102 protein-coding genes, 3 pseudogenes and 1 riboswitch (1 of these 106 only partly in view) are annotated in these 115,343 nt (G+C 69.4%); of the genes and pseudogenes, 57 read left to right on the top strand and 48 right to left on the bottom strand.

The window, feature by feature from the left end:
- From IT780_RS15770 to IT780_RS15740, 7 genes and pseudogenes are all read left to right on the top strand, one after another.
- On the top strand, positions 1 to 262 hold the 3' portion of the coding sequence (locus IT780_RS15770) for a hypothetical protein (protein WP_233412869.1). The gene continues 116 nt to the left of window position 1, outside the view; 262 of the gene's 378 nt are visible here — the last part of the coding sequence; the start codon falls outside the window, past its left edge; the stop codon is at positions 260 to 262.
- 11 nt (positions 263 to 273) lie between these two features.
- Positions 274 to 561 (top strand): annotated as a pseudogene (locus tag IT780_RS43120) (DUF4229 domain-containing protein); the annotation flags it as partial.
- Positions 562 to 911: 350 nt separating this feature from the next.
- Positions 912 to 2,204, top strand: a pseudogene (locus IT780_RS15760) (M14 family metallopeptidase); the annotation flags it as partial.
- Positions 2,205 to 2,264: 60 nt separating this feature from the next.
- Complete coding sequence (locus IT780_RS15755) at positions 2,265 to 2,825, top strand: TetR/AcrR family transcriptional regulator (protein WP_199512282.1); 561 nt, start codon at positions 2,265 to 2,267, stop codon at positions 2,823 to 2,825.
- A 27-nt stretch (positions 2,826 to 2,852) separates the two neighbouring features.
- A riboswitch (cobalamin riboswitch) is annotated at positions 2,853 to 2,982 on the top strand.
- Between the two features lie 79 nt (positions 2,983 to 3,061).
- Positions 3,062 to 3,982 (top strand): ABC transporter substrate-binding protein, encoded by a 921-nt coding sequence (locus IT780_RS15750; protein ID WP_199512281.1) that lies wholly within the window; start codon positions 3,062 to 3,064, stop codon positions 3,980 to 3,982.
- Between the two features lie 146 nt (positions 3,983 to 4,128).
- On the top strand, positions 4,129 to 5,151 hold the full coding sequence (locus IT780_RS15745) for a FecCD family ABC transporter permease (protein ID WP_199512280.1): 1,023 nt from the start codon (positions 4,129 to 4,131) through the stop codon (positions 5,149 to 5,151).
- Positions 5,148 to 5,912, top strand: a complete 765-nt coding sequence (locus tag IT780_RS15740; protein WP_199512279.1) for an ABC transporter ATP-binding protein — start codon at positions 5,148 to 5,150, stop codon at positions 5,910 to 5,912. The genes IT780_RS15745 and IT780_RS15740 overlap by 4 nt, the downstream gene beginning before the upstream one ends.
- Here IT780_RS15740 and IT780_RS15735 read toward each other — a convergent pair.
- The 5 genes from IT780_RS15735 to IT780_RS15715 all read right to left on the bottom strand — a co-directional run bounded on the left by IT780_RS15735 (position 5,902) and on the right by IT780_RS15715 (position 9,351).
- Positions 5,902 to 6,666, bottom strand: a complete 765-nt coding sequence (locus IT780_RS15735) for a VOC family protein (protein ID WP_199512278.1) — start codon at positions 6,664 to 6,666, stop codon at positions 5,902 to 5,904. The two genes, IT780_RS15740 and IT780_RS15735, sit on opposite strands and share 11 nt — an antisense overlap.
- 85 nt (positions 6,667 to 6,751) lie before the next feature.
- On the bottom strand, positions 6,752 to 7,492 hold the full coding sequence (locus IT780_RS15730) for an ABC transporter permease (protein WP_199512277.1): 741 nt from the start codon (positions 7,490 to 7,492) through the stop codon (positions 6,752 to 6,754).
- 16 nt (positions 7,493 to 7,508) lie between these two features.
- Positions 7,509 to 8,375 carry an ABC transporter ATP-binding protein gene (locus IT780_RS15725; RefSeq protein ID WP_199512276.1) on the bottom strand — a complete coding sequence of 289 codons (867 nt, stop codon included), beginning with the start codon at positions 8,373 to 8,375 and terminating at the stop codon, positions 7,509 to 7,511.
- Positions 8,372 to 8,698, bottom strand: a complete 327-nt coding sequence (locus tag IT780_RS15720; protein WP_199512275.1) for a winged helix-turn-helix domain-containing protein — start codon at positions 8,696 to 8,698, stop codon at positions 8,372 to 8,374. Before IT780_RS15720 ends, IT780_RS15725 begins: the two co-directional genes overlap by 4 nt.
- Positions 8,695 to 9,351 carry a transporter gene (locus IT780_RS15715; RefSeq protein ID WP_199512274.1) on the bottom strand — a complete coding sequence of 219 codons (657 nt, stop codon included), beginning with the start codon at positions 9,349 to 9,351 and terminating at the stop codon, positions 8,695 to 8,697. Before IT780_RS15715 ends, IT780_RS15720 begins: the two co-directional genes overlap by 4 nt.
- Positions 9,352 to 9,420: 69 nt before the next feature.
- On the opposite strand from IT780_RS15715, the gene IT780_RS15710 reads away from it, so the two are divergent.
- The 4 genes from IT780_RS15710 to IT780_RS15695 are packed head-to-tail and all read left to right on the top strand — an operon-like array spanning position 9,421 to position 11,756.
- A complete protein-coding gene (locus IT780_RS15710; RefSeq protein ID WP_199512273.1) occupies positions 9,421 to 9,843 on the top strand; it encodes a GNAT family N-acetyltransferase in 423 nt (140 codons plus the stop codon).
- 49 nt (positions 9,844 to 9,892) lie between these two features.
- On the top strand, positions 9,893 to 10,300 hold the full coding sequence (locus tag IT780_RS15705; RefSeq protein WP_199512272.1) for a DUF6313 family protein: 408 nt from the start codon (positions 9,893 to 9,895) through the stop codon (positions 10,298 to 10,300).
- Positions 10,297 to 10,641, top strand: a complete 345-nt coding sequence (locus IT780_RS15700; RefSeq protein ID WP_199512271.1) for a hypothetical protein — start codon at positions 10,297 to 10,299, stop codon at positions 10,639 to 10,641. Before IT780_RS15705 ends, IT780_RS15700 begins: the two co-directional genes overlap by 4 nt.
- Positions 10,638 to 11,756 carry a hypothetical protein gene (locus IT780_RS15695; RefSeq protein ID WP_199512270.1) on the top strand — a complete coding sequence of 373 codons (1,119 nt, stop codon included), beginning with the start codon at positions 10,638 to 10,640 and terminating at the stop codon, positions 11,754 to 11,756. The genes IT780_RS15700 and IT780_RS15695 overlap by 4 nt, the downstream gene beginning before the upstream one ends.
- On the opposite strand, the gene IT780_RS15690 is transcribed toward IT780_RS15695, so the two are convergent.
- Positions 11,753 to 13,792: a HelD family protein gene (locus IT780_RS15690; protein WP_199512269.1), complete on the bottom strand. Its 2,040-nt coding sequence runs from the start codon at positions 13,790 to 13,792 to the stop codon at positions 11,753 to 11,755. The two genes, IT780_RS15695 and IT780_RS15690, sit on opposite strands and share 4 nt — an antisense overlap.
- Before the next feature lie 179 nt (positions 13,793 to 13,971).
- On the opposite strand from IT780_RS15690, the gene IT780_RS15685 reads away from it, so the two are divergent.
- The 4 genes from IT780_RS15685 to IT780_RS15670 all read left to right on the top strand — a co-directional run bounded on the left by IT780_RS15685 (position 13,972) and on the right by IT780_RS15670 (position 18,550).
- Complete coding sequence (locus tag IT780_RS15685; RefSeq protein ID WP_199512268.1) at positions 13,972 to 14,544, top strand: ArsR/SmtB family transcription factor; 573 nt, start codon at positions 13,972 to 13,974, stop codon at positions 14,542 to 14,544.
- A 60-nt stretch (positions 14,545 to 14,604) separates the two neighbouring features.
- Entirely contained in the window at positions 14,605 to 15,864 is a 1,260-nt protein-coding gene (locus tag IT780_RS15680; RefSeq protein WP_199512267.1) for an MFS transporter, read from the top strand.
- Positions 15,861 to 16,715, top strand: coding sequence for a menaquinone biosynthetic enzyme MqnA/MqnD family protein (locus tag IT780_RS15675; RefSeq protein WP_199512266.1), 855 nt, complete (start codon positions 15,861 to 15,863; stop codon positions 16,713 to 16,715). Before IT780_RS15680 ends, IT780_RS15675 begins: the two co-directional genes overlap by 4 nt.
- 311 nt (positions 16,716 to 17,026) lie before the next feature.
- Positions 17,027 to 18,550 carry a COG1361 family protein gene (locus IT780_RS15670; protein ID WP_199512265.1) on the top strand — a complete coding sequence of 508 codons (1,524 nt, stop codon included), beginning with the start codon at positions 17,027 to 17,029 and terminating at the stop codon, positions 18,548 to 18,550.
- Positions 18,551 to 18,575: 25 nt separating this feature from the next.
- Here the strand turns inward: IT780_RS15670 and IT780_RS15665 are convergent, their stop codons facing one another.
- Positions 18,576 to 19,586: an alpha-hydroxy acid oxidase gene (locus tag IT780_RS15665; RefSeq protein WP_199512264.1), complete on the bottom strand. Its 1,011-nt coding sequence runs from the start codon at positions 19,584 to 19,586 to the stop codon at positions 18,576 to 18,578.
- Positions 19,587 to 19,593: 7 nt separating this feature from the next.
- Positions 19,594 to 20,541: an aldo/keto reductase gene (locus IT780_RS15660; protein ID WP_199512375.1), complete on the bottom strand. Its 948-nt coding sequence runs from the start codon at positions 20,539 to 20,541 to the stop codon at positions 19,594 to 19,596.
- 415 nt (positions 20,542 to 20,956) lie between these two features.
- Here IT780_RS15660 and IT780_RS15655 point away from each other — a divergent pair, with 415 nt between their 5' ends.
- Complete coding sequence (locus IT780_RS15655) at positions 20,957 to 22,558, top strand: beta-1,3-glucanase family protein (protein ID WP_199512263.1); 1,602 nt, start codon at positions 20,957 to 20,959, stop codon at positions 22,556 to 22,558.
- A gap of 41 nt (positions 22,559 to 22,599) precedes the next feature.
- Here the strand turns inward: IT780_RS15655 and IT780_RS15650 are convergent, their stop codons facing one another.
- From IT780_RS15650 to IT780_RS15640, 3 genes are read right to left on the bottom strand one after another with little or no spacing between them, the layout of a single operon-like run.
- Positions 22,600 to 23,433, bottom strand: coding sequence for an SWIM zinc finger family protein (locus IT780_RS15650; RefSeq protein WP_199512262.1), 834 nt, complete (start codon positions 23,431 to 23,433; stop codon positions 22,600 to 22,602).
- A gap of 1 nt (position 23,434) precedes the next feature.
- Positions 23,435 to 26,485, bottom strand: coding sequence for a DEAD/DEAH box helicase (locus tag IT780_RS15645; protein WP_199512261.1), 3,051 nt, complete (start codon positions 26,483 to 26,485; stop codon positions 23,435 to 23,437).
- 54 nt (positions 26,486 to 26,539) lie between these two features.
- The gene (locus tag IT780_RS15640; protein ID WP_199512260.1) at positions 26,540 to 26,920 is read right to left on the bottom strand and encodes a VOC family protein; all 381 of its coding nucleotides are present in this window, start codon (positions 26,918 to 26,920) and stop codon (positions 26,540 to 26,542) included.
- A 73-nt stretch (positions 26,921 to 26,993) separates the two neighbouring features.
- On the opposite strand from IT780_RS15640, the gene IT780_RS15635 reads away from it, so the two are divergent.
- The 23 genes from IT780_RS15635 (at position 26,994) to IT780_RS15525 (ending at position 51,595) form a co-directional block, all read left to right on the top strand.
- A complete protein-coding gene (locus tag IT780_RS15635) occupies positions 26,994 to 27,731 on the top strand; it encodes a TetR/AcrR family transcriptional regulator (RefSeq protein WP_199512259.1) in 738 nt (245 codons plus the stop codon).
- Positions 27,732 to 27,777: 46 nt separating this feature from the next.
- Positions 27,778 to 29,013 carry a cyclic dehypoxanthinyl futalosine synthase gene (gene mqnC / locus IT780_RS15630; protein WP_199512258.1) on the top strand — a complete coding sequence of 412 codons (1,236 nt, stop codon included), beginning with the start codon at positions 27,778 to 27,780 and terminating at the stop codon, positions 29,011 to 29,013.
- A gap of 331 nt (positions 29,014 to 29,344) precedes the next feature.
- Entirely contained in the window at positions 29,345 to 30,040 is a 696-nt protein-coding gene (locus tag IT780_RS15625; protein WP_307831206.1) for a demethylmenaquinone methyltransferase, read from the top strand.
- A 49-nt stretch (positions 30,041 to 30,089) separates the two neighbouring features.
- Positions 30,090 to 30,371, top strand: a complete 282-nt coding sequence (locus IT780_RS15620; protein ID WP_199512256.1) for a hypothetical protein — start codon at positions 30,090 to 30,092, stop codon at positions 30,369 to 30,371.
- 98 nt (positions 30,372 to 30,469) lie between these two features.
- Positions 30,470 to 31,750, top strand: coding sequence for a geranylgeranyl reductase family protein (locus IT780_RS15615; RefSeq protein ID WP_199512255.1), 1,281 nt, complete (start codon positions 30,470 to 30,472; stop codon positions 31,748 to 31,750).
- A gap of 79 nt (positions 31,751 to 31,829) precedes the next feature.
- The gene (locus tag IT780_RS15610; RefSeq protein ID WP_199512254.1) at positions 31,830 to 32,195 is read left to right on the top strand and encodes an NADH-quinone oxidoreductase subunit A; all 366 of its coding nucleotides are present in this window, start codon (positions 31,830 to 31,832) and stop codon (positions 32,193 to 32,195) included.
- A 5-nt stretch (positions 32,196 to 32,200) separates the two neighbouring features.
- Positions 32,201 to 32,872, top strand: coding sequence for a NuoB/complex I 20 kDa subunit family protein (locus IT780_RS15605; protein ID WP_199512253.1), 672 nt, complete (start codon positions 32,201 to 32,203; stop codon positions 32,870 to 32,872).
- Positions 32,869 to 33,588: an NADH-quinone oxidoreductase subunit C gene (locus tag IT780_RS15600; protein ID WP_199512252.1), complete on the top strand. Its 720-nt coding sequence runs from the start codon at positions 32,869 to 32,871 to the stop codon at positions 33,586 to 33,588. The genes IT780_RS15605 and IT780_RS15600 overlap by 4 nt, the downstream gene beginning before the upstream one ends.
- The gene (locus IT780_RS15595) at positions 33,585 to 34,910 is read left to right on the top strand and encodes an NADH-quinone oxidoreductase subunit D (protein WP_199512251.1); all 1,326 of its coding nucleotides are present in this window, start codon (positions 33,585 to 33,587) and stop codon (positions 34,908 to 34,910) included. Before IT780_RS15600 ends, IT780_RS15595 begins: the two co-directional genes overlap by 4 nt.
- Positions 34,911 to 36,113, top strand: coding sequence for an NADH-quinone oxidoreductase subunit NuoE (nuoE, locus tag IT780_RS15590; protein WP_199512250.1), 1,203 nt, complete (start codon positions 34,911 to 34,913; stop codon positions 36,111 to 36,113).
- On the top strand, positions 36,110 to 37,426 hold the full coding sequence (gene nuoF / locus IT780_RS15585) for an NADH-quinone oxidoreductase subunit NuoF (RefSeq protein WP_199512249.1): 1,317 nt from the start codon (positions 36,110 to 36,112) through the stop codon (positions 37,424 to 37,426). The genes nuoE and nuoF overlap by 4 nt, the downstream gene beginning before the upstream one ends.
- Positions 37,426 to 39,897: an NADH-quinone oxidoreductase subunit G gene (locus tag IT780_RS15580; protein ID WP_199512248.1), complete on the top strand. Its 2,472-nt coding sequence runs from the start codon at positions 37,426 to 37,428 to the stop codon at positions 39,895 to 39,897. Before nuoF ends, IT780_RS15580 begins: the two co-directional genes overlap by 1 nt.
- Positions 39,897 to 41,288, top strand: a complete 1,392-nt coding sequence (nuoH, locus tag IT780_RS15575; RefSeq protein ID WP_199512247.1) for an NADH-quinone oxidoreductase subunit NuoH — start codon at positions 39,897 to 39,899, stop codon at positions 41,286 to 41,288. Before IT780_RS15580 ends, nuoH begins: the two co-directional genes overlap by 1 nt.
- Position 41,289: 1 nt before the next feature.
- Positions 41,290 to 41,946: an NADH-quinone oxidoreductase subunit NuoI gene (gene nuoI, locus IT780_RS15570; protein ID WP_199512246.1), complete on the top strand. Its 657-nt coding sequence runs from the start codon at positions 41,290 to 41,292 to the stop codon at positions 41,944 to 41,946.
- On the top strand, positions 41,946 to 42,713 hold the full coding sequence (locus IT780_RS15565; RefSeq protein WP_199512374.1) for an NADH-quinone oxidoreductase subunit J: 768 nt from the start codon (positions 41,946 to 41,948) through the stop codon (positions 42,711 to 42,713). The genes nuoI and IT780_RS15565 overlap by 1 nt, the downstream gene beginning before the upstream one ends.
- A complete protein-coding gene (gene nuoK, locus IT780_RS15560; protein ID WP_023357573.1) occupies positions 42,710 to 43,009 on the top strand; it encodes an NADH-quinone oxidoreductase subunit NuoK in 300 nt (99 codons plus the stop codon). The genes IT780_RS15565 and nuoK overlap by 4 nt, the downstream gene beginning before the upstream one ends.
- Before the next feature lie 12 nt (positions 43,010 to 43,021).
- Positions 43,022 to 44,947, top strand: coding sequence for an NADH-quinone oxidoreductase subunit L (gene nuoL / locus IT780_RS15555; RefSeq protein WP_199512245.1), 1,926 nt, complete (start codon positions 43,022 to 43,024; stop codon positions 44,945 to 44,947).
- The gene (locus tag IT780_RS15550; protein ID WP_199512244.1) at positions 44,947 to 46,485 is read left to right on the top strand and encodes an NADH-quinone oxidoreductase subunit M; all 1,539 of its coding nucleotides are present in this window, start codon (positions 44,947 to 44,949) and stop codon (positions 46,483 to 46,485) included. Before nuoL ends, IT780_RS15550 begins: the two co-directional genes overlap by 1 nt.
- A gap of 2 nt (positions 46,486 to 46,487) precedes the next feature.
- Positions 46,488 to 48,020, top strand: a complete 1,533-nt coding sequence (gene nuoN / locus IT780_RS15545) for an NADH-quinone oxidoreductase subunit NuoN (protein WP_199512243.1) — start codon at positions 46,488 to 46,490, stop codon at positions 48,018 to 48,020.
- Between the two features lie 239 nt (positions 48,021 to 48,259).
- Positions 48,260 to 49,246, top strand: a complete 987-nt coding sequence (locus IT780_RS15540; RefSeq protein WP_233412938.1) for a polyprenyl synthetase family protein — start codon at positions 48,260 to 48,262, stop codon at positions 49,244 to 49,246.
- 258 nt (positions 49,247 to 49,504) lie between these two features.
- Positions 49,505 to 50,299: an IclR family transcriptional regulator gene (locus IT780_RS15535; protein ID WP_199512241.1), complete on the top strand. Its 795-nt coding sequence runs from the start codon at positions 49,505 to 49,507 to the stop codon at positions 50,297 to 50,299.
- 67 nt (positions 50,300 to 50,366) lie between these two features.
- Complete coding sequence (locus tag IT780_RS15530; RefSeq protein ID WP_199512240.1) at positions 50,367 to 50,882, top strand: sigma-70 family RNA polymerase sigma factor; 516 nt, start codon at positions 50,367 to 50,369, stop codon at positions 50,880 to 50,882.
- On the top strand, positions 50,879 to 51,595 hold the full coding sequence (locus IT780_RS15525; RefSeq protein WP_199512239.1) for an anti-sigma factor family protein: 717 nt from the start codon (positions 50,879 to 50,881) through the stop codon (positions 51,593 to 51,595). Before IT780_RS15530 ends, IT780_RS15525 begins: the two co-directional genes overlap by 4 nt.
- A gap of 19 nt (positions 51,596 to 51,614) precedes the next feature.
- Here the strand turns inward: IT780_RS15525 and rarD are convergent, their stop codons facing one another.
- The 3 genes from rarD to eccE all read right to left on the bottom strand — a co-directional run bounded on the left by rarD (position 51,615) and on the right by eccE (position 55,625).
- Complete coding sequence (rarD, locus tag IT780_RS15520) at positions 51,615 to 52,571, bottom strand: EamA family transporter RarD (RefSeq protein ID WP_199512238.1); 957 nt, start codon at positions 52,569 to 52,571, stop codon at positions 51,615 to 51,617.
- Between the two features lie 326 nt (positions 52,572 to 52,897).
- Positions 52,898 to 53,281 (bottom strand): phage holin family protein, encoded by a 384-nt coding sequence (locus tag IT780_RS15515; protein ID WP_199512237.1) that lies wholly within the window; start codon positions 53,279 to 53,281, stop codon positions 52,898 to 52,900.
- Positions 53,282 to 53,861: 580 nt separating this feature from the next.
- Positions 53,862 to 55,625, bottom strand: a complete 1,764-nt coding sequence (eccE, locus tag IT780_RS15510; protein ID WP_233412935.1) for a type VII secretion protein EccE — start codon at positions 55,623 to 55,625, stop codon at positions 53,862 to 53,864.
- A 408-nt stretch (positions 55,626 to 56,033) separates the two neighbouring features.
- Between eccE and IT780_RS15505 the strand changes: the two genes are divergently transcribed.
- The 4 genes from IT780_RS15505 (at position 56,034) to IT780_RS15485 (ending at position 60,647) form a co-directional block, all read left to right on the top strand.
- Positions 56,034 to 56,372 carry a WXG100 family type VII secretion target gene (locus IT780_RS15505; protein ID WP_307831205.1) on the top strand — a complete coding sequence of 113 codons (339 nt, stop codon included), beginning with the start codon at positions 56,034 to 56,036 and terminating at the stop codon, positions 56,370 to 56,372.
- Between the two features lie 20 nt (positions 56,373 to 56,392).
- Entirely contained in the window at positions 56,393 to 56,689 is a 297-nt protein-coding gene (locus IT780_RS15500) for a WXG100 family type VII secretion target (RefSeq protein ID WP_199512236.1), read from the top strand.
- 252 nt (positions 56,690 to 56,941) lie between these two features.
- Positions 56,942 to 60,292, top strand: a complete 3,351-nt coding sequence (locus IT780_RS41870) for an SseB family protein (RefSeq protein ID WP_307831204.1) — start codon at positions 56,942 to 56,944, stop codon at positions 60,290 to 60,292.
- On the top strand, positions 60,285 to 60,647 hold the full coding sequence (locus IT780_RS15485; RefSeq protein WP_199512235.1) for a UCP033725 family protein: 363 nt from the start codon (positions 60,285 to 60,287) through the stop codon (positions 60,645 to 60,647). Before IT780_RS41870 ends, IT780_RS15485 begins: the two co-directional genes overlap by 8 nt.
- A gap of 21 nt (positions 60,648 to 60,668) precedes the next feature.
- Here IT780_RS15485 and IT780_RS15480 read toward each other — a convergent pair whose 3' ends face one another.
- From IT780_RS15480 to acs, 5 genes are all read right to left on the bottom strand, one after another.
- On the bottom strand, positions 60,669 to 61,589 hold the full coding sequence (locus IT780_RS15480) for an alpha/beta fold hydrolase (RefSeq protein WP_199512234.1): 921 nt from the start codon (positions 61,587 to 61,589) through the stop codon (positions 60,669 to 60,671).
- Positions 61,590 to 61,632: 43 nt separating this feature from the next.
- Positions 61,633 to 62,118: a hypothetical protein gene (locus IT780_RS15475; RefSeq protein ID WP_199512233.1), complete on the bottom strand. Its 486-nt coding sequence runs from the start codon at positions 62,116 to 62,118 to the stop codon at positions 61,633 to 61,635.
- 100 nt (positions 62,119 to 62,218) lie between these two features.
- A complete protein-coding gene (locus tag IT780_RS15470; RefSeq protein ID WP_372443700.1) occupies positions 62,219 to 64,585 on the bottom strand; it encodes an immune inhibitor A domain-containing protein in 2,367 nt (788 codons plus the stop codon).
- Positions 64,586 to 64,787: 202 nt separating this feature from the next.
- Complete coding sequence (locus IT780_RS15465; RefSeq protein ID WP_199512370.1) at positions 64,788 to 67,151, bottom strand: immune inhibitor A domain-containing protein; 2,364 nt, start codon at positions 67,149 to 67,151, stop codon at positions 64,788 to 64,790.
- Positions 67,152 to 67,422: 271 nt separating this feature from the next.
- Positions 67,423 to 69,408 carry an acetate--CoA ligase gene (acs, locus tag IT780_RS15460; RefSeq protein WP_199512231.1) on the bottom strand — a complete coding sequence of 662 codons (1,986 nt, stop codon included), beginning with the start codon at positions 69,406 to 69,408 and terminating at the stop codon, positions 67,423 to 67,425.
- Positions 69,409 to 69,632: 224 nt separating this feature from the next.
- Here acs and IT780_RS15455 point away from each other — a divergent pair, with 224 nt between their 5' ends.
- Both IT780_RS15455 and IT780_RS43115 read left to right on the top strand, forming a co-directional pair.
- Positions 69,633 to 70,376, top strand: coding sequence for a Fic family protein (locus IT780_RS15455; RefSeq protein WP_199512230.1), 744 nt, complete (start codon positions 69,633 to 69,635; stop codon positions 70,374 to 70,376).
- An 81-nt stretch (positions 70,377 to 70,457) separates the two neighbouring features.
- Positions 70,458 to 70,940 (top strand): PH domain-containing protein, encoded by a 483-nt coding sequence (locus IT780_RS43115; RefSeq protein ID WP_199512229.1) that lies wholly within the window; start codon positions 70,458 to 70,460, stop codon positions 70,938 to 70,940.
- A 358-nt stretch (positions 70,941 to 71,298) separates the two neighbouring features.
- Here IT780_RS43115 and IT780_RS15445 read toward each other — a convergent pair whose 3' ends face one another.
- Entirely contained in the window at positions 71,299 to 72,099 is an 801-nt protein-coding gene (locus IT780_RS15445; RefSeq protein WP_199512228.1) for an HAD family hydrolase, read from the bottom strand.
- A gap of 382 nt (positions 72,100 to 72,481) precedes the next feature.
- On the bottom strand, positions 72,482 to 72,835 hold the full coding sequence (locus tag IT780_RS15440) for an STAS domain-containing protein (RefSeq protein ID WP_199512227.1): 354 nt from the start codon (positions 72,833 to 72,835) through the stop codon (positions 72,482 to 72,484).
- 200 nt (positions 72,836 to 73,035) lie between these two features.
- On the opposite strand from IT780_RS15440, the gene ssd reads away from it, so the two are divergent.
- Together ssd and IT780_RS15430 are read left to right on the top strand one after the other, a co-directional pair.
- Positions 73,036 to 74,136 (top strand): septum site-determining protein Ssd, encoded by a 1,101-nt coding sequence (gene ssd, locus IT780_RS15435; RefSeq protein WP_199512226.1) that lies wholly within the window; start codon positions 73,036 to 73,038, stop codon positions 74,134 to 74,136.
- A pseudogene (locus IT780_RS15430) lies at positions 74,133 to 75,005 on the top strand (TadA family conjugal transfer-associated ATPase); the annotation flags it as partial. The gene ssd and the pseudogene IT780_RS15430, both read left to right, overlap by 4 nt.
- A gap of 186 nt (positions 75,006 to 75,191) precedes the next feature.
- Here IT780_RS15430 and IT780_RS15425 read toward each other — a convergent pair.
- The 5 genes from IT780_RS15425 to IT780_RS15405 form a co-directional block, all read right to left on the bottom strand.
- The gene (locus IT780_RS15425) at positions 75,192 to 75,401 is read right to left on the bottom strand and encodes a hypothetical protein (protein WP_199512225.1); all 210 of its coding nucleotides are present in this window, start codon (positions 75,399 to 75,401) and stop codon (positions 75,192 to 75,194) included.
- 126 nt (positions 75,402 to 75,527) lie between these two features.
- Positions 75,528 to 76,367: a hypothetical protein gene (locus tag IT780_RS15420; RefSeq protein ID WP_199512224.1), complete on the bottom strand. Its 840-nt coding sequence runs from the start codon at positions 76,365 to 76,367 to the stop codon at positions 75,528 to 75,530.
- Between the two features lie 9 nt (positions 76,368 to 76,376).
- Positions 76,377 to 76,889, bottom strand: coding sequence for a hypothetical protein (locus IT780_RS15415; RefSeq protein WP_199512223.1), 513 nt, complete (start codon positions 76,887 to 76,889; stop codon positions 76,377 to 76,379).
- Between the two features lie 4 nt (positions 76,890 to 76,893).
- Entirely contained in the window at positions 76,894 to 77,841 is a 948-nt protein-coding gene (locus IT780_RS15410; protein ID WP_199512222.1) for a hypothetical protein, read from the bottom strand.
- Positions 77,838 to 78,203 carry a hypothetical protein gene (locus tag IT780_RS15405; protein WP_199512221.1) on the bottom strand — a complete coding sequence of 122 codons (366 nt, stop codon included), beginning with the start codon at positions 78,201 to 78,203 and terminating at the stop codon, positions 77,838 to 77,840. Before IT780_RS15405 ends, IT780_RS15410 begins: the two co-directional genes overlap by 4 nt.
- Before the next feature lie 732 nt (positions 78,204 to 78,935).
- Between IT780_RS15405 and IT780_RS15400 the strand changes: the two genes are divergently transcribed.
- A complete protein-coding gene (locus tag IT780_RS15400; protein ID WP_307831203.1) occupies positions 78,936 to 79,829 on the top strand; it encodes a helix-turn-helix domain-containing protein in 894 nt (297 codons plus the stop codon).
- Here IT780_RS15400 and IT780_RS15395 read toward each other — a convergent pair.
- The 4 genes from IT780_RS15395 to IT780_RS15380 all read right to left on the bottom strand — a co-directional run bounded on the left by IT780_RS15395 (position 79,826) and on the right by IT780_RS15380 (position 83,912).
- A complete protein-coding gene (locus IT780_RS15395) occupies positions 79,826 to 80,425 on the bottom strand; it encodes a hypothetical protein (RefSeq protein WP_199512219.1) in 600 nt (199 codons plus the stop codon). The genes IT780_RS15400 and IT780_RS15395 overlap by 4 nt on opposite strands.
- Positions 80,422 to 81,753 (bottom strand): flavin-containing monooxygenase, encoded by a 1,332-nt coding sequence (locus IT780_RS15390; protein ID WP_199512218.1) that lies wholly within the window; start codon positions 81,751 to 81,753, stop codon positions 80,422 to 80,424. The genes IT780_RS15395 and IT780_RS15390 overlap by 4 nt, the downstream gene beginning before the upstream one ends.
- Positions 81,754 to 82,479: 726 nt before the next feature.
- A complete protein-coding gene (gene gntA / locus IT780_RS15385; protein WP_199512217.1) occupies positions 82,480 to 83,214 on the bottom strand; it encodes a guanitoxin biosynthesis heme-dependent pre-guanitoxin N-hydroxylase GntA in 735 nt (244 codons plus the stop codon).
- A gap of 77 nt (positions 83,215 to 83,291) precedes the next feature.
- Positions 83,292 to 83,912, bottom strand: a complete 621-nt coding sequence (locus IT780_RS15380) for a cyclase family protein (RefSeq protein WP_199512216.1) — start codon at positions 83,910 to 83,912, stop codon at positions 83,292 to 83,294.
- A 782-nt stretch (positions 83,913 to 84,694) separates the two neighbouring features.
- Here IT780_RS15380 and lexA point away from each other — a divergent pair.
- The gene (gene lexA, locus IT780_RS15375; RefSeq protein WP_307831202.1) at positions 84,695 to 85,339 is read left to right on the top strand and encodes a transcriptional repressor LexA; all 645 of its coding nucleotides are present in this window, start codon (positions 84,695 to 84,697) and stop codon (positions 85,337 to 85,339) included.
- A gap of 129 nt (positions 85,340 to 85,468) precedes the next feature.
- Here lexA and IT780_RS43460 read toward each other — a convergent pair whose 3' ends face one another.
- The gene (locus tag IT780_RS43460; RefSeq protein WP_372443699.1) at positions 85,469 to 85,684 is read right to left on the bottom strand and encodes a helix-turn-helix domain-containing protein; all 216 of its coding nucleotides are present in this window, start codon (positions 85,682 to 85,684) and stop codon (positions 85,469 to 85,471) included.
- A 237-nt stretch (positions 85,685 to 85,921) separates the two neighbouring features.
- Between IT780_RS43460 and IT780_RS15365 the strand changes: the two genes are divergently transcribed.
- From IT780_RS15365 to IT780_RS15355, 3 genes are all read left to right on the top strand, one after another.
- Positions 85,922 to 86,734, top strand: a complete 813-nt coding sequence (locus IT780_RS15365; protein ID WP_199512213.1) for a hypothetical protein — start codon at positions 85,922 to 85,924, stop codon at positions 86,732 to 86,734.
- Between the two features lie 423 nt (positions 86,735 to 87,157).
- Positions 87,158 to 91,075, top strand: coding sequence for a hypothetical protein (locus IT780_RS15360; protein ID WP_199512212.1), 3,918 nt, complete (start codon positions 87,158 to 87,160; stop codon positions 91,073 to 91,075).
- Positions 91,059 to 91,277: a hypothetical protein gene (locus IT780_RS15355; protein WP_199512211.1), complete on the top strand. Its 219-nt coding sequence runs from the start codon at positions 91,059 to 91,061 to the stop codon at positions 91,275 to 91,277. The genes IT780_RS15360 and IT780_RS15355 overlap by 17 nt, the downstream gene beginning before the upstream one ends.
- 165 nt (positions 91,278 to 91,442) lie before the next feature.
- Here IT780_RS15355 and istB read toward each other — a convergent pair whose 3' ends face one another.
- Together istB and istA are read right to left on the bottom strand one after the other, a co-directional pair.
- Positions 91,443 to 92,231, bottom strand: coding sequence for an IS21-like element helper ATPase IstB (gene istB, locus IT780_RS15350; protein ID WP_199512210.1), 789 nt, complete (start codon positions 92,229 to 92,231; stop codon positions 91,443 to 91,445).
- Positions 92,228 to 93,841 carry an IS21 family transposase gene (gene istA / locus IT780_RS15345; protein WP_199512209.1) on the bottom strand — a complete coding sequence of 538 codons (1,614 nt, stop codon included), beginning with the start codon at positions 93,839 to 93,841 and terminating at the stop codon, positions 92,228 to 92,230. Before istA ends, istB begins: the two co-directional genes overlap by 4 nt.
- 456 nt (positions 93,842 to 94,297) lie before the next feature.
- Here istA and IT780_RS15340 point away from each other — a divergent pair, with 456 nt between their 5' ends.
- Positions 94,298 to 94,936, top strand: a complete 639-nt coding sequence (locus IT780_RS15340) for a hypothetical protein (protein WP_199512208.1) — start codon at positions 94,298 to 94,300, stop codon at positions 94,934 to 94,936.
- Between the two features lie 341 nt (positions 94,937 to 95,277).
- Here IT780_RS15340 and IT780_RS15335 read toward each other — a convergent pair whose 3' ends face one another.
- From IT780_RS15335 to IT780_RS15310, 6 genes are all read right to left on the bottom strand, one after another.
- Positions 95,278 to 96,384, bottom strand: a complete 1,107-nt coding sequence (locus IT780_RS15335) for a DUF932 domain-containing protein (RefSeq protein WP_199512207.1) — start codon at positions 96,382 to 96,384, stop codon at positions 95,278 to 95,280.
- A gap of 457 nt (positions 96,385 to 96,841) precedes the next feature.
- Complete coding sequence (locus IT780_RS15330; protein ID WP_199512206.1) at positions 96,842 to 97,444, bottom strand: hypothetical protein; 603 nt, start codon at positions 97,442 to 97,444, stop codon at positions 96,842 to 96,844.
- Positions 97,437 to 99,692: an ATP-binding protein gene (locus IT780_RS15325; RefSeq protein WP_233412865.1), complete on the bottom strand. Its 2,256-nt coding sequence runs from the start codon at positions 99,690 to 99,692 to the stop codon at positions 97,437 to 97,439. Before IT780_RS15325 ends, IT780_RS15330 begins: the two co-directional genes overlap by 8 nt.
- Before the next feature lie 206 nt (positions 99,693 to 99,898).
- Positions 99,899 to 100,819, bottom strand: a complete 921-nt coding sequence (locus IT780_RS15320) for a DUF4192 domain-containing protein (RefSeq protein WP_307831212.1) — start codon at positions 100,817 to 100,819, stop codon at positions 99,899 to 99,901.
- A gap of 412 nt (positions 100,820 to 101,231) precedes the next feature.
- On the bottom strand, positions 101,232 to 102,089 hold the full coding sequence (dprA, locus tag IT780_RS15315) for a DNA-processing protein DprA (protein WP_307831201.1): 858 nt from the start codon (positions 102,087 to 102,089) through the stop codon (positions 101,232 to 101,234).
- Between the two features lie 721 nt (positions 102,090 to 102,810).
- Positions 102,811 to 103,455 carry a GGDEF domain-containing protein gene (locus tag IT780_RS15310; RefSeq protein WP_199512202.1) on the bottom strand — a complete coding sequence of 215 codons (645 nt, stop codon included), beginning with the start codon at positions 103,453 to 103,455 and terminating at the stop codon, positions 102,811 to 102,813.
- A gap of 449 nt (positions 103,456 to 103,904) precedes the next feature.
- Between IT780_RS15310 and IT780_RS15305 the strand changes: the two genes are divergently transcribed.
- Positions 103,905 to 104,126: a hypothetical protein gene (locus IT780_RS15305; protein ID WP_199512201.1), complete on the top strand. Its 222-nt coding sequence runs from the start codon at positions 103,905 to 103,907 to the stop codon at positions 104,124 to 104,126.
- 466 nt (positions 104,127 to 104,592) lie between these two features.
- Positions 104,593 to 105,399 carry a pentapeptide repeat-containing protein gene (locus tag IT780_RS15300; protein WP_199512200.1) on the top strand — a complete coding sequence of 269 codons (807 nt, stop codon included), beginning with the start codon at positions 104,593 to 104,595 and terminating at the stop codon, positions 105,397 to 105,399.
- 256 nt (positions 105,400 to 105,655) lie between these two features.
- On the opposite strand, the gene IT780_RS15295 is transcribed toward IT780_RS15300, so the two are convergent.
- The 9 genes from IT780_RS15295 to IT780_RS15255 form a co-directional block, all read right to left on the bottom strand.
- Entirely contained in the window at positions 105,656 to 106,309 is a 654-nt protein-coding gene (locus IT780_RS15295) for a ricin-type beta-trefoil lectin domain protein (protein WP_199512199.1), read from the bottom strand.
- Between the two features lie 108 nt (positions 106,310 to 106,417).
- On the bottom strand, positions 106,418 to 106,717 hold the full coding sequence (locus tag IT780_RS15290; protein ID WP_199512198.1) for an endonuclease/exonuclease/phosphatase family protein: 300 nt from the start codon (positions 106,715 to 106,717) through the stop codon (positions 106,418 to 106,420).
- Between the two features lie 240 nt (positions 106,718 to 106,957).
- A complete protein-coding gene (locus IT780_RS15285) occupies positions 106,958 to 107,287 on the bottom strand; it encodes a hypothetical protein (protein WP_199512197.1) in 330 nt (109 codons plus the stop codon).
- Positions 107,288 to 107,353: 66 nt separating this feature from the next.
- Positions 107,354 to 107,644 carry a helix-turn-helix domain-containing protein gene (locus IT780_RS15280; RefSeq protein WP_199512196.1) on the bottom strand — a complete coding sequence of 97 codons (291 nt, stop codon included), beginning with the start codon at positions 107,642 to 107,644 and terminating at the stop codon, positions 107,354 to 107,356.
- A gap of 135 nt (positions 107,645 to 107,779) precedes the next feature.
- Positions 107,780 to 108,649: a hypothetical protein gene (locus tag IT780_RS15275; protein ID WP_199512195.1), complete on the bottom strand. Its 870-nt coding sequence runs from the start codon at positions 108,647 to 108,649 to the stop codon at positions 107,780 to 107,782.
- A gap of 10 nt (positions 108,650 to 108,659) precedes the next feature.
- Positions 108,660 to 109,475 (bottom strand): SAM-dependent methyltransferase, encoded by an 816-nt coding sequence (locus tag IT780_RS15270; protein WP_233412864.1) that lies wholly within the window; start codon positions 109,473 to 109,475, stop codon positions 108,660 to 108,662.
- Between the two features lie 390 nt (positions 109,476 to 109,865).
- Positions 109,866 to 110,453, bottom strand: coding sequence for a GNAT family N-acetyltransferase (locus IT780_RS43110; protein ID WP_199512194.1), 588 nt, complete (start codon positions 110,451 to 110,453; stop codon positions 109,866 to 109,868).
- A 41-nt stretch (positions 110,454 to 110,494) separates the two neighbouring features.
- On the bottom strand, positions 110,495 to 112,000 hold the full coding sequence (locus IT780_RS15260) for an APC family permease (protein WP_199512193.1): 1,506 nt from the start codon (positions 111,998 to 112,000) through the stop codon (positions 110,495 to 110,497).
- Between the two features lie 47 nt (positions 112,001 to 112,047).
- Positions 112,048 to 112,674, bottom strand: a complete 627-nt coding sequence (locus IT780_RS15255; RefSeq protein WP_199512192.1) for a GOLPH3/VPS74 family protein — start codon at positions 112,672 to 112,674, stop codon at positions 112,048 to 112,050.
- Between the two features lie 1,127 nt (positions 112,675 to 113,801).
- Between IT780_RS15255 and IT780_RS15250 the strand changes: the two genes are divergently transcribed.
- A complete protein-coding gene (locus IT780_RS15250) occupies positions 113,802 to 114,755 on the top strand; it encodes a helix-turn-helix domain-containing protein (protein WP_199512191.1) in 954 nt (317 codons plus the stop codon).
- A gap of 68 nt (positions 114,756 to 114,823) precedes the next feature.
- Positions 114,824 to 115,048 (top strand): DUF397 domain-containing protein, encoded by a 225-nt coding sequence (locus IT780_RS15245; RefSeq protein WP_199512190.1) that lies wholly within the window; start codon positions 114,824 to 114,826, stop codon positions 115,046 to 115,048.
- Positions 115,049 to 115,343 lie beyond the last annotated feature (295 nt).

Here is a 115,343-nt window from a genome sequence, read left to right as displayed (position 1 = left end):
GGCCAGCGGGTGGATCGCCATCGTGCTGCCGGTGTGGCTGTTCACCGAGGAGTTCCGGGCGGCCGGCTTCGGCGCGTACCGGATCGTCGTTGCCGTTCTCGGCGCCGGCTTCGGGGTCGCCGTCGGCATGACCCTCGCCGGCCTCGCCGCGCCGCTCTTCCCGGCCCTGGTCAGCGGCGCCGTCGGCGCTCTCGGCCTCACCGTCGTCTACTGCCTGGTCTGGTTCTACGGCCTCCGGTGGCTGAGCCACCGGGTGGGCTGAAGGAGTACGAGATGAGTCCCGCCCTCAAGTACACGCTCGGGCGCTTCGGGCTGTTCGTCGTGGTGTTCGCGCTGCTGCTGCCGGTGCCGCTGAACTTCCTGGTGAAGGCGATGATCGCGCTGCTCGCCTCGGCGGCGTTCTCGTACTTCCTGCTCGCCAAGTGGCGTGAGCAGATGGCCGAGCAGCTGGGCTCGGTGGCCGAGCGGCGCGCGGCGGAGAAGGCGCGGCTCCGGGCGGCGCTCGCGGGCGACGAGGAGGCCGCCGCAGCCGGCGACCGCGCCGCACAGCCTGCCGCCGACCGCACCGCTCAGCCTGCCGCCGATCGCGCCGGCGCTGGCGATCGCGCCGGCGCTGGCGATCGCGCCGCTGCCGGCGATCGCGCCGGCGCTGGCGATCGGGCCGCTGCCGGCGATCGGGGCGCTCAGGCCGCGGAGGGCCAGGGGGAGCGGGCGGCTCGCCCCGCCGGCCCCGCGGCCAGGCCCGACGCTGCGGCCGGTGGCGAGGGCAACGCTTCCTGAGCCGGTGGTCCGCGGTCATCACGCGGACGTAGGGGGCACATTGGCATGCCCTCCATGCATTGCCAAACGTCTATGCCGGGTGGTGCAGTGACGGGGCCCGGACCCCTCTGACACCCCCCCGGAGGTCGTTCATGAGACGACGCGTCACCGGTCTGGCCGCGGCGGTCACCGCCGGCCTGGCCCTGATCGCCGCCACCGCAGCCACCGCGCAGCCCGCCACCGCCGAGCAGCGCGCCGACAGTTCAGCGCAGTACGAGGTGTACGACGTGCGTACCCTCCAGCAGCGCAACACCATCGCCAGCACCGGTGTCTCGATCGACGCGGTGGAGCATGCCGTGGTCGAGGTGACCGCGACGGCGCGTGAGGTGAAGGCGTTGCGGGCGCTCGGTTTCACCGTCAAGAAGGTCGAGGTGGCGGCCGCGGGCGACGACGTGTCCACGTTGGACTTCCCGTCGCGGGACGCCGCGTACCACAACTACTCGGAGATGATCTCCGAGGTGAACTCGATCGTCTCGCGTTACCCGGCGATCGCGAGCAAGCGGGTGCTGGGAAAGACGTACGAGGGCCGCGACATCGTCGCGGTGAAGATCTCGGACAACGTGGGCACCGACGAGAGCGAGCCCGAGGTCCTGTACGACGCCAACCACCACGCCCGCGAGCACCTGACCGTGGAGATGGCGGTCTACCTGCTGCACCTGTACGCGGACAACTATGCGAGCGACAGCCGGATCAAGAGCATCGTGGACAGCCGCGAGATCTGGATCATCCCGTCGGTGAACCCGGACGGCTCGGAGTACGACATCGCGACCGGCAGCTACCGCTCATGGCGCAAGAACCGCCAGCCCAACAGCGGTTCCCGGTACGTCGGCACCGACCTGAACCGGAACTACGGCTACAAGTGGGGCTGCTGTGGAGGCTCGTCGGGCAGCCCGTCGTCGGAGACGTACCGCGGCACCGCCGCCTTCTCCGCCCCCGAGACCCGCGTCGTCCGCGACTTCGTGCTGAGCCGGGTCGTCGGCGGCGTGCAGCAGATCAAGGCCGCGATGGACTTCCACACGTACTCGGAGCTGGTGCTGTGGCCGTTCGGGCACACCACGGCGAACACCACGACCGACATGAGCGCCGACCAGAACAACACCTTCGCGACGCTGGGCCGGCAGATGGCCGCGACCAACGGGTACACGCCCGAGCAGTCCAGCGACCTCTACATCACCGACGGCGACCTGCTCGACTACCTCTGGGGTACGCACAAGATCTTCGCGTACACCTTCGAGATGTACCCGACCAGCTCGGCGGGCGGCGGCTTCTACCCGCCCGCCAGCGTGATCACCCGGGAGACCGCACGAAACCGGGAGGCCGCGCTGATGCTGGCCGAGGTGGCGGACTGCCCGTACAAGGTGATCGGCAAGCAGTCCACGTACTGCTGATCCGCTTGCCAGATGCGGCTACCTGTCATAGCTTTCGGGCTATGACAGGTAGTTCGCATGCCTAGGGCCGGTCTGAACAGCGACGCGGTCGTCGACGTCGCGCTCGCCCTCGTCGACGAGAAGGGCCCGGAGGCGCTCAGCCTCGCCGCGGTCGCCGACCGGGCCGGGGTCGCGGCCCCCTCTCTCTACAAACACATCGGCAGCCTCGCCGACCTGCGCGACCTCATGGCGGTCAAGATCCTCCACGCGATGGCCCGCGTCTCGGCCTCGGCCGCCCTGGGACGCAGCCGCGACGATGCGGTCGCCGCGCTGATGCGGGCGTACCGGGACTTCGTCCTGGCCCACCCGGGCTGGTACACCCTCGTCCCCCTCGACCCGCTGCGCCACGGCCCGGCGCCGATGGCGGAAGCGGCCCGCGACCTGCTCGAGGTCTTCTTCGCGGTCCTCCGCGGCTACGGTCTGACCGACGCGGCAGCGACTCACGCGACCCGGCGGGTGCGGGCGGCGGTGCACGGGTTCGCGGTGCTGCAGGCGGGCGGAGGTTTCGGGCTGGCGGAAGACGTCGAGGAGACGTACGACCAGCTCATCGCGATGGTCACCGCCAGCCTGCCGCACTAGTCGCGGGTCGCCGGGAAGCGGGGTGGGATAGCGTCGGGGGGACCGCGTTGCAGCGAAGCCGGTGGGATTCCGGCGCTGTCCCGCAACTGTGAAGTTCCGTGCCGCCTCGTTCGGTGGCCGGGCAAGCCAGGTCGCCTGCGCGTCGGTCGCGATTCAGCGCTCTCGGGGAGGGGCGCCTCGCGGGCCGGTGCTCCGGCCGGCGATGCACCGCAGCCTCGGCCGGCAGGAGGACCAGGATGACCAGACGAATGTTGACTGCCGCTATTGCGGTCACTGCGCTGCTGCTCGGCGGCTGCGGCAGTGGGGGATCGGACGACGGCGCGGGTGGGCAGCCCGCGGCGAGTGCGAGTGGGGCCGCGTACCCGGCGACTGCGGGTGGGGTGACGCTCGATGCGCGGCCCGAGCGGATCGTGTCGTTGGCGCCGACCGCGACGGAGGTGTTGTTCGCCATCGACGCCGGGTCGCAGGTGGTGGCGGTGGATGACCAGTCGACGTACCCGCCCGAGGCGCCGCGGTCCGAGCTGTCCGGGTTCAAGCCGAACGCCGAGGCGATCGCCGCGAAGAACCCCGACCTTGTCGTGGTGTCCGACGACCTCAACAAGATCGTCGACCAGCTGACCAAGCTGAAGATCCCGGTGCTGTTCGCGCCGGCGGCGAAGACGCTGGATGACACGTACGGTCAGATCGCGCAGCTGGGCACGCTCACCGGGCACCCGGCCGAGGCCGCCGCGCTGACCGGGCGGATGCGGGCCGACATCGACAAGATCGTCAAGGGTGTGCCGGCGCGGTCGGCGCCCCTGACCTATTACTACGAGCTGGATCCGACGTACTACACCGTGACGTCGCAGACGTTCGTCGGGTCGATCTTCGCCATGGTGGGGCTGAAGAACGTCGCGGACGGCGCCAAGACCGCGTACCCGCAGCTGTCGCAGGAGGCGCTGGTCTCCGCGGACCCGGACATGATCTTCCTGGCCGACTCGAAGTGCTGCGCGCAGTCGCCGGCGACCGTGAAGGCCCGCAAGGGCTGGTCGGGCGTGACGGCGGTGAAGACCGGCCAGGTCGTGGCGCTGGACGACGACATCGCGTCGCGGTGGGGGCCGCGGGTCGTGGACCTGGTCCGGTCGGTCGCGGACGCGGTGGCCAAGGTCCCGGCGTGACCACCCGGCCCGCCCGCGAAGCGCCGCCCCCGGCCGGTGGGCAGGCCGGGGAAGCCGGCGGCGGAGGGCAGGCCGGGCAAGAAGCCGACGGCAGAAGGCAGGCCGGGGACAAAAGCGCAGCCGGAAACAAACACAGGCCGGCCGGGTTGCGGGCCGCCTGGCTGGCCGGCGGGTTCGTCGCGGTGGCGGTCGCGCTCGTCGCCGGGATCGCGTTCGGGCCGGTCACCCTGCCGCCCGGCGGCGTCGCCGCGGAGCTGCTCAACCTCATTCCGGGCGTACGGCTGCACAGCGGCCTGACCGAGCGCGAGGTCGCCATCGTCACCGCCCTGCGCCTGCCGCGAGTCGTGCTCGGGCTGCTGGTCGGGGCGATGCTGGCGCTGGCCGGGGCCGCGTACCAGGGGGTGTTCCGGAACCCGCTCGCCGACCCTCATCTGCTGGGGGTCGCGGCGGGTGCCGGGCTGGGCGTGACCGCGGTGATCGCCGCCCGCTCGGGCACCGGCGACGTCACGGCCGACCTGCCGTTCGGCGTACCCGTGGCGGCTTTCGTCGGTGCGGTCGGTGCGGTGGTGCTGACGTGGCTGCTGGGAGCGGCCGGCGGGCGCGCGCGTACCCCCGCGACCTTGATCCTTTCCGGGGTGGCCGTGTCCGCGTTCCTCGCCGCCGCGCAGACGTTCGTGATGCAGCGGCACACCGAGTCGCTGCGTGAGGTGTACGCATGGCTGCTCGGCCGGCTCGCCACCGCGGGCTGGCACGACGTGCTGATCGTGCTGCCGTACGCGGCCGTCACCGGGATCATCGTGCTCGCGCACCGCCGGGAGCTGGACGTGCTGACCGTCGGTGACGAGGAGGCTCAGGCGCTCGGTCTGCACCCGCAGCGAAGCCGGTATCTGCTGGTCATCGCCGCGTCGCTGGGGACCGCGGCGGCCGTGTCGGTCTCCGGGCTGATCGGGTTCGTCGGCATCATCGTGCCGCACACGCTGCGGTTGCTCGCGGGGCCGAGCTACCGGTCGATCCTGCCGCTGTCGGTGCTGTTCGGCGGGGCGTTCCTCGCGCTGACCGACCTGGTCGCGCGGACCGTCGCCAGCCCGGCGGAGATCCCGATCGGCGTGGTCACGGCGTTCTTCGGCGCCCCGTTCTTCGCCGTCGTGCTGCGCAGGATCAAAGGATGATCACCGTACGGGGGCTGCGTGTCCGGCTGGGCGGGGTGGACGTCGTCGACGGGGTGGACCTCGACGTGGCCGACGGCGCCTGGGTGACGATCATCGGCCCGAACGGCGCCGGCAAGTCGACAGTGCTGCGGGCCGTGGGTGGGCTGGTGCCGTACGCGGGCACGATCGCGCTCGGCGGCGTCCCGCTCGAGGCCCTGTCCCGCCGCGACCGGGCCCGTACGGTGGCCACCGTCCCGCAGCACCCGGTCGTGCCGCCGGCGATGCTGGTGTACGACTACGTGCTGCTGGGGCGTACGCCGTACATCCGGGCGCTGGGCCGCGAGTCCGCCTCCGACCTTGCCGTGGTCGGCGAGGTCCTCGCCGCCCTCGACCTCGAGGCGTTCGCCGAACGCCGGCTCGACACGCTGTCCGGTGGTGAGCGGCAGCGCGCGTTCCTGGCCCGGGCGCTCGCGCAGGGCGCCCGTACGCTGCTGCTGGACGAGCCGACGAGCGCGCTGGACATCGGGCACCAGCAGGAGGTGCTGGAGCTCGTCGACCGGCTGCGCGGCGAACGCGGGCTCACCGTGCTGGCCACGATGCACGACCTGTCGACGGCCGGTGAGTACGCCGACCGCCTCGTGCTGCTCGCCGGTGGCCGGGTCGTCGCGCACGGGACCGCCCGTGAGGTGCTCACCGAGGACCTGCTCGCCGAGCACTACCGCGTACGCGTCAAGGTCATCGACGGTGAGCAGGGGCCGCTCGTCGTGCCGGTCAGGCGTTAGCGCTCTGCAGGACCGAGAACGTGCCGCCCTGCGGGTCGTCGAGGATCGCGTAGCGGCCGATCGGCAGGTCCGTCGGCGGGCGGGCCACCCGGCCGCCGAGGGACTGCGCGAGCGCCGCCGACTCGTCGCAGTCGTGCACGGCGAAGTAGATCATCCAGTGTGGAGGCAGGTCGTCGGGCCAGTCGTCGCCGTCCATCGCCTGCATGCCGGCGATCGTCGCGCCCTGGTGCTCCCAGACGATGTACGGCAGCCCGCCCATCGAGCTCTCCCGGGCCACCCAGCCGAACACGGACCCGTAGAAGGCCGCCGACCCCTCGACGTCCCGGGTGGTCAGCTCGTTCCAGGTGAGGGCGCCGGGCACGTCGAACACGTCGGCGCCCCTCATCGTGCCGGCCTGCCAGACGCTGAACGGCGCCCCGGCCGGGTCGAGGAACGCCGCCATTCGTCCCTGGAACATGACGTCGAACGGCGCGACCAGCACCTTGCCCCCGGCCGCCTCGACCCGGGCCGCGATCTCGTCGGCGTCGTCCGTGGCGACGTACGTGCTCCAGGCGGTCGGCTGGCCCTCGCCGTAGAGGGGTCCGGCGCCCGCGGCGGCGCGCCCGTTGAGGCGGAACGTGGTGTAGCCGCCGTACTCCTCGCCGGAGACGTCGGCCTCCCAGCCGAACAGTTGCGTGTAGAAGCGGGTGGCGTCCGGCAGATCGGAGGTGCCCAGATCCACCCAGGTCGGAACCCCGGGGGTCGGATGGGACATGGGCGATCTCCTCGACAGGCACACGGCGGGCGTCAGGTGGATCGTTGCACCGCGATGCCAGGTACGGGACGGCAGAGTCGGAAGTTCAACTGAACCGCCGACCCTCGTCGCGGCGATAGGCCCATCCGGCCACCCCAGCGAATGCGACGGTCCAGGCCACGAGCGCGGCCACCGAGGCCGGCTGCACCGCGAAGTCGCCGACCGCGGCCCACATGAGGCGGACGGCCGCGCCCGTCGGCAGGTAGGGCGCGATCGTCTCGATGAACCCGGGGGCGTTGCCGGGGCCGGTCATCAGCCCGCCGCCGAAGGCCAGCGGCAGGAACAGCACCTGGGCGAGCACGACCGCGGCCTTCGTCGGCAGCGAGTAGCCGATCGCGAGGCCCATCAGCGTGAACGGCACCGCCGACACCACCGTGACGCCGAGCGCCGCCAGGAACTGGCCGGGGGTGACGGTCGCCTCGGTCAGCACCGCCGCGATGACGATGACGGGGATCAGCGACAACGTCATCAACGCCAGCCCGGCGAGGATGCGGCCGAGGAAGCGGGGTGCGGCGCCGACGGGCAGGGTCCGCGCGTACGGATCCCACGGCTGCGCGCGATCTTCCGCGACGCCGATGCCGTACTGGAAGAGGTTGGAGCTCATGACGACGAACGTCACCATCGACGCGGTGGCGGTCGTCGCCCACTCCGGGTTGCTGCCGAGGAACGGGACCACGAAGAAGATCATCGAGGCGGCCGGGAAGAACGCGCTGCCGACCAGCGCCATCGGCATGCGTACGGTCTCGATCAGCTGGAACCGCGCGTGGGTCAGAGCGAGGGATGACACGAAGGACTCCTTGAACTCAGGCGGCGGTCAGGGTGAGGAACGCTTCCTCCAGCGACGTCGGCCGGACCTCGAGGTCGTGGAACGGCACGTCGCAGGAGACCAGGTCGCGGACCAGGCGGTCGGCATCGGCCGTGAGGAGATGCGTACGGTCGCCGTCGCGCTCGGTGCCGACCACGCCGGGAAGATCAGGCACGGGTACGGCGGAGGTCAGGCTGACCCGGCGGATCGCGACGAGCCCGCGTACGGACGCGACGCTGTCGTCGGCGAGCACCCGTCCGTTCCCGACCACCACCACGCGGCGCGCCAGCGCCTCCACCTCCTCGAGGTAGTGGCTGGTCAGCACCACCGTGCCGCCCTCGGCGTGGAACTGGCGTACGCCGTCCCAGAGGGCGTGCCGCGCCGCGACGTCCAGGCCGGTCGTCGGCTCGTCGAGGAACACGATGCGGGGCCGCCCGACGAACGCCAGCGCGACCGCGACCCGCCGCTTCTGCCCGCCGGAGAGCCCACCGGTCTGCCGGCGTACGAGGTCGCCGAGCCCGAAACGGTCCAGCAGCTCGTCGCGGCCGAGCGGGTCGGGAAAGTGGGCGCGGACGAAGTCGACGACCTCGCCGACCCGCAACGCCGACGGCAGCCCGGTCTCCTGCGGCGTCACCCCGAGGACTTTGCGGGTGCCCGGGTCGCGCGGGTCGCCGCCGCACAGCTCCACCCGGCCGGCGCTGGGCCGCCGTACGCCGGTCAGCAGGTTGACCAGCGTGCTCTTGCCGGCGCCGTTCGGGCCGAGCAGGCCGACGAGCTCACCGGTGTGCACGTCCAGGCTGACGTGGTCGAGGGCGACGACGCTGCCGTAGCGCCGGGTGACGTCGATGGCTCGGGCGAGGGTCATGACTGCTCCGTTCCGGCGCCGCCGTTCAGCAGGGCGCGTACGGCGGTGGTGTAGTCCTCGAAGGCCAGCCGGCCGCGGCGGGTGAGGCTGACCAGGGTGGCCGGGGTGCGGCCCTGATGGGTCTTGACGACCTCGACGTAGCCCGCGTCCTCGAGCTTGCGCAGGTGCACGGAGAGGTTGCCGGGGGTCATGCGCAGGATGTCCTGCAGCCGGGGGAAGGCGATGCTGTCGCCCTCGCGCAGCGTGGAGAGCGAGGAGACCACGCGGAGGCGCGCCTGGGCGTGGATGACCGGGTCGAGCTCCGGTACGGCGTCATCGGTCATGGCCGGGCACGCTCGCCGTCGCCCACGTGCGTCAGCCGGAGCCAGGAGATCAGCCCGGCGACGAGCATCCCGCCACCGCCGGCGACCGCCACCACGAGGGCGTGCCAGCCGGGGCCGAGGACGACGCCGACCACGTTGACGACGCTCAGCCATGCGCCGAGGCGGAACATCGTGCGGTCGTTCCAGATGGCGCCGCCGGCCATGTGCAGCGCGCCGGTCAGGGCGGTCATCGTGCCCGTCCACAGCAGGGTGGCCTGGGCGGTGGGCAGCAGCTCGCTGATGCGGCTGAGCACCGTGATCATGCCGGAGAAGGCGAGACCCCAGGTCCAGCCGTACATCCTGCCCTGGCGGGAGGTCGGCCCGGAGACCTGACGGGCCGCCCGGCCGCCGACGAAACCCGTGATCGTCCCCGCGATGAAGATCAGCACGAGCAGGAGGACGAGCGGCAGCCACTCCGGCATGTCGACGATGACCCGGCCGCCCGGCCCGAACCGGAGGAAGTAGACGGTGAAGCCGACCAGCCAGGCGATGCCCCACGGCCAGAGGAGCAGCCGGGGGTCCGGGATGATGCGGCGCGCCGTCGCGCTGCGCTCGCGCTCGATGACGCGGAGAGATTCGGCCGGGTCCAGGGGTGCTTCGTCATCCTCGTTCACGGAGAGAACTTTACCGCACAAAGTCAAAGAACTCTACGGCGCAAAGTTGACAGCCTTTAGGATCAGCGCGTGGGTGATCTTGTTGTACGGGCGGCCGAGGCGCGGGAGCTCGGTGCCGTCCTGGGCTTCTGGCTGACCGCCGCCGAGAATGCCGCCCGTCCCGCGGACTCCCCGGCCGCGCTCGCCGCGCTGCACCTGCGCGACCCCGGCGCGCTGCTCGTCGCCGTCGACGGCGACGAGCTCGTCGGTACGGTCATCGCCGGCTGGGACGGCTGGCGCTGCCACCTGTACCGGCTGGCGGTCGCCCCCTCGCGCCGGCGTGCCGGGATCGGCCGGGCGCTGATCGCGGCGGCGGAGGAGCGGTTCCGGGCGCTCGGCGGAACCCGGGCCGACGCGATGGTGCTCGACGACAACGAGGGCGCGCACGCCGTCTGGGCCGCCCACGGGTATCGCCGCCAGGACGAATGGTCGCGCTGGGTGAAGCCCCTCTAGCTCCGCGGAACGCCCCCTTTGCGGTCATATCGGCGGGTACGGTGTCAGCATGGTGTCGCCGCGCCCCACAGGCGTACGGGTGCCGGGCCGGCCCCCGCCCCATGACCGGCTGCGGGATCGGATGCGCCGCCGGCTGCGGGCGCTGGGCGCGTACACCGGGGTCCGGCACTGGCTGCTGGTACGGGGAACGCCGCTGCTCGTGGTGTTCGCCGTGCTCTACGTGGTCAACGGCGTGGTGATCGGGTGGAAGACCACGTACGACGTCACCATCGGCATCACCTCGCCCGGTGACCGGGAGGTCCCGGTGCCGGCGCTGGCCTGGTTCCTGTCCGTGTGCGGGTGGCTGGCCGCGCCCGCGGTCTTCGGTGCGGTCGCCGGAGCTGTCGTCAGCGTCGCGATCAGCGGTCGCCGGCAGCGATCGATCCGCGAGGCGTTGTCGAGGAATGAGCCGGCATGAGCGAGCAGGAGACCGCGTCACCCCGGATGACGAGGCTGCGGGTGACGATCCCGCCGCTCAAGGACCTCGTCTACGAACAGTGCGGGTACGCCGTGCCCGCCACCTTCGCGTGCGGCTTCGTCGACCTGCACCTCGACGACTGGGAGCGGGCCGAGCGGGACTGGGAGAACTTCGTCGCCCTCGTGCTGGACACCGACGCCGTCCACCCGCGCGCCAGCGGCGGGGTCGCGATCAGGCAGGCCGTCGAGGCGGCCGCGGCGTTCCTCGTGGACGACGAGCTGTGGCCGTGGTGCCCGATGTGCAAGCTGGACGCCGACGATCGGACAGGGGGAGACCGATGAGCGCTGACCTGGTCCGGGCTCCGGGCAGCTTCCGTCAGCTGGGTGAGCGGCTCCTCGGTGAGTCCTTCCCCGCGATGGACGCCGAGGATGTCGACCGCTACCTCGATCGAGCCGTGGCCCGCGTCCACGAAGCGACCGGCACCGAGCCGCTGCAACGGCTGCGCGCGAGCCGGGCCGAGGTGCTCGAGCTGGTCGAGATCGGCCGGGAGGACTTCCGGTCGGCACACCCGCGGCGGCCCGTCGCCGTCCTGGCGCCGGACGACGTCATCGCCCACCTGGGCCGCCGTCCGACGATGAAGTTGCTGGCCCGCAAGCTTGTCCTCGACTTCGCCGACGCCCTGGACGTCATCCGGACCCTCGACGAGGTGGGTGACGCCGCCGCGGTCATCGAGCTCCCCGCCGCCGGCACACCGGACCTCGCCCTGAGCGCCTGTTCCGGGCCGGCCGCCGCTCGCGACCGCGTCCGTGGTCTCGCGGCCGAACTGGCCACCGGCCTCACCGCGGCCCGGAACCTCGTCCGCGCCGTCGACCTCGCCATCGACTCGGCGATCGACCTCGCCTCGTCCCTGCGGGACCGGAACCTCGCCCGCGGACTCGCCGACGCCCGTACCAGCGCCCGGTGCCTGGACCAGAGCCTCGGCCTCGACCACGTCCTGACCGGCGACCTGAGCCGCGACCTCGAGCGGGGCCGCCCGGTCCGCCCCGACCGCCCCGCCTACGCGGAGATCGACCGCGCCGGCGACCGCGCGCACCTTCGTCGCCTCGCCGACTCGGTCGTGGTCGCCCGGGCCGCCGCCCAGGAGGTCAGGGAGGCCCTCGCCCGGGACATCGCCCGGATGTTCCTGCGGATCGGACGGCTCAACCTCGACCGGCTGGACGACGAGAGCGCCGAAGCCCTGCGGGAAGCGGTGAACGACCTGCGCGGCGCCGACCTCAGGAGCGTCAACCTCGTCGGCGTGGACCTCGAGGGCGTCCGATGGTCGCCGGCCACCCGCTGGCCCGACGACTGGCGCGCCCAGATCGACCGTGACTCGGTGCTGATCGGCGACGGATTGTTCGAGGTGCGCGCAGGAGCGAGGACGGCCGGCACCCACCTCCTGCTGGCTCCGCTCTAGACCGGGAGAGCGGGGCCGGCCAGCGGCTCCGGCAGCGGGGCGGCGTGGACCACCGAGAGGCGGGACACCGCGCGGGTCAGGACCACGTACAGCCGGTGCAGGCCGCGCGGTTCGGCGGCGACGATCTCGGCCGGCTCGACGACGACGACATGGTCGTACTCGAGGCCCTTGACGACCGTGGCCGGCACGACCGTGACGCGTGCCTCCGACTCGACGTCGTCGGGGGTCGCGGCCTGCAGACCCGCCGCCGCGAGGTGCGCGCGCAGCCGGTCGACCGCCGCGTCCGCCGCGATGACCGCGACCGAGCCCTCATGCTCCAGCGCCGCCGTGACCTCGACCAGCGTCGCCGCGTCCAGCTCCGCCGGGTCCGTGAGCCCGACGATGGCCAGGTCGCCGTCGCGACGCAGGGAGACGGCCTCCGGCACGTCCACCCCGAGGGCCGGGAGCAGGCGGTTCGCCAGAGCCACCACAGCAGCGGGTACGCGGAAACCGACGGTCAGCGGCACCACGGCGGCATCCGGCTTGCCGAGGTGCGCGAGGGTGTCCTTCCACTGCGCTGCCGCCCAGGGCGCCGTACCCTGCGCGAGGTCGCCGAGCAGCGTGATCGAACCGTGCTCACTGCGCCGCGCGATCGCCCGCGCCTGCATGGGCGACAGGTCCTGCGCCTCGTCGACGACCACATGCCCGAAGCTCGTCTCGCGTTCGAGCAGCCCCGCCGCCTCGTCCAGCAGCAGCATGTCCCCGGCGCTGAAGCGCGCCGACTTCGGGGTCTTGGGCGCCTTCGGCCACAGCAGCTCGGCCTGCTCCTCGGCCGTCAGGATGCCCTCCGCCGCGGCGGCCAGCAGCGTGGCGTCGGTCAGCACCGCGACCACCAGCGCCTCGGACGTCAGCGCCGGCCACGCCTTGTCCAGGAAGTCCCGTACCGGCGCGACCTTCGCCATCCTCCGCAGCCACCCGTCGCCCGGCGAGTTGCCCGTACGGTATTCCGACTGCCGTTGCAGCAACCCGACGACCCGGGCGCGTACCCGTTCCCGGCCCACCGAGTAGGGCAACCCCTCCCGCCGGGCCTCGTCGACGATCCGGCGCAGAGGCTCGGTGTCGATGCGCCACCGGTACGAGCCGTCGGACACCATGATCGGCTCGGTCGGCTTCGACAGGTGACTCCACAGCGCCCGGCGCAGCACGTCGGCCATCCGCGCGTCGTGCTTCAGCATGGTGGCCGCCTCGCTGTCCCGGCTTTTCACGGGTACGCGGGCGATCAGATCGTCCACCGTGGACTGCTGAACCTCCACCTCGCCCAGCGCCGGCAGCACAGCAGAGATGTACGAGAGGAACGCGGAGTTCGGGCCGACGATCAGCACCCCGGAGCGCCGCAGCCGTTCGCGGTGCACGTACAGCAGATAGGCGGCCCGGTGCAGGCCCACCGCCGTCTTTCCCGTACCCGGCGCACCCTGCACGCAGATGGAATCCTCCAGCTCGGCGCGTACCAGTTCATCCTGCTCGGGTTGGATCGTCGCGACGATGTCGCGCATGGGCCCGACGCGCGGACGCTCGATCTCCGCCGTCAGGATGCGGCTCTTCGTGCCGAGCTCCTCGCCCCGGTCCAGGTGCTCGTCCTCGAAGCTGGTCAGCTCGCCCTTCACGAACCCGAACCGCCGCCGCGTCGACACCCCCTGTGGATCTCGCACGCTGGCCCGGTAGAACGACTGCGACAGCGGCGCCCGCCAGTCGAGCACCATCGGCTCCCCGGCGTCGTCGGTCACATGCCGGCGCCCGATGTGGTACGCCGCCTCGGCAACGTCCAGCTTGCCGAAGAAGAGGGGAGTGGTGGGGTCGTCCGCCAGCTCGGCGACGCGGCGGGACAGCGTACGCCCGAGGGTCTCGGCGGAAAACGCATCGCCGGCAATGTCGGCGGAGGAGGAGAACAGCGACTCGGCCCGGCCGCGCATGCGGCCCAGGGCGGCGCGCGACTCGGCAAGATGCCGGCGCTCCGCGGCGAGATCGTCATCGAGATCGGTGTGGGCAGGCAGCGTCATCCGAGAGACCTTTCGGCGTCGGTGTCGGTGGTTCGGCTGACCTGGGCCGCCCGGCGCTCCGGCTGGATGCGGTGTCGGCAGTGCCCGGTTGAGAGAGCGCGCGGTCCCCGCGGGCGAGCCCACCAGGGTACGCGCCCTCCCGCCCCCGCACGACCGAATAACTGCGGGATCATTGGGGCATGGCTGAGCAGCGGGTGCGTGCGCGGATCACCGATCCCAAGGTCATGCGGGCGCTCGCGCATCCCGCGCGGATCGCGATCGTCGAGCATCTGGGGAGCACGGGCGAGGCGGTGAGCGCCACCCAGTGTGCCGGGCTGGTCGACTTGTCGCCGAGTGCGACCAGCTATCACCTGCGGGAACTCGCCAAGGTGGGGCTCGTGGAGCAGGCGCCGAGCCGCGGGGACGGCCGGGAGCGGCTGTGGCGCAGTACGACGTCCGGGTTCAGCGTCGAGGGGGACCTGGACGAGCCGGAGACGCGCCGCAGCCAGCAGGAGCTGGTCGACGTCTATCTGGCGCGGGACTTCGCGCGGTTGCGGGAGTGGTTCGGCCGGCAGCACGAGGAGCCGCGGGCCTGGCGGGACGCCGCCACCCTGATGGGTCCGATGCTGCTGATGACGGCCGAGGAGCTGGTCGCGTTGAATGCGCGGGTGCAGGAGCTGGTGGAGCCGTACCGGCGGCGGGAGCGGATGAATGACGCTCCCACGGACGCGCGACCGGTGGCCGTGCATTACGCGGCCTTCCCCATCGACTAGAACCCGGCTCTTGCAGCCAAGGGCTTGCCATGGGCATATGTGAAGGAATATTTTCGAAGTATGTCCTTCGCATCTGTCAGCTCGTGGCGCGACGTGCGGCTGGCCGCCGGTGCGCGGGCCGTGTCCGTGTGCGGGGACTTCCTGGCCGCCACGTCGCTGGCGCTCGCCCTGCAGGAGGCCGGTGCCGGAGGGCTGGCGGTCTCCGCGCTGCTGCTGGCGGCGAGCGCTCCGGTCGCGCTGCTGGCTCCGGTGGCGGGCCGCGTCGCCGATCGGGCGGACAGCCGCACGGTCCTGGTCGTCGCGGGTTCGGGGCAGGCCGTCGTCTGCGCGGCGCTCGCGTTCGTGAGCTCGCCCGGCATGATCATCGCGTTGGTCGCGGTGCTGGCCTGCGGGCTCGCGGTGACCCAGCCGACGCTCGCGGCCCTGCTGCCGGCGATGGTCCGGCGCGAGGACCTGCCGCGGGCCAGCGGCATCAACCAGACCGCCGCCATGGTCGGCATGCTCGTCGCGCCCGCGCTCGCCGGGGTGCTGGTCGGGCGGTTCGGCGTACGGGTGCCGCTGCTCATCGACGCGGCGAGCTATCTGTCCCTGGTCGGCGCCGGCTTCCTCATCCGTACGCGGCGAGCCGAGCGCACCCGCGCCGCCGACCGGCCGTGGCGGCTACGGGACGACCGGCTGATCCGGGCGATGATCGGTGCCCTGGCCGCCGCCGTCGCGGGGGTGGGCGCGATCAACGTCATCGAGGTGTTCTTCATCCGCGAGACGCTGCGCTCCTCCACCACGGTGTTCGGCCTGGTCAGCGCGGCCTGGACGGGCGGCATGCTGCTCGGCGCCGTCCTGTTCGGCCGCCTCGGCCGCCTCGGCCGCCGAGAGACCGCCGGGTCGTTCGATGCGGCGCGGCTGGTGCGGATCGTCCTGCTGTTGATCGCCGGGTCCTGCGCGCCGATCGTCCTCGGCGCCGCCGTCTGGGATGCGCTTCTCCTGCTGCCGCTCTGGTTCGCCGGCGGCATCTGCAACGGCGGTCTCAACGTCTGCACCTCCGTCGTGGTCGCTGAGCGCGTGCCCGCCGCCGCCCGCGGCCGGGCGTTCGCGCTGATGAGTTCCGCCACGCAGGGCGCCGGCATGGTCGGCTTCCTCGTCGGCGGGCCGCTCGTCGATGCCTTCCCGCCGCGGCCGCTGGTCGCTGCCGCGGGACTGGCCGGGATCGTCGCGGTGCTGCTGTGCGTGGGACCCGTACGGCGGGCCGGACGTGAGATAGCTCCCTCGGGCCCGGTGGAGACGCCGCGTACGGTGCCCGCCGGGGATAGCGTCGGACCATGAGCGACGACGTGGTCCAGCGCCCCCGGGTCGGGCACATCCAGTTCCTCAACTGCCTGCCGATCTACTGGGGGCTGATGCGGTCCGGCGCGCTGCTCGACGTCGACCTGCGCAAGGACACGCCGGACCGGCTGAGCGCCGCGCTCGTCGCCGGCGACCTGGACATCGGCCCGATCACGCTCGTGGAATACCTGCGTCACGCCGACGAGCTGCTGCTCCTGCCCAACCTCGCGGTGGGCAGCGACGGCCCGGTGCTCTCGGTGAACCTGGTCTCCACCCGGCCGCTCGCGGAACTGGACGGCCGCCCGGTCGCGCTGGGCTCCACCTCCCGCACCGGCGTCCTGCTCGCCCAGATGCTGCTGACCGAGCGGTACGCGGCCAACCCCGAGTACTTCCGCTGCCCGCCCGAGCTGAGCCAGATGCTGCTGGAGGCGGACGCCGCCGTGCTCATCGGCGACCCTGCGCTGCGCGCCATGTACGAGGCGCCCGCCCTCGGCCTCGAGGTGACCGACCTGGCCCAGGCCTGGAAGGAGTGGACCGGGCTCCCGATGGTGTTCGCGGTCTGGGCGGTCCGCCGCGACTTCGCCGCCGCCCAGCCGGGCATGGTCAAGGAGGTGCACGAGGCGTTCCAGCGGTCCCGGGACCTGTGCCTCGGCGAGCTGGACGAGGTCGCCGAGGCCGCCGCGCGCTGGGAGCCGTTCGACGCGTCGACGCTGGCCACGTATTTCCGGGCGCTGGACTTCTCGCTGGGTGAGCCGCAGATCGCGGGGGTTCGCGAGTTCGCCCGCCGGGCCGCCGAGCGCGGCGAGGTCCCGCCGCTGCCGGCCGACGGCCCCCGCTTCGCCGAAGTCTGACCGCCGACGGCGCGGGTGACCGCCGCCGGGGCGCGCCGGCGGGGGCGCCCCAAGCAGCCGGGTGCCGGGCTGTTCGGGTGCCCGGGCCGCCGGGCGCCAGGGTCGCTGGGTGCCTGGGTCGCTGGGTGCCTGGGTCGCTGGGCGCCGGGTTGCTGGGCGCCGGAGGGCTGATCGTGGTGGGCCGATCGGCGGCCGGAGCGGCCGGTGGGCTGATCTTGCGCCGGGTTTGCTCCACTTCGCGCCGACGCGGGTGGCGCGGCCTTTCGCACGTGCCCTACGCTGCGCGGACTTCTCACTTGATCATCGAAGCGGTGACCATGCGTCTGCACAGTTTCCTGGGCCGGTCGGTCCTGCCCCTCGCCCTGATCGGGCTCGGTACGTTCGGTGCGGCCCTGCCCGCCCACGCCGGCCCGGACGACGAACGACCCGAGGTCGAGGTGTACGTCCCCGAGCGGGTCGTCACCGTCGACGGCAAGACCAAGACCGTCGAGTTCGTGGTGGTGAACGAGGGCGGGGCCAAGGCGGAGGACCTCGTCGCCGGCTTCGGCAGCGCCGACGACCCGGTACCGGCCTCCGTCGTCGTGACCCCGCCGAACGGGTGCACCGACCTCTCGGCCTGCCGGCTGGGCGACCTGGCCCCGGGCGACTTCAAGTCGTTCAAGTTCCAGGTGCAGCCCTCCGCCGACCTGGCGGACCTGGGCGTGAGCTTCCCGATCGTCGTACGCGACGCCGGCTCGACCTGGCAGTCCAGCGCCCAGGTCACCGTGGTCCGCGCCGAGGCCGGCATCGACCTGGAGATGGGCGCGGTCGACGACATGAAGCTGGCGCCCGGCAAGTCCGCCACGGTTCCCGTCGTGGTGCGCAACGCCGGCAACCGGCCCGTGGACCACGTCGCGATCATCCTCGCGGGCGCGCCGTTCATCAGCTTCCCCGCCACGTACAGCAACTGCGTGGCGGTCGAGGAGCTGGACGGTACGGCGTGCTTCTTCGACCAGCCGCTCGGGCCGGACGAGGTGCTGACCGTGTCGGCCGCCACGCCGCTCAAGGTGAAGGTCGCGGCCGACGCCCCCGGCCCGGCCGACTACTTCGGCGCGGTGTTCGCCACCAACGCGGACGAGGACCTGGACCTGGCCGACCTGGCCGCGAAGAACGCCGCCGCGGCCCCGAAGTCGCAGCTCGAACTCGTACCCGTGGGCAAGAAGCGGTCCGCCGCGGCGGCCGTCGAGGAGGGCGACCTCAACGACTGGGACAACGCGACCACGTTCCGCATCAAGGTGTCGCGGAACCAGGCGGACAGCGCCGCGGTGGGTGCCACGTTCGCGGGAGCCGTCGGCGAGTCCCGTACGGTCCGTGTCGGGGTGCGCAACAACGGCCCGGCGGCGACGAAGGGGCCGTTCCAGGGCTGGATCACCAGCGCCCTGGTGCGCATCCCGGCGGGGATCGACCTGACCCGGGTCGACGACGACTGCTTCGCGATGTCGGACGGCGCGCCGGTGGACGTGGAGCCCGGTGAGGTGCACGGCCGCGAGTACATCTGCTTCACGCTGGACAGCGTCAAGAAGGGCGAGGAGCAGCTCTTCTCCTTCACCGGCCGGATCACCGCCGGCTCGGCGGCGGGTTCGGTCACCGTCGACGGCGGCGACCAGGACCCGACCAAGTCGAACGACGTCGCGAAGATCGCCGTCGAGCTGACCGCGGGCGGTTCGGGTGGCGGGCTGCCCGTCACCGGCGCCCCGGCCGGGCTCCTCGCCGGCGGCGGTGCGCTGCTGCTGGCCGCCGGCGCGGTCGCCTTCGTGACCGCCCGGCGCCGCCGGATCGTCACGATCGCCGAGTAGAACCGTACGGCTGACGGCCCGGGAATCAACGGATTCCCGGGCCGATCAGGCTTTCATCGATGTGCGCCAGGCTGGGAACTCCCGCCTGCGCCATCGTCCGGGCGAGGTCGTCGCGATAGAACCTGAGGAGATCGCGTACGCCCTCAGCACCGCCGGTCGCCAGCGCCCACAACACCGGCCGGCCGATCAGCACCGCGCTCGCGCCCAGCGCCAGAGCGGTCAGCACGTCCGCCCCGTTGCGGATCCCGCCGTCGACCAGCACGGGCACCCGGCCACCGACCGCCTCGACGACCGGCCGCAGCGCGTATGCGGAAGCCACCGCCCGATCGAGCTGACGCCCGCCGTGGTTGGAGACGACTATCCCGGCCGCGCCCGCCTCGACGCAGGCGACGGCGTCCTCCGGCCGCAGCACCCCCTTGACCAGCACGGGCAGCCCCGAGATGCCGGCCAGCCACCTGATCGCATCGGCGCTCAGGGCCGGGTCCTGCCGCTGCCCCGGCGTACGGTTCTCCGGCGCGGCACTCCCGGCCTCGGGCACCGCGCTGCGGAAGACGTACGGCGCGTCCGCGGTCAGCACGATCGCCCGCGCGCCCCGGGCCGCCGCGTCCCGCACCTGCGCCTCGGTGATGGAAGGGTCGCGCAGCACGTACGCCTGGAACCACCACCGGTCCGACGAGATCGAGCGTCCGGCGCGGGCCGACTGGACCAGCAGCGACCCGGCCTCGGACACGCCCCGGGCGGTGGCCACCTCGCCCTCCGGATGCGCGAGCGTGTGCAACGCGGCGGGGCCGGCCAGGACGGGCGCGGCCAGGTGGGTGCCGAACAGCTCGGTGGCGGTGCTGACCGTCGAGACGTCCTGGAAGATGCGCGGCAGAAAGCGCCAGGAACGCCAGGCGGTGGCGGCCTCGTCGCGGCTGATCCCCTCGCCGGCGCCGGCCCGGTAGTACTCGAAGACGGCGGGGGAGAGGACGTCCCGCGCCTCGCGTTCGAGCGAATCCACAGTCCAGCCGGCCTGCTCGCTTTCCGCTGGGTTCACTGCCCGGTCAGCCGGCGAGGAGCTCGTCCAGGGCGGCGAGGTCCTCGGCGGTGAGCTGCCAGGCGCCCGCCGCCGCATTGGCCCGTACCTGCTCCGGCGTCGTCGCCCCGGCGATCACGCTGGTCACCGCCGGGCGTGCCGCGAGACCCGCGATCGCGACGTCGAGCAGCGAGCGGCCGCGCTCCTCCGCGTACGCGGTCAGCGCCTCGATCAGGTCCCAGTCGGCCTCGTCGAGCCACCCCTGGTAGCCGTCCTGAGCCAGCCGGGTGCCCGCGGGCGGCTGCTGTCCGCGCCGGTACTTGCCGGTCAGCAGGCCACTGTCCAGCGGGAAGAACGGCAGCAGCCCCAGCCCGAACCGCTCGCACGCGGGCACCACCTCGGCCTCGACGTCACGATGCAGAAGGCTGTACTGGTTCTGAGCGCTGACGAACGGTGTCTGCCCGCCGGCCCGCGCGGTCCAGTCGGCGTCGGCGATCTGCCATCCGGCGAAGTGCGAGTTGCCGAGATACCGCACCTTGCCGGCGCGTACCAGATCGTCCAGGGCGGCGAGGGTCTCCTCGATGGGCGTCCCCTCGTCGGGCTCATGCATCTGATAGAGATCGATGTAGTCGGTGCCGAGCCGGCGCAGCGACGCCTCGACGGCCCGCACGATGTATCGCCGCGAACCCCGCACGCCGTGATCGACGCCGTTCATGCCCTCCATGTCCATGCCGAACTTGGTCGCCAGCACAACCTCCTCCCGCCGGCCCTTCAGCGCGGCGCCGAGCCATTCCTCGGAGGTCCCGTGCGGGGTCCCGTAGATGTCGGCGGTGTCGAAGAGGGTGATCCCGGCGTCGAGAGCCGCGTCGACGACCGCCCGCGTCCCGTCGAAGTCGATCCTGCGGCCGAAGTTGTTGCAGCCGATCCCGACGACGGAGACGACCAGCCCGGACGAGCCGAGGCGGCGGTAGTTCATCTCGCTCATGCCGTCGACCCTATGCCGCTTCCGGCAGCGACGCGGGCCGCGCGGCGGCGCCTGTGGATAACGCCTCGGGCCTGTGGACAACGCATCGGCGGGTGGCGCGGACGCGGGTCGGCACGCTGTCGGAGATGGACACATGACGCAATGGTCGAACCGGCCTGCTGGGAACGGCCGGCAGGTCCGGCGGCGGCCCGGCGCAGCCGGAAACACCGCCGAAATACATCATCCGACGTCTATTGACACACAGTGTTAACCATTTCATGCTGTGAGAGCGCTCTCAGGCTGCTCCTCCGCAGCTCACGACGCGTGACCCGGCTATTTCCCATCCCCGACCCGGTACCGGCCGAACAGGCAGGTCACCGGGGTTGTCCCGTACCCATCGCGCCGCTTCGTCCCCCAAGGAGTCACCGTGCGAACCAGACGAAAGCTGTTGCACGCGCTAGCCGCCGTGGCGGCCGCGGTGCCGGTGGCGGTGTCCGCCGCCGCGGCGCCCGCCCAGGCTGCCGGCCCGGCGCTGCTCCCGGTCACCATCACCAACAACACCGGCCGCGGCGACGCGGTCTACGTGTACGTCATCGGCACGAACCTGAACACCGGCCGCCTCGGCTACGTCAACCAGGGCGGCACGTTCACGCCGTGGCCGGCCGGGAACATCCCGCCCTCGCCGGCGCCCGACGTGGCGATCGGCGGCCCGGGCAACGGCGGCACGACCACGGTCAACTTCCCGAAGGGCCTCTCCGGGCGGGTGTACTTCTCGCTGGGCGAGAAGCTCAAGTTCCTGCTCACCCCGGACGGGCTGGTCCAGCCGGCCCCGTGGGCGAGCGGCGACCCGAACTACAACATTCTGTTCGACTGGAGCGAGTTCACGTACAACAACGACGGTCTGTGGCTCAACAGCTCGCAGGTCGACATGTTCGCCGTGCCGCACGCGGTCACCGTCACCGGATCCAACGGGGTGACGACCCGGACCGGTGACCCGGTCAACAACGGACGTAACAACGTCATCAACGGGATCAAGGCTCAGGCGGGCTGGGACCGGACCGTCGTGACCCGCTCCGACGGTACGGTGCTGCGCGTGCTATCCCCGGGCAAGGCGGCGGGCGCGGGGCTGCTCAGCGCCAACTACTACGACTCGTACATCAACTCGGCGTGGAACGCGTACACGTCGAAGACGCTGACGATCGTGCCGTTCGGGGATCAGCCCAACACCAAGTACTTCGGGCGGACGTCCGGCAACGTCATGACCTTCACCAACTCGGCCGGTCAGCAGGTGGCGTCGTTCAACAAGCCGTCCTCCGCGTCGGTGTGGGGCTGCGACGGTGACCTCCCGGCGCCGAACGACCAGGTGGTGGGCCCGATCTCGCGGACCCTGTGCGCTGCGCTGAACCGGGGCACCCTCGGCACGATCGACACCCAGCCCAGCACGAACGCCGCGCAGTTCTACCAGAACAACCCGGCCAACCAGTACGGGAAGATCATCCACCAGAACATGGCGGACGGTAAGGCGTACGCGTTCGCCTTCGACGACGTCGCCAACTTCGAGTCGCTGGTGCACAGCGGTGACCCGCGCTCTGCCGGCCTGATCCTCACCCCGTTCGGCGCGGGCGGCACCACCCCGCCGCCGACCACGGGTGCGGTGTCGCTGATCAGTGACTGGAACGGCAAGTGCATCGACGTCCCGAGCGGCAGTTTCGTGGACCGGGCGCCTCTGCAGGCGTGGACCTGCAACAACTCCAACGCCCAGAAGTGGACGTTCGCCAACGGCGCGGTCCAGGCCGGCGGCAAGTGCATGGACGTGGCCGACGGCTCGACCGCCAGCGGCGCCGTGGTCCAGCTCTACACCTGCAACAACACGGGCGCTCAGCAGTTCGTGTTGTCGGGCGCGGGGGACCTGGTCAACGTTCAGGCCAACAAGTGCGTCGACATCAAGGACTGGAACGGCAACGACGGCGCGCGGCTCCAGCTGTGGGACTGCGCGGGCACGGCGAACCAGAAGTGGCACAAGGGCTGACCAGGCCCTGACCGAGGGGTCCGCGCGAAAGCGCGGGCCCCTCAGTCTGTTGTGGAGGTACCTCCGAGGTCTCGGTAGGCGGGGCGCAGGATGTCCGTCAACGGGATGGCGCGCACCCGCACCCGCGGCGGATCCAGCACCCGCAGCAGCAGCTCGGGAGGCGCCGTGACCCGGGCGGGCCGTTCCCGCAACCGACTCAGCGAGATGGCCGGCGTGTAGAAGTCGCCCAGCCGGTCCTCCAGCGCCACCTCGTCGACCGCGAGCGGGTCGACGGCCTCCGTCGGTTCGGGGAGCCCGCGTAATGCGGAGAGGATTTCCTCCCGCTGGCGGCCGCGCCAAGCCAGCACGAGGAACGGATCGTCGTCGAACGCCTCGGCGAGGACGTACAGGACAGCGGAAAGGTGCTTGCACGGCACGCCCCAGTCCGGGCATGTGCACGACATGTCCAATGCGGACGGGAACAGCGGCAGCTCGAGCTCGTCGAAGACGTCGACGATCTCGTGCGGCATCTCACCCGCGAGCAGGGCGGCGCGATACAACGCCTGTGACCCGAGTGCGGCGAGTGCTCGTGTCCACTGTGCCTCATCGTACGCCGGGATGCGGATCGTCACCCCGTACGGCGTCGGACGCGAGCCCTGAACCCGGCCCGTCACGGTCCCCGGGGTCAGCTCGAAGTCGATGACCTGCCCCTTGCGCGCGTACGCCCGCCCCCGCGCAAGCCGTCCGGGAGCGCACGTGCGCTCGAGGATGTCGACGAACCGCCGCGACCACCACTGCTCGCCGATCTTCCCCCGCTGGGCGCGCACGGCGATGCCACCGTCCACGCGGATCGGGCCGGTCGTCTCGAACCAGCGTCCCTCCGGGTCGACCGGCATGTCAGCTCACCGCCACCGGGTCGAGGGCGAACAGCTCGCGCAGCTCGGTGGTGCTGAGGTCGGTGATCCAGTCCTCGCCCGTGCCGACCACTGTGGACGCCAGCGCCTTCTTCCGCTCGATCATCGCGTCGATCTTCTCCTCGAGCGTCCCGGTGCAGATGAACTTGCGAACCTGCACGTTGCGCGACTGTCCGATGCGGAACGCCCGGTCCGTCGCCTGGTCCTCCACTGCGGGGTTCCACCACCGGTCCACGTGGATGACGTGGTTGGCCGCGGTCAGGTTGAGGCCGGTGCCCGCCGCCTTCAACGAAAGCAGGAAGATCATCGGCTCGGGGTCCCGCTGGAACCGTTCGACGAGCTCGTCGCGCTTCGCCTTCGACAGTCCACCGTGGAGCCACAGCACCGGGCGGTCGAGGTGTGCGGCCAGGTACGGCTGCAGCATCGCCCCGAACTCCGCGTACTGCGTGAAGACGAGCGCCTTGTCGCCGTCGGTCACGATCTCCTCGGTCAGCTCCTCCAGCCGGGCCAGCTTGCCTGAGCGGCCGGGCAGCCGGGACCCGTCCTTGAGCAGGTGGGCCGGATGGTTGCAGACCTGCTTGAGTTTCGTCATGGCCGAGATGACGTTGCCGCGCCGCTGGATGCCCTCGGTGTTCTCGATGACGGCCATCATGTCCTCCACCACCGCCTGGTAGAGGGTGGCCTGCTCGGCCGTGAGCGGGCACCACACCTTCATCTCGTTCTTCTCCGGGAGGTCGGAGATGATCGACTTGTCGGTCTTGAGGCGCCGCAGCACGAACGGCCCGGTGGCCCGCTTGAGGGCCGCGGTCGCGTCGGCATCGCCGCGGACCTCGATGGGCTCCTGGAACCGTTTACGGAAACGTTTCGCCGGCCCCAGCAGGCCCGGGTTGGCGAACTCCATGATGGACCACAGCTCGGCGAGGTGGTTCTCCACGGGCGTGCCGGTCAGGGCCAGCCGGGTGCGGGCCGGGATGGCGCGAACGGCCTGCGCCTGCCGCGTGCCACTGTTCTTGATCGCCTGAGCCTCGTCGCAGACAACCCGTCCCCATTGGACATCCCGCAGCAGGTGCAGATCGCGCAGCGCGGTGCCGTAGGTGGTGATGACGACGTCGGCCTCGGCGACGGCCGCCTTGAACTCGTCGTCGCGCTTCCGTGCGTTGCCGTGGTGCACCACCACGCGCAGGCTCGGGGCGAAGCGGGCGGCCTCCTTCTGCCAGTTGCTGACCAGAGACATAGGACAGATGAGCAGCGTCGCGGACAGCTCGGCGCGAGTTGCCGCGTTCTCCCGTTCGGTGAGCAGGAGCGACAGGGTTTGTGCGGTCTTCCCGAGCCCCATGTCGTCGGCCAGGATGCCGCCGAGCCCGAGCCGCCCGAGGAAGGAGAGCCACGACAGACCCCGCTCCTGGTACGGCCGCAGCACCCCCTGGAACCCCGGCGGCGTGGACACGGGCGTCAGCCGCGCCGCCGCCTCCCCGGAGAGCAGGTCGCCGAGCCGGCCGTCCGCGTCCACCTCGACGAGCGGCAGGTCCTCCTCGCCGCCGTCGACCACCTGCTGGAGCACTTCGCCGGCGGTGAGCTCGCCCTCGCGCCGCCGGTCCACCGCCCGGAGCGCCGCCTTGAGTTGCCGGTCGTCCAGCTCGACCCATTGGCCGCGCACCCGGACCAGCGGCACCTTGAGCCGGGCCAGCTCGGCCAGCTCCTCGGCGCTGACCGTGCCGTCCCCGATGATCAGGTCGATGCGGAAGTCGACCAGCTCCTCGAGGCCGAACCCGGAGTCGGCCGCGGCCTTGCCCGACGGCGTCGTGCTCCTGGTGCGGGTCGTCAGCTTGAGCCCGACCGCCTTACGTCCGGCCCATGACGGGAGCTGAACGCCGAAACCCGCCGCCTGGAGCAGGGGCGCGGCCTGCCGCAGGAACTCGTGCGCCTCGGCGGTGCTGAGCGTCATCTCGTGCGGCCGGGCGTCGAGCAGGGCCTCGTGCAGCGCGGGGAAGAGCCGCACGGCGCGGCCGAGCCCGGCCAGCAGGGTCTCGTCGGCCCGGCCGGCGAGGCCCGGCAACCGCCCGCCGGACCACAGCTCCTCGGCCGGGAGATACAGGCTGGGGTCGTCGGCCGACTGCAGCGCGAACACGAGGGACCACGTGTCCTCGCCCGGGGGCGGCTCGACCAGCCGGAAACTGACCCGGACGGGCCCGTTGGCCTCGTGCGCGGCCCGTAGCCACGCCTCGAGCGGCTCGGTGAGCGCGGCCACGTCGGCCGCGTCGGCGCCGGGCAGGGTGCGGTCCTCGGCGGTCAGGGCGGACACCCACCGGTCCGCCAGGGCGGCCCGGGGGCCGGGACGGGCCCCGAGGAGGAGGCGCTCCGGCAGAACCGCCCGTGCTCCCGCGTCGACCAGCGCGTTCAGGACATCGCGCACCGTGCGGGCGGCACCCTGGTCCGAGCCGCCGCCGGCCCGGCAGACCGGCGGCATCGCCTCGGCGAACTCCCGGAACGCCGCCGCGTCGGCCCCGGTGAGCACCGGACGCCACCGTGCGGCGGGCACTCCGGCCTCCGTGACCAGCTGCGGCAGCATCCGGCCCCGGCGAGCCATGTCGCAGGCGTGCCCGGCCAGCAGCGAGAGGTATCGCAACGAGGCCGCGGCGGTCCACGGGCTCTCCGGGTCCGGGTCGGCCAGCGCGCCGAGGACGTTCAGCGCCTGATCGCCCGGGATCACGAGCACGGGGATCTCCCAGCTCGTCAGGCGCAGGCCCCGGGATGGCGCCTCGCTGCCCGTCTCCGGCGACGGCAGCGGGCCCTTCGCCGTGCCGGGCAGGCGCAGGTTCAGGGTGCTCTCGTCCGCCTTGACCAGAGCGTCGCGGACGTCGTCGGAGGAACCGGAGAGGGCCGTCGAGAGCGCGGCGGCCGGCACGGCGAACGGGTGCGGCCGGGACCGTGCCCGGGAGGTGGTGGTCAGCGGGAGGCCGGGATCCTCGGCCCAGAGCGCGAGCCGTCCCGGCGCCGACTCACCGGCTGTCCAGACGCCATGTACGACGAGCACTGCGACTCCGATTCCGATCGACCCACCGAGATTAACGACCGACGCGGCGAAGACTCACGTCGCGACCCACTCCACCAGTTCGTACGGCACGCCGTTGGGGTCGGTCACCATGAAGAGCCGCTCGCCCCACGGCTCCTCGCGCAGGGGCAGCGTGATGGCGACTCCCTCCGCACGCAGACGCTCGTGCTCCGCGTCGAGGTCGTCGACCACGAAGGCGATGATCGTGCCGGACGCGTGCCGCTCTCGCAGCTCCGGGGGCAGGACCTCGATGCCGCGGCGCAGGAAGATCACGTCCATCGCCCCGTCGTCGCGGCCGAGCGAGGCGAAGCCGTCGGCGGACATCCGCTCGGAGAAGCCGAAGTGGGTGGCGAGAAACTTGCTCGAGGCGGGGACGTCGTCGACGGTGAGCGAGACGGCGGAGGATGAGACTCGCACGGTGCCTCCCGGCGGCCGGGCTTGTTAATGGACGCTGTACAAAATACACCGTACAAGAAAGGGGTGCCACCCGGTGGCCGAGGCGCGACGCACCATCGACCTGTTGTGGCTCGAGGAGCCGCAGAGCCGGCGGGGGCGCAAGAAGGGGCTGACGCTCACCCGGGTCGTGGACGCGGCGATCGCCCTGGCCGACGCCGAAGGGCTCGACGCGGTGAGCATGCGGCGGGTGGCCCAGGAGCTGGGCGTGGTGCCGATGACGCTCTACACGTACGTACCGGACAAGGCGGCCCTTCTTGATCTGATGCTGGACGCCCTGTACCTGCGGATGCCCCGCGAGGGCGAGGGCGGCCACGACTGGCGGGACCGGGTTCGCACGGTCGCGGAGCAAAATCGCGCCCTGTACGAGGCCCATCCGTGGGCCGCCGAACTGCCCGTGAACCGCCCGCCGCTCGGCCCCGGCCTGATGGCGAAGTACGACCACGAGCTGCGCGCCTTCGAAGGAACCGGCCTCGACGACGTGGAGATGGACGCGGCGCTGACCTACGTGCTGGGGTTCGTGCAGCACGCGGCCCGTGCCTCCGCCGCGGCCCGGGCCTCGGTGGCGCGCTCCGGCCAGACCGACCAGCAGTGGTGGGAGGAGAGCGGCCCGTTGCTGGAGAAGGTGTTCGACCGGCACCGCTTCCCCCTGGCCGTCCGGGTGGGCGAGGCCGCGGGCGCCGAGCTGGGTGCGGCGTTCAACGCCGAGCACGCGTACGCCTTCGGCCTGGAGCGGGTGCTCGACGGCCTGGGGGCGCTGATCGCACGCCAGTGACCCGCGCCGCTGACTCCGGCCCGCGCGGGGACGTAGTCTTCGGAACGTGACGGTGAACGCGGAGATCGACAGCATTCTGCAGCGCGGTGCCGACGGCGGGCGGATCACGCCCGAGGAGGCCCTGCTGCTCTACACCGACGCGCCCTTCCACGCGCTGGGCGAGGCGGCCGATGCCGTCCGGCGGCGGCGGTATCCCGACGGCATCGTCACCTACCTGATCGACCGCAACATCAACTACACCAACGTGTGCGTCACCGCGTGCAAGTTCTGCGCCTTCTACCGGGCGCCGAAGCACAAGGAGGGCTGGACGCACCCGATGGAGGAGATCCTGCACCGCTGCGGCGAGGCGGTCGACCTCGGCGCCACGCAGGTCATGCTCCAGGGCGGCCACCACCCCGACTACGGCGTCGAGTACTACGAAAACCTCTTCTCTTCGGTCAAGGCGGCGTACCCGCAGCTCGTCATCCACTCGATCGGTCCCAGCGAGATCCTGCACATGGCCAAGGTCTCGGGCGTCTCCATCGAGGAGGCGATCGTCCGGATCAAGGCGGCCGGGCTCGACTCGATCGCCGGCGCCGGCGCGGAGATGCTGCCGGACCGCCCGCGTAAGGCCATCGCCCCGCTCAAGGAGAGCGGCGCGCGGTGGCTGGAGGTCATGGCGGTCGCGCACCGCAACGGCCTGAGCTCCACGGCCACGATGATGATGGGCACGGGCGAGACCAACGCCGAGCGCATCGAGCACATCCGGATGATCCGCGAGGTGCAGGACCTGGCCGTCGCCAACGGGTACGTGGACTCCGCGGTCGAGCAGGCCGGCGGCGTCGGCGGCTTCCGCGCCTTCATCCCGTGGACGTACCAGCCGGAGAACAACCACCTCAAGGGCCGCACCCAGGCGACCACGATGGAGTACCTGCGCTTCGTCGCCGTGTCCCGGCTGTTCTTCGACAACGTCGCCCACCTGCAGGCCTCCTGGCTGACCACGGGCAAGGACGTCGGACAGCTCTCGCTGCACCTGGGCGTCGACGACCTGGGCTCGATCATGCTCGAGGAGAACGTGATCTCCTCGGCCGGCGCCCGGCACCGCTCCAACCTGCACGAGCTGATCGGCATGATCCGGACCGCGGACCGCGTCCCGGCCCAGCGCGACACGCTCTACCGGCACCTGGCCGTGCACCGGACGCCGGCGGACGACCCGACGGACGAGCGGGTGGTCTCGCACTACTCGTCGATCGCCATGCCGGAGGGCGGCCGCAAGAACCTGCCGCTGGTGGACGTCTCCTGACGCCACAGGTGTGACCCCCGATGAGGGGTGGCGGTGGGCCGTACGACCGTCCGGGTCGGCCGATCGGACAGGTGCGGATCGGTGGGTCGGAGAGGGCCGGATTGCTCCTCGGTAACGAGCCCCGTAAGCCTCTGGTACGCCGTGTCGGCGCTGGTTACGGTGCCTGCGTAACACCCGGTAGTACCGCAACACCACAAGCGTCGCCGAGGCATCGACCGCCGGCGGTGGGTTCGGACCCGACCGATGGCGGTCGTATATATAACGCACAAGGGCAGGGCGGGATGGGTCACCATCCCGCCCTTTCTGTATGTCCGTGGAGCAGAATGCGAGCGTGACGCGCGCAGACCTGGACAAGCAGCCGCAGGAAGTCGCCGAGATGTTCGACGGCGTCGCCGAGCGGTACGACCTCACCAACACCGTGCTCTCCTTCGGGCAGGACCGGGGCTGGCGGCGGGCGACCCGGGCGGCGCTGGCGTTGCGGCCCGGGGACCGGGTGCTCGACGTCGGCGCGGGCACGGGCGTGTCGACGGAGGAGCTGGGCCGCTCGGGGGCGTACGCGGTGGGCGCCGACCTGTCCACCGGCATGCTGCGCGTGGGGCGGCGGTCCGGGCGCACGGTCCCGCTGGTGGCCGGTGACGCGCTGCGGCTGCCGTTTGCCGACGAGGCGTTCGACGCGGTGACGATCTCCTTCGCGCTGCGCAACGTCGTGGACACCGGGGCCGCGCTGCGCGAGCTGGCGAGGGTGACCCGGCCCGGCGGGCGCCTGGTGGTGTGCGAGTTCAGCAGCCCCACCAACCCCGCGTTCCGCACTGTCTACATGTCGTACCTGATGCGGAGCCTGCCGGTGGTCGCGCGCGGCGTCTCGAGCAACCCGGACGCGTACGTGTATCTGGCCGAGTCGATCCGTGCCTGGCCGGACCAGGAGGGGCTGGCCGATCGCATCGCGGCGGCCGGGCCGTGGGACCGGGTCGCGTGGCGCAACCTGACGGGTGGCGTCGTCGCGCTGCACCGGGCCACAAAGAGGTAAAGATAGCCGTTCGCCCGTTTCGTCACCGCAATCGGTGTTAGCTGCGGGTATGACGACTATCGACCTCTTCGTCGACGACTCGGACATCGATGTCGCGATCGACGACCGGGACGAGGGTGAGCGCCGCGCTCTGGAGCTGGCGCACCTGATCCGGTTGGTGGCGGCGTCCGACCCGGGACACGCCCAGCGGCTGGTGGATGAGCTGATCGTCCAACTGGACCGGGCGCTGGACGGTACGTTTCGGGAATACCTGGACGGAGTCACGCGACAGATCGCAGACCGGGCGTTGACCACGAGCGGGACGGGCATTTCGCCCTCGACCAACGGTTAGGGTTGCCTAACCCTGATCCGCCTCGATGCCGGTCTTAGACTCCGACTGGGCTGGCTTGTGAACTGTTTCACGAGCCTGCGCGAGACCGGAGGTGAGCCGTGAACGGGACCGTCGCCGACGAGGCTGACGTGATCGTGGTCGGTGCCGGGCCGGGCGGATCCGCCGCGGCCTACCACATGGCCAGGCACGGGCTGAGAGTACTGCTGCTGGAGAAGACGGAGTTCCCGCGGGAGAAGGTCTGCGGGGACGGCCTCACGCCACGAGCGGTACGCCAGCTCGTGCGCATGGGCGTCGACACCTCGGAGAAGGCCGGCTGGCTGCACAACCGCGGCCTGCGCGTGATCGGGGGCGGCATCCGGCTCGAGCTGGACTGGCCCGACCTCGCGAGCTTCCCCAACTACGGGCTCGTCCGCACCCGCATGGACTTCGACGACATGCTCGCCAAGCGGGCCGTCGAGGCCGGGGCGCTGCTGCGCACCGGCGTGACCGTCTCCGGCCCGGTGCTGGACGCGGACAACCGCGCCGTCGGGGTCGAGGCGAAGGTGGGCCCGGACAAGGAGCCCGTTCAGTATCTGGCCCCGCTGGTGATCGCGGCGGACGGCGTGTCCGGCAAGCTGCCGCTCGCGATGGGCCTGGCCAAGCGCGACGACCGCCCGATCGGCGTGGCCGTCCGGCGCTACTACAACTCCCCGGCGCGCGCCGACGACGACTACCTGGAGTCGTGGCTGGAGCTGCGCAGCGCGCAGGACCCCAACCGCCTGCTGCCCGGGTACGGCTGGATCTTCGGGCTCGGCGACGGCCGGGTCAACGTCGGCCTCGGCATCCTGAACTCCTCGGACGCCTTCGGCAAGACCAACTACCGCGCGATGCTGACGGACTGGCTCGGCTCCACGCCCGAGGACTGGGGCCTGCGCGACGAGGCCAACGCCGACGGGCCCATCCTCGGCGCCGCCCTGCCGATGGGCTTCAACCGCGTCCCGCACTACACGCGCGGCATGATGCTCGTCGGCGACTCGGGCGGCATGGTCAACCCCATGAACGGCGAGGGCATCGCGTACGCCATGGAGTCCGGCGAGCTCGCCGCGGAGGTGGCCGTCCAAGCCCTCGCGCGCGCCGCCGGTCCGGACCGCGAGCGGGCCCTGCAGGCGTACCCGGCGGCGTTGAAGGATCGTTTCGGCGGGTATTACCGGCTGGGCGGGATCTTCGTGAAGCTCATCGGCAACCCCCAGGTCATGCGCATCGCCACCAAGCACGGCATGCCACACCCGACGCTGATGCGCTTCGTGCTCAAACTGCTGGCGAATCTGACGGATCCACGGGACGGGGACGCGATGGACCGCATCATCAACGGTCTGACGAAGGTTGCACCTGCGGTATGAGTGCCCCGTGGACCCCGGTACGGGCTGGTCATAAGAGCATTAATAGTGTGAAGCGGCTAACAGTCGAGCAGGAGACGGTATGACGCTCAATCCCTACGTACCGATCGTCGGGCTGCTGGTCCTCGGCGCGCTATTCGCCCTGTTCTCGGTGGCGATCGCCCCGATCGTCGGTCCGAAGCGATACAACCGGGCCAAGCTCGATGCGTACGAGTGCGGCATCGAACCGGCGCCGCAGCCGATCGGCGGCGGCCGCTTCCCGGTCAAGTTCTACCTGACCGCGATGCTGTTCATCATCTTCGACATCGAGACCATCTTCCTCTACCCGTGGGCCGTGTCCTTCGAGTCGCTCGGCTTGTTCGGGTTCGTCGAGATGGTCCTCTTCATCGTCACCGTCTTCATCGCCTACACGTACGTGTGGCGACGCGGCGGCCTCAACTGGGACTGATAACCATGGGTATCGAAGAGAAGCTGCCGAGCGGCATCCTCCTCACCTCGGTGGAGAAGCTGTCCAACTGGGCCCGCAAGTCCTCGTTCTGGGGCGCCACCTTCGGCCTCGCCTGCTGCGCGATCGAGATGATGGCCGCCGGCGGTCCGCACTACGACCTCGGCCGCTGGGGCATGGAGGTCTTCCGGGCCTCGCCCCGGCAGGCCGACCTGATGATCGTCGCCGGCCGGGTGAGCCAGAAGATGGCCCCGGTCGTTCGCCAGATCTACGACCAGATGCCCGAGCCGCGCTCGGTGATCTCGATGGGGGTCTGCGCCTCCTCGGGCGGCATGTTCAACAACTACGCGATCGTGCAGGGCGTCGACCACATCGTGCCGGTCGACATCTACCTGCCCGGCTGCCCGCCGCGGCCCGAGATGCTGATCGACGCGATCCTCAAGATGCGCGAGAAGGTCATGGCCCAGCCGCTCGGCCCGAACGGCCGCAAGATGCTCGAGGCCCGTCAGGAGCGCGGCGACGTTCCGGTCGTCGCCCCGGGCGCGATGCCGTCGTCGTACCGCGTGGACAAGGTGCGGCGCGCGGAGTGGACCCAGGCGGTCAAGGAAGGCCGTGAGGAGCAGCTGCGCATCGAGAACTGGATGAAGCTGCAGCCGCACCTTCGGGAGGGTGGCAAGTGACGACGCATTCCGAGAGCGACGGCGGCGTGCCGGCGACGCAGCCGGTGGGCGCCAACCTCGACGCCCCGGCGCAGACCCCGCCGAGCCCGGCGAAGGGCATGTTCGGCGTCAAGGGCACCGGCGACGTCTCCGGCTTCGGCGGCCTGGCCCGTCGGCGCCCGACCACGGTGGACAGCCCGCGGCCGTTCGGCGGCTACTTCGACGAGGTGTACGACGCGCTGGAGGAGGCCTACCCGGGCTTCGCCGACGCCGTCGAGAAGGTGGTCGTCGACCGTGGCGAGCTCACCCTGCACATCGCGCCGGAGCGGATCGCCGAGGTCTGCCAGATCATGCGCGACGACGAGTCGCTGCGCTTCGAGCTGTGCTCGTCGGTCGACGGCGTCGACTACCTGGGCAGTGACGAGCGCCGGCTGCACGTCGCGTACCAGCTGACCTCCATGACGTACCGCCGCCGCGTGCGCCTGGAGGCCGCGGTCGCCGTCGGGCAGAGCCTGCCCAGCGTGACCTCGGTCTACCCGACCGCCGACTGGCAGGAGCGGGAGATCTACGACATGTTCGGCGTCGTCTTCGACGGCCACCCCAACCTGACCCGGATCCTCATGCCGGACGACTGGGAGGGGCACCCGCAACGCAAGGACTACCCGCTCGGCGGCATTCCCGTCGAGTACAAGGGCGCCGAGATTCCGCCTCCTGACCAGCGGAGGGTCTACCAATGACACAGTCCGGCTACGCCACCGAACGAGAGACCACCGAGGGCCGCGTCTTCACGGTCACCGGCGGCGACTGGGACTCCGTCACCAGCAGCGTCGATCCGCTCAGCAACGAGAAGATCGTCGTCAACATGGGCCCGCAGCACCCGTCCACGCACGGCGTGCTGCGCCTCGTGCTGGAGCTCGAGGGTGAAACGGTGACCGAGTGCCGTCCCGTCGTGGGCTACCTGCACACCGGCATCGAGAAGAACCTCGAGTACCGCAACTGGACCCAGGGCGTCACGTTCGTGACCCGCATGGACTACCTGTCCAACATGTTCAACGAGGCCGGTTACTGCCTCGCCGTGGAGAAGCTGCTCGGCGTCACCGACCAGATCACCGAGCGGACGAACACGATCCGGGTCATGTTCATGGAGCTTCAGCGGATCGCCTCGCACCTGGTGTGGCTGGCGACGACCGGCATGGAGCTCGGCGCGATCTCGATGATGCTGTACGGCTTCCGCGAGCGCGAGTACATCCTCGACATCTTCGAGGAGACCTCCGGCCTGCGGATGAACAACGGCTTCATCCGCCCGGGCGGCCTCTCGCAGGACCTGCCCGAGTCGGCCGTCAAGAAGATCCGCGACTTCCTCGTCTACATGCCGAAGAAGCTCAAGGAGTACGAGGACATGCTCTCCGGCCAGGTCATCTGGCAGGAGCGTACGCAGGGTGTCGCAGTCCTCGACGTCACCGGCTGCATGGCACTGGGCACCACCGGACCGGTCCTGCGCGCCGCGGGCCTCGCCTGGGACCTGCGCAAGACCATGCCGTACTGCGGCTACGAGACGTACGAGTTCGACGTCCCGACCGCCACGACGGCCGACGTATGGGGCCGCTACCTGGTCCGGGTCGCCGAGATCCGCGAGTCGCTGAAGATCGTCGAGCAGGCGCTCGACCGGCTGCGCCCCGGTCCGATCTGGATCGAGGACAAGAAGATCGCCTGGCCGGCGCAGCTTGCGCTGGGCGTCGACGGGCTCGGCAACTCGCTCGAGCACGTCGCCAAGATCATGGGTCAGTCGATGGAGTCGCTGATCCACCACTTCAAGCTCGTGACCGAGGGCTTCCGGGTCCCGCCGGGGCAGGTCTACGTCGGCATCGAGCACCCGCGCGGCGAGCTCGGCGTGCACGCGGTGTCCGACGGTGGCACGCACCCGTACCGGGTGCACTACCGCGACCCGAGCTTCGTGAACCTCCAGGCCATCTCCGCGATGGCCGAAGGCGCTCTGCTGGCCGACGTGATCGCCGGCGGCGCGTCCCTGGACCCGGTGATGGGTGGGTGTGACCGATAGATGTCCGATACCACGGTTGAGTTCTCCCCGGCGGCCGCGCCGCTCGCGGAGAAGCTCCTGGAGCCCGCGCGCGAGATCATCGCCCGCTACCCGGTGGGCCGGGAGCGCTCCGCGCTGCTGCCGCTGCTGCACCTCGTGCAGACGGTGGAGGGGCACGTCAGCCCCGACGGCGTCGCGTTCTGCGCCGAGATCCTGGGCATCAACAAGGCCCAGGTCGGCGCGGTGGCGACCTTCTACACGATGTACAAGCGCCGCCCGACCGGTGACTACCTGATCAGCGTCTGCACCAACACGCTGTGCAACGTCCTGGGCGGGCAGGAGGTCTACGACGGCCTCGCCGAGCACCTCGGCGTCGGCCACGACGAGACCACCGCCGACGGCAAGATCACGCTGGAGCACGCCGAGTGCCTGGCGGCCTGCGACTACGCCCCGGTGGTGACGGTCAACTACGACTTCGCCATCGACGAGGCCACGCCCGAGGCGGCGGTGACCCTGGCCGAGCAGCTGCGCACCGGCGAACGGCCGACGCCCAGCCGCGGCGCCCGGATCTGCACGCTCAAGGAGATGCAGCTGCAGCTCGCCGGCTTCGCCGACGAGCGCGAGGGCGCGGTGGCCGACGGCGTCGCCGGCGCGCCCACCCTGCGCGGGGTCACGCTGGCCCAGCAGCACGGGGTCGCGGTGGCGAACTTCGACATCGACACCCCGATCGCGACGACCAAGCCGGCGCGCGACGAGTCGGCCAAGGCGGTCAAGGACCCGGCCCCGGCCGGTGCGCAGCCGCCGGCCAAGCACGAGGGCAAGATCGCCAGCGTCGCGAAGAAGGCGGCGGGCGCGGTCAAGTCCGCGGCTGCGGCGGTCGTCGACAAGGCCGAGCACGCGGTCGAGCACCGCAAGGCGGGCGCGCCGGTCAAGGCCGGCGACGTCAAGGACCCGGAGGTACGCGCGGCGGAGGCCCGCAACCCTGACGCGTCCACGCCGACGCCCGACCCGGCGCAGACCGACGTCACGAGCGTGCCGACCACCAGCACCGAGGCTGCGGGGGCGGCGAAGAACGCCACTGCCGGCGACGGCAAGCCCGCGGGTGACAGCGAGCGCGGCGAGAGCATCGTCAGCGAGAGCACCGCAGCGCACAGGGAGCAGTCGCCCGCCACGGAGAACCCGGGCTGGCAGAACGCTCAGCGCGGCAGCGAGGAGAAGAAGTGACCCAGCCACGGCGCGAGGTGCTCCAGAAGCTCACCCCCGTCCTGACCAAGCGCTGGCTGTCGCCGGACGCCTGGAAGATCGACGTGTACGAGCGGCTCGACGGCTACGCCGCGGTCCGCAAGGCGCTGGACGTACACCCCGACGACCTGATCCAGCTCGTCAAGGACTCGGGCCTGCGCGGCCGCGGCGGCGCCGGCTTCCCGACCGGACTCAAGTGGGGCTTCATCCCGCAGGGCGACGGCAAGCCGCACTACCTCGTCATCAACGCCGACGAGGGCGAGCCGGGCACCTGCAAGGACCTGCCGCTGATGACGTACGACCCGCACTCGCTGATCGAGGGCGCGATCATCGCCTCGTACGCGATCCGCGCGAGCCGGGCGTACATCTACATCCGCGGCGAGGCCGTGCACGCCGCCCGCCGGCTGCGCAACGCGGTCAAGGAGGCGTACGCCAAGGGCTACCTGGGCGAGAACATCCTCGGTTCCGGGTTCGACCTGGACCTCGTCGTGCACAGCGGCGCGGGTGCGTACATCTGCGGCGAGGAGACGGCCCTGCTGGACTCCCTCGAGGGCTTCCGCGGCCAGCCCCGGCTGCGCCCGCCGTTCCCCGCGGTCGCCGGCCTGTACGCCAGCCCCACCGTCGTCAACAACGTGGGCACCATCGCCTCGGTGCCGTACATCGTGCTGGGCGGCGCGGACTGGTGGAAGAGCATGGGCACGGAGAAGTCGTCCGGCCCGATGATCTACTCGCTCTCGGGCCGCATCGCCAACCCGGGCCAGTACGAGTGCGGCCTCGGCATCACCCTGCGCGAGCTGATCGAGCTCGCGGGCGGCATGAAGCCGGGCCACAACCTGAAGTTCTGGACGCCGGGCGGCTCGTCGACGCCGCTGCTCACCGCCGAGCACATCGACACCCCGATGGACTTCGAGGGCGTCGCGGCCGCGGGCTCGATCCTGGGCACCACGGCGATGCAGATCTTCTCCGACCAGGACTGCCCGGTGTACGCGACCTGGCGCTGGCTGGAGTTCTACCACCACGAGTCCTGTGGCAAGTGCACCCCGTGCCGTGAGGGCAACTACTGGATGGTGCGCACGTACCGTCGGATCCTCTCCGGTCAGGGCACCTACCAGGACCTGGACACCTTGCAGGACACGGCGGACAACATCTTCGGCCGGTCGTTCTGCGGCCTCGGCGACGGCGCGGCCACCCCGGTCGTCTCCACGCTGAAGTGGTTCCGGCAGGACTACCTGGACTACATCGAGGGCCGGACCGCTCCGCGGCTGTCCGAGAAGGCCCTGGTAGGAGCGCACTGATGACCGACGTCGCCAAGAAGACGGACACCGTCTCCCTCACCATCGACGGTGTCGAAGTCACCGCTGAGAAGGGCGAGCTGGTCATCCGGGTCGCCGAGCGGATGGGCATCGCCATCCCGCGGTTCTGCGACCACCCGCTGCTGGCCCCGGCCGGCGCCTGCCGGCAGTGCCTGGTGGAGGTGGAGGGCCAGCGCAAGCCGGTCGCCTCCTGCACCCAGACGGTCGCCGAGGGCATGATCGTCAAGACTCAGCTCAGCTCCCCGGTCGCCGCCAAGGCGCAGGCCGGCATCATGGAGATGCTGCTGATCAACCACCCGCTCGACTGCCCGACCTGCGACAAGGGCGGCGAGTGCCCGCTGCAGAACCAGGCGATGTCGAGCGGTCGCCCCGACACGCGGTTCCACGAGCACAAGCGCGAGTACGAGAAGCCGATCCACATCTCCAGCCAGGTGCTGCTGGACCGCGAGCGGTGCATCCTCTGCCAGCGGTGCACCCGGTTCTCCGAGGAGATCGCCGGCGACAAGTTCATCGACCTGATGGACCGCTCGTCCGGCGAGCAGATCAACGTGTACCGCGACGACTTCTTCGGCGGCACGGGCACCGGTGACGGCCAGGTGGGCGAGGGCGAGGGTGACGTCGCCTTCAACTCGTACTTCTCCGGCAACACGATCCAGATCTGCCCGGTGGGCGCGCTGACCGGCGAGCAGTACAGGTTCCGCGCCCGCCCGTTCGACCTGGTCTCCACGCCGACGACGTGCGAGCACTGCGCGGCCGGCTGCGCGATGCGGGCCGACCACCGCCGCGGCAAGGTGCTGCGCCGCCTCGCCGGCGACGACCCTGCGGTGAACGAAGAGTGGAACTGCGACAAGGGCCGGTGGGGCTTCCGCTACACCACCGGGTACGACCGCATCACCACCCCGATGGTCCGCGACGCCGACAGCGGCGAGCTGCGTGAGGCCTCCTGGTCCGAGGCGCTCGTCGTGGCGGCCGAGGGCCTGGCGGCGGCGAAGGGCAAGGGTGTCGGCGTGCTCACCGGCGGCCGGCTCACCGTCGAGGACGCGTACGCGTACGCGAAGTTCGCCCGGGTGGCCCTCGGCACGAACGACATCGACTTCCGGGCCCGGCCGCACTCGGCGGAGGAGGCGGAGTTCCTGGCCGCCTCGGTCGCCGGGGTCACCGACGTCACGTACGAGGACATCGAGACAGCGCCGTCGGCGCTCATCGTCGGGCTGGAGCCCGAGGAGGAGTGCCCGATCCTGTTCCTGCGCCTGCGTAAGGCCCACGGCAAGAAGCGGCTGAAGGTCACGGCGGTCGCGCCGTTCCTCAGCCGCGGCTTCGAGAAGCTCGGTGCGGCGCTGGTCCCGGCCGTTCCCGGCGACGAGGCGCGCCTGCTGGCCGGCGACGCCACGGTGGCCGCCGCGCTCAGCGCGCCCGGTTCGCTGCTGTTCGTCGGCGAGCGGCTCGCGAGCGTTCCCGGTGGCCTGTCCGCCGCGGCCGCGCTTGCCGCCCGGACCGGCGCCCGGCTCGCCTGGGTGCCGCGGCGCGCGGGTGACCGCGGCGCGGTGGACGCGGGCTGCCTGCCCAACCTGCTGCCCGGCGGCCGCCCGGTCGCCGACGCGGCGGCGCGGGCCGAGCTGGCCGCCGCCTGGGACGTGGACGCGGGTGCCCTGCCCGCCGCCGCGGGCCGGGACACGGACGCGATCATCGCGGCCGCCGCGGACGGTTCGCTCGGCGCCCTGCTGGTCGCCGGCGTCGACCCGGCCGACCTCGCCGACCCGCGCCTGGCCGAGCAGGCCCTGGACGCGGTGCCGTTCCTGGTCAGCGTCGAGCTGCGGCAGAGCGCCGTGACCCGGCGCGCCGACGTGGTCCTGCCGATCGCGCCGGCGCCGGAGAAGGCCGGCACGTTCATGGACTGGGAGGGCCGCCTGCGGACCTTCGAGGCCGTGCTGCCGACCGGCGCGATGACCGACGGCCGGGTGCTGGAGGCCATCGCGGCGTCCATGGACTTCTCGCTGGGCACGGGTGACGTCACCGCCATCCGGCGTGAGCTGGGCGCGATGCCGGCGAGCCGGTCCGAGCGGCCGGCGCTGCCCACGGTGGCTCCGGCGAGCCTGCCGGAGCCGGGCGCGCAGGAGGCGGTCCTCGCCACCTGGCACCAGCTGCTCGACCTCGGCGCGCTGCTCGACGGCGACGAGGTGCTGGCCGGCACGGCCCGCAAGCCGGTGGTGCGGCTCGGCAAGGACCTCGCCGAGGCGCTCGGCGTGGCCGACGGCGACGCCGTCACGGTCGGCACCGACCGCGGCGCGCTCACGCTGCCGGCGGAGATCGCCGACCTGCCCCCGCGGGTCGTGTGGCTGCCCACGAACTCGCCGGGCTCGACCGTGCGTCGCAGCCTGGGCGTCACCTCGGGTGCGGTGGTCCGGCTCAGCGCCGGCAAGCCGGGCCCGGTCCTCGCCCAAGGGGTGAACTGATGAACACAGTGATTCTCGGAGCGGCGCAGGATCCGACGCTGCAGACGTTCGAGAACGACGTCTGGTGGATCACGCTGATCAAGCTGCTGGGCGTCTTCGTCGTCCTGCTGCTGCTGACGCTCTTCACGATCAACTATGAGCGCAAGGTCGTGGCCCGGATGGCGGTCCGGCCGGGCCCCAACCAGGTCGGTCCGAAGGGCTGGCTGCAGAGCCTCACCGACGGCCTCAAGCTGCCGTTCAAAGAGGAGATCATCCCGAAGACGGCCGACCGGGCGGTGTACTTCATCGCCCCGGTGATCTCGGCGACCTGCGCGTTCACCGCGTTCTCGGTGATCCCGTTCGGGCCGGTCGTGTCGATCTTCGGGCACAAGACCGCGCTGCAGCTCACCGACGTGCCGGTCTCGGTGCTGGTGCTGCTCGCCTGCTCCTCGATGAGCGTCTACGGCGTCGTGCTCGCCGGCTGGGCGTCGGGTTCGACGTACCCGCTGCTGGGCGGCCTGCGGTCGAGCGCGCAGATGATCTCGTACGAGGTCGCGATGGGCCTGTCCATCGTGGCGGTGTTCATGACGGCCGGCACGATGTCCACCTCGCAGATCATCAAGGCGCAGGCGGGCAACGGGGAGTCGAGCGTCGACATCCTCGGCTGGAACCCCACCGCCCCGAGCTGGTACGCGGTCCTGCTGCTGCCGAGCTTCATCATCTACTGCATCGCGGCGGTCGGTGAGACCAACCGGGCCCCGTTCGACCTGCCCGAGGCGGAGTCCGAGCTGGTCGGCGGCTTCCACACCGAGTACTCGTCGTTCAAGTTCGCGATGTTCTTCCTCGCCGAGTACATCAACATGATCACCGTCTCGGCGTTCGCCACCACGCTGTTCCTCGGCGGCTGGCGGGCACCCGCGCCGATCACCACGTTCTGGGCGGGCGCCAACTCCGGCTGGTGGCCGCTGCTCTGGTGGCTGGTGAAGGTCCTGATCCTGCTCTTCGGCTTCATCTGGCTGCGGGCCACGCTGCCCCGGATGCGCTACGACCAGTTCATGCGCTTCGGCTGGAAGGTCCTGATCCCGGTCAACCTGGTCTGGATCCTCTTCCTGGCCGGCGTCCGGGTCACCAACGACCGGATCGACGGCGGCGCGCGGTACCTGGTCTACGTCGTCGCGGCGGTGGTGGTGCTCGGCATCGCCCTGCTCTGGCCGGCGAGCAAGAAGCCGCGGGAGCGTTCGATCGAGGAACAGCTCGCCGCCCGCCCGCCGGGCAGCTTCCCGGTCCCGCCCATCGACCTGCAGGTGCCGCCCAGCCCGCGCGCCCGCCGCGCGGTGGCCGAGCGCCAGCCCGCCACGGTCGGCGGCACGACCACCGACCCGGACGACGACACGTCAGACAAGGAGGTGTGACGTGGGAACGTTCACGGGCTCGTTCAAGGGCTTCGGGGTGACCTTCGCGCACATGTTCCGCAAGGTCATCACGACCGACTACCCGTTCACGCCGCCCAAGCCGGCGCCGCGCTACCACGGGCGGCACATCCTCAACCGGCACCCGGACGGCCTCGAGAAGTGCATCGGCTGCGAGCTGTGCGCCTGGGCCTGCCCGGCGGACGCGATCTACGTCGAGGGTGGCGACAACACCGACGAGATGCGCTTCTCCCCGGGTGAGCGGTACGCCAGCATCTACCAGATCAACTACGCCCGCTGCATCTTCTGCGGGCTCTGCATCGAGGCCTGCCCGACCCGTTCGCTGACCATGAGCAACGAGTACGAGCTGGCCCGCGACAGCCGCCAGGACCTCATCTTCACCAAGAAGGAGCTCCTGGCCCCGCTGCTGCCCGGCATGGAGCAGCCGCCGCACCCGATGCGGCTGGGCGACACCGACAAGGACTACTACGTCGGCGCGCTGACCAACCCCGGCACGTCGGCCGGCGCCGAGCGGGCTCCCTGGTCGGACTCCGGCACCCGGGACGCGTCGACCGCCGGTGAGCCGGGCGCCCGGGCCGAGACGGCGGGCACGCTGCGCCGCGAGGACGCCGCTGACCAGCCCGCAGAGGTGAAGCGATGATGATGTCGTACGCGGCGGAGGCCGCCGCTCAGGTCTCCACCGGGGAGGCGTGGGCGTTCTGGATCCTCGGGACGCTGGCCGTGATCGGCGGCCTGGGCATGGTGCTCGCCCGCAACGCGGTGCACTCCGCCCTGTGGCTCGTCGTCACGATGCTCTGCCTGGGCTTCCTGTACGTGGTCAACTCCGCGCCCTTCCTCGGCGCGGTCCAGATCATCGTCTACACCGGCGCGATCATGATGCTGTTCCTCTTCGTGCTGATGCTGGTCGGCCGGGACGCCTCGGACTCGCTCATCGAGACCCTGCGCGGCCAGCGCGTCGCGGCGATCCTGCTGGGCGCCGGCTTCGGCGTGCTGCTGGCGGCCGGCCTGGCCCGCTCGCTCGGCGACACGGCGGTGGCCGGGCTGGCCGAGGCGAACGCGGCCGGCAACGTGCCCGGCATCGCCCGGCTGCTGTTCACCAAGTACGTCTTCGCCTTCGAGGTCACGTCGGCGCTGCTCATCACGGCGGCGGTCGGCGCGATGGTGCTCGCGCACGTCGAGCGGGCCAAGGGCGAGGTCATGGACCAGGTCGCCCGGATGAAGGAGCGCTTCCGCCCCGGCAACTACCCCGGTGCGAAGCCGGGCCCGGGCGTGTACGCCAACACCATGTCGGTGGCCGCGCCGGCGAAGCTGCCCGACGGCAAGGGCTCGGACCGCAGCATCTCGCCGATCCTGCCGGTACGGGAACTCACCGCGACCGAGGCCGCACCCAAGGGGACGGACAAGTGACTCCTGACTACTACCTCGTCCTGGCGGCGATCCTGTTCACCATCGGCGCCGCCGGGGTGCTCGTCCGCCGCAACGCGATCGTCCTGTTCATGTGCATCGAGCTGATGCTGAACGCGGCGAACCTCGCGCTGGTGACCTTCAGCCGCATCAACGGCACGCTCGACGGCCAGATCATCTCGTTCTTCGTGATGGTGGTCGCGGCGGCCGAGGTCGTGGTCGGGCTCGCCATCATCATGTCGATCTTCCGGACGCGACGCTCGGCGAGCGTCGACGACGCCAACCTCCTCAAGTACTAAAGGGGCCTTCACGTGGAACAGACAGTGGAGTATGCCCACGCGACGGGGCTCTTGAGCGGAATCTGGCTGCTCGTCGCCATTCCGCTCGCCAGCGCGACGGTGCTGCTGCTGCTCGGCAAGCGGGCCGACAAGTGGGGCCACTGGCTCGGCGTGCTGGCGGTCGCCGCTACTTTCGTCCTCGGCCTGTCGATGTTCCTCAGCCTGCGCGGGCTGGAGGCGGAGGCGCGCTCCGCCCAGCAGAGCCTGTGGGACTTCATCACCGTCGGCGGGCTGAAAGTCGACTTCGGGCTGCTCTTCGACCCGCTGTCCGGCGTCTTCGTCCTGCTGATCACCGGCGTCGGGTCGCTCATCCACCTGTACGCGGTGGGCTACATGGAGCACGACCCGGGGCGGCGGAAGTTCTTCGCGTACTTCAACCTCTTCGTCGCGGCCATGCTCCTGCTGGTCCTCGGCAACAACTACGTGATGCTGTACTTCGGCTGGGAGGGCGTGGGTCTCGCGTCGTACCTGCTGATCTCGTTCTGGTACACCCGGCCGTCCGCGGCGACCGCGGGCAAGAAGGCGTTCCTGATGAACCGGGTCGGCGACGCCGGCCTTGCCATCGGCATCTTCCTGATGTTCGCCACGCTGGGCACCACCCAGTACGACGGGGTGTTCAACGGCGTCTCCACGCTCTCCGGCGGGACCGTGCTGGTCATGGGCATCCTGCTGCTGCTCGGTGCGGCCGGTAAGTCCGGTCAGTTCCCGCTGCAGGCCTGGCTCCCGGACGCGATGGAGGGCCCGACCCCGGTCTCGGCCCTCATCCACGCCGCGACGATGGTCACCGCCGGCGTCTACCTGATCGCCCGCTCGCACGCGATCTTCACGGCGAACGAGACGCTGCAGACCGTCGTGGTCACCGTCGGCGCGATCACCCTGCTGATGGGCTGCATCATCGGCGCGGCGAAGGACGACATCAAGCGCGTGCTCGCCTGGTCGACGGTCAGCCAGATCGGCTACATGTTCCTCGGCGTCGGGCTCGGCGGGGCGGCGTACGCGCTGGCGATCATCCATCTGCTGGCGCACGGCTTCTTCAAGGCGAACATGTTCCTCGGCGCCGGCTCGGTCATGCACGGCATGCACGACCAGGTCGACATCCGGCGCTTCGGCGGGCTGAGCAAGTACATGAAGTGGACCTGGCTCACCTTCATGACCGGCTGGCTCGCGATCATCGGCATCCCGCCGCTGTCCGGCTTCTTCTCCAAGGAGCCGATCATCGTGGCAGCGTTCGAGCGCGAGGGCTGGACCGCCTGGCTGTACGGCCTCGCCGCGCTGCTCGGTGCCGGGCTCACCGCGTTCTACATGACGCGCCTGTTCGTGCTGACGTTCCACGGTCCGAAGCGCTGGACCGAGGACATCCACGAGCCGCACGAGTCGCCGCTCATCATGACCGTGCCGCTGATGCTGCTGGCGGTCGGCTCGATCGCCGCAGGCTGGCTGATGTCCACCTCGGTGCCGGACTGGCTGGAGCCGGTCTTCCGCCAGGAGGAGGCCGAGGCGACCCCGGTGCTCGCGCACTGGCTGCTCACCACGCTGAGCATCGTCGTGACGCTGCTCGGCGCCGGCCTCGCCTGGGCCCTGTTCCGCAACGGTACGGCCGAGCAGGAGCAGCCGGCCGGCGTGCTGGTCCGCGCCGCCCGTCGCAACCTGTACACCGACGCGTTCAACGAGGCGGTGTTCGAGCGGCCGGGCATCTACCTGACCCGCGCCCTGGTCTACCTCGACAACAGGGGCATCGACGGCGTGGTCAACGGCCTCGCGGCCACCGTCGGCGGGAGCTCCGGGCGCCTGCGCCGGCTCCAGTCGGGCTTCGTCCGCTCGTACGCGTTGTCCATGCTCACCGGCGCCGTGCTGGTCGTCGGCGCGTTCCTCGCGATCCAGCTGGGGTGGTTGGCGTAATGAAGGACTTCCCGTTCCTGTCCATCCTGACGTTGCTCCCGCTGGTGGGCGCGGCAGTGGTGGCCTTCATCCCGCGCAGCAAGGGCGGTCTCGCGAAGACCGTCGCGCTGGCGTGGTCGCTGGTGGTGCTCGTGCTGAGCATCGTCATGTGGGTGGCGTTCCAGGTCGGCGGCGACCGGTTCCAGTTCCGCGAGTCGTACCAGTGGATCCCCACCTGGGACGCGCGGTTCACGTTCGCCGCGGACGGCATCGCGCTGGTCATGCTCGTGCTGATCGCGGTGCTCGTACCGCTGGTGATCCTGGCCTCGTGGAACGACATCGACGAGACCAAGCGGTCGGTGCCGACGTACTTCGCGCTGCTGCTCACCCTCGAGTGCACGATGATCGGCGTCTTCGCGGCCGCCGACGTGTTCCTGTTCTACGTGTTCTTCGAGGTCATGCTCGTGCCGATGTACTTCATCATCGGCTCGTACGGCGGCCAGCGCCGCCAGTACGCCGCGGTGAAGTTCTTCCTCTACTCGCTGGTCGGCGGCCTGTTCATGCTGGCCGCCGTGATCGGCCTCTGGGTCGTCGGCGGGCACACGTTCGACTGGGCGAACCTGAAGGACGCCTCGGCGGCCTTCGAGACGAACACCGCCCGCTGGCTGTTCCTCGGCTTCTTCATCGCGTTCGCGGTCAAGGCGCCGTTCTTCCCGTTTCACACCTGGCTGCCCGACGCCGGTGGTGCCGCCCCGGCGCCCGCGGCGGCGCTGCTCGTCGGCGTGCTGGACAAGGTCGGCACCTTCGGCATCCTGCGCTACTGCCTCCCGCTGTTCCCGGAGGCGTCGCGCTGGTTCGCGCCGGCGGCGCTGGTGCTGGGTGTCATCGGCATCATCTACGCGGCGCTGCTGGCGGTCGGTCAGAACGACCTCAAGCGGCTGGTGTCGTACACGTCGATCGCGCATTTCGGCTTCATCGGCATCGGCATCTTCGCCTTCACCACCCAGGCGGGCACCGGCTCGGTGCTCTACATGGTCAACCACGGCCTCGCCACCGGCCTGCTGTTCCTGGTCGTGGGCATGTTCGTGGCCCGCCGCGGCTCGGCCCTGGTGAGCGACTTCGGCGGCGCCGGCAAGCTCGTCCCGGTGCTGGCCGGCGTGCTGTTCTTCGCCGGCCTCGCCTCGCTGGCCCTGCCCGGTACGGCGCCGTTCGTCAGCGAGTTCCTGGTGCTGATCGGCACGTTCGCGACGCACAAGGTCTACGCGGTCATCGCGACGGCCGGCATCATCCTCGCCGCCGCGTACGTGCTGTGGATGTTCCAGCGCACGACGCAGGGCACGCTCAACCCGGCGCTGAACGACGTGCCGGCCATGCACAAGGACATCACGCTGCGCGAGAAGCTCGTCGTCGCGCCGCTGGTGCTCCTGCTGCTGCTCCTCGGCTTCTACCCGAAGCCGGTCACCGATGTGATCAACCCGGCGGTCCAGGCGACCATGCAGGACGTCGGAAAGACCGATCCGGCGCCGACGGCGGTCGCGAACGGGAAGGTGGCGCGGTAGCCATGCAAGACCTCAAACTGCCCGACATCGACTACGGCGCGCTCGCGCCGATGTTGATCCTCCTGGGGGCGGCCTGCCTGGGCGTGCTCTTCGAGGCGCTTCTGCCCAAGGCCCGGCGGCACGGCTTCCAGCTCGGGCTCGCGCTGCTGGCGACGGTGGCCGCGCTGGTCACCGTCATCATCGAGCGCAACACCCGGATCGTCACGATCGGCGGCGCCGTCGCCATCGACGGGCCGACGCTGTTCCTGCAGGGCTCGATCTTGATGCTCGGGCTCGTCTCGCTGCTGCTGATCGGTGAGCGCACCGTCGAGGCGGGCGGCGCGTTCGTCTCGCAGGCCGCCGTCACCGTCGGCTCGCAGAAGGACCTGCGGCAGGCCGGCAGCCAGCCCGGAGCGACCGAGGTGTACCCGCTGACGATCTTCTCGCTCGGCGGCATGCTGCTGTTCGTGTCGGCGAACGACCTGCTGACGATGTTCGTCGCGCTCGAGGTGCTGTCGCTGCCGCTGTACCTGCTGTGCGCCCTGGCCCGCCGGCGCCGCCTGCTGAGCCAGGAAGCGGCCCTGAAGTACTTCCTGCTGGGCTCGTACGCCTCGGCGTTCTTCCTGTTCGGTGTGGCGCTGCTGTACGGCTACAGCGGCGGCGTCGACCTGGCCGCCATCCACAATGCGGTGGCCGACCCGAACCGCAGCGAGGTGCTGCTCTACGCCGGTCTGGCGCTCGTCGCCATCGGCCTGCTCTTCAAGAGCGCGGCCGCGCCGTTCCACGTGTGGACGCCGGACGTCTACCAGGGCGCCCCGACGCCGATCACGGCGCTGATGGCAGCCTGCACCAAGGTGGCGGCGTTCGGCGCGCTCCTGCGCGTGCTGTACGTGGCGTTCGAGGGCGTGCGCTGGGACTTCCAGCCGGTCCTGGGCGTCATCGCGATCCTGACGATGCTGATCGGCGCCGTGCTGGCGGTCACCCAGACCGACATGAAGCGGCTCCTGGCGTACTCGTCGATCGCGAACGCGGGGTACCTGCTGGTGGGCGTGCTCGCGCTCAACAAGGAGGGCCTGGCCAGCACGATGTTCTACCTGGTCGCGTACGGCTTCTCGGTGCTGGCCGCGTTCGGCATCGTCTCGCTGGTCCGCGACGCCGAGGGCGAGGCCACGCACCTGTCCCGCTGGGCCGGGCTGGGCCGCAAGAGCCCGCTGCTGGCCGGGGTCTTCTCGTTCATCCTGCTGGCCTTCGCCGGCATCCCGCTCACCAGCGGCTTCACCAGCAAGTTCGCGGTGTTCGGGGCGGCGATCGACGGCGGGCAGACCTGGCTGGTGATCGTCGGTGTGATCACGAGCATGGTGCTGGCGTTCCCGTACCTGCGGGTGATCGTGATGATGTGGCTGCAGGAGCCGGGCGAGAGCACGCCGACGGTGTCGATCCCGGGCTTCCTGACGTCCGCCGCGCTGGCCATCGGGGTCATCGCCACGTTCGCGCTGGGTGTGATCCCTGCCCCACTGCTGGATCTCACCAACGACGCCGCGCAGTTCGTCAGATAACTGTCATATGGCGAGAAAAGCCCCGGCCGATGGCCGGGGCTTTTTCGTGCGCCGGCACCCGGCAGTCCCGCCCGGCGCCGGCGGCAGAAGCGTGACCAGCCACTATGCGCGCCCGGTGCGCCGGTCCCGCCGGAACGGTGTCCGTACCCTCGAAGAATTTTGATCTTGGAAGATCGACCCCTGGGGCGCCCGCGGGAAATCCCGTATGGCATCGTGAAAGCGTGACTGCTGACAGCGCGCTGACGTGGCTCGGCCTCGACCCCGCGGTCGACGCGTCGGTCTCCGCCACGCTCGCCGTGGTGGAAGACGAGTTGCGCAAGAACGTCGCCAGCGCCGACCCGCTCATCGCGGAGGCCGCCCGGCACCTGATGGACGCGGGCGGCAAGCGGACCCGGCCGCTCGTCGTGGCCCTGGGCGCGCAGTTCGGCGACCCTTCGCGGCCTGAGATCGTGCCGGCCGCCCTGGTTGTGGAGCTCACCCACCTGGCCACGCTCTACCACGACGACGTCATGGACGAGGCCACCGTGCGGCGCGGGGCGCCCAGCGCCAACGCGCGCTGGGGCAACTCCGTGGCGATCCTGGTCGGCGACTACCTGTTCGCGCGGGCCGCGGACCTCGCGGCCTCCCTCGGCACGGAGGCGGTCCGGCTGCAGGCCCAGACCTTCTCCCGGCTGGTGCACGGCCAGATCGCCGAGACGGTCGGTGCGCGTGGCGGCGACCCGATCGACCACTACCTGCACGTGATCGCCGAGAAGACCGCGTCGCTGTTCGCGACCTCGGCCCGCTTCGGTGGCCTCTTCTCCGGTGCGAAGCCCGAGCACGTCGCGGCCCTCGCGGGGTACGGCGAGACGATCGGCGTCGCGTTCCAGCTCTCCGACGACCTGCTCGACATCGCGTCCGAGTCGGTGCAGTCCGGCAAGACGCCGGGCACCGACCTGCGCGAGGGCGTCCCGACGCTCCCGGTGCTGTACGCGCTCGCCGGCGACGACACCGATGCCTCGGCGGTGCGCCTGCGGGAGCTGCTGGCCTCCGGACCGCTCGTCGACGATGCCCTGCACGCCGAGGCGCTCGGCCTGCTGCGCGAGTCCGCGGCGATGAAGCGCGCCCGGGAGACCGTCCGCGGTTACGCGGAGGAGGCACGCGCCTGCCTCGCGCCGCTGCCCGACGGGTCACCCCGCCGGGCGATGGAGGCGCTCTGCGATTCCATTGCCGACCGGACCAGCTGACATCTCCACAATGGAATTTCCGGTTCTGACTCCGGCCGGTGCGTAACTTTGACGTTGATCGTGGTAAGGCGCATTCGTTTCCGCTGGTGAACGGTCGTGCACGCAGCGATGACCATGGTCCGGGGAAAGCGTCATTCGTGAACGCTGAGTGTCAGCAGCCATACGTGCGGTAGAGATTCGTCGCGGTCGACACGCTTCAGGCATTCCGTCCGGGGAAGATTATTCATATGGTGTAAGTCCCCGGCGTCGGAGGTAGCTGTGCGCGACCCCCTGGCGGAGCCGTCAGATCTCATCCGGAGCGTGTCACGTGCCCTGCGCGTGCTCGAGTCGGTAGGTCGGGCCCCGCGCGGACTCACCGTGAAACAGATCGCTCGACGGTGCGAGCTGACTGTCGCCACGACGTACCACCTTGTCCGCACGCTGGCGTACGAGGGATACGTCATCAGGCGGGAGGACGGCACGTACATCGTCGGCCTCGAGATCGCGGACCGGTACCGCGAGCTGGTCTCCGCGTTCCGGGGCCCGCCGTCCGTCGGTGAGGCGCTGCGCCGCGCCGCCGTCGAGACGGGGTACAGCCACTACCTCGGCCGGTTCGTCGGGGGCCGGATAGCCGTCACCGCCTCCGCCGAGGGCGCGCGCTCGCCGTTCATGGACGACATGGTCCCCGGCTTCGACGAGGGCGGCCACGCCACCGCTCTCGGCAAGGCCCTGCTCGCCACGCTCACCGCCGACCAGCGCGCCCGATACCTGCGCGACTGGGGCATGCGCGCGTTCACGCCCGCCACGCTGACCACCCCCGAGGCGCTCGAGGCCGACCTGGCCGCCGGGGAGCGCCGCGGCATGCAGCTCGAGATGGGCCAGTTCCGCCAGGGCCTTGCCTGCGCCGCCGTCAACGTCATCACCGACCGCGACATGGAACGCCGGCTCGTCCTCGCCTGCGCGCTGCCGGCCGCCGAGATGCTCACGTCCGCACGGGTGGTCCGCGCCAAGCTGACCTCGGCCGCCCGCAGCGTCGCGGAGGCGCTGTCCACGGGTGACGCCGCCACTGCCTGACCTGTTTGAACCCGCCGGCCCGCGCGCCCGTAGTTGAGGGTGGAACGCGCGAGGGAGGTCGGCCGGCTTGAAGGATCAGGACGCCGAGCTGCTGCGCGCGTTGCAGGACGAGCACGGGGACGCCCTGTTCGCACACGCGGTACGCCTCTCCGGGGGCGACCGCCAGCGGGCCGAGGACCTCGTGCAGGAGACCCTGCTGCGGGCCTGGCGACATCCGGAGTCGCTGGACCTCGAGCGGGGCACGGTGCGGTCATGGCTGTTCACCACCGCGCGCAACCTGGCGATCGACGCCTGGCGGCGGCGGTCGGTACGGGTCGGCGAGGTGGTCACGGACATGATTCCCGAGCCTCCGCCCAGCGCGGACGAGGCGGACCGGGCGGTGGAGGCCTGGACGGTCGCGGAAGCGCTGGGACGGCTCTCCCGGAGCCACCGCGAGGTCCTGGTCGAATGCTTCTACCAGGGCCGCTCGGTCGCGGAGGCGGCCGCCCGGCTCGGCGTCCCGCCGGGCACGGTCAAGTCACGTACGCACTACGCCTTGCGCTCTCTGCGCATGGCCCTGGACGAGATGGGGGTGACGGGATGAGGTGCGACCACGAACACGACGACGGCGCGTACGTCCTCGGCGCCCTGTCACCCGCGGAACGGGCCGCGTACGAACGGCACCTCGCGACCTGCTCCTTCTGCCGCGAGGCGGTCGCCGACATCGCGGTGCTCCCCGGCCTGCTCGGCCGCCTCGACCCGGCCGACTTCGAGCGGCTGCTGGAACCCGACTTCACCGCCGGGCAGCGTCCGCAGCACCGCCGACCCGCTATGCCGGACCTGGTCACGGCTGCCCAGTCCACCCGCCGCGAGGAACGCAAACGGCTGCGCTGGCGCGTGCTCGGCACCGCCCTCGCCGCGGCCTGCCTCGCGCTGGTCGCCGGCATCGGCGCCGTCTTCTGGATGGGCCGCGGCGGCGCCCCCGATCCGGCGATCCCGGGCCCGGCCGTCGCGATGACCCCCGACAACGAGCAGGTGCCCGTCTCCGCGCAGATCTCCCTCGCCGGGGCGCCGGGCGGCACGAAGGTCAACCTGCTGTGCGCGTACAACCGGGGGAACGAGAACTCCGAGCCGTACACGATCCGCCTGATGGCGTACGGCCCGGACCGCGAGAGCGAACAGCTGGGCTCCTGGATCGCCTCGCCGGGCAAGGAGTTCAGCATGTCCGGCGTCACGCACTTCACCGACGGGATGCTGTCCCGCCTGGCGCTCGTGCGCAACGACGGGCGGACGCTGCTCGCCTACGACGTCCCCTGACGGCCCGCCCCTTGGGCTGTCAGCGTGGCGGCAGGGCGGAGGCCGGCTCCGCGGTGGCGGCCGCGGGGTCGGTCCCCGTCCGCCTCGCACCGTCCCGGGCCCTGATCCGCGACCCCCGGATCCCGTCGACGGTGAAGATGATCAGCGCGACCCACACCAGGCCGAAACCGGCGAGCCGCGCGGCGGGCATCGGCTCGTGGAACAGCAGAACACCACACGCCAGCTGCAGAATCGGCGCCACATACTGAAGAATGCCGAGACCCACGAGCGGCACCCGGTTGGCCGCAGCGGCGAAAAGCAGCAACGGTACGGCGGTCGCCACGCCGGCCAGCACCATCAGCACGGTGTGGGCCGTCGACACATGTCCGAACTCGGCCCCGCCGTCGGCGTTCAACCAGCCTAGATAGGCCAGCGTGGGCAGGGCCAGCACGGCGGACTCGACGAACAACCCCTCCGCCGGCGGCAGCGACAACCGCTTCTTGACCAGACTGTACGACCCGAAGCTCGCGGCCAGCACCAGAGCGATGTACGGCAGATGCCCGTAGTCGACGGTCAGCACGCCGACAGCCAGCGCACCGATCCCGACGGCCACCCACTGCCACCGCCGCAGCCGCTCGCGCTGGACGGTCACACCGAGCAGGACGACAACGAGCGGCGTGATGAAGTACCCGAGCGCGGTCTCGACAACCCGGGAAGAGTTGACGCCGACGATGTACGTCGCCCAGTTCACACCGATCAGCAGGCCGGCCAGGGAGACGCCGCCGAGAAGCCGGCGGTCCCGGATCAGCCGGCCGAGGAAGCGCCAGTTCCGCATGGCGGCGAGCAGGAGGCTGATGAACAGGACGGACCAGATGATGCGGTGGGCGAGGATCTCGAGCGGGGGAGAGGGCTTGAGCAGCTTGAAGTAGATGGGGAAGAAGCCCCACATCGCGTACGCGGCCAGCCCGTACAGATACCCACGCCGTTCCTCACCCATGAGGTCACCGTAAGTGGTGGTTGGGGGGTGGGTCCTTGCATATGTCGAACGTCACCGGGCGCGTGCGGGCCGCCCGGCCGGGTTCCGGCGGGTGCGTTGGGCGGCCCGGGCGCTCGGGTGGCCGGTCGCTGAGCGTTCGGGGCCCCGTGGGCTCGCGGTGACCGGCTTCTGGACGTCCGGGGCCGGCCCGGCGTCTGCGTGGCTGGGGCCGGCCCGGCTGATGTTCGCGCGCCGGCGCTGCCGTCGTCCGTGCCGGCGGCTTCGCGCCGGCTTCGTGCCGGCTTCGTGCCGGCGGCCTGTGGTGGCGTCCGTTTGTGCAGCGGGCGTCAGTCGTCGTCGCCGTCAGGGACCAGCATGTTGAGCAGCCAGCTGACGATGCCGACCAGGAGGGCCCCGAGGACCGCGCTCGGCCAGAAGTCGTCGACGTGGAACGGCAGGTCGAACTGCCCGGCGATCCAGCTCGTCAGCAGGAACAGCAGTCCGTTGACGATCAGCGAGATGAGGCCGAGCGTCAACACGTACAGCCCGCAGCCGATCGTCTTGATGACCGGCCGCAGCACCGCATTGACGATCCCGAAGATGACGGCGACGGCGACCAGCGTGCCGGCCTTACCCGGCGCCGAATCGGTCGTGAGCCGGATCCCGTCGATGACCAGAGTGGCGATCCACAGCGAGACCGCGGTGATCGCCAGCCGGATGATGATGCCCATGGCACCGGATGGTGCCACGCCCGGGCCACCAACATCAGCAACACTCCGCGATCTTGTTGCCATCAGGTGAAGAAAGAGACTTATCGAAAGTCGCTGATGAGGTGGTGGATAGTCGCTCGCCGGCCGGTCGTGGGCGTGTGCGGCCCGCTGGCCTGGGGATCTGGCGGCTGGGCGCTGCGTTGCGGGGTGGCGCGCTGGACCGGGCGCTGCGTGCGGTCCAGGGCGTGCGGCGTTGTCGGTTGGGGCGGTGCTGGGCGTTTCGCGCTGGTGCGGGTCGGGCGTTGGGCAGGCGCTGTCGGTCGGCGGCGGCGCTGACCGTTTCCGGCTCGCGCGGGCCGGGCGTGGGGCAGGCGCCGTCGGCTGGCAGCGGCGGTAACCGTTTCCGACTCGTGCGGGGCGGGCTTTGGGCAGGCGCTGTCGGCTGGCAGCGGCGCTGTTCGTCGGGCTCCGCGCTCTGCGCGAGACAGGCAGCGGCGTTGGCCGGCCGTCCGGAACAGGCGCGTTGGCCAGGCGCGTTGGCAGGGCGGCTGGGACAGGCGAGTTGGCCGGGCGGGTGGGACAGGTGCGGTGGGCGGGCGGGTCAGCCGCGGGCGGGTGGGCCGATGAGTTGGGCCTCGATGGGGGTTTGGGAGAGCGCCGCCCAGCGGACTGCTCGGCGGTTGATGACGCCGATCATGTCCGGGCGGATCTGGGTGAGCCACTTGGCCGTCTCGCCCAGGCCGAGGGCCGCGCCGACGAGTTGGGCTTCCTCGGCGCGTAGTGGCTGGACCAGGAGGAGGTCTGCGCGGGAGGCCACGTCCGCGTCCGCGGGGCTGAAGTCGTCTCGGATGACCATTGTGGCCTGCCAGCCGGCGCCGGGGCGGTTGTCGGCGCCGACCGGGCCGATGTCCACCACGACGAGGAGGGGATGCAGGGCCGAGCCCGGCGGGATCTCGACCGCGCGGCCCGGTGGGATCACCGCGATGGATTCGCCCGGGACGGCGGCGCCGCGTACGAAGGGTTCCCAGGCTTGGGGGCGGGCGGTCTGCACCACGACGCGGGCGCCGAGGGCCATGGCTCGCAGGCACATCAGCTGGGCGCAGCGCACTCCGCCGACCAGGAGCGCCCGGGTCTGTTCGGGGCGGAAGAATCGCGCGATGACCGGCTCGCCGCGGCGATTGCTGCCCACCATCAGGCCCGCGTTGCCGATGGGCAGGTCGAGGTTGTCGAGCTGGTCGACGCGGGTGGCCTCGGCGCTCGCATGGCCCGGTATCGCCGGGGCGGTGGGGATGCCGAGGGGCAGGGTGGCGGTCAGCCCGTCGAGGTGCTCACCGTCCAGGCGGCGTACGGTGGCCCGCTCGGCGGCGAGCAGTTTGCGCAGCGTCTGGGTGGCGAAGGACAGCGCGGCGGCGTCCGGGGCGGCAAGGCGGATGGTCAGGTCGAGCGCTGTGTCCGTACCCGTGGCGGATCGGGGCCCCGCGCCCAGCGCAACGGTCGTCGCCGCCGCCGGGAGCGCAAGCATCCGCGCGACGATGCGCCGCGCCGTCTCGATCCGCAGGTCGGGCCAGCGGGCCAGCCGGAACGTCGCTTGGGTCATGCCGCCGACCTGCAGCCCCGGCCAGTTCTCCTGGGCGGCGCCGACGCCGTCGTCGTGGGCGAGCTCCGCGATCACGCGCAGGGCAGCGGCCTCGCCGAGCGGACGGACCGCGGTCGGTGCGAGACGGCGTACGAGCTTGCGGACCAGCCCGGACAGGGCGCGTCGCAGGTCCTCCTCCGTCCAGCCCTCGGCGCGCAGGATCCGCACGGACAGAAGGGATCGGCTGTGGCCGAGCAGCCGGCCTTCCGTCAATTGACGGTACGAGTTGGCCGGAGTGCCGCCGCCCGCGCGCAGTGAGGGAGCGGGGGCGCCCGTGAGCAGAAGCTGAATGCGGCACGGTGGGTGCTCGGAGCCTGCCGGTGGCAGCAGCCCGACGGGCGACGGGAAGGACCCGCCCTCCTCGGCCAGCAGTGCCGTCGGATCGCCCAGTTCGAGCACCGCCGTCATGCCCTGGGCGTCGACGATGAGGGCGGCGGGGTCGCCGGCGAGCTCGATCTGGTCGACCTGCGACCCGGGCGCGACGAACTCGAGCAGTGCAGTAGGCGCGCTGCTGACGGAGACGAGGTGACGACGGCCGGCGAAGCGCATCGCCGTGCCGAGCCACTCGAAGGCCCATCGGCCCCGCAGCCGCAGCCACGTGATCGCCAGCAGCACGACCGCCACGAACACCGCGCCGCCGAGCGCCAACGGTCCGTTGATCGCGCCTATCAGTAAGGCCACGGCGGCCACCTGAGTGCTGACGAGCTGACTGGTGCGAATACCGAACATCCGTCCAGATCGGACATGCTGGGTGCGTACCTTGGGCAGGCGTTGATCCGCGCCCCCGAGCTCCGGGAAGCTGCGGTCGCTCGCCACCTCTGCCGTCACCCTGCCCGCCTTTCGGTCGACCTCTGTTGCGGGCCCATCGTATGGCCCCCCGCCGGGCGGCGGGGGGCGCCTGTGGATGACGGGACATCGATATCCACAGGTTGACCGATCGGGATACCGTGACTGCGTCCGTCCCGCTACGTTCGGCAATTGGAACGGACGATCGGCTGCTCAGGGGTGCCCCCCACGGCATCGCCGGAGGGACTAACCTGATGGCCACGTCAATGTGCCGGTGGTCGATGCAGTCGATCCGGACAGGATTCGGCTCCGTGCAGGATCCGGCGCGAGACAGACGACAGAGGAAGCGGGGTGACGTCCGGGGTGGCCCAGACGCAGACAGAAGCCGCGGTGATGGCCCAGACCGCCGCGAAGTTCGACCAGGTCAACAACAACTTGACCGCGATGCTGAACAAGCTCATGTCGGAGCTCTCGGTGCTCCAGACGGCATGGGTCGGTCACGGCGGCAGGGCGTTCGGCTCGGTCAAGCACCAGTACCAGCGTGACCTGGCCCAGCTCAACCGGGCTCTGGCGGACACCGCCGAGGCGATCCGGACCTCGGGCGTCAGCTACGACAGCACCGACAGCTCGGCCGCCAGCGCGGTGACCAAGTCCGGTGGCGGCGGCTACGACCTGCCGCTCGAGAACTGACGGCGGGGGAGGATCAACCGATGAACGACGGTTTGCTGCGCGTGAACTTCGGTGCCCTGGCCCAGGCCGGCGCCGACATCCAGAAGGCTGTGAACGAGCTCGAGAACCAGCTCAGCCAGCTCGAGGCCGACGCTCGCCCGCTGGTCGCGACGTGGGAGGGCAAGGCGCAGGATGCGTACGCCCAGCGTCAGCACAAGTGGACCACCGCGTCCACCGACCTGAAGAACATCCTCCGCGACATCAAGATCGCGGTGGACCAGTCGGCGCAGGACTACGCGACGACGGAGAGCAACGCCGAGAAGCGTTTCACCCACTGATCCGTACGGTGCGGTCGGGTTGCCCTTCCCGGGGTGGCCCGGCCGTTTCCATCTTCTCGGAAGTGCGGATCCGGGTGTACGTGAGCCCGTCCTTTCGCTACCTGGAGTTACGGAACCGTCTCTCTGCGCGACCGTTGCGGCGGTTGTTTGCCTGGTTGGCTGTATCCACGCAGCCGCCCATTGTGATCGTGGCCTGACCTTGTAGGTTGTACGCGTTGAGGTGGCCCGTTCGCCGCGAAGGGAGAGGTGGACGTGACCGAGTGGGAACCGGCTACGGACGCCGAAGTCGCGATGCGCAACGCCCTGCGCACCGATGATCAGGAGTCCTACTTCCGCATTCTCGCCGGCGTCGACCTGCTGCTGCCCGTCTCCGCGGACGCTCTGGCCGGCCTCGAGCCGCTGGGGTGGGGCACGTGGAGCACCGGCGGCCGTACGCACGTGCTGGCCTTCACGTCCCCGTCGGCGCTGCAGGCCTGCCTGTCCGACTACACGGGTTCCGCGCGGCGCGTGCCGTACGCCGAACTGGCCGAGACCTGGCCGAACCTCGAATGGTGGCTGGCGGTCAACCCCGGCCTCCCGATCGAGGGTTACCTGCCGGCCTGGTTCGTCGCCCAGCTGAGCCGCGGTGATCTGCGGCTCCCCACGCGCGGACCGGCGCGGCAGAGCACCGGCCGGCTCAAGGACCTGCAGGCGGCGGCCATGGCGGCCAACGCGGCCGCGGCGCAGGGATATGCCTCGCCGGGGTCGGGCGGCCCGGTGTCCGGCGGTCACCTGTCCGGCGGCCCGGTGTCCGGTGGTTCGGCGAATGTCGGTTCGGTACCTGGCGGCCACCTGTCCGGCGATCCGGTGTCCGGTGGCCCGGTGCCCGCCGCTCATATGCCTGCCGGTCCCATGTCCGCCGGCCACATGTCGGGTCAGATGTCCGCTGGGCAGGTGACGGCTGGGCAGGTCTCGGGCGGTCCCGCATCGGTCGGCAACCGTCTGAGCGCGCCGGCCTCGAACGGTCCTGGAGCCTCGGCGCCCGGGGCTGTCGCCGCGGGGGCCGTCGGATTCGGGCCTGGTCAGCAGCCCGCTTCCGGTTCCACCCCGCCCGCACCCGGTCAGCCCGGGTCGTCCGCCGCCGGTCCGGTCGGTCCCGGCGGGCTTCCGGTCCGTACGCCGGGAGCGGTTCTGCCCAGCGGGCTGCCGTCCCGGGTCCCGGCGACACCACCCGGCATGGGTGGTGTGGGGGACACGTCCAGTTTCAGCGGTTTCGCGACCGGCGGTGGGCGCGCACCTCAGCAGGATCCCGGTGGGACGGCCACCCCTCCTGCGGCTTTCGCCGGGGGCGCCGTTCGACCCGCGACTCCGCCCTCGGCGGTACCGCCGGGGAGTGCGTTGGACGCGCTGGCCAGCAGGTCGGGTACGACACCGCCGCCCGCTGGTGGCAGCGCCCTCGACGCCCTGGGCAGCCGCGCGGCCGCCCCGACGACAGCCGCCCCGGCGACAACCGGCCCGGCGACAACCGGCCCGACGTCGGTCGTTCCGACGGCGGCCGCCACGGCGACAGCCGGCGCGGCACCGGGGAGCACAAAGGCGGACGGCAACGAGACCGGCGGCGACGAAGCTCTGCCTGCGTTGCAGCGGCCAAACGGTCCGCTTCCGACGCGTACGCCGATGGCGCAGACGCCGCCGCTACCCAGCCACCTCACGCCCGCCGAGCAAGCCGAGGCCGCCGCCCAGGCTGGAGCTGCCCCCGGAGCTGCCTCTCAGGCCGGTGCCGGCGCCCAGGCAGAAGCCGCCGAGCAGGCCGGTGCCGGCGCCCAGCCGGGAGCTGCCACTCAGGCCGGAGCCGCAGCTCAGGCCGGTGCGGGTCCGCAGCTGCCGCGCCGTCAGGTGACTCCTCCGTCCGAGCGGCCGTCCTCCATGGCGGCTGCCGCGCAGGCGCTGGCCGCGAGGGGCGAGGCCGGTGCCACGCCGTCGGACGGTCCGGCCCAGGGCGAGGCGCCGTCTTCCACCAACCTTGCCGCGGATCAGACCGCGCGGAACCTCGCGTCCGGCCAGACGTCCACCGCCGCTCCGAAGCCCAGCATCGCGCCCCCGGTCATCCCAGGCGCGGGTGGAGCGAACCGCGTGGGCGATGCGGGCCGCCCGGGCGATGCGGGCCGCGTAGGCGATGCCGGCCGCGTGGGCGATTCGATCCGTGCGGGCGACGCGAACCGCTCGGGCAGTGCGACCCGTTCGAGCGGCCCGATCGTGCCCGCCCCGGCTACCCGCCCCTCCCTCCCACCGACATCGGCGGGCCAGCCGACGGGCTTGCCGGCGGACCAGGGGGCGGACCACCGCCCGACAGGTCCGGCCGGCGCGACAGGCCTGGCCGGCCCCTCGGCGCCGGACAGCGCGACCCGTCCGGCAGGCAGCACGCCGGCGGAAGCAGCCGGCCACCCCGCAGAAACGCAGGCACCCGACGGCGCGACCGGCATGGGCCTCCCTCGGCGTTCTCCCACCCCGATCGCCGACCGCCCTGACCCCGCGGACGAACCGGCTGCCGCGCCGGCCTCGAGGTACGAGCAGGCCGGGCTCGACGCCACCGCGCGCATCGACCTCAGCGCCTCCACTGCGGGTGGTTGGCCGACTCGGGCCGGCGGGCCGGAGGTGGATGAGGACGATTTCATCCCGGCGAACGAGACCGAGCGCGACCTCTACCAGGCCACGATCGACCACAGCACCGACTCGTTCCTCTCCACTCTGCTGCTCGCCACGGTGCTCGTGCCGGTGGGCCCGCAATCGCGGCCGGGAAGTTCGCCCGGGGAGTCCGGGTTTGCGTTCCGTACCGAGGAGGTGGACGGGGAGCGGTATCTCGTCGTCTTCACGAGCCGGGACCGGCTGGGTGAGCATTACCTCGAGCCGGCCCGTACGGTTGCGGTCCGGTTCGTCGATCTGATCCGCAACTGGCCCGATCCGGCCTGGTCCTTCGCCGTGAACCCGGGCAGTGCCGTGGGCGCGCGGTACCCGGGACCGCAGGTCATCGCGCTGGCGAACTGGGCGATCGAGGCGGGGCTCGGTGGCGATCCCGTCGAGGTGCAGGCGGACAGTCCGAAGGCGTTGCCGCAGCGGGCGCATGAGACCGATGTGCGGCCCACGATGATGCAGAAGACCGTGCCGGTGGAGCAGATCGACTTCTACCTGGAGCGCGGGTACGACCGGGTTGCCGGGTTCGTGCACCGGGCCGCCGAGGTCGAGCATCTGCGGGTGCCGGGCGAGCTCTATGCGGCGCTCGGCCTGCTCTACGACGGGTCGCCCTATCAGGGCGATGCCAAGGAGGCGTACGTGCTCCGCTGGCCGGCTTACCGGCCCAGCCTCTACCGCATCCCGTACGGCGGGCAGAGCGAGCAGGCGCTGCGGGCCATGGACGGCTGGGTGATCGAGCGGCCGCCGTTCCGGGGCAACGGGTTCGCCCCCGGCGAGGGCAAGGACGTGATCGCCGAGTTCAAGGTGGACAGTGTGCGGCTGCCGCACGGTGCCCAGCTGTGGCGCCTCGACGGGAGCGGGGCCGAGCGGATCGTCGCGGTCTTCGACGCCGACGCTCCGATGTGGCGCAAGGTGGGAGAGGCCGATGCGTGACGGGTACGTCGTGACCTGGCACGGGCGCGAGTACGACGCCGCGCCCGACGGGGAGAACGTGCGGGTCTATTCGCCCGAGCCCGGCGACGGGTTCGAGGAGGTCCGGCCGGGTCGGTTCGTGCGGGTGCTCAAGCCCGGCGAGTACGGCGACCTTGTGTACGTGCGGACGACATGCTCGTGGCGGGGGCAGCCGTTCATCGTGCTCGCCGAGGCCGACAACTGGCTGCGGCTGGAGTACACGGGCGGCCGTGCCCCGATCGCCCGGTCGCTGGAGCTGGAGGAGTTCGACTTCGGGGTGTACCAGGGCTGGGCGCCGGCCCACGAGGTCTCCGAGCTCTACGAACACCGGGTCTGAGCGCCGGCCTGAGCCCGCGGATCAGGCCTTGAGCCAGCGCAGGATCTCGCCCGTCACCACGTCCGGCGCCTCCAGGTGGAGGAAGTGGCCGGCGTCCTCGATGAGGCGCCACTCGTACGGGGCGATGACGTACCGGCCCGAACCCTGGGCGGTGCGGGGCAGGACGGCTGTGTCCAGCGCGCCGTGCATCTGCAGGGTCGGGGTGGTCAGCGGCCGCTGCATGAGTTTCACGAAGCGGTAGCCCTGCAGCCGCAACGCCGACCGGAACACCCAGCGGTACGCCTCCAGCGCGCAGAACGCCGCCTGCGGGATCTGCATGGCTTCCCGGCATCGCGCGACGTAATCGCGGTATTCCGGCGTCTGCGTCCACTGGGGACCGCTCCAGCGCTCGATCAGCTCGCCGACGAGGGCGGCGTCGTCCCGGGTGAGGACGTGCTCGTAGCGGGGGACCTGGAACTTCAGCGTCGGGGCCGTCGCGGCGATCTGACCCCGCGGGTCGGCGAAGAGGGCCGCCCGCAGGCGCAGCGGGTGCGCCGCGCCGAGCACGACCAGGCGGCTGACCATCTTGGGGTGGAACGCCGCAGCCGTCCAGCCGATCATGCCGCCGGCGCCCGTACCGACGATCATCGCTGAGCGTTCGCCGAGGGCCCGGATCAGGCCGGTCACGTCGGCGGCCATGGTGTAGCCGTCGTAGCCGCGGGGCGGCTTGTCGCTGGCGCCGTACCCGCGCAGGTCCATGGCGACCGCCCGGAAACCCGCGTCGGCGAGCCGGGTCATGACGTCGTGCCAGGCCCACCAGTGCTCGGGGAAGCCGTGCAGCAGGAGCACGAGGGGTCCGGTGCCCGCCTCGACGACGTGGAAGCGGCTGCCGTTGGCGCCGACGAAACGGTGGGTCCAGGGACCCTCCGTGAGCACGCACGCCTCGTCCACCTGCGAAGTCATGCGCACCAGGGTACGGGCACCGGGCCATCCCGGGCCGCGCCGGTCAGCGCACGTGCTCCACGGCCAGCATCTGCACCGGCGTACCCGAGCCGCAGTCGATGCGCAGCCGGGCCGGGGTGAGGCGGACCCGGAGGTACTCGCCCTTCTTCAGCGCGGTGCCCGCGTCGGAGTAGACCGCGTACGGCTTGCCGTCGATGTCCACGAGCCCGTAGCAGGGCCCGGTGCCGCCCCGGGTGACCCAGCCCTCGGTCCATCCGGGGCTGCGTACGACGTCCGTGGGGGTCTTGGGGATGCCGCTGGGCCGTTTCGCGCCGGGAGGCGGCCCCGTGGGAACCGAGTTGAACGGGCCGGTGGGGGCGGCGCTGGGGGAGGCGCTGGGCGCTACTGAGGGGGATGCGGGGGCGGTGGACGGGGAGGCGCTGGGCGAGGAGGGCACGGAGATGCCGGTGTCCTCGGCCGGGGTGGATGAGCAGGCGGACAGGAACACGACGACCAGGGACGTTGCTGTGGCCGTACGGAAAAGGTTCATGAGATTTTGACCCGGGTTGAGCGTGGGTGGTTCCGCTCCGGTGGCGGAAAGGGTGACGCCCGGGGGCGCGGGGCCCCCGGGCGTCGGACGGTGCGGTGGATCAGGAGATGCGGATCTTCATCGAGGTGCCGTTCTGCGACAGCACCTTGATCTTCACGCCGACCGCGGGGAGCTTGACGCCGGCCCACGGGATCTCGTCGTAGAAGTACTTCTTGGTGTCGTCGAAGGTCGGCTGCGCGGCCTGACCCCGGATGTAGCTGGCCTTGCCGTTGACGTGCAGCGTGAAGGAGTCGGCCTTCTTCAGGCTGAACGGGGCGTCGTACAGCTGGATCCGGGCCCGCCAGGGCTGGCCCTCGAGGTTGTAGAACGGCGCCGGGTGGCTGTCGATGATCAGGTTACGACCGGAGCCGGGGTGCTCGTTGACGTTGTTGTCCGCCACCGACTGGTCGTTGTACGAGATCAGCAGGCCCTGCTGGTAGGCGAAGTGCTCCGCCCAGTCCGGTTTGGCCGGCCAGCCGAAGTTGTACGGGCCGGTCTTCAGGTACTTGTCGTACGACACGTAGCTGCGGTTGCCCGCGATGTAGAAGTTGTCGTAGTCCGCGGTGGTGCTCGCGCCGACGACGGTGAAGCCGCCGAGCGTCCACGCCGGGGTGCCCTCGGCGCCGTCGGTGGAGACGACGGTGTTGTTCACCTTGATGGTGAGGTCGTCGCCGAAGAAGCCGCCCTTGGAGACGCCACCGTCGGTCAGGTAGTGCAGGCGGACCTGCACCTTCTTGCCGGCGTACGCGTCCAGCGGGACGTGGATGTCCTTCCAGGCGCCACCGCTGGTGCCGGTGATCGCCGGACGGCCCGGGTTGCCGCCGTCGGTGCCGAACGGCGTGCCGCCCACGGTGCCGTTGACCGCGGTCCAGTTGGCGCCGTTGTCCTGCGATACCTCGACGTAGAGGTAGTCGTAGCCCTCTTCGATCGAGTAGCGGCCCTTGAGGTCGAACGCGCCCGAGGTCGCGCCGGTCAGGTCGACCGTCGTGCTCAGCGAGGTGTTGAGCCCGTCGTCGTTGCCGGAGAAGTACTGCTTGGTGCCCGCGAACGGGGCGCCGAGGTCGGTGGTGACCTCCTTGTCCGGCAGCACCACGACGACGCCCTGCGCCTTGGCGGTGTTGTACTCCTGCGGGCCGAGGTTCAGGGTCTTCTTCTGACCCGCGACGACGGTCTCGTAGTCCAGCCAGCCGAGCTGCAGCTTGTTCCAGGCGCCGATGTCACCCGGGCGCGAACCGAGGGGCTCGCCCGCGCCGGAGAGACGGCTCTGCGCCATGAGCGTCCAGAACTCGCTGTTGTTGTTCAGGCCGCCGCTGGTGTCGTAGTCGTCCGGCAGACCGAGGTCGTGGCCGTACTCGTGCGCGAACACGCTCAGGCCGCCGTTCTCCGGCTGCATGGTGTAGTCGGAGATCCAGACACCGGTGTTGCCGATCTGCTGGCCGCCGTACTTGTTGTACGAGGGGCCGTCGCTGCCGACCGTGTTCAGGTACGCGTTCCAGCGGTGCGCCCAGATGGCGTCCTCACCCTGCTGCGGGTCGCCGTCGGACTGGTCGCCGCCGGCGTGGACGATCTGGAAGTGGTCGATGTAGCCGTCGGACTCGTTGAAGTCGCCGTCACCGTCGTAGTCGTTGCGGTCCCACTGGTCGAACTGCTTGACCTCGGCGGCGATCTGCGCGTCGGTGCGACCGGCGGCCTTGCGCTCGGCGACCCACTTGTTCACGGCGTCCGTGATGAGCGCCCAGGCGTTGGTGTCGGTGCAGAGGCCGTTGACGTCGCAGTCGCGGCCGTAACGGGCTTCGTTGTACGGCACCTTGACCCAGTCGGAGACCTCGCCCTCGACGCTGTAGCGCCCGGACGACTGCGTCTCGTAGTAGGTCTTCAGCGACTCGACGTTCTTGCCCTTGCCGAAGTACAGGTCCTCGTAGTGCTTCTTGTTGTAGTCCGGCTGCCAGACCGTGGTGTTGTCCTTGGAGCGGTCCGGCTGCGGGATCTTGTTGTGCAGCGGGCCCTCGAAGGTCGTGGGGCCGGGGGTGTCCGGGTCGCTGTCGACGTCCGGGTAGTTCGGGTGCCGCTGGTTACCGAACTCCGCCAGGATCACGAAGATCTTGTCGGTGCGCTCGTTGCTGAGCTCGACGTACTGGTCCTGGCCGGACGCCTTGACAGTGCGGTCGTTCAGGCCGCCGCCACGGGTCTTGCCGATCTTCGCAACGGTGCTGCCGCCGCGTCGCTGCGTCTTGATGTCGCCCTTCAGGACGCCGTTGATGGCTTCCTGGCGCAGCTCGCGGCGCTTGTCCTCGACCGGGTTGGGGAGGTCGTCCATCGCGGCCCGCTTGCTGGCCGCCGGTGTCGGCTCCACCGGGGGCGCCGCCTGGGCCACGGTGGGGAGTGAGATCCCGACACCGGTCACCATCGCGGCGCCGAGTAGTCCCACGACTACTTTGCGCACTACGTACCTCCGTCGACGTGCCCGAAACGCTGTCGTGCAGCGGCTCGGCGTGCAGACGCCCCGGATTCGGGGCCTAGGTGAACGTATGCAAAAAGAGAGATGCGTGGAAGTCCCCGGGATCAATTCTTTATGCGAAAACAAAGAGCGGCGCCCGGGACAAATCCCGGGCGCCGCCGTTATGTCCGGTTCAGCTGATGCGGACCTTCATCGAGGTGCCGTTCACGTCGACAACCTTGATCTTCACGCCGACGGCCGGGAGCTTGACGCCCTGGTTCGGCAGCTCGTCGTAGAAGTACTTCTTGGTGTCGTCGAACAGCGGCTGCGCGGCCTGGCCCCGGATGTAGCTGGGCTTGCCGTTGATGTGCAGCGTGAACGAATCGGCCTTCTTGAGGCTGAACGGGGCGTCGTACACCTGGATGCGGGCCCGCCACGGCAGCCCCTCCAGGTTGTAGAACGGCGCCGGGTGCGCGTCGATGATCAGGTTGCGGCCCGTGCCCGGGTGCACGTTGGTGTTGTTGTCGACCTGCGACGTGTCCCAGTACGAGACCAGCAGACCCTCCTGGTAGGAGTAGTGGTCCACCTTGTCCGGCAGCGTCGGCAGGTAGCCGAAGAAGTACGGGCCGGTCTTGAGGTACTGGTCGTACGACACGTAGCTGCGGTGCCCGGCGATGTAGAAGTTGTCGAACTCCTCGGTCGAGGTGGCCCCGACGATCGAGAAGCCGTCCATCGTCCACGTGGTGTCGCCCTCGGCACCGTCGGCCAGCACGGTCGCGCCGTCCGCCGTGATGGTGAGGTCGTCACCGAAGAAGCCGCCCTCGGCCACGCCACCGTCGGTGAGGTAGTGCAGGCGGAAGGTGATCTTCTTGCCGGCGTACGCGTTCAGCGGCACCGCGATGTCCGCCCACTCGCCGCCGGTGCTGCCGGTCAGCGCGGGGGTGTTGCTGGCGTCGCGGGGCAGCGGCGCGCCGTTCTGCGTGCCGTCCAGGCGGGTCCAGGTGGCCCCGTTGTCCGTCGACGCCTCGAAGTACAGGTAGTCGTAGTCCTGCTCGATGTCGTACCGGCCCTTGAGCGTGACCGCCGCGGTGGTCTTGCCGGTCAGGTCGATGTCGTGCGACAGCGAGTTGTTCAGGTCGTCGGCGTTGCCCGAGAAGAACTGGCCCTCACCGGCGAACGGAGCGCCCAGATCGGTGGTGACCTCCTTGTCCGGCAGCACCACCACGACGCCCTGCGCCTTGTCGGTGTTGTACTCCTGCGGACCGAGGTTCAGCGTCTTCTGCTGACCGGCCACGACGGTCTCGTAGTCGAACCAGCCGAGCTGCAGCTTGTTCCACGCGCCGAGGTCGCCGGGGCGGGTGCCGATGGCCTGGTCGCCCGCCGCGCTGAGCCGGCTCTGGGCCATCAGGGTCCAGTGCTCGTTGTTGTTGTCGCCCCGGCCCGAGGTGTCGTAGTCGTCCGGCAGGCCCAGGTCGTGCGTGTACTCGTGCACGAAGACGCTCAGGCCGCCGTTCTCCGGCTGGATGGTGTAGTCGCCGATCCAGATGCCGGTGTTGCCGATCTGGGTGCCGCCGAGCAGGTTGTTCGACGGACCGGTGCGGCCCTGGTCGGTGCCGTACGCGTACCAGCGGTGGCTCCAGATGGCGTCCTCGCCCTGCTGCGGGTCACCGTCGGCCTGGTCGCCGCCGGCGTGGACGATCTGGAAGTGGTCGATGTAGCCGTCGGGCTCGTTGAAGTCGCCGTCGTTGTCGAAGTCGTACCGGTCGTACTGGTCGAACGACTTCATGTCCGCGGCTACCTGCGCGTCCGTACGCCCGGCCGCCTTCTGGTCCGCCACCCACTGGTTGGCGGCGTCCCGGACCAGCGCCCAGGTGTTGTTGCAGACGTGGCTGCCGCAGAAGTCGCGGCCGTACCGGGCCTCGTTGTAGTTGACCTTGACCCAGTCGGTGACCTCGCCGTCGACGCTGTAGCGCCCGGACGACTGGGTCTCGAAGTAGGTCTTCACCGACTCCTTGCCCGCGCCCTCACCGAAGTACAGGTCACGGTAGTGCTCGGCGTTGTAGTCCGGCTGCCACACCGTCGAGTTGTCCACCGAGCGGTTGGGCGCGGGGATCTTGTTGTGCAGCGGGCCGTTGAACGTGGTGGGCCCGGGCGTCGCCGGGTCGCTGTCCACGTCGGGGTAGCTGGGGTGCCGCTGGTCGCCGAACTCGGCCAGGATCACGAAGATCCGGTCGGTCCGCTCGCGGCCGAGCTCGACATACTGGTCGGTGCCGGACTTGGCAACCTTGCGGTTGGTCACGCCGGAACCCTGGGTGCGGCCGACCTTGACGACCGTGCTGCCGTTCCGCTTGATCGGCTTCGCCTTGCCGCTGACGACGTCGGCGACGGCCTCCTGGCGGAGGGCGCGACGCTTCTCCTCCAGCGGGTTGGGCAGATCGTCCAATGGTGCCGCACCGGTCTTGGCCACCGGCGCTGGATCGACCGGCGGTGCAGCGAGGGCGCCGTTCGGGAGCATCATCCCGACACTGGTCGCCATCGCGGCGCCGAGCAGTCCCACGACCACCTTGCGCACTACGTTTACCTCCGTTGGCATGACCGCGCGCTGTCGTGCAGCGACGGCGGTGAACCGCCCCGGATTCGAGGCTCAGGTGAACGTATGCAACTACACCGATGCGTCGGAAGGGGTGACACGAATTGTTCGGCGATGGTTACGCATTATGGATCTTGCATAATGCAAGAACCGGCAAAAGGTCGAAAATGGACCGTAGCCATGAAACGGCGGCAGATCCCTACGATCGCAGATCTGCCGCCATTCATAGACGATTATCTCAGTCTTCGGACTTGGACCCCTGCATGCCCGACGAGATCAGGTCCATCACGGTCGAGTCCTGCAGCGTCGTGACGTCGCCCAGCGACCGGTTCTCGGCCACGTCGCGCAGCAACCGCCGCATGATCTTGCCGGATCGGGTCTTGGGCAGTTCGGCGACGAGCATGATCTGCCGCGGCTTCGCGATCGGGCCTAGCTTCTTCGCCACGTGGTTGCGCAGATCCTGGATGAGCTTCTCGCCCGCGTCGCCGGCGGTGTCCACATTGCCGCGCGGGATCGTGAACGCGACGATGGCCTGGCCGGTCGTCGGGTCGGTCGCGCCCACGACCGCCGCCTCGGCCACCGACGGGTGCGACACCAGGGCCGACTCCACCTCGGTGGTGGAGATGTTGTGCCCGGACACCAGCATCACGTCGTCGACCCGGCCGAGCAGCCAGAGCGCGCCGTCCTCGTCCTTCTTGGCGCCGTCGCCCGCGAAGTAGATCCACTCGTCGCCCGTGCCGGCGCCCTTGCCGAAGCGCGACCAGTACGTGTCGATGAAGCGCTGGTCGTCACCCCAGATCGTGCGCAGCATCGACGGCCACGGCTCGCGCAGCACCAGGAAGCCGCCGCCACCGTCCGGCACCGACTCCGCCTGGTCGTCCACGACGTCCGCCGAGATGCCCGGCAGCGGGGTCATGGCCGAGCCCGGCTTGGTGCTCGTGACGCCCGGCAGCGGGGAGATCATGATGCCGCCGGTCTCCGTCTGCCACCACGTGTCGACGATCGGGCAGGAGTCGTGGCCCACGTTCGCCCGGTACCACATCCAGGCCTCGGGGTTGATCGGCTCGCCGACGCTGCCCAGGAGGCGCAGCGAGGAGAGGTCGTACTTGGCCGGGATGTCGTCGCCCCACTTCATCATCGTGCGGATGAGGGTGGGCGCGGTGTAGAGGATCGTCACCTTGTACTTGTCGACGATCTCCCAGAACCGTCCCTTGTGGGGGGTGTCCGGGGTGCCCTCGTACATGATCTGGGTGGCGCCGTTGGAGAGCGGGCCGTAGACGATGTACGAGTGCCCGGTGACCCAGCCGATGTCGGCGGTGCACCAGAAGACGTCGGTCTCCGGCTTGAGGTCGAAGACCGCGTTGTACGTGTACGACACCTGGGTCAGGTAGCCGCCGGTGGTGTGCAGGATGCCCTTCGGCTTACCGGTCGTGCCCGAGGTGTAGAGGATGAACAGCGGGTGCTCGGAGTCGAACGCCTTCGGCTCGTGCTTCTCGCTCGCCTGCTCGACCGTCTCGTGCCACCACAGGTCCTTCTCGCCCCACGTGACGTCCTCGCCCGTACGGCGGACCACCAGCACGTGCTCGATGCTCGGGCACTGCGCGACGGCCTCGTCCACGGTCGGCTTCAGGGCCGACGGCTTGCCCCGGCGGTAACCGCCGTCGGCGGTGATCACGACCTTCGCGTCGGCGTCCTGGATGCGGGTGGCCAGGGCGTCGACGGAGAAGCCGCCGAAGACCACGCTGTGCAGCGCGCCGATCCGGGCGCAGGCCAGCATCGCGACCGCCGCCTCGGGGATCATCGGCAGGTAGATCGCCACCCGGTCGCCGGCCGTGACGCCCAGCTCGGTCAGGGTGTTCGCCGCCTGGCTGACGCTCTTGAGCAGGTCGGCGTACGTGATGGAGCGGGTGTCGCCGGGCTCGCCCTCCCAGTGGATCGCGACCTTGTCGCCCAGGCCGGCCTCGACGTGCCGGTCCACGCAGTTGTACGCGATGTTGAGCTCGCCGCCGACGAACCACTTGGCGAACGGCGGGTTCGACCAGTCGAGCGTCTGCTCCCACCGCTTGGCCCAGGTCAGGCGTTCGGCCTGCTGCTCCCAGAAACCCAGCCGGTCGGCGGTGGCCCGCTCGTAGGCCTCGGCCTTGACGTTCGCCTCGGCGGCCAGCGCGGCCGGCGGCGGGAACTGCCGCGTCTCCGAATACAGGTTCTCCAGCGTCTCACTCATGAGGGCGGCTCCTCTGCCGTGACCGGTCTCTCTTGGGTTGAACAGTAGTTCTGCCCGGTGCGCCGGGGCGAGAGCTGCAAGCCGTACCGCCCTCCTGCCGCGCCGAGTGGCAGGGCGTGCGCGCCGACCGGGCAGTACGTGCTCGGTACTGCGCGAATCTTGCCACTTCCGAGCCCGTATGCGCAGCCCATGTTTCGCGTGTTTTTCACGGATACGGTAGGCGCGTGACGAACGATCCCCTGGCTCCGCTGCTCGCGCTCGCCGACGTGGAGGACGCTCTGGCCGACGCCCGAGCCAAGGTCGACACCGCCATGCGGCACCGGGCGCTGCGCCGCAACGGGGGCCAGGTGGCCGCCGAGGTGGGACTGCGAGCGGCCGTCGCCAGTGCCGCGCTGGAGGAGCACCGCCACGACCTCGCGGCCGTACGCGCCGGCACGGTCACCGACCCGGTCGTGCAGGGCGCGCTGCGGGTCTCCGAGGCGCTCGGCGGGCTGGTCGACCTCTGGCCGCGCGCACCGCGTCAGGTGCTTGCGCGGCTGCACGTGCTGGCCGCGCGGGGTGCGGTGGCCGACGCGGATCTCGGCCGGCTGACCTCCGGCGCCGAGCGGATCGACGCCCTCGCCGGCCTGGTCGCCGGCAACGAGCGGACACCGCCGCTGCTGCTGGCCGCGATCGTGCACGCCGAACTGCTGACGCTGCGACCGTTCGCCGGCCCGGCGGGTGTGGTCGCGCGGGCCGCCGCCCGGCTCACCCTGGTCGCCCGCGGCTTCGACCCGCGCGGGCTCGTCGCCGTCGAGCAGGGCCACCTCGACCGTGAGCCGGAGTACGTGGGTGCGTCGGGCGCCTACGCCACCGGCACGCCCGACGGCCTGCGCTCCTGGCTCCGGCACTACGCGGCGGCGGTCTCGGCGGGCGCCGAGCACCTGACGCAGATCTCGGACGAGGTGCTGGCACCTTCGGGCAAGTAGACCATCGCCCGGTCGGTCCTCATCTGCATCGAAGGGCGAAAAGCCGGATTCATCCCTGCGCGGGTTGGCATACTCGTTCGGGTGGGAGTGGACTGGGTTCGGCCCTATTCGCCCGGAGTCGGCCGGTGGCTCGTCATCGGCTGGGAGGCCGTCGCGTTCGCCCTGCTCGGCTGGGCCAGCGTCGGCCTGTTCGAGGTCGAGGGCAACGGGATCACGTACCTTGCCATGGCGCTCGCGGCGCTCTGGGTGGTCGGCGGCTGGCGCATCCTCGAGATGGGCGTCTACGTGGGCCCCGACGGGCTGCAGATCCGCGGGCTGCTGCGGTCACGCCGGCTGTCCTGGGACGAGATCGCGCACGTCCGGCTGCACCGGCACACCAACAAGCTGGGGCGGTGGGAGATCGAGGGCGGGATGACCGTGCTCATCGAGCGCCGCGACGGCTCCACGGTCAACACCGAGCTGTGGGCGCAGGGTGTCGACTTCCACAACCGGCCACACCTGTTCCGCGAGGTCTACCACGACCTGCGCAACCGCCACCTGCAAGCCAAAGCGGCCGCAGCGTAGGCGGCTGGCACAGAGCGGCTGACCACAAGGACGGCTGACCACAAGGACGGCTGGACATAAGGACGGCTGGACATAAGGACGGCGCCTCGCATCCGAGGCGCCGTCGCTTGCGCGTCCGACCGGGTTATCAAGCGTGCACCTGGGTCGTTGTCGACAGTCCCGCCGGAATCCGGTGGGTCCCGCCGCAACGTGCCTGCCGTGGCTGATCGCGCGTGGGTTCCCGGTGGCCGTGCACGGAACCTGATGTCATCAAGGTCCGCGTGTTCTTTCTACGCCCCGCCGCCCTTGATCGCCAGGGTGAAAGCTACTTTGTGTGATTGGTCAGACGCTTCCGCGTGACCGTCGTCTATGCCGCCTTCTATGCCAGAGCAGCCCGGGTGCGGCGGTGCCGGCCGTACAGCGCGATGCCGATCGCCACTCCGACGCCCACCCCGAGCGCCGCGGCGGCCACCGGCACCGCGGGGCGTTCCCGCAGCCTGCGGCCCAGCGGCACCGGGTGCCGGAACTCGAGCACCGGCCACGACCGCTCCAGCGCGACGCGGCGCAGCGCGCGATCCGGGTTCACCACGCTCGGACGTCCCACGGCCTCGAGGAGCGGCAGATCGCTGCTGGAGTCCGAGTAGGCGTAACACTCCGCAAGGTCGTACCCGCGCTCGTCGGCCAGCTCACGCACCCCCGCGACCTTGCTCGGGCCGGCCGCGTAGAACTCCACCTCGCCGCTGTAGCGCCCGTCCACGATCCCCATCCGCGTGGCGATCACGTCGGTGACCCCGAGCAGTTCGCCGATCGGGCGCACCATCTCGTCGCCGGACGCCGACACCAGCACGACGTCGCGCCCGGCCGCCTGGTGCTCGCCGATCAGGACGGCGGCCTCGGCGTACACGTACGGATTGATCAGCTCCTGCAGGGTCTCCGCGACGATCTGCTGAACCTGCTCGACGCGCCAGCCCTTGCACAGCGCGGCCAGGTAGTCCCGGGTGCGGGCCATGGTCTGCTCGTCGGTGCCGCCCAGCCGGAACATCAACTGCGCGTAAGCGGACTTCACCACGTCGCGGCGGCTGATCAGCCCATCACGGTAGAAAGGCCGTCCGAAGGCCAGCGCGCTGGACTTGGCAATGACGGTCTTGTCGAGATCGAAGAACGCGGCACTCTGGCCCACGGGCCGAAAGTGTAGCCGCAAGACGCACCGATTTCCGGTGACGGTGGGTACTCGACGGTGAGCCGCTGCTGAGGCATGCTTGTGTTGCGACTGGGATTCATGTTGTTACTGAGTGATTTTGTTACTGAGTGATGTTGTAGCTGAGTGACGCTGTAGCTGACGGTCGCGTTCCACCCCCGAAGGCTCTCGGTGGTTGCGCCCCCCGCGATCACCGAGCCGATTCGGCTCGACCCCCCCGGAGCCGAATCCTCGGACGGCCCCCGTCACCCCCGACGGGGGTCGTTCCCTTTTCAGGTACGGCCACAGCCAGGCCGACGACGCACACGCGAAGCGACCATCCGGGCGGGAGTTGTGGTCCAGCCCCACGGGTCCCGCCCTGCGGTCAGGTTCCCGTCGCCTGGCTCAGATCGGCGGACTGCCCGTCCTCCATGCCGAACAGCTCGCACAGGCCCGTCACCGAGAGCACCCGCCGGAAGCTGGGGCTGGGGTTCGTCACCACGAACCGGGTCCGGGCCTCGGTGGCCGCACGGTAGCCCTCGATCAGCGCGCCGAGCCCCGTCGAGTCGATGAAGGAGGCGTCGGTGAGATCGATGCGGACCTCGGCCGGCGACCCGTGGGACACGGCGTCGCGGATCCCCTGAGCGACCTCGTCGGCGCTGGAGAAGTCGATCTCACCCTGGACGGTCACCAGGGCGGTGCCGTCCTCGCCGAGCACGCTCCGGATCGCGTTCTGCATGCCAACTCCATCGGTCGGGTCGGCACCAACATACCCAACCCCTGGCGTGCCCACTCGTCGTAGCAGATCCGCCCGTCGACCACGGGTTTTCCACAGGTCCACAAGTTATCCACAGGCTGTCCGTCCCCGGTTGAGCGGGCCTGCCGCCGACCGCCACGGTGATGACCCCGTTCCGTCCGCCGTGACCGTTGGAGCACGCGATGCCCGCCCGTACCCCCGCCCCACCCGGACCGTCCCCGGCCCTGCCGCTCGTCGTCACCGCCGACCCGGTCCTGCTCGACGACCTGCTGCGGCTCGCCGCCGTGAGCGGCACCGAGGTCGACGTGGCTGCGGACCCCGCCGCGGCCCGCAGCCGATACCCGCAGGCGCCGCTGGTCCTGATCGGCGCGGACCAGGCCGCGGCGTGCCGGCGCGCCCGGCTGCCCCGCCACGAGCGGGTCGTCGTCGTGAGCCACGAGCCCATCGCCCCCACCGCCTGGGACGTCGCCCGCTCGATCGGCGCGCAGCACGTGGCTGTCCTGCCGACCGCCGAGCCCTGGCTGGCCGACCTGTTCGGGCAGCCTCCCGGCCCGCCGTCGGCCGGCCGCGTCCTGGCCGTGCTCGGCGGCCGGGGCGGCGCCGGCGCGAGCACCCTGGCGGCCGGGCTGGCGGTCACCGCCGTCCGCGAGGGGCAGCGCACCCTGCTGCTCGACGCCGACCCGCTGGGCGGCGGGCTCGATCTCGTGCTCGGCTGGGAGGACGTCGACGGCCTGCGCTGGGCGGCGATCGCGGAGGCCGGCGATCAGGTCGACCCGTCGGCTCTGCTCCGGGCCCTGCCGCGCCGCGGTGACCTGGTGCTGCTGTCGTACGGTCGCGCCGCCGCCCAGCCGGTGCCGCCGGAGGCCATGGCGATCACCATGGAGGTCGCCCGGGACCGGCGTGACCTCACCGTGGTCGATCTGCCCCGGCACCTCGACGGCGCCGCGGTGACCGCCCTCGAGGCCGCCGACCGGGCTTATCTCATCGTCCCTGCCGAGCTGCGCGCCACGGCCGCGGCAGCCCGCGTGGCTACGGCCGCCCGGCTGCACTGCCAACATCTGTCGGTCGTGGTGCGCGGCCCGTCGCCGGGGAGGCTCAAGGCGCGCGAGGTGGCCCGCTCGCTCGGCCTGCCGCTGGCCGGCTCACTCCGGCCCGAGCAGGCGCTCTGCCACGGGCTCGAGCGGGGACACGCGCCCACGGCCGAGGGGCGCGGACCGCTGGCCGAGCTGTGCCGGCGGCTGCTCAAGGACCGCACCGACGCGGCGACGGCGGAAGCGGCATGACCGGCCGGCCCACCCCCGCGTCCCCGACGCTCGCCGAGCGGGTCCGGCGGCACATCGCCGAGGAGCGGCTCGACGCGACGCAGGCCACCCTGGTCACCGCCGTACGCCGGGAGGCCGACGCGGCCGTGCTCGGCGACCCGACCGTCCAGCGCCTCGCCGGCCGGGTGCGCGACCACCTCGTCGGGGCCGGCCCGCTGGCCCCGCTCCTCACCGATCCGGCGGTGACCGACGTGCTGGTCAACGGCGTGCACGTGTGGGTGGACCGGGGCGAGGGCCTGCACCGGGCCGCCGTGGACGTCGGCGGCCCGGACGACGTACGCCGCCTCGCCCAGCGCCTGGCCGCTGCGTGCGGCCGCCGGCTCGACGACGGCCTGCCGTATGCGGACGCACGCCTGCCCGACGGCACCCGCCTGCACGCCGTCCTCCCGCCGGTCGCCACGACCGGGCCCTATCTGTCGCTGCGCACGTTCCGTCAGCGCCCGTTCAGCCTGGCCGACCTCGTGCGGCACGGCACAGTGCCGCCCGCGCTCGCCGCGGTCCTCGTCGCGGTGGTGGAGGCCCGGCTGGCCTACCTCGTCACCGGCGGCACGGGCACCGGCAAGACCACGTTGCTGGCGACGCTGCTCGGTCTCGTACCGCCGACCGAACGCATCGTGCTGGTCGAGGACGCCGCCGAGCTGCGGCCGCTGCACCCGCACGTCGTCACGCTGCAGGCGCGCACCTCCAACGTCGAGGGTGCGGGTGCCGTGAGCCTCACCGAGCTCGTCCGCCAGGCCCTGCGCATGCGACCGGACCGCCTGGTCGTCGGGGAGTGCCGGGGCGCCGAGATCGTCGACCTGCTCGGTGCCCTCAACACCGGCCACGAGGGGGTGTGGCTCGCCAAGATTTATGTCAGTAGAGCCATCTAGATGTCAGTAAACATGTCACCGGCACCTAAACATGTCAGTAGCAGTAATCCCTGCTCAGCCACCCTCCAGGCCGTCGGCAGGACGACATTGCGACGGGGTGAGACTGACTGCCTCTTCTGGGCGTCGCCCGGCGTAGCAGAAGCAGGCTTAGAAAGCGACGAGCCGATCCCTCATTCGGCCTTGCTCGCGGACTCCTGCCAAGTCGAGGTTGACCAGTTCCTCGCGGCGCAGGCCGGTGCCGAGCAAGGTGTGCAGGATCGCCCGGTCGCGTAGCGGCCGGGCGTGGTCGTGCAGTTCGCCGGCCGCGCTGCGACGGCAGCCCTTGTGCTGGCGGAAGCGCGGCAGCCGTTCGAGCACATAGGCTGGGCGATGAGTAGCGCGACGACAACAGCAAACCCAGATGGTCCGGCGCGCTCAACGCACCGAGCGTCACCGTCGACGACAGATCTTGAAGCCGACGGCCGTCGTGCCGGCACCAGCAGCTCAGTTGATCGGTTGTCCGGAGCTCACAGCGCCCGCGCCCGGAGCCACATCGCAGAGTGCGGTGATGTCGGTCTTGGCGAGGTCGGCGGTCACCGGCACGGTGTTGGGCTGCGACATGGCGGTGATCGGCTGGTTAGCCCCGCCGGTCTGGCAGGCGGATTGTTTGGTCTGCGCGTCGGTGTTGCCGCCGACGAGCTTGCCCGCGGCGTCGCGCCACGCGAAGGTGATGCCGCGCGACAGCAGGTCGGTGCAGTTGCCGCTTTCGATGGTGAACGCCACGGTGGCCGAACCGTTTGCTGCCCGGGTGCCCGGGTTGGCGGCCGGGGTCGCGCTGATCCGGGCTAGGCCGTTGTTCGCGTCGCCGGGTGGGAGCCAGGCGGTCACGGCCGGGGTGACCGAGACCTTCGCGACGGTCGACTTCTCGTCGGCGACGAGGGTGTCGCCGACGGCAATCGTGGCGCCGGGCAGCAGGATGGGCACTTCGATCATCTTGTACGTCGCCTGCGGGCCGGAGATGACCGACGTGCCCGAGGCGTCGAGGGCGTCGAACACGACCCGCGTGCGGTACGCGACTTGATCGCTCGTGTTCTGCAGCACCGCGCCGATGCTGACCCGCGGCGCGTCGGTGGAGTTGCGGGGGAAATCTGGGGCCACCGTCGTGTAGCCCTGCTCGGTGACCTTGACGGCGGAGCTGTCCGCCGGCCCGGCAGAGGGCGTTGGGGCGACCAGGCGGCAGGCCTGCGTGTCCGGCTCGCCGTCGGAGTCGCAGCCGGCGAACGCTACGGCCGCCAGCACGAGCACGCCGAGCACAGCCCCGAGAGGGGTACGCCGCACAGTCATTGCCACTGCCTACCGATCCTCGCCGTAGTACTTGTTCGACAACGCGGCCAGCGCGGCGAACTGGTCGCGGATCAGCGCGCCGGCTGCCTCGCCTGCGGCGATCGAGAACTGGTGCTCGTCGAGCGCGCGTACGGTTCCCGGTCGCACGGTGACCTGCCACTGGCGCATCCCGACGCAGCGTACGGTGACTCGCCCGTCGGCCGACGAGCCGGTCACCTCGAGGTTGTCGCGTTCGGTCTTCCAGGCGATGTCGCGTTCGCTGATCGGCTTGTCCTCGCCGGTCGAGTAGTCGCCGGTCACGTCGCCGTAGATGCGCCAGTATTCGCGGGTGCGTGCCACCCACAGCAGCTGGGCCAGCACGGCGAGGCGCCGCCCCAGGTCGGCGTCGTCGAGCAGCTGGTAGAGACCGTCGCGGAAGGTCAACGACAACTGGTCGCGGTCGCGCAGCTCGGCGGTGAGGCCGCCGTCGGGGGTGGACACGCTGACGCGCATGCTGTCGACCCGGTCGGCCAGTTCCCCCATCCGCTCAGCCCTCCGCCGTGCCGAGACCGACCGTGCTGTCGCGTACGGTCGCCGGTGTGGCGTCTGCTAGCTGCGGGCGCGGCGCGATGATCCGGTCCGGGTTTTGGTGCAGCACGCTGAGCGCGTTGTTCATCGCGTCGCGCACCACGTTCTCGGCGTCGACGATCTGCTGGGCCAGCTTGTTGAGCCCGTTCTGGATGCCACTGACGATCTCGGCGACATTCTTGCCGCCGAACTCGACCTTCTCCGGGTCCTTCATCGGTATCGCGGCGGACGACGACGCAGCCTCCCCGACGATGGTCAGGCCGATCGCCAGCCCGCCGCTGGCCACCGAGGCCCCGATCGCGAAAATCGAGCCGGCGACGGTCAGCAGCAGCGCCACGTTCTTCGGGTTGCAGTCGAGCATCGCGTCCAGCGACGCCTGCGCCTTGTGAGCGAGGTCGTCGACGTTCTTGCGCGCCTCGCGCCACAGCGCCGCCTCGGCCTCGATCCCGCCCTTGAGCGCGATCACCAGCGCGAACTGGTTCGAGGTGATCGGGTACCACTTCGACAGGAAGTTGTCCTTGAAGTTGAGCGCGGCCCCGCCGTACCAGTCTTTGACCAAGCCTTTGACGTCGTCGATCTTGCCGAGCTCGGGGTTGGTGAGCACGCTGGCCGAGTTGTACGGCAGCTCGCCCTGCCCGCTGTTCAACGTGCTCGCGACGCGCGCCAAGGTGTCACGCAACGGCGTGAAGGCGTCCGGGTCGGGCATGCCGAGGAACGGCGTGAACAGGTCGGCCACCCCGGAGAACCGGGCCACCGTTGCGTCCACCGCGCCCTGCACCGTCTTGTCGTCCATGCTGGCGTCGCTGAACCGGCCGTTGTGGTAGGTGAACCCGCGCTGCCGCATGTCCATGATCACCGCGGACTGCTCGAGCTTCGCGGCGTGCTGCGCGAGTTGCTCGTAACTCACGACGGCACCCCGTGCGACTGGTCCAACGCGCCCTTGAGGTCCTCGTACTTCTTGCGAGCGACCTCGTCGGTCTTGGCGTACTCGTCGGCGGCCATCATCAGCGCGAGCCCGGTGTCGTCCATGTTCGCCGCGGTCTTGAAGATGACATCTACGACCGCGTCGCGCAGATCTTCCCACGACGCCTTGGCCGGCCCGTACGTTCCGCCGAGTGCCGGATGGCGAGCCAGGATCCCGGTCCCGTCGGTGCGGAACAACTCCCCGCCGGCCGTGCGGAACTGATCCGCGACCGCCTTCAACTTGTACCGACCCGCATCGTAGAGATCGACAAGGTCGGACCCGAACTCCTCGCCGCTGTGTGGCACGACCAGGCTCCTCCCGTAGGTCCGAGGCGAATGTAGCAGCACACGACATCGACGAAGGTGCTGCTGCCAGACGCGACGACCTGCGCGATTGGCGCGCAGGTCACTCGCAGATCTAGGCGCGTCGTCCGCCGAGCGTGCCTCGAATGCTCCTAGGAGACCTAGTAACGGCGGTGCGTCGAGGTACCAAACTTCCGTCGCCGCACCGCCGTCCTTGACGTTACAACTTGACCGACTTAGCCAAGTCTGCAGCGATCTTGAGCGCAAGCGACGCTGCTGCTAACAATGCCCATCCGCCGTCGTAGCCCTTGAGCACGCCTACGACATCGAAAGCCGCGCTCAGCAACAAGGCGAACTCGCAAAGCCCGAACTTCCGAGCTTGGCGTGCAGGCACTGCCGGCTCTCGGCGCGTGGGCGCCGATCCGGTATCGTTCTTACATGAGGACACGTTTCCTCCTAGCGAGGCATGGCCACCAAAACCAGGTCTCGCGCCGTGGCCCGACGGGGTGTCGTCCCGTCGGGCCACATCTCCTCCCTTCCCCTCGCGAGTAAAGCCGCGACCCTGGTGATTCCATGATGAGCCAGCGCGATCGGCGCTGCAACGACCGCTGAAGCCACACTCAAAGATCATTTAAGTGCGGTTATAGCGGCCGAGGCTCACTGCCTCCCCAGACGTGCTACTACGAGTCACGAGAGCGCAAGATGACACGTGAAGTAAAGCTGAAGGACATGCTCGTGCGCCTGATCGACGAAGGAGGCTATAGGAGAAATAGACAAGAAATTTGCGACCAGGTCGGCATCACTGCAGGGGCTCTGTCCCAGTACCTCTCGGGCCGCACGTACCCTAAGTTTGAGACGCTAGTCAAGCTTGCAGCCTTCTTCGACGTTTCACTTGACTACATGGTTTATGGAGATCAGAAACGCGGCGTGGCGGAGCTGGACTACGGCCCTCTGGCGCGATACATCGACCTATCGCTATCGCGCATTCAAAGCCAGACGGAGCAGCACTCTGCGCTCGTGGCCCGTGTAGGGCGGGCGCTCGCAAAGCAAGTCGACGACGCTGTCGAATCTGCGTTGCAGATGACAAGCGAGTTTACCGCCGCCGGAATGCTCCACGACGACGAGACTTTGTTGCTAGAGGGCTACAGCGAGGAGACCCTTCTAGTTTCAATGAACCTGCAGTATGATGTCATCGATTTACCCGACGCGAAGGACACAGCCGGCAGATTCTTTCCGGTGGTCGCTCGAAACATAGCCGCCGGCCGCAGCTACCAGTTCCTTCTCCCCGGATTAATGGAAGTTGACTGGAAGCCGCTTGTGTCTAAGTTCAGGACACTCCTTGCAGAACACACTTCGGGCGAAAAGGTTACATCGTACTGCCAATTCCGCATAGCGGACGTGCCTCTATTTGCCGGGTTTGGCGTATATCGGCTTGCACTGGATGACCTCCGGAAAGAGCAGCCCTCCTTCTTCGAGCAGGTGCAGCCATACACGAACGGCGACGGCTGGATTGGATATTCGATTCCGCCTTCGGCTCAGCTCCTTGCGGACGCTTTGTTCGACGAAAGGCACCTAAACAACGCTCTAAAACAGTTCACGAGCATATGGAAGAAGGCCGAGAGGGTCTAGCTGGCAACTGACAAACCCATACGATCCTCTTCCTGCAACGACAGATTGAATGGGCTTACCTGGAAGCATTCGATCGGCGTACTCCACCGTAGAAGCGCATGAAACCTGCCGAGCAGATCAGGGAAACAGTCATTGCCCTCTTCTACGATCACCGCGGCTCCCGCGAATGTTGCCCCTGCTCTTTCAACCAATCGCCTTATAGCGGAACCTTGGCTTCCAGTTGTGTACCAGTCGTCTAGCACCAAGATGCGATCCCGCTCCGAGAGAGCACCGTCCTGGATTTGGAACCTATTAGTTTTACCCTCCCAGTCAGGTCTCGATACCTCCGACACTTTAGGTCCAGGCAGGTAACCGCCTGCCTTGCGGACGGGGATAAACGGCAGGCCCAACGCGTAGGACGCCATACCCCCCAGCAGAAAGCCACGCGCCTCGCCGCCAACAACGGCAGTCAATCCCACGTCGGTGAATGGCTCAACCAGCATATCGACAATTTGCCGCACTCGGTTGCCGTCCCGATAAAGTCCCCAGAGGTCATGCGCATGTTCGGGCGCAAGGCGCGGCATGTTCTCTGCGAGTTCCTGAAGCTTCTCCTTCATTGCAAACCCTCCCAGCACCACAACGGATGGACCTGTAGTGTTCCTCCAAGCTGCAGCGCCAGGTCGCGGGCTGCGGCTATGTACCTTAGCCCATATACTGTCGGCGAATGTTGCGGACACTCGCCAAATTGGCCGCCCGCCCTTAAGTCGAACGGCCGACTCGCCCACTCCTGAACCCTGTCCCACCCAGACCTCTCCTGCGTGGCGTTCGCGTCGAGGAGCATGACGACAAGTTGAGCCGAGATCTCCGCCGTCCAGAAGCCGCCTAAGTTTGAATGTAGATTGTTGAGTGCGTATAACCCAGCGAACCTTCGGTTAAAAATATTTAGGATATAGCTGTCCCATGACTTCAATGACCCGTCAAGGTATGGGATGTCATCTCTATATCCGGAGCATACGATCAGCGTATCGTACTCTTTTGAGGGGCCGGTCGCGAAATGCACTCTACTTCCTTCGACGGCCGTTACATTCCCTTGTATGCATCCCCGTTCATCACCAAGCAAGGTTGGTAAATTGGGTGACTCCACAAATGGCAGCTCCATGGGAAGCGTAATAGGAACGCGCCAGCCTCGGGTAACGAACTGCTCGTTTTCCCCAATAAGCCTTTCCCGCAGACGTAGCTGATCTTTCAGCGCGCATAGCGGGTCATTTAAGTCCAAGCTAGCAAGATCGGGAAGATCGCTTGGTATGCCGTCAAGATATAGCGGGATCCACCACCGCGGGCGGCGAATAGATATATCTACCGTTGCTGACGCAGAAAGACATTCGGCCGCAATGTCTATCGCCGAGTTCCCGCAGCCGACAACCAATACTCTCTGCCCGGCGAACTCATAAGGAGTCCAGTACTCCGACGAATGGATCACCGTCCCTTTGAAGGCCGTGTATCGACGCGGCATGTAGGGAGTTTGGTTGAAGCCCGATGCCATGAGCACGCCGTCGAAGATCTCTACCGTGCCGTCGTCAAAAGTCACACGCCACTGCTGTCTATCAGCAGGTGATACACGGGATACCCCAAGTCCAAACCGTACATCAGGCAAGCTACCGGTCGCCTCAGAGTACGTCTCCAGGTACCCAAGTGCTTGTCTTCGATCTGGAAAATCAGGGAAATCTGCAGGCATCGGACTGCCCAGAAAACTCGACATTTCGCGCGAGGTGATTAGTCTGACGCTGTCATAGAGGGGAGTTTTGGAATTTGTATTCCATATTCCCCCAACTCCTAGGTTGCGGTCAACTTGAACGAACCGGTGCCCTCTTTCCTTCATGAGCCGGGCAGCTGCAAGACCGGCAGGGCCGGCGCCGACTATGAGGTACTGATCACGGCGACTCATTTGACCTTCTCAACCTAGAGGAGAGACCGTCGATATTTCGTCAGCGCCCTCTCCACAGCGTTAGCACAATCGACGAACAGACGGTCGGTGTGCACGTCGGCCTTAATTCGCACCTGATCGATGACGTATCTCGTTGTCACGAGTACATCCTGTATCGCTCCGCTTTCAGCATCTCGTAAGTCACCCGTCATGACAGAGGCGGCCTTGAGGGTACGACCATAGTGAAGTCCTTTGTGAGGTCCATGCCCGACCGCTGCGTCAATCTTGGCCATTACCGACCCTCGGAGGATCGTTAAGTCCGCTGGCCCTTCGCCACGTGCCGCCGCACGGCTCAACTGCGCCAACGAGACTGAGTCGGCATACATCCGTTCTGCAGCCTTCGCGCTCGTTGCGTACGTCATGTAACCGGATTCGGCACAACTCGCGACCACCGATTCAGTTTCATCCAATACTGGAGAGAAGGCATGAAAGGCAGGAGGATACCTACTCCTGTATCCTGTGGAGCGAAGTAGCGTTGTCATTCTCGAATACAGGTTAGTTCTGATTAATCGTCGGGCGTTCGACGCTACATCAGCGCTTAGTAGGCCTAACTCCGCCCCCGCGTCAACGAGGTGATGAAATACCAACCGCCCCGCCTTGACCGCGGCTAGCGCCGCCAATACCTCAGCAGCCACTTCATTGCTCTGCAGTGCTAGGTATCGAAAGGAGTGTTGGTGAATGTAAATCCTACGTCCGTGACTCACGTTCGGGTGCCGCCTCTCGGTGCGCAAATGGGCAAGTCCACCCTTCCTCAATCGCGCGACCGCTGTACTGAGCCGCGTCGGAAAGGATGCCTTCGTAGCGCAAATTTGGGTTGATGCCGCCTTGAAGCGCGGTGTCCCGATTGCGTACTAGCCTTATCAAGCGTTCGAGGTGCTTCCTGCTTCGTAGTACGTCAAACTGCCACACGGGGTTGAATATGAGAGCCGGCAGCGCAAAGCGTCGCGCTATGCGAGACGCTTGCGGGTGAACGCCAACGACATAGAATGCTCGTCCGGCGAAAGAGAACTTGAACGCGGAGTTTGCGGGGTCGGTAGAGACGCGCTGATCCCACGTTCCAGGATCGATCTGATGCAGCCGCTGCAGCACGTCGAAAAGAGCCTTTTCGAAGTGAATCTCGTCTGGCATTCTTGCCGCTGGGTCCACAGCTGCAAGCACAGCAAATTCGGATGGCGTCTCGGCGTTGTCCTGAACGAAAGCTTCCAGGTCCCTCGCGAGCGACTGAACGGAAGCGCCGTTCAACATGCACTCGTAAGCTTTAAGCTGGAGGGTCCCTTGCCTCAGCGCTGCTTTGGCTCCGAGGCAAGGGAAGTCCTGTCGTGCGATTTTCTCGCGGAAGCGAGTGAACTGCTCCTCGTGCTGACTGGTGCGACCGGGCGTCATATCAGCGAAGTTTGCGTCGCGGTTGAGGTTCAACGTCATAGCTTCTCCAAGGTCTTGCTAAGGCGCTACGTCGAAAGCCCGCTGAGAAACTTGGCCGGCCCGGCAGGTCGTTAGCCTTACCGGCGTAGCAACGCCCGTACAGGAGAACCGTCAGCGTCGGCGATTCTCAGCGGTACGGCGTTCAGTTCGAACTCCGAGCCAGGCGTGACCGCCGAAAGGTCTAGTCCTTCAAGAATTAAGATCTCATTGCTCAGCAGGCCTCGATGTGCGGGGTACTCCTCGTCGCCATACCGGTCAACACTGAGGTAGTCAATCCCGACAGTTTTAGCTCCACGTTCGATGATCACTTGAACCGCGTCCTTACCGATGTAGACGTGCCGCTCATCGAAGGTCGTCGGTTCCGTCGCGGAGTTCCTTGTCTTGAAGAGTACCGCTTTACCGGCGATCTGCGTCGGCACATCCTCGGCGGTGACGGCGTCGCCCCCTACCTCTACCACGATCGCCGGCATGATGAATCGATCAAGCGGCAGCTGATCCAGCGTTATGCCATTCGGGATGAAATGCTTGGGAGCATCGATATGCGTTAGGAAGTGGGTTGTCCATCCGCCGAGTGACGTGATGTTGCAAGGTGCCTCTGGCCCAATCTCGCAAACGGCTGCAAGCTCAATGGGATCGTCGCCTGGATACACCGCTGCGGCCGCGTTGATAGAACGTGAGATGTCGATCAATCCGGACATGAGACCTCCATAGTGTCATGTCAAGGATGCAGGGTTGCCTTCCCAAGAGCAAGGCAGTAGTTGAGCTGAGTACTCACTTCGTGTAGTTGCACTCAAGGCCAGTCTCTGACGTTGCTTGGGAGACGGAGCGCATGTCGGTGTGTAGAGGCTGCCGGTGTAGCGCAGATCAAGAGGTCCGCCGTGGGACCCAAGCCGCTGATGCCTGGAGACTCGCTGGATTAATCTTGAGGTGGTACAAAGTCGCGACCCAGCTAAACCTTCTTCGCGATGGCAGCTGTCGGTGAGTAAGCTCGACTATCACCACGTCTGTCCGTTAAAGCCCTGCTCAACAACTCGTTCCCCGTCCGATGCAACGGTCGGCTCAGGACACCGCAAGACCGCAGCGTGCACCAGCCGCGCCACGACCGGCTCGCCAGTACCGGCGCACTCGGCGCGACGCACTCGGCGACTTCTCTACCCGAGCCGGCCTCGGTACCCCCATGCCGCCCGGCTCGAACCCCACACGCCCCCGCAGTTTCGACGCCCGCGACAGTGTGCGCTGGCTAGGCACTGTCGAACGCTGGCGCAGCCCTGCGACCGGGTCGTTGCGCTGCTGCCCTACTACGCCGGCCTGCGCCTGGGCGAAGTCGTCGCGCTCGACATGGGTGACGTGCAACTGTCCGCCCGCGCAGGGGCGTCATTATCGTCCGGGCCGGCAAGAACGTTCGCTGGACAGCCGCGCCGCGCCACCCGAGCGATTGCTTTTAGTACACATGATCGAATAGTGGCGTATGCTGCCACGCGTGACTGAAGGAGTAGGCAGTGACCGGCACCCGCGCCTGCTGACTGCCCAGCAAGAACGCGTGCTTGCCGTGGTTAACGAGTACATCAACCAGCATGGCTATCCGCCGACAGTCAGAGAGATCGGCGGCGCAGCAGGCCTGAGATCTCCTTCCTCGGTCACTCACCATCTCAAGGAGTTGGAGCGGCGGGGGCTACTCCGCCGTACCGGCAGTCCGAGGGCGCTGAGTACTCGGGCGCCGACTACGGCGCATGGCCGCACCGGTTCAGGCGGCGAGGTCCGGGTTCCGCTTCTTGGCACCGTCGCGGCGGGGTACCCCATCGTCGCTGAACAGTTCGTCGAGGACGAGCTGACGTTGCCGGTCAGCCTGGTCGGTCGTGGAACGCTGTTCGCGCTACATGTCAGAGGCGACTCCATGATCGAAGCGGCGATCTGCGACGGCGACATCGTGGTGGTGCGTCAGCAGCCAGTGGCGCAAAGCGGTGACATCGTCGCGGCCTTGATCGACGGTGAAGCCACGATCAAGGTGTACCGCGTGCGGAACGGACACGTCGAACTCGTCCCTCGCAACCCGGTCTTCGAGACGTTGCGCGGGGACGACGCCGTGATCCTTGGCAAAGTCACCTGTGCGCTGCGGCGCCTTTAGGGCGTCGGACGCTGAGGATGTGCTTCCTCGGCGGCTACGCAAGTGCGTCGCCGGAGCAGTTCGGCCATGGCGGGGTGGACCGCGATGCTCGCGTACTCCGACATGGGTGTTTACGAGGAATGCGCGCTGCTACCTGGACAGCGGATCGCCCGCCTCGGCGAGCTGACCGAGCGGAACCCCGACGGCATGCGCAATCGCGTACAGAGAGGGGAGGGTCGGAAGTCTGTGGCCGCCCTCGATGAAGGTGAGGGCTCGCCGAGTCAGTCCGCTTGCCGCCGCCACTTCCTCGACGGTCATTCCCGCGGACCGGCGTGCCTGGGCGACCGCCAACGCCACAGCCGCCATGTCATAAGGCGGAAGGGCGTTGGTCACTTTGGGAGCAAACCCTGCGAAACCCCGTGTGTCAGCGAACAGCTGTTCCCTAAAGCTGGCTATGGTGCTCGAGACTGCGCGACTCCTCCTCGAACGGGGGCACTCGTGCATGGCCGGTCACCCGCGGCGCGCAACGAACCAGGCCGTAGGGGTAGGCGCTCCCCGTCAGGGAACGGCAACGTTCATCGAAACCGAAAGCCTGCCTTCGACGTGACGACGACTCTCTTCGCCGGAGTGGAGTTCCCCTCCACGCGGCATGCCCAGTGGGCACTCTTCTTCGGGCACCTCTGCATGCCATGGCTGTTTCGCCCCCACGCCTTCTCGGTGACCGGCGTGGACGGGTTTCATCCTGACTTTTGGCTGCCCGAGCACCGGCTGTGGTTCCAGGTCGGTGGTGACGTCGCCGGCGGCCTGGAGTTTCGGCGCTGGCGCAGGTTCGCGGAGGCCGCGGACGACGAACTGTACGAGGTGCGCGAATCGACCCTGGACCGCTCGTGGTATCCCGAGGCCCCACATCCAATCGTGGCCTTGCCGCCGCAGTGGCGCGCCCGGGACGCGCTCTACGCCGTCGGTGGGGTCCCGGCGCCAGATGACATGACCGGCCGCGGCCCGGTCGGTGGAACGCGCAACTCCATGTACACCGCGTGCGATCGGTGGTATCAGTGGACGAGATGCCCGGCATGTGGCTACATCGGGGCGGCGTTTCAGGGCCGCGCCGATCGTCTCGTCTGCGGGCACGGCGATCGTGAGCGTGACGGGAACTGCCGGGCCGACGACCCGAAGATCCTTTCTGCGTACCGGCTGGCACAGCAGGCGACAACGGCCCGGATGGCCGGTGTCTGCGCCCGGTGCACAGAGCCGGTGAGCGTCGGCGACCTCATCGCTGCAGGGCGTGCCGTTGGCGCCCGTCGCTGGTGCCACGCCGGCTGTCACCTCACCAGCCAGCGTGAACGAAGCCGGGCCCGCAGCGGCGGGACGCTCGCCGCCCCTGCGCAGCGCAGCGGCTTGGCCTCCGGCGCATAACTTCGGAGTCTGCAAAACTTCGCGGTCACACCGAGGGTCACGTCCGCCGTGCCGACGATCAGCAGGCTATCAAGTACCCGCTAAAAGATGCGTTCGACATCCAACCATCATCACTCTACCGCGGCGCGTCCGATGCCAACCCAAAGGGGCGGAGGCGTCGAGGGCCCGACCGGGCACCGAGTCAGGGCGCCACTCCTCGGCGAGCACGGGGACGTCTGTCGTCGGCCAGCGCACGTTCATCACGGCGGCGGATGCCGGGGCGGGATGCGCCTTGTCGGGGGCATGAAGCGGGTATGCCCCCGGGCAGCGTTCGCCTCGAGCGTGGCTACGGGCCGAGCACTCAGTCGGAATGCGGACGTAGGGCCGCAGCAGCGGGCAACGTGTCGTCCAGGTGACCTATCTTGGAAACGGTAAGGGGGTTCAATGACCGAGTTGCTGACCGCGACCGATCTAGAGCAGTGGTCGGAGCGCAACGACTCGCGCGAGCACCTGCCGACTCTGGTACGGCGCCTCATCCTCGCGGTGGCCGCTCCGGAGACACTTCGCATGCCCGCCGCTGAAGGCGTCGGGCTGTCCGGCCTCGATGGCGAGGTCATGAGCCCATCCGGCGCGCCGCCGTTCCTGCCGCCGGGTCGCTCGGTATGGGAAATGGGTACGGGCCGCGACCCCCAGGCCAAGGCGCAGCGCGACTACCGAAAGCGGGTCGACGGGTCAACCCAGGAGGAGCGCGCTGGCGTCGTCTTCGTATTCGTGACGAGCCGGCGGTGGCCCGGCTCGCAGGAGTGGGTTGACCGCCGCACGGAAGACGACGATGGCTGGGCGGATATCCAGGTGCTCGACGCGGAGGATCTTGCTGCGTGGCTCGCGCTGTGCCCTGGAGTGCACCGATGGCTAGCATCCGAGCAGCTCGGGCGGGATCCGCACGGTGTGATCGGTCTTCGGGACTGGTATCAGAACTGGGCGGAGCGCACTCAGCCTGCCATCCCAGCAGCGCTGCTGCTGGCGGGCCGCGACGACCACGTTCACCGCCTTCGGGACCAGCTCCGCGGCGGGCCGGGCGTGCAGGTGGTGGCTTCGGCGAGCCGGGACGAGTCCGTGGCGTTCGTTGCGGCCAGTCTCCTGGCGGAGCCGCCGCAAGACGCGAGCATCAATCCACGTCAGACGTACGAGGATCCGCCAGTGGACGCGCCCCGCGGGTCGGAGGAGCCGGTAGGCGCCGTTGCGGATACGGAGCCGGGCGAGCCCGTCGGATCGTCCTCCGCGGAGGCTAGCGACACCGCAATGGGGCTCGCGCGCGCCACCGGCGCGCCGGCCGAGCTTGAAGCGCTCCTCGAACGGACCCTCGTTGTCGAGGACGTGCGGGCATGGCGGCGAGTGGCCGCTCACGAGAGCCCTACGGTACTCGTGGCCATGTTCGCTGAGCCTGAAATCGGCGACGCCCTCCGCGCCGGCCACCACGTCGTACTGGCCGGCGCCGGTAGGACCGCCGACGACCGGTTACCTCGGCTGCACCGGCACCTCGCAAGAGAGGTATGGATCGCCGCCGGGCTCGACCACGACCGCGCCGACGAGTACGGACGGGCGGCGAGACGGAGTCTGACATCGCTGCGTCGACGCATCGGCCGGCCCGGCTGGCTCCGCCAGCCGCCGTGGGCCTCGGACACCACGGCGAACCTGCTCGCGCCGCTGTTGCTAGCCGGCGCCTGGGCTGACAACGTCCCAGGCGACCTGGAAACGCTGCAGAGCTTGACCGACCGCGGCTGGCGGACGACTGCCCGGGACCTCAGCACGCTCACGTCAGGCGAGGACGCACCGCTGCTTTTGAGAGACCGCCGGTGGGAGTTCGCCGATCCGGTGGATGCATGGGACGCCCTGAACCACGCCCTGACGGCCGAGGATCTCGATGCGTTTCAGGTGCTGGCGCCGGGCGTGCTGGGCGAGAGTGACCCCGGTTCAGGACTAACAGCACGGGAGCGCATCGCTGCTTCACTCAGCGAGGCCGGAGCGCCGCGCCGCCGACACTCCCACACGCTTCGCCGTGGCATGGCCACGACCGCGGCAATCCTCGGCGCTGTCGTCGGCAATCGGGAACTTCCCGGCGGTCTCACCGGTCAGCAACGCGCCTCCCAGCTTGTCCGCGAATTGCTCCATGATGCCGATGCCGTGCGCTGGCAAGCAGTCGCTGATCTGCTTCCACTGCTGGCTGAGGCGTCGCCCGAGGGTTTTCTCGCATGCGTCGAGCACTCCCTCGACGGAGCTGACCCGCCGGTAATGTCGCTCTTCGCCGAGACGTCGGACGACTTCGGGTTGGGCAGGAGTAGCGACCATTCCCCGCTGCTGTGGGCGCTGGAGAGCCTCGCCTGGTCGCCTGCACTGCTGTCTCGGGTAGCTGTTGTGCTTGGTCGCCTCGCCGACCGGGATCCGGGCGGGCGGCTCGCCAACCGGCCCAGCGCCTCTCTCGCTGCCGCGCTACATCTGCGCATCCCACAAGGTGCGGTTGATGCGACGACGCGTATCGCCGCGCTCGACGCCATTCGGACCGTCGCACCTCAGGCGGCCTGGCGGCTCGCGCTCGACCTCGTCAGCCACGTCGACCGAGGGATGATACTGGTCAACGGCCCCAAGTTCCGAGATTGGCAGCGGCCGCCGCGCGCGGGCTTGAATGACATCGTGGACGCACTGGACGCCCTGGCTACACGCATCGCCGATGATGTCGACACCAACCCGGACCGGCTCGCCGCCGCCTTCGCTCTCGTCGACCGGTTTCGGGAGCCCGGCCGGCACGCGCTACTCGACGCAGCTGAGACCGCATGGCCCGATCTGCAGGAGGAAGCACGTCGCACCGTACTCGCCAGTCTCGCGGAGATTGTTGCGAAGCATCGCCGGCACCCGGACGCAGGCTGGGCGCTGCCCGACCAAGCCCTTCAGCCTCTCGAGGTGTTCCTGGATACCTACGCCCTCCCCGGCGGCCATCCCGACGATGCCGAGCTGTTCTCGTGGCTGCCTTTCCGACGCGGGCTCAACCTCGACCGCGAGGATCCCGATCTAGAGGCGCTGGCGTCCGCAAGGGGCGAAGCGGTGCGACGCTGCCTCAACGACGGGTTGCCAGCGGTACTTCGCTTGGCCGAGGCATCCGAGAACCCGGCAGCCGTCGGCGACGCTCTAGCTTCAGTCACGACCGACCACGACTCAGCGGTCCTCGAGCACCTTGCGGGCTCGTCGCAGCCTCTACATGCGATGGCCGCCGGTCTGGCGGCGCACCGTCAACAACAGGAAGCGGGCTGGCTCGCTGCCACGGTAACCGCCAGGCCCGCGCAGGCTGCAGCGCTGTGCCGGACCGCGGTGATCGACGAGGCCCTGCTGACGCTTGTGGACAACCTGGAGCCGGACACGCAAGATGAGTTTTGGCGCGACATGCAGCCGTGGGGAGTCCCAGACGAACTGACCCCAACCGTCACGCGGCGCCTGCTCGATCACGGCCGGTCCTGGACGGCGATCCACTTGCTGAGCCAGGCAGGCTTCGGCGCCGACCTCGACCTGGCTGTCCAGGCGCTGAAGGCGCCGACCTTGGCCTCGACCGAAGATATCTCGCGCGCGCTGTCGCCGGACTACGCGGTCGGGCGTCTGCTCGACCGTCTCCAAGAAGCCGGCGCGGACGACACGCTGCTCGCAGAGCTCGAGTGGTTTTACCAGCCGCTTCTTGACGACAGCCGCAGACCGGCAGCCCTGCATCGAGAGCTCGCCCGCGATCCCGCCGCCTTCGTTGGCCTCGTGTCCTTGATGTACCCGCCGGATCCGGCCCCCGACGCGGACTCAGCTGACGAAAGGGCGGAGGACAACGCGACGTCGTCACAGACATTCAGTGCGGCCTGGACTGTCTTGCGTGAATGGCGCACGCCGCTCCCTGGTTCCGTCGACGGTCAGTTGCCGACCACCGAGGGCATGTTGCGATGGGTGGAATCGGTCCGCGAGCTGCTCACCGCGTCCGGTCGCGCCCGAGTGCTGCCAGTCGTTCTAGGCGATGCGCTGTCCGGCGCCGTCACAGACGAGGACGGCACATGGCCCAGCGAGCCAGTCCGCGACGTCCTTGAGGTCCTCGGCGATATGGTCCTCGACGAGCATCTCGCTGTGGCGCGGATGAACCAGCGCGGTGTCACAACTCGCGGCGTCTATTCGGGCGGAGCGCAAGAGCGCACGCTCGCCGACCAATACAGCGAGGCGGCCGCCCGCGTACGCGGCCGGTGGCCTCGTTCGGGAGCGCTGCTTGAGGGGCTGAGCCGGTCCTACCGCGATGACGCGCGGAGAGAGGACCGCTCGGCTGAGGGTGAGGGCGATCGTTGACGGCTCGTCAGCCGTGTTCGCCGCCCTCGTCGCGGTCGTCGCGGTGCTCAGTAGTCGCCGCAGGCGCCGCGAACAAGACCGGCTGCGACGACGAGCCGCTGGCAACGGGTGGACGTTCACGGCGCACCCGGAGGTCGACTGGGGCAGGTGGCTGCCCGGCGGCAACCGGCACGGCCCCGGTCCCGCCTTCTCCACTGTGTGATTAGATCTGCGAGTTCGGGATCCGAAAGTCAGCCAGTTTGGGGGCCACTCGAGGGAAAGCCGGGTGATCGATGTCGCTCAGTTTCGGAGCCACCGAGAGCTCGGCCCAGCGCTGGTCATCGCAGGCTGGTCGCCCAGCGCTCCCGTGGAAGCTTCCTCGTAGGGCCTAGGTGAGGATGTCTTGGCGCTGGCGGGCGTGAGCGAGGCGGTAGGAGTCGGTGCCGGTCTCGATGATATTGCCGCCGAAGGTGAGCCGGTCGACGATCGCGGCGCAGAGCCGTGGGTCGGTGAATGTTTTGGTCCAGCCGGAGAACGCCTCGTTCGAGGCGATGGCGACGGAGGCTTTCTCCTCGCGTTCGGTCAGGACTTGAAAGAGCAGCTCGGCGCCGCGGCGGTCAAGTTCCATGTAGCCGAGCTCATCGATGCAGAGCAGGTCGACGCGGCCGTAGCGGGCGATGGTCTTGGCCAGCATCTTCTCGTCGGCGGCTTCGACCAGTTCGTTGACGAGTTTGGTGGCCAGCACGTAACGGACCCGGTGGCCCATCATTGCCGCTTCGGTGCCCAACGCGATGAGCAAGTGCGACTTGCCGGTGCCTGAGTCACCGATCAGGCAGAGCGGTAGGCCCTTTCTCACCCATTCGCAGGTGGCGAGGGTGTGGATGACCGCGGGGTCGATGTTCGGGTTGGCGTCGAAGTCGAATGCGCGCAGGCTCTTGTCGCGGGGGAACGCGGCAGCTTTGATACGGCGTTCTGACCGTCGCCGGGCTCGGTCGTCGCACTCGGCCATGAGCAGCTCAGCAAGAAATCCGCGGTAGCTCATCTGTTCGCGGGCGGCAGCATCGGCCAGTTCGTTGAACTGCGAGCGGATGGTGGGCAGGCGCAGCAGCCGGCAGGCGGAGTCGACGGCGGCCTCGGCGGCCTGCTGGGTGAGCCCTCGATGACGTGTGGAGGTCATGTTGCGGTCCCTTCGCGGCGCAGGCGCAGCAGTTGGTCGTAGGCAGTGACGGTGGGTAGGGGCCGCCGATCCTGCGGAAGCTGCGCAAGGCGTCGCTGAGTCAGCGACACGACGTTGTTCGGCGGGCGGCGGAATCCACTGTCATCGCGGGCGGCGGGAGCGTCGTCGGCTTCGGCGAACTTGCGGGCCTCCAACGCGACCGCATCGACGGTCAGCGCGCCGGCGCGGACCGCGGTGGCGAGCCCGGCGACGACGTGTTCGTGGGGCATGTGCCGGTGCAGCAGCAACACCTCGATCAGCGCGCGGGTGCCCGCGGCGTCGCCGTGGGCTTTGCAGACCGCCGCCCACCAGGCGTCGTGCACCGGGGTGAACTTCCCGGCTGCTCTGGCCTGCTCCAGCGCGGTCGCGCCCGGCAGCGCGCCCGGCTTGCGCAGCAGCCCTTCCAAGTAGTGATCGAGGTTCAGCCGGGATCCGCCCTTGGCCATTAGCCGCTCGTGGCGGGCGACCTCGTCGCGGCCGTCATAGACCACCAGGTGCGAGGCGTGCAGGTGAACGCGGACCTGCCGGCCGACCAGATGGATCGGGACGGAGTATCGATTGGTGCGAACCGTGATCTGGCTGTAGCGGTCGACGCGCGGTGCCACCCAGGTGCCCGTCTCGAACCGCTCGTCCGGCAACGGGGCCAGCAGAGGCTGCTCAATGGCGAAGTGCTCACCGACAGTGCGAGGCCGGCTGCCGATGCGCCGGGCGTTATCGGCTGCGTCCCACGCGTCGACCATGGCATTGAGCTGCTCGAACGACTCGACGTCGGGAACCGGGACGAGGTGGTTGCGGCGAAACCAGCCGATCTGGCCCTCGACACCACCCTTCTCGTGTGCTCCCTGCAGCCCGGGCTGGCAATAGAACGCCTCAATGCCGTAGTGCGAACGAAACGCTGTCCACCGCGCCGTCTCCACCCTCTGCCGGGAGAATCCGAGCACCTGGGCCACCGCGGCGCGCAGGTTGTCGTAACGAATCTTCCCGACTGGAACCCCGCCCAACGCCTCGAAGGCATGCTCGTGGCCTTCGAGGAACGCCTCCTGGCCGCCCGAGGCGAAGATGCGGTGCACCGCCTTGCCGGAGAACGACAACCGCAACGCGAACAACATGCAGGTCACTGGGGCGCCGCGCAGATTGATCGTGACCTCGCCGAAGTCGACCTCGGCCTCGACGCCAGGTCGGTGTGTCTGCGGAAAGAACACCGCGACCGGACCACGCCCGGCCTCCGCATGGATCTTCGGCTTGCGCTGCGCGACGTAGCCGCGCACGACCTGGTAGGACACCCCTTGCATGCCGTGCTCGTCGAGCAACCGGGCGAAAATCCGCCGCACGGTATGACGTTGTTTGCGCGGCGCCGACAGGTCCGCGCGCAGGATGTCATCGATCACCGGCTTGAACGGATCCAGCCGCGATGCCCGCGGCGGCAGCTGCTTACGCGGCTTCGGCAACGCCGACTGCAGCGCTTCGCGCACCGTGTTGCGGCTGACCCGATACCGCAACGCCAGCGTTCGACCCGAAGCCCCCGCCGCCGAATCGCGACGCAGCGCCGCGAACAACTCAACCTTCGACATCCGCCGCATCCACCGGCCTCCGTCCAGACCAGCAGATGCTCCCACCGCCACGGGTGGCTCCGGAACTGACGAACAATCGAATACACCCGATCGAGTCCACCCCGCAGTGGCTCTGAAAGTGACCGACAAAACCCAGCCCAGAACCCGGCTGACGCCAGGGCGGCCGGCCGCAGACCAGCACGAAAACCGAAGGCCGGCACCTCTCTGACGCTTAGATCGGGCAGGACTCACCGGTAGCAGCTGGGCCGCGACGAACAACGACAGTTGCATCCAACGCCTGCTCCCCAAATGTCCGGTCAACGGGAACGCGGGACTCACCTTTCCGCTGATCACCGCAGACACAACTCCGCCTTCACGACCCGACATGGTGTTCGTATCGACGACATCCCGCGACTCGGAGCGAGGCGCCGCCACAGCATGGAATGATGATCTGCGAGCTGATCCATCGGGGGCGAAATGCTGGAACGAACGCCGATTCTCACGGTGGTGCTGATCGCTGCCACCGCGGCCGGAGGGTGCGGGACGGCGCAGCCGGTCACATCGGCTGTGACCGCCCCTTGCTCAACTGAGGCTGCGGCCAGCCAGGCACCGAACGTCGTCGCCTCCCAGCAGCACGAACGCGTTCGCACGGAGAGGGACGATAACTGGGCTCCGGTCGATCAAACTGCCGTGGCGAGCCAAGGCCATCGCATCGAGGCTGCCGGAGCTGTCTATGCCGATGCATTCGGTGGCGTTATCTTCGACCCGGTCGCCGGCGAGCTCACCGTCCGGTACGTGAACACCAGCGAGGGTTCCGCCTTGCTGAAAGTCATAAACCGGCTTGCTCGACACCGTAGAGATGTGCCGGTTAATTTCGCTGAAGTCGACCAGCCTTTGGCTGCTATGCAAGCGTTGGCCAGCGAGCTGAACAAATTCCGTGACTGGGCAGGCTTCGCCGCGCCGTGCATCCATGAAGTGTCCTTCAACCAGCTGGACTACCAGCTGTGGATCGACGCTTCAGGCGCTGCTGACCAGCTTGTTAAGGCTGCTCGCGCTCGGACGGGATTGACACCTGGCATGACAATTAGTCCTGGTTACGGCCTGCTACCGCAGTAGAGATCGAACTGGGGGGCAGGCAACGACCGTTTCGCTCGGCGCGGTCGACCTGAATTCGCAGACATCAGCACGAACCTAGCCCCCGACCACGACAAACCCCGGCCGCTGATCCCAGTCCACATCGACCGCGGCGAACTAGCCGGCTGCATCGTCGATCTACCAGCGGCCTGCGGGAGTCGCTGGCGGCTCCGGAACTCGGCGACATGAACCTCTGGCCGCATGAGGTGGATCCAACTCTCACCGACATGTGGCTCTGGAACTCGCCTGCAGAACCAGGGCGCCCACCAAGACGGTGTGCGGCTCTGCAAGGGCGAGCGATGAACGGGCGGCGGGCAGCTACATCAGGCTGCGGCGGCGGCCAGGCGCAGCGCCTTCGACGCGGTAGTCTCCATGCGGTAGGCCGCGTCAGCGTCGTCGATGCTGCGGGCCACGGAGGTGACGGCCTGCATGATGCCGCCGGCGCTCAGGTCGGCCCCGGCGATGAAGTGCGCGAGGATGGCGTCCTGCTGGTCCTGGGTGTAGTGCAGCTGCTGAGAGACGACTTTGATCGTGGCTTCCGGCTTGCGGACCGTGACCCCGGCGGCGCGTTCCAGATCGGCGACCGCGCGGGCGACGAAGTCGACGTTGAGGTAGTTGCGGATCGTGTCGACGGTCTGCGACGTGATCAGTTGCAGCAGGGCCTTCATCGTCTCCGCCGAGGGGTCGACGATGCCGTCGTCGTCGGTGATGCGGGCACCCAGATGGGTGCGTCCGACGGTGCCGCGTTCGACGGTCTGACCGTTGCTGCACACCTCGATGCGCAGCCACGGGGCGAGGGAGTAGCGGCCGTAGCCGGTCTCGGAGTTCTTCAGCAGGAACCCGCCGGAGATGACCGGCAGGTCGCTGCCCCGGCGTCCGTCGAACGGGCTGCGGTAGTTGCGCAGCAGCTCTGGGGCCATGACCTGCACCTCGGGAGACACGAAACGCACGTACATGCGCCGGTCGGTCAGGTCGCAGGACGCGATGTTCACCGCGACGCCCGCCTTCTCGATGCCCTTGATCGCGGCCATCAGCACGTCGAGGTTGTCGATGCGCAGGTACCGGTCAGAGAGGAACGCCCGGGCGGTGCCCACACTGCTGCCGGTGCTGCGGCGCAAGCAGCGCACCAGGAACCGGCGGTCGTCGCGCTCCAGCCAGGTGTTGATGTTGAAGTCCAGCGCCGGGATGTTCTCGCGGCCCATCCGGCGCAGGTAGTCGACAGGGACGGAGAGCTTCGCGCCGACGCCACCCAGGGCCACGTCGGAGAGCTTGAAGGTGCCCGTGGCGAGGTCCACACCTGTCGTGGTGAGCAGCGGTGCGGTGCGCGGGATGATCAGGTTGCCGTTGTCCGCGTGCAGTGTTGCGGCGCCGGCGATGACGTCGACGGATCGGGTGTGCTGATCGCGCAGCGTGGCGATCAAAGTGTTCATGCCGATGTGGCGATGGGGTGCTACGGCGAGCGTCGGCTGAGCCACGAGTACGGCCTTCCGTGCGAGGCCGTCACCGCTAACGGTGACGGCCGGCGGGCACGCTCGCCGCAGGCCGTGGTCGGCCGGGCGAGCGTGTGCTGGCCCGCGGTGCCGGGGCCGTGCCCGGCCGGCGGAGTGGCAAGGCGGCCAGGACGAGGAGATCTCTGGCCGAAGGCCAAGATGTTCTCGGACCGCCTTGCGCCCGGTGCCGGGTCGGCCATCGTGCCCCGGCCAGCACCGCCGCCCCTGCCGGAACCCGGACCGGGAATCGTGGATCGTCGAGTAACCGGTGATCAGCTCAAGGTCGAAAATTTGCGGACAGGATGCCGTAACCGTTCTGCCGTGGAGTGGTCAGCCAGCTGGGGGTTCGCACGCGTAACGTTGCTCGCCTCACAGCTTGCTGTCCGGTGTCGCCACTTCAGGTCGGGCGCGGTGCTGATTCGCCGAGAGTCCAGGTAGCGCCGACGCGGGCCGGGTATCGACCGGTGCTCGTGCGGTGGCCTTGATACGACGGTTTCGACGAAGCGTCGGTCCGCGCGCGCCGACGCAGCACGCGGCTCGGGCGATGTGCGGTCCCTGCTGGACAGTCGATGTAGCGCTCTGACAGCAGCCGGACGTAGTCGACCTCCGAAGCGAAGGCGACATACTCCCCGCGCAGGATGGTGCCGCCGAGCCGGTCGCAGCACGATACGGACACGGGGTACCAACCGGTCACGGCGTAGGTGACGACGTGGCCGCAAGACAGGTCGAGTTCGAACACGCAGCGCCGGTGCTGCTCACGGGGGCCATACGGCGGCGCGGTGTTCGCCGTCGCGATGTCGCCGTCATGGCAGGGTTGGCAGATTGGCCCGAGCTCGGCGTCGTAGCCGGCGTCGCAGCTCTCGCACACGATCCGCAGGCAGCTGCGGCATTCGCCGGAAGCGGTGGTGCTCAGGTCGGTGCCGCAGAACCCGCACGAGCCGGTCATGCACCCCGTCGTGTGCTGCCCGGTGAGGTGCTGGTGGCACGGATGATCAGTCATGGTGACCTGCCCTGATAACCGCGGAACGAGCATCGTCACGATGCGGTGGAGCGTCATTCGCGGCAGGATTTCGCCGGTCGAGCCGCAGACGGTGGCGTTCCACAGCCAGCAGCGTTCGGGCTGGGGCGTGCCAGCGGTCATCACCGATGACCGCAGTCGTCCGTCCGTTGATGAGGGCGTGGAGAGCGGGGATTTGCTCGGCGTAGGCCCCGCCCAGGGACTGCAGGTCGGCGCAAGCGCGCAACGTGGCATCGCGCATCTTCTTGTTCCAGGGGACGCGCTGGTGGAGCGCGGAGTGCGGCTGCTGCTGCACGTTGGGGTCGCCGTCGTGACCGGGCCTGCCGTAGTCAGCCATGCCGCAGGAGGAGCCGTGGACATCGTCGGTGGGCAGATGGAGCCCGCCGCGGCGGGCGCGGCCGTAGATCGGCCCTTCGCACAGGTGGTAGCCAAGCCAGACGACTGGTGGATGAACACCGGTGGCTTGCGCGAGCAGGGCAACTTTGTCGTAGTCCCAGGCCCGACCGCCGCGTTGTTGGCGGTGTCCGGCGACTTTCGGGTGCGTCAGCGTGCGCCAGTAGTCGGGGTGGACTCCGGTGGAGGCGACGAGGTCTTCCTCGTCGGTGAAACCGCCGGCGGTCAGGGCGTGTGGTAGCTGGTCGAGCAGCAGGTGGGCCAGTTCGCGTCGTACGGCGGGCACCGCCGGATCATCCGCTGGAGCCAGGCGCGGGGCACGCGGTGCGGGAACCGGCTGGTCGGGCAGTTCGGGAAGAGCGGCTCCGGCCGCGAGGTAGTCCAGTAGCACCGCGGCGAAATCGTTGAGGATCTCCTCGAAGCCGCGAGATCGGTCGTGATAGTCGGCGACGGGCAGCCACCGGCCGCCGCCGCGGTGCGCCACGCGGTGCGCCGCCTCGTGCAGCAGGACGCGCCGTGCCCGGTGCTGGCTGCTCAGGGCAGCGCGGTGGATAGCGACATCGCCGGTGCGCGGAGCGTAGAACCCGTCGGAGCACGGTGACGCCTCGCTTTCGGAGTACACCCTGACCCGGTCCAACGCGAACTCACCGATTGCCCGGCGGACCAGCTGCTGCGTCTCGGTCAGCACGTCGCGTTCGGCGGCGGTGAGCTGTCGCAGGGAAACCCACGTTGTCTTGTCCCGGGTCCGTTCGTAGTGGCGTACGCGCCGGGCCCGGGCGATCTCGACGCCGAGGCGGTCCATGAACGCCCACAGCTGCTCGTGGGGTAGGCCCGGGGCGGTGAGTTCGGTGTAGCCCTTGTCGATCAGGTCGAGCTTGGCTTCCTCGTTGCCCGAGGTGCTGTAGAAGCAGAGAGCGGGCAGATGGGTGCGCGCCCATGTCCGCCACGCGGCCCGGGCCCGCGGCAGGCGGATGTCGGCGAAGTACTGCTCCGGCTCGCGTAGCTTCCCGCCTTCCAGTACGTGCTGGGCGAACCGGTTGATGACCTGCTGGTCTTCGCTGTCGGCGAGGATGGCCTGGACCGCGTCGCGCAGGGCGCCGGCTTCGATGACTGTGCGGTCTCGGTTCTGCAGGCCCTTGGCGTCCAGGGGCAGGTCGTAGGAGGCGAGCAGGCCCGGCATGGTGGTGACCAGTACGCCGCCGATCCACACCCGGCCGGGCTGGCCGGTGAGTACGCACGTGCCGTGGCCCTGCGGCGGCTGGTAGCCGGGCTCGCTCAGCGCACGGAACCGGCTGATGGCCTCGTCGGCGAGGGCTTTCTGGCAGGTGACGGTGATGACCGTGCCCCGGGTGCGGTCGCTGCGGTGCAGGTGGTAGACGAGAACCTCGGTGCCTGCGGCGGATCGTGACGGCACGATGCCGTCGAGCAGCCGTCGGCGTTCGACGGCCGGGGTGAACCCGTAGCCGACGGTGTCGTAGCGCACCTGGCCGACCTCGGTGCTGCGGGCCAGGACGAGACAGGCGAGCTTTTTGCCTTCACCGAACTGGCCGATCTGAGCGTCGGATTTCGTCGAGTACCCCAGCACCAGCCCCTCCTCGGGGATGCCGGGGCCGTCGTCGCTGATGGTCAGGACTCCGTCGGCCCACCTGACGCGGGCGCCGGGGTCCTCGTCAAGGGCGTTGGCGATCAGCTCGCACAGCGCCCGCACGGGAGTCCACGACTTCACGTACTCCGGTGATATCGGGTACGCCAGCGTGTCCACCGACGCGGGCGCAGCGGTGGTGGCCGTGACGTCCGAATGTTGATCCGTGACGTCCGCGGGTGCGAAGTCGTCCACGAGACAATCTCCTTGCTTAAGCAGAAAAGGGAGGCTCCGGCCGCGGCGCTGGGGGCGGCCAGGCGTTCCCGGATGAAAGGCGCATTGCAGGCAGTGCAGTGCGGACGCGCGGCATGCTCCCGCGGCCGGCGACAGTGGCGACATGCGGCGGCAGGGCTGGCTGGCGGTGTCCCGGCACCGTGAGCGCTGGGACACCGCCGACGGAGTTACGGCAAGAGGCCCTCGAGGTCAGTGCCGTCGCGCAGCGGCCAGGGCAGCGTCGCCGGATCGATTCCGGAAGTCAGCACCAGGCCGATCAGGAACGACATGGTGTTGTCCGGCTCGCCTTGCACGGCCTTGGACAACGCGGCCCACGCCAGCGCCGGTTCGCTGCGCCTCCAGGCATTCCAAGCGGCCAGGTTTGCCGGCGCCGCCGCGTAGCGCTCTGGCACACGGCGGGCCAGGTCGAGCCACAAGTCGTGCTGCCAGGACTCACCCGTAGTCGCTCGCCAGGCCGCGCTACGGCCATCGTTGTCGGACAGGGCCATCGCCAGACGCGCCGCCTGTTCGTCACTGAGCTGCTCGCCGGCGGACGCGATGTCCAAGCAGGTGTGTACGACGGCCACAGCGTCCGGTAGCCGCTGCGGCACCCGGCTCAGGGCGGCAGCGGTGCGGGCCTGAGCGTCGGGGTCCGGCTCGACGAAGGAGGCGAAACCGTCCCTCGAGGGCAGTGCCACACGCCCGCGCAGAGTCATTTCGGCGGCGATGACGCTGCTGGAGAAATCCAGGACGGCGCCGTGCTCGGGTGTGCAGGGGCACCCGTCGTTGAGGCAGTAGTACCTGCCGTCGTTGACCAGCAGGCACGCCGCGACGGTGACCGCCATATTCAGCGCGTCGCTGATCCCGGCGATCCGCTCGCGGTCCGACAGCGGGCCGTAACCCACCACGCAGGCAAGGTGGGCGTCCGCGCGGGCGGCGGCAGTGCTGCTTTCCGCAATGATGAACTCGTCCGGCGCCTGCTGGCCAATGCTCAGACCACAGGTGAGGCGTCCATCGCCGGCGACGAACACGACGACGACGCTGTCCTGGGGGTGATATCCCAGCACGTACGGGATGGTGGTGAGTAGGTCGGTCGGACCGCGAACCACGGACGGTGCAGGGTCAAGCACGGCGGATCACACTCCTGGGGCGTAGCAGATGTCGCGAGCCCGGAGCTCTTTGGAGCCCCGCCGGTGCACCGCGTCGGGAGAAGCCACCGGTGGCGGTGCACCGGTCGAAGGCGGGCACCGGGGTCGCGCTGACCCCGGGCGCGGACCGGCCCTGACGGCCCGAGGCAGGCCAGGGACCGGCCCGGCCCGCCCACTTGCAGCAGCATCTGCACGGGAGGCGATCGTGACGGTGGGCGGGCCGGGTGCAGCGCCCTGGCCGGCCCGGGACGGGGCCGGTACAAGCGCTTACGGGCAGCGGCGGCACCGGCTGCCCGCGCCGACCGTCACGACAGACGCGTGGAGTACGGCGGCTGGCTCTGTGCGCGGTTGGTTGTCCGTCGTGTGGCTCAGTTCAGCCGTCGGCTCGCCGCAGCTCGGTGATCACGTCGGTCGCGGATGTGACCAGTCGCGCGCCAATGTGGGTACGGAGGATGTGGTGACAGCCCACCGACATGGCCGAGGTCACCGGCCCTGGTACGACCATTGCGGGACGATCCAGATCGAGGGCTCGGCTGATCGTCTGCACCGCGCCGCTGCGGGCCGCGGCCTCGACAAGAACGGTGCCGGCCGCGGTCGCGATAAGTCGGTTGCGGATCGCGAAGCGGTGGCGGAGCGGCTCGGTGCCGGGCGGCCACGGGCTGACCAGCAGACCGTGCGCGATGATTTGATCGAACAGGGCCGCATTGCCGGACGGGAAGGGGCGGTCGATCCCGCAGGCCAGCACGGCGAGGGTGAGGCCATTGGCCGCCAAGGCGCCGCGGTGCGCGGCCGCTTCAACGCCGAAGGCGCCGCCGGACACGATGGTCCACCCTCGGGTGGCGAGTTCGCCGGCGAGTTCAGTGCTGATGTGGTTGCCATACGACGTCACCGCTCGAGCTCCCACGATCGCCACGGACCGCGGGAATGCCTCGCGCAGGGACAGGTCTCCGCGGGCCCACAGGCACAGGGGAGGCTTGGTGTCGCGGGTGACTGGCCCGTCAGGGCTTGGCTCAAGCCGGGCGAGGTCGTCGATCTGGGCGGGCCATTCATCGTCGCCTGGTACGACCAGCCGCGCGCCGATCCGCTGTGCGCGGCGCAGCGCGATCTGTGCGAAACGGCGAACGTCGCCGTTGGCCGTGCGGGCCGCTATTGCGGCGCGCAGTGAGGCGTCCGGGGCGTCGCCGTTGAGCAGGCGATCCAACACCGCTGGTGCGCCGTCGTGCTGGACCATGGACCAGATTGTTGGATGCCCCGGTTCAGCCACCGTTGTGAGGGCAACCCGGGCAACCCGGTCTGCCTCATCTGCGGACTCCGGTACCAGGCCGTGGGGGGAATCGTCGTTGCGCATGGGGTTCCCTTTCGCTCATGGAGGTGAAACGCGTCGATGCAGGTGGTGATCGATGCGGGAGATGCCGCAACGGCGGGCATGTCGTGTCGCTGCAGGTGGCGGCCCGAAGCGGCGCTACCCGCGTAGTACTGCGGCGAGCTGTTCGAACACGCGCGGCAGCCGTCGTGGCGGCTATGCGCTGGAAAGTGGCGCGGTGGGCGCGGCTGCACTCAGCCCGTTGGACCGAGCCCGTCACGGCGGTGGTCGCTGCCGAAGGCGGCATCATCGGCGCCGGCGATGTGCAGGTTCGGGGGGTGCCGCGATGCGGGTCCACCAGAGGTGGTCGCAGGCCAGCCGCGACACGGTGGTGGCCGTGCTGATCCGCACGGCATCACCTACCGACAGCGACCGCAGCCGCAGAAGCCGATAGCGGCGAGCGATCAGAACCGCCGACGCGGTGTCGAACGTCGGCTCGCTGTCTTCGAACATGTCTGAGTTGGCGTTGAGCAGGCAAAACGTCCACTCGGTAGCGGCGTCAATCGATTGCTGCTGGGACTCAGCCGTTGCGGCGGTCGAGCCGGCATGCGGCGGGAGGGCGGACCGAGCAGAGCGCGGCCTACTACCGCTAGTTCGTCGAGCGGGCGTCGCGGGCCCGCCGGCGCGGCGCCGGCGGTTGCGGGTAGGTCATGCCTGGCGCGAAGAGGGTGACCTGGCCCGACTTCTTGGCGTGATACAGCGCGATGTCCGCGTCGGTCAGCGCGCTTGACCACGAGGCGGTGGCAGCCGCGTACGCGACTCCGGCGTTGCCGCGAACCACCGACCCAGCGAGGCTGTCGATGGTGATGGCCGAAATGGCCTGCGCGGCGGCCTGCCGCGCGACCGACGCGCTGCAGTCGGGCAGCAGCAGTGCGAATTCGTCGCCACCAAGCCGGCCCGCCCACCCTTGATGCCGCGACGCCAGCTCGGCCAGCCGGGCGCCGAGGGCCCTCAACACCTGGTCACCGGCGGGATGACCATGTTCGTCGTTGACCGCCTTGAACATGTCCAAATCGACGAAGATCAGAAAGCGTCCGCGGTCGTTGGACGCGGCGTAAGCCTGTTTGAGGCCGACCCGGTTCAGCACGCCCGTGAGCGGGTCGGTGCGAACCTGATCGGCGAGCGTGTTGTTCCGCCGGTGCAGGCGGCGAATCGTCGGCGTCATGCTGAGCCGACCGCCGAGCGCGCCGATGAAAGCCGCTGTGATGAGCCCCGCAGCCACAGTCTTCTGCACGAGATTGCCTCCTAGGTAGGAACCGTCCAGGCGATGCAGCGGCAGACGCGGTCGCGCGGACGGGCAGAGTCACGGACGCCAGGGGTGTCAGCGCCAGCGCCCGACCGTTCTGCGGACCCCCGGCGCCAACCGCCGCCGGAGGCGGACAGGGCCGCTCCAGCCACGGCGCCCGGCGCGCCACCGCGGCGAGCGTGTGCTGGCCCCGAAGGCCCGGGGCCGGCCCGCATCGGCGGCCGGCAAGGCTCCAGGCACGAGAAGATCTCTGGCCGAAGGCCAAGATGTTCTCGGACCGCCTTGCGGCCGTCCCCGGGCCTTGCCACCGTGCCGGGCCAGCACCGCCGCCGTCGGCCGAGCGGACGCACGTGGGTCATGACGGCGTTCGCGGGTGTGTGCCGCTCGAGGTGCTGTGCGCGGTGGTGGCGCCGTCGGGCGTCATCGAGATCGGGGTCTTGTGTATCGCATCCGTGGCCGCGTCCGCGGCCGGGCGCCTGGTCTCCCGAGCTCGCCGACCGCCGCCGTACGTCCAGATCGAGCCGCTGCTGGTCGCCGAAGTGGAGGTCGACACCGCCGTCGACCGGCCGCTCGGACGACACCGCCACCGCGTGCGGCCCGTACGGCTGCGCCCCGACCTGGCCCCCCACGACGTCCCGCCGCTCAGCGCCCGCCTTTGACACGTATGGCCTGGTCAGATGATTGCTCGGTCAGTCCCGAGGCGGGTGGTCGTTCGGAGGGCCGTTACGGTGACGTTCGCCCGAACGGAGCACGGCGCTAGACAGATATGGGCGCTGCGGTGCCCTGGCCTGTCCAATAGGGGCCATGCCAAGTCTGCGCCAGCGTTGGACCGCCGCCCGGCAAGCCCGGGCGTCCGGGCAACCCGCGACCACCACCTCGCCCCGGCCGGCACGGCAACGACCACGTCGGGGCGCCGCCATGCCTTCGGCAGTCCACCCCCGGTCCCGTGGCGGCGGGCGGTCGGCTGCTCGCGGCGTCGAACCGGCGGAAAGGCCAGATTGGCGTACCACCGCCACCACGATCGCCGGCGTCGTCTCGGTGCTCTTGGTCGCGGCGGGCTTGTTCTACACCAACGACGCCAACCGCAAACAACAATAACTTGGCATCGACCAGCAGAAACCCGCCTTGCAAGGACAGGTCGCGGACCGGTTCACCGCGGCGTTTGACCAGCTCGGCCAGGAAGACGATAAGAAGCAGGACAAGCTGTCCATTCGCTTGGGTGGCATTTACGCGCTGCAGCGACTGATGATTGACTCCCCGCCGGACGAGCCCGCAGCGGTCCAAGTGCTGTGCGCCTTCGTACGCACCCACGCCCCGCTCGCCGCCGATCCACCCAAAGCCGTGCCCCCGGCGCCGGCCGATGTCCGCGCCGCCCTCACTGTCCTCGGCCACCGGCCTAATCCGTCCGCGCACGTTCTCGACCCCTCCAACACCCTGCTGGGCCTCGACCACGTGGACTTGGCAGGTGCGGATCTGGCCGGGGCGGACCTGACCAGCGCGGACCTCTCCGGTGCGACCTTGACCGGTGCGGACCTGGGCGGCGCGGAGCTGAGCCGCGCGAACCTGAACGGCGTTTACCCGGAGTCGGGCGCGAACTTGACCGGTGCGGACCTGTGCAACGCAACCCTGAGCGGCGCGGACCTGCGCCGTGCGGAGCTGGGCGGCGCGGACCTGAGCCGCGCGAGACTGGCCTTTGCGGACCTGCGCGAGGCGGACCTGGACAGCGCGAATCTGAGCGGCGCATCCCTAGGCGACGCGAGACTGGACGGCGCATCCCTAGGCGACGCGAGACTGGACGGCGCGTACCTGAGCGGCGCGGACCTGCGCGACGCGACGGGTGTTACGTCACAGCAGCTGGCCCGAACATGGTTGGACGGGCTGACCCGTTTTCCGGCGGGTGTGTCGGCACCCGCTCCGGCTCCGCCTCGATGACACCGCCATCGCGGGCCGAGCGTCGCGCAGCTGTAGTCCGCCGTTGCGACTAGGGCGGTTGCCTTCGCCCATGGGACCTCAAGGCGCCGAACTGTGACGCCCAGCCGCTGGCGGATGCCGTTGCCCCTGCACAAGGTGCGGCCTCGCCGGTTTCCCGAAGCTCGCCGGGTCGCCACACCGTGTCTTCTTCGCTCGTGGCGACGGGCCGGCTGCAGAAAGCAGCCGGCCCGTCGGGGCGGTACGGGTACCGATGCGGTTACCTGTAGATCATGTTCGCGGTGCTGGTCAGGCTGCACGCTCCCAGCCGCACGGACTCGATGCCTCCAGAGGTCGGGAAAGTGAGGCACTTGTGCTGGCCCCAGCTCTGGTAGGCGCCGAAGCTCTTCAGCACGTACCGGCCGCTGCTGGTCGTGAAGACCTCCCATACGTTGCGGGAGTTGGTCGGTGAGCAACTGACGTAGAGATAGTTGCTCGCGGCGTTGCCAAGAACGCCGAGGCAGCTGCCGCCCTGCCGCTTGAGGATCCACAGCGGGTGGTTGTTGTAGTAGCCGGCCAGCGTGACTGACCAGTTGCCGTACTTCGCCGGCGTGGTGCTGCACTTCTGCAGGTAGAGATCTTCGAGCGGATCGCCGTAGGCGTAGAAGCAGTTGCCGTACCGCACCGATTTGATGTCGCGATAGCTGGCCGCCTGCGCCGGCCCGGCTCCGGCGACCACAGCGGCGCCCACGAGCATCAGCGCAGCCAGCACGCTGGCGATGATCGGGAAACGCCGCGGACGTATTCGCCCCGGTGTGCTCACGTTGAATGTACGATGCCGCCCCATCGTGCTGGCTGTTGCAGCAGCGGCGTGGGGGCGAGGCTTGTTGTCCAAACCTCGTCGATGGTCCTGCAGCGAGACGTAGTCGTTCATGAATTTGAGCCTGATGAACACTGCGTCGCCGATATAGCTGTCTGAGGCTGTCTGGAGCTGTCCCCCCGTCCGGTGACCAGTTTGGATGCTGTTTGGAGTGGCTTGACGTTACAAGCTGAAGGTGGCGGAGACGAGATAGTGATCAGACGGTGGCGGTCCGGCCGGGATGTGTACTCGGTAGGTGCTCGCATCGACGTGGGTGCGCATGGCCTCGTTGACGAGGAGCCAGTCGATGAGCAGCCCGCCGCCTTCTCCAGGCTCGTCAATCACCGTCGGCGCCAGTTTCCCTGTCCGGTCGGCGTTCCAGGCGAGCTCGGCGATCGCGTGGAAGCCGCCCCCGTCGACCCGAGTCCCGGTGTCGTCATCCCACCGGCCGATGAGGTGGTCGACCGCGTCGGTGTCGGGCACCCACCGGCCCTGGGCGGCGCCGTCGTCGATGCGTCGGCCTCTGTGGCTGCGGGCGACGTAGGTGGCGCTCGGCCAGTCGCACTGCGGGAAGTGGGGTCCGCTGGCGGTGGAGTTGAGATCTCCGCCGCCGATGACCGGAAGCGGATCGTTGCCGTAGCGGGCCAGCAGCTCGGCCTCCTGTCGTCGGCACGTGCCGGAGCGCGGGTTGAAGTGGGCGACGAAGGCGAGGAACTCGGTGCGCTACTCTCGGCGTGATCCGCTGGTGGCGACGGCGAAGCGGGCCACGTTGCGCTGGTCGTCGTAGACGTTCGGATCGCCGGGGTTCGCCCAGCTGCGCAGCATTAGCTGGTTGGGGTCATAGAAGATCGCCGGTGGGATTGGGCCGCGAGACAGCGAACCCAGCACACCGGCATAAGGCACGCCCGTCCGCTCCGGCTTGCCGGCCGACGGTTCACGTTCCTCCAATGAGCAACCCGCGGTATTAATCCCGCCCGTAGTATTTCCCTGACACAGCAGCGCCAGCGCCGGTGGCGTGTTAAGGATGGCGAACTCCCCCTGTAGTAGCCGCATGTTGATGGCGTTGCCGGCGGTGCGATGCCCCCGCTCTGGTAGTTGGGGCGGCGATGACGAGCGCGCTCATCGGCTGGTCGGCTGCCGTGGCGGTGCCGGCGGCGCAGCATGGTTGTTTCGATCCCGAGATGGGCCGCCGCGTTTGCGCATGGTCACGCCGGCGTCGGTGAGGATTCGGTGGGTGGTGGCATAGCTGTAGCCGATGGCGGCCGCGATCGTGCGGATGGTGTCGCCTCTGGCGTACGCGGCTGCGGCGGTCTTTTGCAACGCCCGACGCTCCCAGCGGGGTAAGAGCAGGTATTTGCGGCGGGCGATCTGCGTGGGTGCTGCCGCTGGTGCGGTGCCATCGTCGGGCATGGTCGAGCCTTCCTGCGCTGTCTGCGTGTCGATGGGGGCGCTTATCGGTTGTCGGGTTCGCGGACTGCCGACGGTGGTGTCACCGCGGAGGTCGTGGCGGCGGGTATCGCGCGGCGGCAGGCCGGGGATGCGGTGTCACGACCAGTCAGGCAACGGAGAACCACGTCGATAGAGGCGCTGATCAAGTGGGGTGGAGGGTGTGGGGTGACTTTTAAGCAGGAGCGTTTCCCAGACCTGCCATCGCTGTGATGGCAGCGGCGTGGATGTCGGTGCCTGGACCGCCGGTGCGGGGCGGGCGGTGCAGACCGGTCGGTGGTCGCGTTCGGTCATGGCGATCTGGACAGCGGCGACCAGGGCGGCGGCTTCTCGGCTGGTGTTGGCTTCTGCGGTCACGAGGTCGGCATGGTCGCGTAGCAGGGCGCGGGCGTCGGACGTTTGGCCGCAGCCGGCGAGGATGCTGGCGTAGGTGGTCAGCAGTTGCCCGCCGACGTGCGGACTGCGGGCGCGGATACGGGCCCGGGTGCGCAGCCAGGTGTGCCAGGCGTCATGGATTTCCGTGCGGGCCTCGGCGCACTGACCGTCGTCGTGTAGCGCGGCGGCGAGCTGGCCGCGGACCTCGGGGATACGGTCGGGTGGGCCGTAGGTGCGGTAGGCGGCGAGCGTGCGCTGCAGTACCGCGACGGCGTCGAACGTCAGGCCTTGTGTTGCGCAGACCCGGGCGTAGAAGCCGGCCGCTCGTTGCCATAGCTGACTGCTGCGGCCGTAGCAGGTCAGCGCGGCGGTTTCGGCGTATCGCACCCAGGTGAGCTGGAGCTCTGCCCGGTCCGGGATGTCCCACTCGAAGGACAGGGTTTCGGCGTAGCAGATCGCGGCCTCGATCAGCCTGGCATCGGGGCGGGCCGTGATCGGGTCGATGTCGGCGAGGGCGTGGGCCAGCAGTCGGCAGGCGCGGGTGTTCTCCCCGGAGAAGATCAGTCGTTCGGCGCGGCGGACCACGTGCGGCAACACCGCGACTCTATCCACGCTGCGCCTCCGGGCCGGGTTTGCGGGCGAGGCCGCCGTAGACGGGCACTTGGTCGGGTGGCGGCGCATCGGGGTCGGGGTTGCGCCACCGGGTGATCGGGGTGAGGCCGGGTGGGATGAGGTCGAGTCCGGTGAAGAACCGCGCGACCTGGGCTCGGTTGCGGCTGGTGAAGTCCGACGTGATGGCACGCACCGCTTGCACGGTTGCCGCTGCTACGAAGTCGCCGGTGCCGTGGGAGATGGCCAGGTAGCTGCCGGCGGGTAGCGCGTCCATCAGCGTCTGCACGACGGCGTACGCGTGGTCGGTGTCGGGCACGAGATGCAGGACCGCGATGAGCAGCAGCGCGACGGGCTCGTCCATGTTCAGCGTGCCGACAAGCTCGTCGTCTGTGAGGATGCGTTCGGGGTAGTTGAGGTCCGCGTCGAGGTAGGCGGTACGCCCGGCGGGGTGGCTGACCAGCAGCGCCCGGGCGTGGGCGAGCACGAGCGGGTCGTTGTCCACATACACGATCCGAGCGCTCGGGTCGATCGCCTGGGCGACCTCGTGGGTGTTCTCGGCCGTGGGCAAACCGGTGCCGATGTCCAGGAACTGGCGGACGCCGACCTCTTCGGCGAGGTAGCGCACGACGCGGTGCAGGAACAGGCGGTTGTGGACCGCGGCGGTGCGCGCATGCGGGTAGACCGCCTCGATCGCGTCGGCCGAGTCACGGTCGGCCTGGTAGTTGTCCTTGCCGCCGAGCCAGTAGTTGTAACGGCGCGCGGGGTGCGCCACCGTGGTGTCGATACGCGGCGGCATGTCAGCAGTCATCGCGTGACTCCTGCCTGGCCGACGCGGCGGCGTGCTGTGCGGCGGTGTGCAGCGGCGGCGATGCGGTCATCGGGTCATGGTCCGTTCTCGCTTGTGCTGGTGTGGGGAGGGTGGTGTGCCGCCGCGTTAGGCGACGTGTACGGCGGCACACCACCCCCGGGGGTCGACCCGCCCGGGGGAGGGGGCCGGCCCGGTCTATTGGGGGCTTTGGTGGGGCGCGAAGGCCGGGTGTGCGGGCGAGCTCCCTCCAGTGCTGCCCGCACACCCGGTGACTCAGGTGCTGGCCAATCCGCGACAGTTGGCGGACGGGTCGTGGGTGAGGGTTTTGGGGGCCGGCCCGGCAGTGCTGGGGCGTAGGGGGCTGCCGGACCGGCCGGTCTCAGTCAGCCTTCAGGTGGTAGGGCTGTGCGGGGTTGTGGATGTGTCGGCTGGTGGCCGCCACATGGGGTAGAGCAGTGGGCCGCCGCGGGCGACGGGGTACGGCTCGCGTGGTTGGTAGCCGTGTCGGGCGTACCAGTCGCGACCGGTCGGGCTGGTGGCTTCGAGGTAGGCGCTGATGCCGGCGGCATCAAGGTGGCGGGCGTGGTGTCTCAGGAGCTGGGTGCCGTAGCCGCGGTGCTGCCGGTTGGGGTTCACTGCGATCCAGCCGAGGTAGTGGTGGGGTTCGTCGTGTGGGTGGTGGCGGCGCATGGCGTCGTCCAGGGCGACGAAGCGGGCGGTGTACGGCGCGGTGATCTTGCCGAGGCGCGTGTCGTAGTCGCGAACTGGGGGTGGATCGTCGGGGTGGTACGGATACCAGACCGCGACGGCGAGGCGGTCCTCCGTGATCTCCACTCGGCCGTGCTCGAGCGCGTGCTCGGCGAACATGGCGAAGTAGTGCGGGTAGATCCGCCTGCGGTCGCCAAGCTCGGCGACCAGCCAGGGAGCGAGGTCTCCGTCGAGGAATGCGTTGGACAGGACGGCGGCGATCGAAGACACGTCTTCAGGGCCGGCCTCGACGATGGAAAGGCTGGGCGGTGTCACAGCCGTGCTCCGGTGCTGGTCGCGACGTTTCCCACGGTGGTGTCGCGGTTGGCGCCGAGCCCGATTGCGGCGTACACCGTCGGTCGGCGTGCCTTGAGGTACAAGGCCCGAAGGAAGCCGAGCAGGCCGGCGACGGCGAAGCTGCCGGGCAGGATCCAGCGCATCGGCGAGGCGGGATCGACGCCGGTGAGGACGTCGAACTTCGCCACCGTGGCGACCAGGACCACGGCCAGCAGCGCGGCGGCCACGATCGGGGCGATGACGCCCCGTATGGCGCCGACGCTGCCGCGGTTGCGCGGACGGGTGAAGTACGCAGCGACCGCGATCGAGGTGAACACCATCAAGATCAGGACGCCGAAGCCGCCGAGCACGGTGAGCCAGAAGAACATCTGCAGGAAGGGATCCCAGCCGAAGACCGCGAAAGCGGCGATGCCGGCAAGACCGATGATGGTCTGCAACAGGGAACCGCTGAGCGGCGCCTTCGTCCGGGGACTGGTGCGGCCCAGTACGGCCGGCAGAACCCCTTCACGGCCGAGGGCGAAGTGGTAGCGGGCCGACGTGTTGTGAAAGGACAGCGCTGCGGCGAACAGGCTGGTGATGAAGAAGAGATGACCGAGGGTGATCACGAAGCTCGGCAGGTACGGCGCTGAAAGGGTGAAGATCAGCTCGGAGCCTTCGGCGGTGGCGCGTTCAACGATGTGGTCGGGGCCGGTGGCCACAATCATCGCCCAAGTGCAGAAGCCGTAGATCAGGCCCACGAACGCGACAGCGAAGTAGGTGGCGCGCGGCACGGTGCGTTGGGGGTCTCGGGTCTCCTCGCTGTACACCGCGGTGTTCTCGAACCCGACGAACCCAGCGATGGCCGTGGCGCCCGCGACGGCGGCGACCGGCCCGGTGAACAGGTTGCCCGGAGAGAGCGTGGTGAACGACACCTCGCCGCCCGCCGGATGAGCCAGCTGAACGGCGGCGAAGAGCAGCGCGACGGCGATCTCACCAATCAGCAGCACCGCCAGGACTCGACCGCTGAGGTCAATCCGGCGACCGCCGAGCCACGCGATGGCCATCCATCCGAACAGTGCCCATACCGACCACGGCAGGGTGGTGTGGAACTGCTCTTTTATGAAGGCGGCGAGGACGACACCGAAGCCGCCATAGAGACCGACCTGCATCACGTTGTACCCCAGGACAGCGACGAACGACGCTGCGACGCCGGAACGCTTGCCGAGGCCTTGAGTGATGTAGGTGTAGAAGGCGCCGGCGTTCACGATCTGCCGAGCCATCGCGACATATCCGATGGAGAAGATCATCAAGATCGCCGCCATGACGAGGTATGCAAGGGCGATGCCGGTGAGCCCGGTGACGGCGAACCCGGCGGTGGCGCCACCGGCGACCACCGTCAGCGGTGCCGCAGCGGCCAGCACGGTGAAGACGACCGGTCCCACACCCAGGCGGCTGCGGGCCAGTGTTTGTGACAAGACGGACGGGGATGAAGGTTCTGACATGGGCGACGGACTCCTTGCGTGAGAGGACTGCCTGCCGCGGGTGACGGTCAGGCAACAGTGCTGACGGCTGCGCTAACGGCGTTCTCGGCGTGACGTAGCAGCTCTCGGACCGCTTCCGGGGCGGCGCTGATGTGGTGGCGAAGCTTGGATTCCAGCGAGCTGGCGGAACCGAGCAGGATGCGGGAGTGGAGGTCGGTGGCGAGGATCAGTCCGCCCAGCACGGTGTCCTTCTTGCCGAGATTTTCGCGGCGGTCCAGGCATCCCGAGATACGCGCCCATGACCAGGCGGCACGGTTCTGGTCCACCGGCGGGTAGAGCTTGGACCGCCGGAGCGACCAAGCCCGCTCGGCACGAATGAGTCCGGTGCGCCGCATCTGCTGAGCGACTTGGTCGTAGATGTCGCCGTCGGGCTGCCCGGGGTCGCGAAGGTAGGCCAGCCAGTCCCGCACGGGCATAGCGTTTCGTTCGTCCAGCAGCCGGCTCATCAGCGTGGCCGCGACCGGCTCCGCCGGACAGCCGAACGTCTCCACCACGACGGTGTCGTTGCGGATGTCGACGTACCCGGCCATCAGCAGTTCAGCGATCACCGCAGCCCCTAGGCCGAGCCGGGCAACATCAGGGTGCAGCAGCGGCGTGCCCCGATCGTCGTGAGCGACGAAGAAGAACCCGCTCACGAGGTCGAACCATTGACGCCATCCCGGGGTGTCCCAGGCGACCCCGGCCGGTTGATAGCCGCCGGCGGCAATTCGTCCGTCGCGCGCGACCGGTGGAGGTGCCGCCGGCGGAGGCTCCGCTGGCGCCGCGGGTGCTGGCGTCTCGGCGAGGTGGCGAGGGGCGTGTCGGGAATGGTGAGGCGTTTCGGCGTCGTAGGGGCGCGGCCCGTACCGACGCCCAGGGCCAGCGCCGGGAGTGCCATAGCTTAAAAAGTCCATGCGCGGGTGACCTCTTCCGGGCAGAGCCGTCGAGCGCCTGCACTCGTCGCTCGACGTGCGGGTGGGGCAAGAGCTGGAAGGCCGAAGCAGGCGCTTTGGCCGTGGTGAGCCGATCGCCAGCGCGGGGGGATGGCTTGGCGGACCCCTTCAGCTCTGACGTTGTCGCGGTTATGCAGATCGTCGGTATTGACATGGCGCCGGCGCGACGGTCTGCTGCTGCGTTTAGACGTCGAAGATCCACTGTGGACTGATGAGTCGGGATGGTCGGCAGACAGTCGGGAAGCGGTGAAGCAGCTGCGCATCCGAGCCTCGGCTGGTCGCGACCAGCATGAAGGTCATGGTGAGCGTGGGTTTCCCCGTCCGCCGCCGGGTTCATCTCCGTCGTCCTTCACGAGCCGGCGGAGTCGCCAATACGGCCGGACCTGCATGGCGCTGTGCCCCACCGATGCCTAGTCCGCCACGCCAGGTGCAGTTGCCACACCGAACGCCGTAGCCGCACTGCGGGCACCAAGAAGTGATCCCTCGCAGAGCCCATCCCAGAGCGGCTCCAATAACGGCGGAGACGGCCGCGGCCGCGATGACAAGCATCAGAGCGGGTCCTTTCTCCAGGGGCGCCGAGACGCTCGACCTCACCCAGCCGGCGGAACGACTACGTCGCGCCGGACCACACGGAGACGAGCATCGATCGTGTTGGCCCTCATTGAACTTTGAGACAGCCTAAAAAGCAACCTTCTCAGCTAGCGTTGTACCGAAACGGCTTGCTCAAAGTTAGAGGGACTCAAACCAGGCTGGCCAGACTTGGCTGGCCTCTATTTATGCCGTGCGGCAATGCGCGTATCATTTGAGTGAGACATCGGTTGGAGGCGGCAGTGCCCGAACTTGTTGGTCACGACCCAGTACGGCGAAGCTTCGCCAGGCTGTTCCTCAGCCTGCGCACGCGTGCGAAGGTCACGCAGGAAGGTGCCGCCAAAGAGCTTGAGCTGGGCCGCGCCACGATCAACCGGATCGAAGCGGCAGAAGACGGCGTGAAGCTGCCGCGAACGTTGGTCGCGGCGATGGCGGAGCTGTTCGGCTGCGACGACAAGGAGCAGCAACTTCTCTTCGGCCTCGCCGCCGAGACCCGCAACGGCCGGCAGCAGTCCTGGTGGCAGGACTACACCGGTACGGAGGTTCCGGCATGGTTCAGCCTGTATCTCTCCCTCGAAGGCTTCGCAGAACGCATACGAGTGCACTTCGGCGAGCTGCTGCCGGGACTGATACAAGATCCCGCCTATGCCCGTGCCGTCATCGGCGTTCCACCTGACTACTGGTCAGACGACGAGGTCGAGCGCCGAGTGGAGTCGAGGCTACGCCGACAGCAGATGCTGGAAGGCAAGCCTCCTGTATTCGAGGCCATCGGGTCGGAGGGTGCGCTCTACAGGATGGTCGGCGGCCGCGACGTGATGCTGAGGCAAATCGAGCGTGTCCTAGCGCTGACCGAGCGCGACAACGTAACTATGCGGATCATTCCATTCGATGCGGGCGTGCATGCAGGCATGGCCGCATCCGACTTCACGTTGTTGAATTTCCCGAAGTCGGCCATCTTCGGCGGTGCCGCGAACGGGGCCGGAACAAACGGCAACGGCAGCACGACGATAGGCAACGACTCAATCGCTGAGCCTCCGCTCGCATATGTGGAGACGTTCACCGGCGCGATGTACACGCAGACAGCGGCCGACGTGGAGGCATACAGCGCCCTGTGGGCGGATTTGGAACACCGCGCGCTGTCTCCAGAAGATTCCAGAGCGCTTATCACGACGCGACGGAAGGAGTTGATGCGCTAGCACGCGCGACCCTCGGCAAATATGCAGATCTGCTCGGACGTCTCGTCCGACGATGCGAAGGACATACGATGGCTAGACGGGTCAGCCACGACGAGGTCGTCGGAGCCCACTGGTTCAAAAGCAGCCGGAGCAACAACGGCACCGGCTGTGTGGAGGTCGCCTTGAACCTCGACGGCGTCTACGTACGTGACACCAAGGATGGCGGCGCAGGCCCGATGCTCCATTTCACCGATGAAGAATGGGCAGCGTTCGTAGGCGGGGCCAAGGACGGCGAGTTCGACAAGAACGGGTGAGCCCGATCGGCGTCGTGAGCGCCATACCAGACTCACCCGTTCGCATCCCTAGCGATGACCAAAACTACACAACAACAACGCCCCTTACTAGAACAAGTCGAGAAGTCGTCGGAAGCAAGCCCGCTAGCATCACGCCAGGCAACCGGATGCATCAGGCGACCAACGCGATCTTGAACCATCGATCATTGGCTGTTCGGGAGTCGCGGGAGGTTGTAGTGGCGGGGGGGGGGGGGGGGGCCCCCCCCCCGCCCACATAATTGGGGGGGGGGGGGGGCCGGCCCGGATTTTTGGACGA

The organism is Nucisporomicrobium flavum (assembly GCF_016464385.1).
GTDB lineage: Bacteria > Actinomycetota > Actinomycetes > Mycobacteriales > Micromonosporaceae > Actinoplanes > Actinoplanes flavus_A.
The sequence above is the reverse complement of the archived record's forward strand: the minus strand, read 5'-3'. Positions and strand labels throughout refer to the sequence as shown.

What these genes read in the sequence shown, in the direction of transcription:
- IT780_RS15735 (WP_199512278.1), bottom strand. Translation starts at nt 6,666, where the DNA reads ATGTCCCATCCGACCCCCGGGGTTCCGACCTGGGTGGATCTGGGCACC.
- IT780_RS15595 (WP_199512251.1), top strand. Translation starts at nt 33,585, where the DNA reads ATGACACAGTCCGGCTACGCCACCGAACGAGAGACCACCGAGGGCCGC.
- IT780_RS15620 (WP_199512256.1), top strand. Translation starts at nt 30,090, where the DNA reads ATGACGACTATCGACCTCTTCGTCGACGACTCGGACATCGATGTCGCG.
- IT780_RS15695 (WP_199512270.1), top strand. Translation starts at nt 10,638, where the DNA reads ATGAGCGCTGACCTGGTCCGGGCTCCGGGCAGCTTCCGTCAGCTGGGT.
- IT780_RS15260 (WP_199512193.1), bottom strand. Translation starts at nt 112,000, where the DNA reads ATGTCAGAACCTTCATCCCCGTCCGTCTTGTCACAAACACTGGCCCGC.
- IT780_RS15280 (WP_199512196.1), bottom strand. Translation starts at nt 107,644, where the DNA reads ATGCCCGACGATGGCACCGCACCAGCGGCAGCACCCACGCAGATCGCC.
- istB (WP_199512210.1), bottom strand. Translation starts at nt 92,231, where the DNA reads ATGACCTCCACACGTCATCGAGGGCTCACCCAGCAGGCCGCCGAGGCC.
- IT780_RS15650 (WP_199512262.1), bottom strand. Translation starts at nt 23,433, where the DNA reads ATGCCGGTCGACCCGGAGGGACGCTGGTTCGAGACGACCGGCCCGATC.
- istA (WP_199512209.1), bottom strand. Translation starts at nt 93,841, where the DNA reads ATGTCGAAGGTTGAGTTGTTCGCGGCGCTGCGTCGCGATTCGGCGGCG.
- IT780_RS15500 (WP_199512236.1), top strand. Translation starts at nt 56,393, where the DNA reads ATGAACGACGGTTTGCTGCGCGTGAACTTCGGTGCCCTGGCCCAGGCC.
- eccE (WP_233412935.1), bottom strand. Translation starts at nt 55,625, where the DNA reads ATGTTCGGTATTCGCACCAGTCAGCTCGTCAGCACTCAGGTGGCCGCC.
- IT780_RS15755 (WP_199512282.1), top strand. Translation starts at nt 2,265, where the DNA reads ATGCCTAGGGCCGGTCTGAACAGCGACGCGGTCGTCGACGTCGCGCTC.
- IT780_RS15380 (WP_199512216.1), bottom strand. Translation starts at nt 83,912, where the DNA reads ATGTCCGGATTGATCGACATCTCACGTTCTATCAACGCGGCCGCAGCG.
- IT780_RS15580 (WP_199512248.1), top strand. Translation starts at nt 37,426, where the DNA reads ATGACCGACGTCGCCAAGAAGACGGACACCGTCTCCCTCACCATCGAC.
- rarD (WP_199512238.1), bottom strand. Translation starts at nt 52,571, where the DNA reads ATGGGTGAGGAACGGCGTGGGTATCTGTACGGGCTGGCCGCGTACGCG.
- IT780_RS15605 (WP_199512253.1), top strand. Translation starts at nt 32,201, where the DNA reads ATGGGTATCGAAGAGAAGCTGCCGAGCGGCATCCTCCTCACCTCGGTG.
- IT780_RS15660 (WP_199512375.1), bottom strand. Translation starts at nt 20,541, where the DNA reads ATGAACTACCGCCGCCTCGGCTCGTCCGGGCTGGTCGTCTCCGTCGTC.
- IT780_RS15515 (WP_199512237.1), bottom strand. Translation starts at nt 53,281, where the DNA reads ATGGGCATCATCATCCGGCTGGCGATCACCGCGGTCTCGCTGTGGATC.
- IT780_RS15390 (WP_199512218.1), bottom strand. Translation starts at nt 81,753, where the DNA reads ATGAGTCGCCGTGATCAGTACCTCATAGTCGGCGCCGGCCCTGCCGGT.
- IT780_RS15705 (WP_199512272.1), top strand. Translation starts at nt 9,893, where the DNA reads ATGGTGTCGCCGCGCCCCACAGGCGTACGGGTGCCGGGCCGGCCCCCG.
- IT780_RS15420 (WP_199512224.1), bottom strand. Translation starts at nt 76,367, where the DNA reads ATGACTGTGCGGCGTACCCCTCTCGGGGCTGTGCTCGGCGTGCTCGTG.
- IT780_RS15330 (WP_199512206.1), bottom strand. Translation starts at nt 97,444, where the DNA reads ATGACTGATCATCCGTGCCACCAGCACCTCACCGGGCAGCACACGACG.
- nuoN (WP_199512243.1), top strand. Translation starts at nt 46,488, where the DNA reads ATGCAAGACCTCAAACTGCCCGACATCGACTACGGCGCGCTCGCGCCG.
- IT780_RS15245 (WP_199512190.1), top strand. Translation starts at nt 114,824, where the DNA reads ATGGCTAGACGGGTCAGCCACGACGAGGTCGTCGGAGCCCACTGGTTC.
- acs (WP_199512231.1), bottom strand. Translation starts at nt 69,408, where the DNA reads ATGAGTGAGACGCTGGAGAACCTGTATTCGGAGACGCGGCAGTTCCCG.
- IT780_RS15675 (WP_199512266.1), top strand. Translation starts at nt 15,861, where the DNA reads ATGAGCGACGACGTGGTCCAGCGCCCCCGGGTCGGGCACATCCAGTTC.
- IT780_RS15480 (WP_199512234.1), bottom strand. Translation starts at nt 61,589, where the DNA reads ATGACTTCGCAGGTGGACGAGGCGTGCGTGCTCACGGAGGGTCCCTGG.
- IT780_RS15685 (WP_199512268.1), top strand. Translation starts at nt 13,972, where the DNA reads ATGGCTGAGCAGCGGGTGCGTGCGCGGATCACCGATCCCAAGGTCATG.
- dprA (WP_307831201.1), bottom strand. Translation starts at nt 102,089, where the DNA reads ATGGTCCAGCACGACGGCGCACCAGCGGTGTTGGATCGCCTGCTCAAC.
- IT780_RS15485 (WP_199512235.1), top strand. Translation starts at nt 60,285, where the DNA reads ATGCGTGACGGGTACGTCGTGACCTGGCACGGGCGCGAGTACGACGCC.
- IT780_RS15475 (WP_199512233.1), bottom strand. Translation starts at nt 62,118, where the DNA reads ATGAACCTTTTCCGTACGGCCACAGCAACGTCCCTGGTCGTCGTGTTC.
- IT780_RS15440 (WP_199512227.1), bottom strand. Translation starts at nt 72,835, where the DNA reads ATGCAGAACGCGATCCGGAGCGTGCTCGGCGAGGACGGCACCGCCCTG.
- IT780_RS15565 (WP_199512374.1), top strand. Translation starts at nt 41,946, where the DNA reads ATGATGTCGTACGCGGCGGAGGCCGCCGCTCAGGTCTCCACCGGGGAG.
- IT780_RS15360 (WP_199512212.1), top strand. Translation starts at nt 87,158, where the DNA reads ATGACCGAGTTGCTGACCGCGACCGATCTAGAGCAGTGGTCGGAGCGC.
- nuoE (WP_199512250.1), top strand. Translation starts at nt 34,911, where the DNA reads ATGTCCGATACCACGGTTGAGTTCTCCCCGGCGGCCGCGCCGCTCGCG.
- IT780_RS15415 (WP_199512223.1), bottom strand. Translation starts at nt 76,889, where the DNA reads ATGGGGGAACTGGCCGACCGGGTCGACAGCATGCGCGTCAGCGTGTCC.
- IT780_RS15295 (WP_199512199.1), bottom strand. Translation starts at nt 106,309, where the DNA reads ATGAACGACTACGTCTCGCTGCAGGACCATCGACGAGGTTTGGACAAC.
- ssd (WP_199512226.1), top strand. Translation starts at nt 73,036, where the DNA reads ATGCCCGCCCGTACCCCCGCCCCACCCGGACCGTCCCCGGCCCTGCCG.
- IT780_RS43460 (WP_372443699.1), bottom strand. Translation starts at nt 85,684, where the DNA reads ATGGCGGCTGTGGCGTTGGCGGTCGCCCAGGCACGCCGGTCCGCGGGA.
- IT780_RS15720 (WP_199512275.1), bottom strand. Translation starts at nt 8,698, where the DNA reads ATGACCGATGACGCCGTACCGGAGCTCGACCCGGTCATCCACGCCCAG.
- IT780_RS15750 (WP_199512281.1), top strand. Translation starts at nt 3,062, where the DNA reads ATGACCAGACGAATGTTGACTGCCGCTATTGCGGTCACTGCGCTGCTG.
- IT780_RS15610 (WP_199512254.1), top strand. Translation starts at nt 31,830, where the DNA reads ATGACGCTCAATCCCTACGTACCGATCGTCGGGCTGCTGGTCCTCGGC.
- IT780_RS15395 (WP_199512219.1), bottom strand. Translation starts at nt 80,425, where the DNA reads ATGAAGGAGAAGCTTCAGGAACTCGCAGAGAACATGCCGCGCCTTGCG.
- IT780_RS15335 (WP_199512207.1), bottom strand. Translation starts at nt 96,384, where the DNA reads ATGAACACTTTGATCGCCACGCTGCGCGATCAGCACACCCGATCCGTC.
- IT780_RS15525 (WP_199512239.1), top strand. Translation starts at nt 50,879, where the DNA reads ATGAGGTGCGACCACGAACACGACGACGGCGCGTACGTCCTCGGCGCC.
- IT780_RS15740 (WP_199512279.1), top strand. Translation starts at nt 5,148, where the DNA reads ATGATCACCGTACGGGGGCTGCGTGTCCGGCTGGGCGGGGTGGACGTC.
- IT780_RS15285 (WP_199512197.1), bottom strand. Translation starts at nt 107,287, where the DNA reads ATGCGGCTACTACAGGGGGAGTTCGCCATCCTTAACACGCCACCGGCG.
- gntA (WP_199512217.1), bottom strand. Translation starts at nt 83,214, where the DNA reads ATGACGTTGAACCTCAACCGCGACGCAAACTTCGCTGATATGACGCCC.
- IT780_RS15270 (WP_233412864.1), bottom strand. Translation starts at nt 109,475, where the DNA reads ATGACTGCTGACATGCCGCCGCGTATCGACACCACGGTGGCGCACCCC.
- IT780_RS15700 (WP_199512271.1), top strand. Translation starts at nt 10,297, where the DNA reads ATGAGCGAGCAGGAGACCGCGTCACCCCGGATGACGAGGCTGCGGGTG.
- nuoH (WP_199512247.1), top strand. Translation starts at nt 39,897, where the DNA reads ATGAACACAGTGATTCTCGGAGCGGCGCAGGATCCGACGCTGCAGACG.
- IT780_RS15680 (WP_199512267.1), top strand. Translation starts at nt 14,605, where the DNA reads ATGTCCTTCGCATCTGTCAGCTCGTGGCGCGACGTGCGGCTGGCCGCC.
- IT780_RS15340 (WP_199512208.1), top strand. Translation starts at nt 94,298, where the DNA reads ATGCTGGAACGAACGCCGATTCTCACGGTGGTGCTGATCGCTGCCACC.
- IT780_RS15690 (WP_199512269.1), bottom strand. Translation starts at nt 13,792, where the DNA reads ATGACGCTGCCTGCCCACACCGATCTCGATGACGATCTCGCCGCGGAG.
- IT780_RS15550 (WP_199512244.1), top strand. Translation starts at nt 44,947, where the DNA reads ATGAAGGACTTCCCGTTCCTGTCCATCCTGACGTTGCTCCCGCTGGTG.
- IT780_RS15725 (WP_199512276.1), bottom strand. Translation starts at nt 8,375, where the DNA reads ATGACCCTCGCCCGAGCCATCGACGTCACCCGGCGCTACGGCAGCGTC.